This is a genomic window from Dongia deserti (assembly GCF_003574735.1).
GTDB lineage: Bacteria > Pseudomonadota > Alphaproteobacteria > Dongiales > Dongiaceae > Dongia_A > Dongia_A deserti.
The window spans coordinates 112,238-224,011 of the sequence record NZ_QORW01000011.1; the positions used below are offsets into that span (position 1 = coordinate 112,238).

Here is a 111,774-nt window from a genome sequence, read left to right on the forward strand (position 1 = left end):
TTCCAGCACTTCGAAGCGGTTGGCCGGCACCAGCAAGGCACGGCTCGGCTCATCCAGCCGGTGATTGGCGCGGCCGATGCGCTGCAGTAGGCGGCTCGCGCCCTTCGGCGCGCCGACCTGGATGACAAGATCGATGTCGCCCCAGTCGATGCCAAGATCGAGCGAGGAGGTTGCGACCACCGCGCGCAAGGCACCGCGCGCCATCGCCGCCTCGATCTTCCGCCGCTGCTCCACCGCAAGCGAGCCGTGGTGCAACCCGATCGCCAGGTTGTCGTCATTGAGCCGCCACAAGCCCTGGAACACCAGCTCCGCCTGGGCGCGTGTGTTGACGAACACGAGCGTCGTCTTGTGGCGCTTGATCTCCTCATAGATCGCCGGCACCGCATGCAACGCCATGCGCCCACTCCACGGCACGTGCGCATCCGGGATCATGATCCCGATCTCCGGCTGCGCACCGTCGCGCCCGCGGATGATATCAAGCGGCCGCGCGCCGTAGTTCAGATGCTGCGCCACGCGCTCCGGCGCCGCGACCGTTGCGCTCAGGCCGAGGAAACGGCATTGCGGCGCCAGCCGCGCGAGGCGAGCCAGCCCCAGTGTGAGAAGCTGCCCGCGCTTGGTGTCGGCGATCGCATACAGCTCGTCGATGATCACGGTTTTGAGCGACGCGAAATAGTCTGGCGCCTCGCTGTAGGAGAGCAGCAGCGCCAGGCTCTCCGGCGTCGTCAACAGGATGTGCGGCGGGTGCTTGCGCTGGCGCTGGCGTCGGTTCTGCGGCGTGTCCCCTGTTCGGGTCTCGCTTTCTATGGGCAGACCCATTTCCGCGATCGGCGTCTCCAGGTTGCGCGCCACGTCTACTGTCAAAGCCTTGAGCGGCGAGATGTAGAGTGTGTGGATGCCGGTGCGTTTCTCCTTGGGGTCGGCGTCAGCCAGCTCCACCAGGCTGGGCAGGAACCCCGCCAAGGTCTTGCCGCCGCCGGTGGGCGCGATCAGCAGGACCGAGCGTCCTGCCTCAACCGCGCGCAGAACCGCCAGTTGGTGGTCGTGCACCTGCCAGCCGCGGCCCTGGAACCAAGCGGCAAAGCGGGGTGGCAGCAGGCTGGTAGCGATGGGCTGGTCCATATCGGCTTGCGGAACAAAACCGGATCATCATAGGTTAAAGCCCTGGCAACACAACGATTTTGAATCCTGAGAACTCAATGGCTTTGCACCCCCAGCACTGGCTCAAGCCCATGCCCGGCGGACTCTATTGCGAGCCCGGCGGGTTCTTCATCGACCCGTCCCGCCCGGTCGACCGCGCCATCGTCACGCACGGCCACGGCGACCATGCCCGCGCCGGCCACGGCAAGGTGGCGGCAACGGCGGAAACCCTCGCCATCATGGGCGTGCGCTATGGCGAGGGCTTCGCGCGCGAAACGCAGTCGCTGTCCTATGGCGAGCGCCTTGGCATGGGCGACGTCACCATCATGCTCGAGCCCGCCGGACATATCCTCGGCAGCGCGCAAGTGGTGCTGGAGCATGGCGGCTGCAGGGCGGTGGTCTCCGGCGATTACAAGCGGCGCTTTGATCCCACTTGCCCGCCTTTCACGCCGGTCAAGTGCGACGTCTTCATCACGGAGGCGACGTTTGGCTTGCCTGTCTTCCATCATCCGCCGGACAAAGGCGAGATCGGCAAGGTGCTGCATGCGCGCGAGCTGTTCCCCGACCGCAGCATGCTGGTCGGTGTCTATGCGCTCGGCAAATGCCAGCGCGTGATCGCGCTGCTGCGCCGCGCCGGCTATGACAAGCCGATCTATCTGCATGGCGCGTTGCAGGCTTTGACGCAGCTCTACGAGACACAGGGCGTGAGGCTTGGGCCGCTGGCATCGGTCGCCGGCATGGTGCCGGCGCAGCTCAAGAGCGAGATCGTGCTCTGCCCGCCCTCGGCGATCGGCGAGGTGTGGAGCCGGCGCATGGGCGATCCCGTGCCGGCGGTCGCTTCCGGCTGGATGCGCATCCGCGCCCGCGCACGGCAGGCCCGCGCCGAGCTGCCCCTCATCATCTCCGACCATTGCGACTGGGACGAGCTGTTGCAGACCGTGCGCGATGTGGACGCGCCGGAAGTGTGGGTGACCCACGGCCGCGAAGAAGCGCTGATCCACGCCATCCAGCAAACCGGCCGCCGCGCCCGCGCGTTGTCGCTGGTCGGGTACGAGGATGAGGAATGAGTACACCACCTCTCCCTCCCACGTCAGAGCGTCCCCTCCCCCAGCATGAGAGAGGGTTAGGGAGGGAGAAGCCGCGCCTCAACGTTAGACTATCTTCGCTTGCTCCCCCCAATCCTTCCCTCCCCCGTACCGGGGGAGGGGGACTCTCGTTTGCGGTCGGCTAACCCATGCAACTCTTCGCCGATCTGCTCGATGCCCTTTCCTATCAGCCGGCGCGCAATGGGAAGCTGCGGCTGATCGAGGATTATCTGCGCCATGCGCCGGATCCCGATCGCGGCTATGCGCTGGCGGCGCTGTGCGGCGAGCTGGAGCTGCCGAGCCTCAAGCCGGCCGCTCTGCGCGACATGACGATCGCGCGCGTCGATCCGGAGTTGTTCGGCTGGTCCTACGACTATGTCGGCGATCTCGCGGAGACCATCGCGCTGATCTGGCCAGTCACCGATCGCGCAACGCATGTGCCGCCACGCCTCAGCGACGTGGTCGAGCGCTTGCGCCTGGCCGGCCGCGCAGAGGCGATGATTCTGATGTCGGATTGGCTCGACGGGCTCGATGCCACGGGCCGCTGGGCCCTTTTGAAGCTCGCGGCCGGCGCACTGCGCGTCGGCGTCTCCGCGCGGCTGGCGAAGACCGCGCTCAGCGCCTTCGGCACGGTAGGACTGGAGGACATCGAAGAACAGTGGCCGCAGCACGAGCCGCCTTATACCGAGCTGATCCGCTGGGTCGCGGGCGGTGAAAAGCCAGCGGCGCGCAACACCCTTGGCTTCCGACCGCTCATGCTTTCCCACCCCATCGAGGAATCGGATCTGGCCAATCTGACGCCGCACGATTTCTGCGCCGAATGGAAGTGGGACGGCATCCGCGTCCAGATCGCAGCCTCGGACGGGCAGGTGCGCCTCTACTCCCGCGCGGGGGAGGATATCAGCGGCGCGTTTCCGGACCTGATCGAGCACGTCGATTTCGAAGCAGTCCTGGATGGCGAACTGCTGGTGGCGCGGCGCACGGATAACGCGGTGGAGGTCGCATCCTTCAACGACCTGCAGCAGCGTCTCAACCGCAAGAAACCGAATCCGGCCTTGATGCTCTCGAACCCAGCGCATATGCGGCTCTACGATGCGCTCATCATCGGCAATGACGATCTGCGCCCCCTGCCCTTGCGTGAACGCCGGCAGCATCTCGAAGCCTGGTATGCGCAAAGACCGCGCCTGCGCTTCGATTTGTCGCCGCTGATCCAGTTCGCCAATTGGAGCGAGCTCGTCCGCTTGCGCGCCGATGCGCGCGCCAGCGGAATCGAAGGCTTGATGCTGAAGCGCTGGGAAAGCCCGTACATCGCCGGCCGCGTCAAAGGCCACTGGTTCAAGTGGAAGCGCGATGCACTCACCATCGACGCCGTGCTGATGTACGCCCAGCGCGGGCACGGCAAGCGCTCCTCCTTCTATTCCGATTTCACCTTCGGCTGCTGGCGTCCCATCGTGGACGAGCATGGCAATCCCGGGCGGGAGCTGGTGCCTGTCGGCAAAGCCTATTCCGGCTTCACCGACGAGGAGCTGCGCAGGCTCGACCGCTGGGTGCGCAACAACACGGTGGACCGCTTCGGCCCGGTGCGCGTGCTGTCGCCCGCGCTGGTCGCCGAGTTCGAGTTCGACAGCGTGCACGAATCGACGCGCCACAAGTCCGGCCTGGCGTTGCGCTTCCCCCGCTTTCACCGCATCCGCTGGGACAAGCCCGCCAACGAGGCCGATGAGGTCGAAACACTGAAGAAGCTGATAAGCTGACGCCCGACGCCAGAACAGAGGCAAGTCCCATGAGCAACGCGAGCTTTCAGCCTCATGAACCCGATTCTCTCGACCCGCACGATTTCGAGACCTTCCGGGCCGACGCGCACAAGCTGCTCGATTCGTGCCTGGATCACCTGAAAGCGGCGCGGGATAGGCCGTGGCGTCCGGTCGATCCGACCGTGCGCGAAGCGCTCGCGCCGGCCTTGCTCGAAACCGGAATCGGGGAAAGCCGGCTTGCCCGCGAACTGGCGGAACGCGTGCTGCCCTTCGGCACCGGCAACACTCATCCGCGCTTCTTCGGTTGGGTCCATGGAACCGCCTTGCCGCCGGTCTGCTGGCCGACATGACCGCCTCGGCGATGAACAGCAATTGCGGTGGGCGCGACCATGGCGCGATCCATGTCGAACGCGCCGTGATCGACTGGACCCGTCGGATCTTCGGATTTCCCGAGGGAACCAGCGGATTGCTGACGTCCGGCACATCCCAGTCGACCATCATCGCCCTCGCGGCGGCGCGCATTCACGCGCTGGGCCGCGATGTCCGGGCGAACGGATTGCGTGACGCGCCCGATCACGTCGCTTATGCCTCGAGCGGTGCGCATAGCGCGAACCAGAAGGCGCTAGAGCTGCTCGGGCACGGCGCCCAGGCCGTGCGGCGCATTCCCGCCACAGGTACGAATGGCGGCATGGATCTCGCAAAGTTGCGCGCGCAACTGGCCAGTGACCGAGCCGCGGGAAAACGGCCATTCTGTGTGATCGGTACGATTGGGTCCGTCGACACCGGCGCGTGCGATGATCTCGATGCGCTCGCCGATCTCTGCGCGCAGGAGGGCCTTTGGCTGCATGTCGACGGCGCGTTCGGATGCTGGGCACGAATCGCGGACCATCCCTGGCGCGACCTGGCGCGCGGGATCGAGCGGGCGGATTCCCTGGCGTTCGATTTCCACAAGTGGATGTACGTGCAATATGATTGCGGCGCCGTCCTCATCCGGCATGGCGATGCCCATCGCGCGGCGTTTGCCATGCGCCCCGATTACCTGGAGGGGCAAGAGGACGGGCTCGGTGGCGGCGATCCGTGGTATTGCGACTATGGGATCGAGCTGTCGCGCGGCTTCCGCGCGCTCAGGGTCTGGTCTTGTCTGCGTGCCTACGGCCTCGATCGCCTGGCACGGAAGATCTCCGACAATTGCCGGCAAGCAGCGCGCATGGCCGCACTGGTCGAAACGGCCGACGAGCTCGAGCTTGGGGCGCCGGTGGTGCTCAACGTCTGCTGCTTCCGATATGCGCCAAAGGACGTCGACGCCGGGAGGCAGGACATGCTGAATCGTCAGCTCGCCACGCGCCTCCAGCTGGGCGGCGAGGTCGTCTTCTCAACCACCAAGCTGGGCGGCAGGACATTCCTGCGCGCCGCGATCGTCAATCATCGCACGCGCGACCAGGATATAGACCGGGCGATTGCAGCGGTGCGCGAAGCCTGCGGCGCGCTCGGGAGGCAATAGGCCGCCGCGTGGCGGCGGTCAGGTCCGTCCGCGCCGACCACCCCTGCGCCCCTGCGGGCGGGCAGCGCCGGCAGTCGCAGTCTGCTCCAGCAACGTCAGCAGGCGCCGGACCGGATGCCTGTCCTCGAGGTCCGCGACCTGAGCGCGATGACGCTCCGCCAGCACTGCGGCGATGGCGGGCGCGTTCGCATCGGCGGGCAAGGACAGCATCCACGATAGCAGTAGATCCTCCGCGGGGCCGGGGAATTCCGCACCCATCGCGAAGGCCTGCTCGATCAGCCGCTTGGGATCATGCTGCGCGGGGTCGGTCATCGGGCCTGAAAGGTGATGTCGCCGTACCAGCCTTCTACCAGAGCGCCCGTCTGGTCGCCATCGCTCATCAGGCAGATGGCGTCGATCCGGTCTACCGCACGGCCGAAGGCCGCGCGGAAATCGGCAGCCAGATCGCGCTGCTCGGACCGCCACAGGCCGGGCTGGGCAGGGCCGCTGTGCGCGACCACCTGCTGCGCATTCGCAACAAAGGCGTTCGCCCAGTGTGCGCCCACAGGTTCGCTCTGCGAACACACATATTGGATGGCGAGAATGGAATCCTCACCGGCACCGCTCTGGTGCAGGAAGGACAGGCGCAGCCCCTGATCGTCGCCCCCCTTCATGCGCTCGTTCCTACGCGCGGGTGCATGGTCCAGCCGCCAGTGCCACCGCAGGATCGGCAGGGAATCGAGGTCGATCTGCACCGTCCGGCACAGGCCCGACGCGCTGCCGTCCGCCATGGCACGCAGTGCGGGACCTTGGCCGCCGTCTTCCACGCGATAGGCCGTCTCCCCCTTGAAGCTCTTCGCTTGCCAGGCTGGGAGATCGGCCGGAGATATCGTCACTGGCTGGGCTGCCGGGGCCTCCGAACGCGCGGCCGATGCGTAGAGGACTGCAGACAGGACGAAAATCGGCAGAAACCAGCCGCCATTAAGGGATATGTCGGATTGTTGACGGAACTGCATCACGTTTCCTAGATTAATTCCAAGGATGGAGAGCCGGGATCACATTCCGGTCAGACGGGGGCAGGAGATCGGGCATGTTCGATCGCTTGTTGGCGCGCAGCATCAAACGTGGGTGCGTTACGCTGATCGATCACAAGGGCCGGGGTCAGGCCTTTGGGCAAGGGGAACCCAAGGTAACGATCCGGCTGGCGGATCGTGCGACGGATTGGGCGTTGTCGTTCAATCCGTGGCTCAAGGTCGGCGAAGCCTACATGGACGGCAAGCTGACCATCGAGGAGGGTTCTCTCTACGACCTCATCGATATCGGCCTTGCCAACACGAGCGACATCCAGAGCGAACGTTGGCAGCGCGTCATCGCCGGCTTTCACACGCTTGCCCGCTGGTGGCATCAGCACAATCCGGTCGGCCTGGCGCGCCAGCACGTGGCGCACCACTACGATCTGTCGCAGCGTCTGTTCGAGCTCTTCCTCGACGAGAGCATGCAATATTCCTGCGCCTATTTCCTCAATCCGGCGATGAGCCTGGCCGAGGCACAGATCGCCAAGATGCGGCACATCGCTTCCAAGCTGGTGCTGGAGCCGGGGCAGCGCGTGTTCGACATCGGCTGCGGCTGGGGCGGGCTCGGCATTTATCTCGCCAAGCATTGCGGCGTCGAAGTCGTCGGCGTCACGCTGTCCAAGGAGCAGCATGAGCTGGCGACGCGGCGCGCGAAGGAGGCTGGCGTCGACAAGCAGGTCACGTTCAAGCTGCAGGATTATCGGCTGGAGAAGGATACCTACGACCGCATCGTCTCCGTCGGCATGTTCGAGCATGTCGGCGTCAAGCATTACGGCGAGTTCTTCGGTTCGGTCGAGCGGCTGCTGAAGCCGGCGGGCGTCGCGCTGCTGCACGCGATCGGACGGCGCGACGGGCCGGGCTTCACCAATCCCTGGCTGCGCAAATACATCTTCCCCGGCGGCTACAGCCCGGCCTTATCGGAGGTCGTGCCCCGGGTCGAGAAGACCAGCATGTGGATCACCGACATCGAGGTCCTGCGCCTCCACTACGCCGAGACGTTGCGCTGCTGGCGCGGGAACTTCAATCGCCACCGGGCCGAGATCGCCCGCATCTATGACGAGCGCTTCTGCCGGATGTGGGAGTTCTACCTGATCGGCAGCGAGCTCTCCTTCCGCCACGACTACAACATGGTCTGGCAGATGCAGATGGCGCGCGACATCGACGCCGTCCCGCTGACCCGCGACTACATGTTCGACTGGGAGCGCCAGGCCGGCATTCCAGCACGCCGCGGCCGCGCCGCCGAATGAACGACGCCCGGCCCTGCAGCGGCACGGTCGAACGATGCTGGGGCTGAGGGCAAGACTGCGCCGTGTCCGGGAACAGTTCCACGTCCGGGATCCTGTCATCCATCTGTATTGCCTGTGCTGGAACGAGGAGCGGATGCTGCCGTTCTTCTTCCGCCACTACGACGATCTAGTCGCGCGCTATTTTGTCTTCGACAATGGATCGACGGACCGGTCGATTGGCATGCTCAAGCAGCATCCAAAGGTGACGCTAGGCGAGTTCCGCGCGGTCGGGGGTCGGTGATCCGGGAGGCGCCCGCCTTCTATGAAACGGTCTGGCGCCAGAGCCGGCAGGACGCGGACTGGGTCTTCATCGTCAATATCGACGAGTTCCTCTATCATGCGGCTGGCAAGGACTATTTCCGGCACTGCATCCGCGAGGCCGTCACAGTAGTTCCGGCCACCGGTTATGAAATGCTCGCGCCGGCTTTCCCGCCGGCCGACCAGACCCTCCCTCTCTCGATCACGAATGGCCTTCGGGCCAAGTACATGGACAAGTTGTGCGCCTTCCGCCCGGACGACATCAGGCGCTTGAACTATTCGCCGGGCCGCCACTCCGCCAAGCCGCGCGGGCATATAGTCTACCCTGCAACATCCGAACTCAAGCTGCTGCACTACAAATATTTGGGGGAATCCTATCTGGTGGAACGCTATGCGGAACTGCGCGCGCGAACGCCGGAGGGCGACCAAAACCAGGGCCTAGGCGTCCATTACTTCCGTGAGCCGGAATCCCTCGTGCAACTGCATCGATCGTTGCTGGCCCGGGCTGCACCCGTTCCGGGCCTGCATGAACCCCCGAAAGCGTCCGCCACATGAACACCGCCGCGCAAAGCGCTCCGCCGGTGGCGCCCCCCTGGGTGGGCGCTGAGGGCCTGCTACCCCGGATTGCCGAGATAGCCGGACTGCCGAAGCGCCGAAACGGCGGCAGCGGGTTTCTGCCGGCTGCGCCTGCTGCCACGACGCGGGTGCGCTATGTCGAGAACAAGTGCATCGACTGGGAGCGGGTGCGCGAGATTGCAGCCTTGTCCGAGCGCGCCGGCCAATGGGCCAATTTCGGGCCGGTGTCGACGGCGCTCGAGCGCTCCCTCGAATTCATCCTGAATCTACCGAATGATCGCGCCGTCATCATGTGCGCGTCGGCCACGGTCGGCCTGCAGGCGCTGGCTGGACTGGAGGCAGCGAAGCGGGGTCGAAGCCTGCGTTGGGCGGTTTCGGCCTACACGTTTTTCAGCCAGCGTGTCGGGACGTACGCCGGCGCGATGGTAGTCGACAGCGATGATCATGGCCTCGTCGACCTGGATGCCATCGCGGCCTCGCCTGACGAAACCTGGGATGGGCTGGTGGTGACGAACCTGTTCGCGGGCCTGCCAAGCGCGCGGGCCTTCGCGGATTTCTGCTGTGCGCGGGATAAGGCCATCATCGTCGATTCCGCGGCAGCCTTGTTCGGTCCGGATCGCACCTGGGCAGGGCACCCGAACGAGACCATCAGCTTCCATCAAACCAAGCCATGGGGCGTCGGTGAAGGTGGCTGCATCATCGTGGACCGTCCCGATGCGACACTCGCCAGATCCATCATCAATTTCGGGGTCGGAGCGCCTCTTGCGGCCCAGCCTTTCGCGGGTAACGGCAAGATATCGGATGTTGCGGCCGCCGTGATACTGGAACGACTGGAGCGACTGCCGTCATGGGCGGCGCGGTATGATGCGCAACGCCGCCGCATCGAGTCTCTGTGCAGCGAAATCGGCGTGCCCCTGCTGTTGCAGGCGCCTCGGGAAGCTCTTCTTGCGAGCGTGCCGGCGCTGTCTGCGCAGCCGATCAAACAGGAGGACTTCCGGAGCATCGAGTTCGATCTCGGCAAATACTATCCTCCGCTAGACGACAGCTGCCGGACGGCGCGCGGCATTTTTGAGCGTATCATCAACATTCCCAGCCATTGCGGCATGTCCGCCGTCGAAACCCGGGCGCTCGTTCGCGTTCTCGAGCGACTGCTGCCTGATGCTTCCATGCAAGAAGTCGAGCGATCTTGATGGAGCGCGCAGTGGACTTTGCCGAACTCGAGAGGGACGGCTACCAGATCGTTCGGTCGGTCGTATCGCCGCCGGAGATAGCGGATATCCTGCGTGAGACCGATCGCCTCAAGTTCCTGGTGCTCGCGAGCGCGCTGGACGATCGACGCTTGCGGATGCTGTGGTCCAAGTCCGACGCCGGCGAGGCGACGCTCCGCGGACTACAGAACGCACACCATGTCAGCCCAGCGATCGAAGAACTTCGCCTGCATCGCGGCATCGGCAGGATCCTGTGCGGCGTGTTGGGTTCCGACATCAAGACCGTTCTCACGTCGATCTTCTGGAAATCCCCGGGCGAAGGCGAGACCGGGATCGCATATCACCAGGACGCCGCATTTCGGCAACCTGCCTTGAATTTTCGCAACCTCGCGCATTCTTTCTTGCAGCTCACAGTGGCCCTCGATCCCCAGGATAATGAGAATGGCGGCTTGCGCTTTGTGCCCGGCAGCCACCGTCAGGCACGGATCCTTCCGCGTCCGCCACAGAGCGTCCTCACCGGTCAGGCGACGGAGCGAGAGCTCAGCGCGATGGGCATCGCGTCGGGGAGCGTGCACACGGTCCGTCTCGAACCAGGGGATATCGTCATCTGGAACGCATTCACCGTGCATGGGTCGCCACCCAACCGGTCGAAAGATCGCGATCGACGTTCATTCACTATGGCGTCGATGCGCTCTCGTGATTGCGACACCGGAACCGACGCCTACATCGCTGGGGAGCCGGCGATTCAAGCCCACGACGGCACCTAAACCGGTGGACGTGACCAGTCTGCGGGGCCCTGCACCTTTGCGGGCGTGCCGAACGCCCGGATGTTGTCTGGCAAATCGCGCGTAACGACGCTGCCGGCCCCGACAACTGAATGCGCGCCGATGGAAACGCCGAGCACGGCCACATGAGTTCCCAGGAATGAACCAGCGCCGACCTGACTGCCGGCAACCAGCGAGCAATGGGCGGCAAGCATCGAGAAGGGACCGAGAGTGCTGTCTCCGCCGATCGTACAGTAAGGGTCAAGGATGCAGCCTGTGCCGATAGTGCATTGAGATGCGAGACGCACATAGGGCGCAATGAACAATCCGTCACCCAGCTTCGCATAAGGCGAGATGACTGCCGTCGGATGTATGGCGGAGCAAAGTGCGCCGCCGTGCGCCGTCACCGCCTCTGCCAAGGCTCGTCTGATGTTTGAGTTTCCGATCGCAACGTGGATGGCTGCGCGCCGTAACAACTCTGGATCGTGCGCCTCAGTGAAGCCGCCAAGAACCTCGACCCCCACCACCTTGCTTCCCCGCTCCTTGGTGTCGTCGAGGAAGCCCAGGATCGGGTAGTTCATCCAGCGGAAAATGTCCGCCGCATTCCGGCCGTGTCGGCCTGCTCCCATGATCACGACCAAGCGCTGATCTTCGCTATCCATGCGTCTGCCCCCAGCTTAGGACAGTACCTGTAGGCGTCCTGGCTCGGACATGCCAGCCTCAATCGGTGGCGGGCAAGATTGGGGCGCGCCGCCACGCACCACTTATGCCGGGACCTCCTGCCTCTAGAACGTCACATAGGTGATTGTGAAGAGCAGAATTGTGCCGGCTACCAGCCTGGTGAAATGCGGCCAGACCAGCAGCACGCTCTGCCCGAAGGGATCAGCACGGCCGAGCAGCGCGCCCTGCAGCTGGCTCATGAAGCTCGGCCCCAGGGAGCGGGTCGCGGAATTGAGCAGTGCCAGAGCCGCCTCGACAAACAGATAGTTGGGCGAGACGTGCGCAAACATCGGCCGATCCACCTTTTCATGCAATCGTGCCAGAGTCGCGGAGACACCGGACGCTCCGGCACGAGCATGAGATCGGAGATCGGCGCTCTCGAAAAAGGTGATGGGCGAAGTGCTGATTCTGCAGGGCTCCGCCGGCGATTGCCTCGTTGTCCTCCCACCCCATCCTCCGTTGTCCGAAGGACAGCGCCAGGCTTGGCACCCGGCGCGCTCTTGCGCCCTTATTTGCCGGTGATGGCGATGCGCCTCGTTCTGCTCTGCGCACGCTCGGTCTTGGGCATGGTGATGGTCAGCACCCCGTTCTTGAAGCGCGCTTCCACCTTGTCCTCCTCGATCTCGGTGCCGAGCGCGATCCGGCGTTCGAACTGCCCGTAGTAGCGCTCGCTGAACTGACGATCCTTGTCCTCCGTCTCGGAGCGTCTTTCACCGCGTAACGTCAGAACGTTATCATCCAACAGGACCTCCACGTCCTTTTCCTCGAGGCCAGGCAGTTCGGCCGTCACGCGGACATCCTTCTCGGTCTCCGAGACCTCCACATTCGGCCAGCCCCAGTTCGCTCGGCCGGAAGCCAGGTTCGGGAAGCGGCCCGTGCCCAAGCTCTCGAAATCATGGAACATGTTGTCGAATAGCCGATTGACTTCGCGATGCAGTGCCATGAAGGGGTCTGCGTCGCGATAGAGCGTCGGTGTGTTGCTCTCCGAGCGCCTCCAGGGAATGAGATCTCTCATGTTCATGCTATCCTCCTTTCTTGGCAGATCAGGCGGTCCGGCCGCGACATCGGGCGGCCGGGCGTTGGCAGGCGCGCGTGCCCGCTCTAAGCCGCCTGCTTATCGCCTTTGAGCTGTCTTGCCTCGACCGCGGTGTCGCCGCTTTTGATCGCGATCTTGCGCGGCTTCATCTCCTCGGGCACTTCACGCGTCAGCGTGATGGTCAAGAGACCGTTCTGCAGGTTGGCTTCGGCGACCTTCACGTGATCGGCCAACTCGAACCGTCGCTCGAACGACGTGCCGGGAATACCGCGGTGCAGGTAGTCGCCTTCCTCCTCGGGCTTGGTGCCAGCGACAATCAGCAGGTTCGGCAGTGTCGTGATGCTGAGCTCGGATTCCGAGAAGCCCGCCACCGCCATGCTGATGCGGTAGGCATCCTCCGAGCTCCGCACGATGTCATAGGGCGGCCAGCTCTCGAAACTCTGGGTCCGGCTGGCGTTTTCCAGAAGGTCGAAGACTCGGTCGAAACCGATGGTCGACCTGAACAGGGGCGAGAAATTGAGGTTCGTCCTCATAGCCACATCCTCCGATTGAGCAACATGGATACGGGGTTCCCGGAAAGCTGGGTTCCCGGGCTGCCGATCCCCGAATGGGCGACCGACGACTGGGGATTTAGGCGCTGGTTTCGGGCTGTCAAGGCCGCCTCGGCACCGCATCCGGGCCTCCAGCGAAAAATTTGCTGTCGTTGGGCTTGACGGGAAATCAGCCGCTTCCCATCTGGATGGCCGCCTCCGGCCGACTGATCAGAGGCTGGGGGATTCTCAGCGCTCAGTTCGAACCATGGAGGGTTGCATGCCATTCCGTCCATTGCACGACCGTGTTCTCGTCCGACGCATCGAGGCTGACGAGAAGACGGCCGGCGGCATCATCATTCCGGACACTGCCAAGGAAAAACCGCAGCGCGGCGAGGTCGTCGCCGTGGGCGCCGGCGCGCGCACCGACAAGGGCGAGCTGGTGCCCCTGGACATCAGGGTCGGGGATGAGGTTCTGTTCGGGAAGTGGTCCGGGACCGAGGTCAAGATCGACGGTGAGGACCTGCTGATCATGAAAGAATCGGACATCCTGGGCGTCGTCGAAGCCGGCAAGGCCGCGAAGAAGGCGGCCTGACGGACCCGCGCCCAAGTGCCAGACGAGCGTAAGGAGATCGTACCATGGCAGCCAAAGACGTCAAATTCTCCAGCGACGCGCGGGACAAGATGCTGCGCGGCGTCGACATCCTCGCCAACGCGGTCAAGGTGACTCTGGGTCCCAAGGGCCGCAATGTCGTGCTTGAGAAGAGTTTCGGCGCGCCGCGCATCACCAAGGACGGCGTGACGGTCGCGAAGGAAATCGAGTTACCCGACAAGTTCGAGAACATGGGCGCACAGATGGTGCGCGAGGTCGCGTCCAAGACCTCGGACAGCGCCGGTGACGGCACCACCACGGCGACCGTGCTCGCTCATGCGATCGTGAAGGAAGGCGCCAAGGCGGTCGCCGCCGGCATGAACCCGATGGACCTGAAGCGCGGTGTCGACCTTGCGGTCGATGCGGTGGTGGAGGATCTGGAGAAGCATGCCAAGAAGGTGAGCAACAACGACGAGATCGCGCAGATCGGCACCATCTCCGCCAATGGCGACAGAGAGATCGGCCGCTTCCTGGCGCAGGCCATGCAGAAGGTCGGCAACGAGGGCGTCATCACCGTCGAAGAGGCCAAGTCGCTGGAGACGGAGCTCGAAGTGGTCGAGGGCATGCAGTTCGACCGCGGCTATGTCTCGCCCTACTTCATCACCAATCCGGAGAAGATGCGGGTGGAGCTTGAGGATCCCTACATCCTCGTGCACGAAAAGAAGCTGACCGGGCTGCAAAGCATGCTGCCGCTCCTGGAATCGGTGGTACAGTCCACCAGGCCGCTGCTGATCATCGCGGAGGATGTGGAAGGTGAGGCGCTGGCAACACTGGTGGTGAACAAGCTGCGCGGCGGCTTGAAGGTAGCCGCCGTGAAGGCGCCGGGCTTCGGCGATCGCCGCAAGGCGATGCTGGAGGACATCGCGGTGCTGACGGCCGGCACGGTCATCAGCGAGGACCTCGGCATCAAGCTGGAGAACGTGACGCTCGACATGCTGGGCAAGGCCAAGAGGGTGGTGGTGGAGAAGGAGAACACCACCATCATCGACGGCGCCGGCAAGAAGCAGGACATCCAGGCTCGCGTCCAGCAGATCAAGGCTCAGATCGAGGAGACCACCTCCGACTACGACCGCGAGAAGCTCCAGGAGCGGCTGGCCAAGCTCGCGGGCGGCGTTGCCGTCATCCGCGTCGGCGGCGCAACCGAGGTCGAGGTGAAGGAGCGCAAGGATCGCGTCGACGATGCACGCCATGCGACGAAAGCCGCAGTGGAGGAAGGCATCCTGCCGGGCGGCGGCGTGGCCTTGCTGCGCGCGGTCAGGACCCTTGAGAAGCTGACGCCCGAGAACGACGACCAGAAGGCCGGCATCGACATCGTCCGCCGCGCCCTGCAGATTCCCGCACGCCAGATCGCGATCAATGCCGGTGAAGACGGCTCGATCGTGGTCGGCAAGCTGCTCGAGCGGAACGACTACAGCTGGGGCTACAATGCCCAGACCGGCGAGTACCAGGACCTCGTGAAAGTGGGCGTGATCGACCCAGCCAAGGTCGTGCGCACCGCCTTGCAGGATGCCGCGTCCGTTGCGGGCCTGCTCATCACCACCGAGGCTCTGGTTGCCGAGAAACCGAAGAAAGAGGCGGCACCCGCTCTCCCGCCGGGCGGCGGCATGGGAGACATGGACTTCTAAGCAGACGATATTGTGCGAAGACCCGGCTCCGGCCGGGTCCTTTTTCTTCAGGTTTTCTTCGCGTTGGCGGCCGCGCGCGCGTCTTCGGCGGTCAGCCACGCCAGGACGGTCGACGCTGGAAAAGTCCAGCCAACACAGCGACGGATGGTCAACGGAGAACACATCACCCAGGCCGGCGCCGAACATGCTGTCATGGGCACGGCCAGCTTGCCGTTGTCGATGGCGAGGCCGCCCTGTTGATTCCTTCCTTGCTGCGATCTCCATCCATGCGCGCGCCCGCCTTGATGGGGTCGAGCCCAACCGGCCAGGCCGTCCAACGATCAAAGACCGCGCCCTCAAGGCGGACCTCGTCGAGCTTGGTCGACGCAAACGAAACCTTGCGTAGATTGGCGTTCTGGAGATTGCCGCCGGTCAGGTCTGATTCGCAAAACGAGGCACCCTCCAGATTCGTACCGGGGAACAAGACACCACGCAGATCTGAGAACTGAAACCTGGCATTCCTGAGATCTGCATCCGAGAAATCCGCGTCCGCCATCATCAAGGTTATAAAGTTCGCGCGTTGAGCATTGACGCGGACAGCATTCACCTTCTCGAGCGATCCGACGCGCAATCTCTCCGAGCGGTAGTTCTTGAGCATGGCGCCGAGACCAGGCGAACGAAAGTCAGCGCTGTTCAGATCCGCGCCTTTGAGGCTCGCGATCCTTCCCTTGAAGCTGAACGCAGCCCGGTTCAGTCTTGCGTTTTCGAAGTTCACTCCATCGAGTGAGCCTGACACGAGCGCATAGGTGAGATCGGCGCCAGCCAGATCTGCGCCGTCCAGGACAGCGTTCCATAGTTGGGCTTCCGAAAAATCAGATTGCTTCAGGGACGTTCCCGCAAAGGAAACTGTCGTGAGAGTGGCCCCGCGGAATGTCGCGCCGTCCAGGGTGCGACCGGAAAGATCAAACTTCGCGCCAGACAGATTTGTGAAGTCTCGCCAGCTGGGCTCGATTTCATCGGTGCGGCCAAGACGGATGAGACTTGTGGCGCGCGCACGAAGCGCATATGCGTCGGTTGGATTTTGGGCGAGATAGGGGTCGAGTGCGCCGAGGGCGAGTTCGTCCTGCCTGTACTGCGATCGCAACTTTGCTGTGAAGAGCACTGCCTCGCGATTGCCTGGATCCGCCGCAAGAACCTCGCTCAACAGCGTCAAAGCCTCGGGCAGGTTCCTGGTCTCTGCGAGCAACCGCGCTTTGTCGATGACGGGAGCGGGGTCTCCAGGCGCGGAATCGATTGCGGCCTGATAAACATCTAGACGCTGTTGGAAGCGTGCGAGAGCTTCGAATACGATCGCGCGGTCGCGCCCAAACGTCCCGGACCCTTGAGTGCAAATGCTGGAGACATGATAGAGGCCATCCCCGCCAAGATAAGCGGCGATGATCGACGTCTCTTGCATCCGGAAGACAGGGCCACAATTTACGCCGTCCTGCGGCAGATATCGGAGAGCGACAGTCTTCCCGAGTTCGCCTTTGAAGGCCTGATCGACGCGAAAGATGCTTTCCATCTGATGTGTGCAAAATCCGTCATCGCAGTCGGAGGAGTTCAGGTGTCTCGTGTTCACCATCGCACCTTCGAACAGGATCGAGGAATTGACGACCAGCGAATCCGGATCCGCAACGTTGCAGGAACAGGCCCAGGCGGCCGACGTAGCGAGCAAGCCGGCGATCAGCGAAACGAGCCCGAGAGAGTGCATGCGGACAGTCATAGTGTTGTCCAACGTTAGCAGAGCTTGAGCTGCGCAGGTAGAGCAACCTGGGCTAAAAGGCAATTTTAAGGCGAAAGAAGGTTAATGGCCCGATTGATCAAGTCCGATCTTAAGGCCCGGGCTCCGGCCGAGTCTTTTTTCTTCAGGTTTTATTCGCGTTGGCGGCCGCGCGCGCGTCTTCGGTGATCAGCCGGGCCAGGACGTCGCGCCAGCGCAGCACCGGCGCGTTGTAGCGCACCTCGAGACCCTGCGCGTCATTGCGCACGACAACGCCATAGGTCGGCAAGGCGCGCTGCTTGCCCTCCAGCGACAGCACGAAGGTGAAGTTGAGCTTCTGCCGCGGTGCGATCCAATCCGGCGCGCCGGCGATCAGGACATCGACAATATTCATATTGACGATCTCGTGCCGGCGCCCGTCGATCATCACGGAGAGATTACGGAGTTTCACGCGCCCGGCGGGCGCCGTGGTCAAAGTGGCTGAGGACATGGCTCACCAGGCCCGCAAGAGCGGGCCGCCCAATCTCCGGCTGTTGGTCGTCCTATTCTCGCGGAGACGGCGTTACCAACTGGTTACTTGGTTAACGCACTGGATTGAAAGCCGTTTCGGCGACCGACGCCTGGCTCAGCGGTGCTTGAACTGGGCTGGCCGCTTCTCGGTAAAAGCCGTCATGCCTTCCTTCTGGTCCTCGGTGCCGAAGGTTGCGTGGAACACGCGGCGCTCGAACTTCAGTCCCTCGGCAAGGCCGGTCTCGAACGCCTGGTTGACCGCCTCCTTGGCCATCATGACCGCGGGCAGCGAGAAAGACGCGATCTTGGCCGCGACCGCTAGCGCTTCCTCCAGCAGCTTGTCGGCCGGCACGACGCGCGCGACAAGGCCGCTGCGCTCGGCCTCCTCGGCATCCATCATGCGGCCGGTCAGCACCAGGTCCATGGCCTTCGCCTTGCCGACCGCGCGGGTCAGGCGCTGGGTCCCCCCGGCCCCGGGAATGGTGCCGATGGTGATCTCCGGCTGGCCGAACTTCGCGGTCTCGGCCGCGATAATGAGGTCGCACATCATGGCGATCTCGCACCCGCCGCCAAGCGCAAAGCCCGCGACCGCGGCGATGGTCGGCTTGCGGCACTGCGCCAGGCGCTCCCAACCTTTGGTGATGAAGTCGCTGGTGAAGACGTCGATGAAGGTGCGGTCCTTCATCTCCTTGATATCGGCGCCGGCGGCGAAGGCACGCTCACTACCCGTCACCACGATGGCGCCGATATTCGCGTCGCTCTCCAGTTCGTTCAGCGCCTGCTCCAGCTCGGCGATCAGTTGTGTGCACAGCGCGTTCAATGCCTTCTGCCGGTTGAGCGTGATGAGCCCGACGCGGTCGCGCTTCTCGAGGAGGATGGTTTCGAACGTCATTGCTGCTGGCTTTCGGCGCTGAGGGTGAAAGAGACATTGACCGGCGATCCGCCCTGCCCGCCCAGGACATCGATCTTCAGGGTTTCGGCCTTGCGGTGGTAGGTGCCTTCGCCGGCCTTCTCCCAGCCGAGCGGCGGTAAGGCATCGTCATAGAAATCGAACACGTCGTCGGCGCCGACCTTGCCAGTGGCATAGGCCGTCACGATGCGCCCGAGCGGTGCATCGAACACGGTCGACTTGTCCTTCTGCTCGGTCAGCCCATCGGCCACCGGCAGATCGGCGATGGCGGAGAAATACTCGGTGGCCCAGGCGGAACCGCCGAGGCCAAGAGTAAGAATGACGGCAACCAGCCAACCGCGCATGACCGCTCCCTTTCGGATCGGAACGGCCTTTAGCATGCCTGACAGCGGGCTGGAAGGGTGCTGACCAGCACGCACCGATTTTGTCATCCCGGCAGCCCCGCCTTGCGCAGCCCGCCTCTAATTCGATCGGCAATCGCCGGCGGGCACTCGCGGAGCCGGAGAGTTCCGACTCTAAAATTGGGCCGAAGCCGAAGCGCATTGGCCGCTGTTTCTCTAGCTTCCTCCATCCGGCCGAGTTCCGCATAGCAGCCGGCAAGCCGACAAAGCACCCAATATCCCGGCTTGGTGATCCGGCTCAGGGCCGCGGCCGCGTCGGCATATCGTCCGGCTTCGTAAAGTACGGAGGCGAGATTGAGCCAATACCATTCCGGATGATACGGATTGAGGCGCATGCCTTGCATGACGCGATCGAGGCCCTGCTCCAGCTGTCCTCGAAACGCGAGCAGCCTGCCGTAGCCAACAATGACATCGGCATCGTTGGGGTTGAGCTCGAGCGCACGCTGATAGTGCCGCTCGGCGCTGTCCATATCGCCGCGATAGCGTTGGATGAGACCTACCAGAAATTGACAGCGACCGTCAGTCTCATCGAGCTCCAGCGCGGTTGTCGCCATCGCATGGGACCGGTCCAGAATTTCATCGGGCGCGTCGCTGTAGCCGTACAGCACCACATCGGCAAAGGCGCGGTAGGCGCGAGCACGCGCATAGTCTGGGTCGAGATCGACCGCCTGCTGGAATAATTCGACGGCGCGCTGATTGTCGCCCGGACCATAGCCACGCAGATGCTTGAGACCGCGCAACAGGCATTCGTAGGCCGCCATCTTCGGTTTGCGCCGAACCTGCGCCAGCAACGCGCTCTCGACGCGGCCGTGAAGCGTGGAGGTGAGCGCGCGCGTGATGGTATCCGGAATGGTGGTGAGATCTGCGAAGGGGTGATCGTAGGATTCACCCCAGACCTGCGCCCGGGTCGCGGCGTCGAGCAATCGCACGGTGATCCGCACGCGATCGCCCTGGCGTTGCAGGCTGCCTTGAACGAGGTGAGCGACGCCTAGCCGCCTGCCGATTTCCGCGATGTCGGTCTCCTGCTTCACGATCATCGAGGAGGAGTAGCGATCAATGACGAACAGCAGGCGGAAGCGGCCGAGGCCGGTGATGATGTCCTCCGCCAAACCCTCGCAGAGATGGTCGAGGTCCGGGTCACGGCTGAGATTGCTGAAGGGCAGCACGGCAATCGACGGACGCTCTGTTGCGCGCGCAGAGTCCACCATGGGCGCCTGTTGCGCCGGGCGGTCCGTCAAGATGTTCCGATAAAGCATCTCGGTCTGCAGGTCCGGCACTGTGTCCAGTTCTCTTTTCAGAGTGTCGCGACATACTGCATACAGCTTGAGTGCTGTCGCGCGATCGCCGGCAGCGACATGCAGGCGCATCAGCGTGCGATGCAGCGGTTCGCACACAGGATCCCGCGCCAACAACTGCCGCGAGAGGCACAAGGCTGTTTCGCTCGGCTGTGCCGTCGTCGCGATGTTCTCGACCAGACGAACTGCGAGCGCGGCAAGCCGCTCTCGTTCCGGAGCGAGCCAGGCTTCATATTCCGGCGTGATACCGTCGATGCCTTCGAGCAGCGCTCCACGATAGAGCGTCGCCGCATCCGGCCATGTTGCGGGTTCAGCAGCGAGCCGTTCGAAGGCCACGGCGTCGATCTCGATGCCATCACAGGAGAAGTTGACCGAGTCCCGCTCGGAGGCGATCGGATCGAGCGTGACCTGGCGACATGTGTGACGGATCGCGGCGATGGACTGGCGCAGGGAATCGCGCGCCTGGGTCTCGCCCCGGTCGCCCCACAGCAATCCGGCGAGCCGGTCCCGTGCCAGAGACCGGCCGGCATTGAGGGCAAGATAGGCCAGCAACAGGCGATCCTTTCGGGTTGACAGGGCCAGCTCGCGACCGTCCGCCGACCGCAGCCCGAACCCGCCCAGCAATGTCAGGCTGCACGCCGCCAAATTGCCCCTCCCCGAGGGACGCACGGATCTCCAGCACGTCGATTTTACGCACTTTTCACGCGGCGCGCACCGTTGCAGACCGCCTTTTCCGCCTGAGCTCACGCCGATCCGCGATCCTGCCCCAGTCGATCAGCCGAGGGGAAGCATCATGTGGAAGTTTGGACAAAAGATCAGGACCTTGATCTCGCGCCAGAGGCGCCATACCGAACAGCCCGCTTCCGACAGCCGTGCCACGGACTGGCTGCCGCCGGTGTTGGGTCCGGAGGATTGGTCGATCGGCCTGATGTGCGACCGCAGCGCGGGCTGGTACCTCGACCGGCGCTAAGCGCGCCAAACGCCTTCCCGCACTAGGTCACCCTGCACGTCGCGGACGGCGCCGCGCAGCGCCGTGACGGCTTCGTCGATCTCCGCCTTGCCGATGATGAGGGGCGGCGAGAGCACGATCCAGTTGCCGAGCGGGCGGATCATCAGGCCGCGCTCGCGGCAGCGTTCGAACACCCGCTTGGCGACGCTCCATGCGCTCGGACAGGGCTCCTTCGTCTTCTTGTCCGCGACGCACTCGACGCAGACCATGAAATGGCTGCCGCGCACGTCGCCCACCAGATCGAGGTCAGCAAGGGTGCCAAGCTGCTCCCGAAAATAGGGACCCCATTCGCGCACGTGGCCGCAAATGTCCTCGCGCTCCAGGATGTCGAGCGCGGCAAGGCCGGCGGCGCAGGCGACTGGGTGCGATGAATAGGTGAAGCCATTGGCAAACATCTGCCCCTCGCCGGCCGCGTCGAGGAGCTGGTTGTAGAGTGCGTCGGATACGATGAAGGCGCCAAGCGGCACATAGCCCGACGTCAGCCCTTTAGCCGAGGTGATGACGTCCGGCACGATATCGAATACCGGCTCCGATGCGAACACGTGGCCCAACCGCCCAAAGCCGGTCACGACTTCGTCCGACACATAGAGCACGCCGTATTTGCGGCAGACCTCCCAGGTGCGACGCTGATAGCCGGGCGGCGGGACGATCACCCCGCCGGACGCGAGCAGGGGCTCCGCCACGAAGCACGCGACGGTCTCCGGTCCGAGCTCCAGGATCTTGCGCTCGAGATCGCCAACACACTGGTCGCCGAACGCTTCCAGGCTCATCCCATCCGGCCGGCGATAGGGATTGGGCGCTGGCAAGTGATGCACGATGTCGGTCGCGAAGCGCATGTTGGGCTTGTCGCCCGGCTTGCCGGAAATGGTGGCAGTGAGATACGTGCTGCCGTGGTAGGCGTTCTCGCGCGAGATGATGTGGCGCTTCTCTTTCTGTCCCAGGAAACTGAAATAGAAATGGATGAAGCGAATCGCGGAATCGACTGCGGTCGATCCGCCGGTGGTGAAGAACACGCGGTTAAGATCACCTGGCGTATATCTCGCTATCCGGTGCGCGAACTCGATTGCCGGTTCAGTCGAGTTCTTGGTGAAGGGCGAGAAATAGCACATGCGCTTGGCCTGCGCCGCCATCGCCTCCGCGATCTCGTCACGGCCATAGCCGACATTGACGCACCACATGCCGCCCATGCCGTCGATCATGCGCTTGCCCTCGACGTCATAGACATGCACGCCCTCGGCGCGGTCGATGATCAACGGCTTCTGCGCGCGAACCGCGCCGAGATCCGTCCAGGGATGGATCAGGTGCCGCCGATCCAGATCCTCCAGCCGCTCGATGCGCATGTGTTCGTCGAGATTGGTGAGCATGAGGTTCCTTTCGCTAATCGTCACCCGCGGGTCCAAGTTCCCGTGGGTGAGCGATCACACTTGGATCACCGGGTCCGCCGCTTCGCGACGGCCCGGTGATGACGTTATAAGGCAAGCTATACGGTGCGAGTCATTGCCCCGTCTTCGCCCGCGTGAACTCGCGCACGATGAGGCGTGCTTCCTCGGGCGTGCGGAGTTCCGTCACATAGACGTTGGCGAGGCGTTCCGGATCGGGATACATCGCCGGGTCGTTGCGGATCGCCTCGTCCACGAGGGGCGTCGCCGCCTTGTTGGCATTGGCATAGCCGATCTCGTTGGTGATCTTCGCGATCACCTCCGGCCGCAACATGTAATCGATGAACATGTGCGCTTCCTCGATGTTCTTGGCGTCCTTCAGGATGGCCATCGTATCGTAATCCATGTTCACGCCTTCCTTGGGCGTCGCGTATTTGAGCGCCACGTCGACACCCGCTTCCTCGGCGCGGGCGGCCGCTTGCGCATAGTCGCCCGACCAGGTCATGGCCAGGCACCGGCTGCCGTCAGCCAGCGCGCCGATTGTGCCGACGGAATCGAAGGCCGCCAAATTCGGTCGCATCTTGCCGACCAGGTCGGCGGCCTTCTTCACCTCTTCCGGATCGCTCTTGCCCGGATGCAGGCCGAGATAATTTAGCGCGAGATCGATCACGTCTTCCGGCGAGTCCAGCACGCTGGTGCCGCATTTGGTGAACTTGGACAGGACTTCCGGCTTGAAGAACATGTCCCAAGAGTCGACCGGCGCATCGGGATCGATGGCCTTGATCTTCTTTTCGTCATAGACGAAGCCGTTGGTCCAGAACATGTACGGCACCGCATATTTGTTGCCGGGGTCCGAGACCTGCAGCACTTCCCAGAACTTTGGATCGATGTTGCCGAGATTCTTCAGCTTCGACTTGTCGAGCGGATAGTAGAGATCCTGCTTCACGTGATGCTGCACGAACTGCCGGCCAGGGAAAATGATATCGTAGCCCGAAGCCCCCGCCTGCACACGCGCATCCATCGTCTCGTAGCTGTCGAACAGGTCGTAAGTTATCTTGATGCCGGTCTCCTTCTCGAAATCCTCGATCGTGGTCGACCCGATATAGTCTGACCAGTTGTAGATGAAGAGCTGTCGCTCCTGCGCCTCTGCCGCATTGAGGGTCGCGATCAACGCGAATGCTGTGAACGTCGCGAGCAATCCTGCCTTGGAAATCATTCATGCCTCCCTTGTCGCCGGCGCGCCGGCGGTCGCTGCAGCCATCCCGGGCATTTACTGCCGTCTCGCTTTCTATGAATGATCGTTCATAGAATTTACTGTTGTCAAGGGCGCAAGGACAGGTGAGAAATCGGCATCCGGCAGGGAGAAGCGGACAAAACGATCGAATGGGGACGGCAGCAAAGGAGCGGAGCGCCAGGCCGCGCCGCCGCGATGAAGCCAAGGCCTACTTCCGCGCGAAACTGATCGACGCCGCGATCGAAGCGATTGCACGGCACGGCTTCTCAGGGCTGTCGGTTTCGCGCTTGGTCGAGTATTCCGGCCTGGCCCGCGGCATGGTGAACCTGCATTTTCACCGCAAGGACAAGCTGCTGCACGAGGTGCTGAAGCATCTGGCCGATGCCTATCGTACGAGCTGGCAGGCGGCGATCGCGCGCACAGAGGATGACCCAGCGGGCAGGCTGTGGGCTTTGGTCGAGCACGACGTAGGTCGCAAGACCCACGATGACCGCGCCCTCATCGCCTGGCTCGCTTTCCGGCAGGAAGCCATTACCAATCCCAGCTACCGCCCACTCTGCGATACCCGCGAGGCCGTGTTCTTCGGCACCGTCAAGTCGCTGTGCGCTGCGCTGATCAAGGACGGTGGCTACGACATCAAGGTCGATGTCGCAGCCCTCGGCATCACCTTCCTGCTGGAAGGCCTGTGGCTCGACTGGGCGCTCGACCCGCATCGCTATCGCCCCGCCGCAGGCCGCGCCGTGTGCCGAACGCATTTGGCCGCGATCTTCCCAAAACATTTCGCGAAGAGAGCGAAGTCCGCCGCACCGTAAACATGCCTACTTCTGCTTCCGCGGGCAGTAGTATGTCGAGCGCCCGACCTGCGTGATGCGCATCACGCCGCCGGTCTTCTCCACATCGCAGGTGCAGCGCCAGCATCCCTTGCCCTTGCGTTCATAGACGCGCCAGTGATGCTGGAAGTCGCCGAGATCGCCGTCGGCCCGGACATAATTGCGCAGGGATGAGCCGCCGGCGGCGATCGCATCAGCCAGCACGGCCTTGATCGCGGCCGCCAGCTTCTCCGCGCGTTCGCGCTGAACCGTGTAGGCCATGCGTTTGGGCGATAGGCCAGCGCGGAAGAGAGCTTCCGACACGTAGATGTTGCCGAGTCCGGCCACGACCTTCTGGTCCAGCAGGGCGGCTTTGATGCTGGTCTTCTTGCCCTTGAGCGAAGCGGCGAGCGAGGGGCCGTTGAACTCGTTGCCCAGCGGCTCCGGTCCCAGCCCCCTAAGCAGCTTGTGCGCATCGAGCTCGGCGAGCGGCGTCAGGTCCATCATGCCGAAACGTCGCGCATCGTTGAAACGCAGGCACCAGCCGTTCTCCGTCTGGAAGATCAGGTGGTCATGGGGTTCCAGCACATCCGGCCAGCCCTGGCCCAGCAGCATGCGCCCGGTCATGCCGAGATGGCCGATCACCGCCGTCTCGTCATCCAGCTCCCAGATCATGTATTTGGCGCGCCGGCCGATGCGGATGATGCGCCGGCCGGTCAGGCGCTTGGCGAAGTCCGGCGGCAGGGGAAAGCGCAGGTCCTTGCGCCGCTGCTCCACCCGGGTCAGGCGCTTGCCCTCCATCTTCATGGCCAGGCCCCGGCACACGGTCTCCACTTCCGGCAATTCAGGCAACGCAGCTTCTCCCCCAAGGACGGCCCTCAACTCAGCACGTCACTACATCCGATCCTGTCAGGACTGCCAAGTCTTTGTCCTGATGCGCCCTTTTGCCGTTGGAAAGCAATCCTGGCGCAAGCTATGGTGCCGGCCATGACAGGGGATCACGACACATCAGAGACTTGGTTCGGTGACCGCAGAGTGGGCCGCGCGCAAAAGACCATGCTGGTGCGCGATGTCTTCTCCTCAGTCGCGGACAAATACGACCTGATGAACGACCTGATGTCGGTCGGCATCCACCGCCTGTGGAAAAGCGCGATGATCGACTGGCTGAGCCCGCGCGCCGGGCAAAGCATCCTGGATGTGGGCGGCGGTACCGGCGACATCGCTTTCCGCCTCCTGGAGCGCGTACCCGACGCCCGCATCACGGTCTGCGACCTGACCCCCGCCATGCTGAACCAGGGGCGCGACCGGGCGGTCGACCGCGGCATCCTCACCGGCATCGAATGGGTGGCCGGCAACGCCGAGCATCTGCCGTTCGACGAGATGCGGTTCGATGCTTATACGATCGGATTTTGCCTGCGCAACGTCGCGGACTGGGACAGGGCGCTGCACGAAGCCTGGCGCGTGCTGAAGCCCGGCGGCCGCTTCCTGTGCCTGGAATTCTCCCAGGTCGCGGTTCCGGCCCTTGCCAAGGCGTATGACCTCTATTCCTTCAAGGTGCTGCCGTGGCTGGGGCAGCAGGTGGTGGGCGATCGCGAGTCCTACCAGTATCTTGTCGAATCGATCCGCCGCTTCCCGAACCAGGAAACATTGGCCGGCATGATGGCGAAGGCCGGCTTTGCGCAGGTCTCCTATCGCAACCTGTCCGCGGGCGTCGCGGCTCTGCACTCCGGTTGGCGCGTCTAGATGCTCAGTTCCATTCGTTCCATCCGACGCCTGATCATGATCGCGATCACCTTCGCGCGGCACGGTGCCCTGGCGCCGTTCGAGAAGGCGATGATGGGCGCCGGCCTGGCGCCGGTGGTCCTGGCCGTCATCCAGTTGCTGTTCGGACGGCAGGTCGGCGACAAGCGGCCCGGCGAGCGCCTGGCCTTGGCGCTGAGCGAGCTCGGCCCGGCTTTCATCAAGCTGGGACAGGTGCTGTCCACGCGCTCCGACCTGTTCGGCGAGCAGGTGGCGGAAGACCTGGCAAAGCTGCAGGACCAACTGCCGTCCTTCAGCGCGTTCCAGGCGCGCGCGACGATCGAAAAGGAGCTCGGCGCGCCCATCGAGGAGCTTTTTGCTCAGTTCGACGATGAGCCGATCTCCGCCGCTTCGATCAGCCAGGTGCATTACGCCATCACGCGACCCGACAAGGACTGGCCCGAGGGCCGCCCGGTCGCGGTGAAAGTGCTGCGCCCCGGCATCGAGGAGGCCCTCAAGGCCGACATCGAGTTGCTGTTGTGGATGGCCTACCTGATCGAGCGCACACAGCCGCGCCTTCGGCGGCTGAAGCCGGTGGAGGTGGTGCAGACCTTCTCCGCGACCGTCAGCGTCGAAATGGATCTGCGCCTGGAGGCAGCCTCCGCGGCGGAATTGCGGCAGAATTTCGGCGGCGATCCGACCTATCGTGTGCCGGACACCGACTGGCGCCGCACCGCCAAGCGCGTGATGACTCAGGAGCGCCTGACCGGCATTCCGATGGATGACCGCATGGGCATGCTGGCGGCCGGCCTCGATATCGACGATGTGCTGGCGAAGGCCGCTGCCGCGTTCTTCAATCAGGCGTTCCGCGACGGCTATTTCCACGGCGACCAGCATCCGGGGAACATGACCGTCGGCTATGACGGCGCGATCCAGGTCGTCGATTTCGGCATCATGGGCCGCCTTACCAAGCGCACGCGCTATTTCCTGGCCGACATGCTGCTCGCTTTCCTGCAGCGTGACTATGCCAAGGTGGCGCAGGTCTACGTCGACGCCGGCTACCTGCCGGGCGTGCGCACGGTCGAGGACTTCACCCTCGCCTTGCGCTCGGTCGGCGAGCCGATCCACGGTCGCCCGTTGCAGCACATCTCTTTCGCGCGCGTGCTCGGCCAGCTCTTCTCCATCGCCGAAAGCTTCGACATGGAGGTGCAGCCCGAGTTGCTGCTGCTGCAGAAGAACATGTTGATGGCGGAGGGCGTGAGCCGCCGCCTCAATCCCAACCTCAACATCTGGACCTTGGCGCAGCCGCTGATCGAGCAGTGGATGCGCGACAATCGCGGCCCCGAAGCGCGCGTGGCGCAGGCCACCGAAGAAGCGCTCTTCATCGTGCGCCGCTTCCCCTCCGTCATGCGCAACATGGACCGGCTGCTGCACCACTTGGCCGAAGGCGGCCTGAAGCTCGACCCCGAAGCCCTGCAGGTGATCAACCGCCAGGGCAGCAATTGGTGGCTCTGGCTCATTATTGCCGTGCTGGTTGCCGGCCTGCTGTTCAGCGGCAGCGAGCAGAACATCTACGTCCTGCCCGACGTGCCGGCCGACATCCCCCTGGATCGCGGCGAGACGGTGCCTTAGCGCTCTTCCGCACCTAAGTTTCCTCCCGTAATGGGCGCCGCACCTTGCACCGTGTGTGATTCCACATTAAATACGATGCGACACTGTGGAATTTGCTCTTATGGCCCCGTCCGCACGCATTCTGTTGATCGTCTCGGGTGGCATTGCCGCCTACAAGTCGCTGGAGCTGATCCGGCGTGGGCGGGACCGTGGCCTGTCGTTCCGGGTGATCCTAACCCCCGGTGGGGCGGAGTTCGTCACCCCACTCTCCTTCGCTTCGATCAGCGGGGAGAAGGTCTATCAGGAGCTGTTCTCTCTGACCGACGAGAGCGAGATGGGCCATATCCGGCTGTCGCGCGAGGCCGATCTGGTCGTGGTCGCGCCGGCGAGCGCGGACCTGCTCGCCAAGATGGCGCATGGGCTGGCTGACGACCTCGCCTCCACCGCCCTGCTCGCGACCGACAAGCCGGTGCTGGTCGCGCCGGCCATGAACGTCATGATGTGGGCGAATCCGGCTACCCAGGCCAATATCGCGACCTTGCGGGCGCGCGGCATCCACGTGGTGGGGCCGGGCAGCGGCGATCTCGCCTGCGGCGAGGAGGGATCGGGCCGCCTATCGGAACCCAACGACATCCTGGACGCGATCGAAACGCTGCTGGGGCGCGAGCGGGTGCTGAGCGGGCTCAAGGCGCTGGTGACCTCCGGTCCGACCCACGAGCCGATCGATCCCGTGCGCTATATCGCCAATCGCTCTTCCGGCAAGCAGGGCCACGCGATTGCCGCCGCGCTGGCCAAGCTCGGCGCGGACACCCTGCTGGTGTCCGGCCCGACAGGCGAAGCAGACCCGGCCGGCGTCGCCGTGCGCCATGTCGAGACCGCGGCGCAGATGCTCGCGGCCTGCGAGGCCGCGCTGCCGGTCGACGTCGCGGTATGCGCCGCCGCCGTCGCCGATTGGCGCCCGGCCCAGGCCGGCAACCAGAAGCTCAAGAAGAACGGTATGACCGCGCAGTCTCTCGAGCTCACCGCCAATCCGGACATCCTCGCGACACTCGCGCAATCGAAGAAGGCGCGGCCGCGTCTGGTGATCGGCTTCGCGGCGGAAACCGAGCAAGTAATCAAGCACGCGGAAGAGAAGTTGAAGAAGAAGGGCTGCGACTGGATTCTGGCCAACGATGTGTCGGCAGGCACCGGCACGTTCGGCGGCGATGCCAACACGATCCATCTGATCTCCGCGAACGGTGTCGAGGACTGGCCGACCTCGAGCAAACAGGATGTGGCGCTGCGCCTGGCGCGCCGGATCGCCGATCATCTGCGAGGCGCGCATGCATAGCCCAACCGTCCACGTGCAGCATCTGCCGCACGGCGCCGACCTGCCGCTGCCGTCTTATGCGACCACGCAATCCGCCGGCCTGGACCTCATGGCCGCGGTGCAAGGCGAGGTCACTCTGGCGCCGGGCGCGCGGCAGCTCATTCCGACCGGCCTTGCCATCGCCTTGCCGGCTGGGTTCGAGGCTCAGGTGCGCCCGCGCTCCGGCCTGGCGCTGAAGCATGGCATCACCGTGCTCAATTCGCCCGGCACCATCGACGCGGACTATCGCGGCGAGGTACAGGTGCTGCTGATCAATCACGGGACAGTGCCCTTCATCATCAAGCGCGGCGACCGCATCGCGCAAATGGTGGTGGCACCGGTCACGCAGATCGCCTGGCATACCGTGGAACGACTGGACGAAACCGAACGCGGCAGCGGCGGCTATGGCTCGACGGGCGTCGCCGCCGTCGCGCAATAGAACACAAACAAGAAAAGACTCGTCGACAGGGGTTTGGCTTTGCTTCATCCATCCAAGCGATTGCTGTTCGCGATCGAGTCCGTGCTCGACATCGCCTATTATGGCGGTTCACAGCCGGTGCAATCGGGCGACATATCAGGGCGCCAGGGCATTCCGCGCCGCTATCTGGAGCAGGTGCTGCAGCACCTAGTGCGCAGCGGCATCCTGGCCGGTCATCGCGGGCCGAAGGGCGGATACCAATTGGCGCGCGAGCGGCGGCGGATTACCGTAGGCGAGATCGTGCGCGCCGTGCGCCAGTTCGAGGGCGTGCCGGATCCGATCCAGACCGCGAGCGGTTCGCGCGTGGGATTGGAGATCGTGCGGCCGATGTGGCGCGACCTGCAGCGCAAGATGTTGGCGGAGCTGGATGCCGTGACCCTCGAGGATCTGTGCCAGAAGGCGCAAGCGGCCGGCATCCGCACCGACGCGCAGGAACGCTTGGATTTTTCGATTTGAGACACATCAGCGCAGGCTGAGACAGGACAAGAAAGGCGACAACGTTCATGTCAGACGCACTCACGCACTTCCGCGGCCGCATTTACGACAATCTGCTGCAGACCATCGGGGCCACGCCTTTGGTGCGGCTCTCCAAGCTGGCGAAAGCAGAGAACGTCAAGGCCGAGCTGGTCGGCAAGCTGGAATTCTTCAATCCGCTGAGCTCGGTCAAGGATCGGCTCGGCATCGCGATGATCGAGTATCTCGAGGACAAGGGCCTGCTCAAGGAGGGCTCCGTCATTATCGAGCCGACCAGCGGCAATACCGGCATCGCCCTCGCCTTCATCGCGGCGGCGAAAGGATACCGCTGCATCCTCACCATGCCCGAGTCCATGTCGATGGAGCGGCGCAAGATGCTGCGCCTGCTGGGCGCGGAGCTCGAGCTGACGCCGGCGGCGCGCGGCATGTCCGGCGCCATCGCGCGTGCCGAGGAGCTGTTGAAGGAGATTCCGAACTCCATCATCCCGCAGCAATTCAAGAATCCCGCGAATCCGGAGATCCATCGCCGCACCACCGCGGAAGAGATCTGGAAGGACTGCGAAGGCAAGGTCGACGCGATTATCAGCGGCGTCGGCACCGGCGGCACCATCACCGGCGTCGGCGAGGTGCTGAAGAAGCGCAATCCAAATCTCAAGATGATCGCGGTGGAGCCGGAAGATTCACCGGTGCTGTCCGGCGGTCAGCCGGGCCCGCACAAGATCCAGGGCATCGGCGCCGGCTTCGTCCCGGACATCCTCAGCCGCGAAGTGATCGACGAAGTGCTGGCGGTCTCCAACGCCAACGCCTTTTCGATGGCGCGCAAGGTCGCCAAGCTCGAGGGTCTGCCCGTCGGCATCTCCTCTGGCGCCGCCTTGTCCGCCGCCTGCGAACTCGGCCAGCGCCCGGACTATGCCGGCAAGCGCATCGTGATCATCATTCCATCGTTTGCCGAACGCTATCTGTCGACGGCGTTGTTCGAAGGGTTGGATTGAGCGCTCTCAACGCATTCTTAGTTCGTCACCCTAGACAGCCGTGTAGCGGCGTGATCCGGGGTGACAGTGGAGTAGGTGGAGACAGCAGCCATCATGATCACCGACCTCACCGACGCCCAGCTGGAACGCTATGCCCGTCACGTCGTGCTCGACGAAGTGGGCGAAGAGGGCCAGCTCAAGTTGCTCAACGCGAATGTGCTGGTGGTCGGCGCCGGCGGGCTCGGCTCGCCGCTCATCCAGTATCTTGCGGCAGCCGGCGTCGGACGCATCGGCATCGTCGATGACGATACGGTCGATATCTCCAATCTGCAGCGCCAGACCATCCACCGCCTGGAAGACGTCGGCCGTCCGAAAGCGCAAAGCGCCGCAGATTTCGTCAAGCGCCTCAATCCCGAGATCAAGGCCGACGTCCACGCGACGCGCTTCACGCAAGGCAATGCCGCGATGATCGCCGACTATGACTTGGTCGCCGACGGCACCGATAATTTCCGTACGCGCTATCTGCTGAACGATATGTGCGTGCAGATGAAGCGAACGTTGGTCTCGGCCGCGTTGCTGCGCTTTGACGGCCAACTCGGCGTGTTCAAGCCGCATGCCGGCCCGGCCTATCCGTGTTATCGCTGCATCTTCCCGGAAGAGCCGCCGCAGGATCTGATCCCCCGTTGCGAGACCGCCGGAATCTTCGGCGCCGTCGCCGGCATCCTCGGCTCACTGCAAGCCACCGAAGTGCTGAAGGAATTACTCGGCCTCGGCGACACCTTGGCCGGCCGCCTCATGCTCTATGACGGCCTCTCCGCCCAGATCCGGATCGTGAAGGTGAAACGCCGCCCGGATTGCCCGAGCTGCGGCTCTATTTGACGCCTGAGTTCTGATCTCCGGTTCCTGATTCCGGCTCCCAACCTTCGGGCGCCAGCTCGAAGCCCTCGTATTCGAATGCCGGCGCGACGGTGCAGCCCACCAGCGTCCAATCGCCGAGCGAGCGCGCCGACTGCCAGGCATTGGCCGGCACCACGACCTGCGGCCGCGCGCCAGCGAGAACGTTGGAGCCGAGCAGGTGCTCCTTCGGCGGCACGCCTTCGAGTTCGGCGATGGCGATTCTCAAAGGTGCGCCGGCATACCAGTGCCAGATCTCGATCGCATCGACACGATGCCAGCGCGAGACCTCGCCGGACTTGAGCAGGAAGTAGATCGCGGTGGCCGCACCGCGCTCTCCGGTGGAAGGCCGATCGCGAAACGTCTCGACGAAGTGGCCGCCTTCGGGATGCGGCTGCATGCCGAGTTCCGCGATCACCTCCTGCGCAGTCGCGGTGGCGAGGCTGACAACGGTCTTTTCCTCAACCGGCATGGCTGCTCTCCCCTTGAGGTCCGCTCCCCTTTATAACCCTATGCACCGCCAAGAGCGGCGATCAAGCGCGCGCCGGCAAAGTCAACCAGCGATACAGGCTGGTGTTCCCTCTCGCGCCTGTGTCATGGTCGTGGCGGACATCGATCCTTTCTGCGGAATGAATGCCATGTCGTCCGAGCTCTACTTCGCCTATCTGCTCGCCACCATCGTGATCGTCATCGTGCCGGGACCGACGGTCACGCTGATCGTCGCCAATTCCCTGACCCACGGTACGCGCGCGGGGCTGTTGAACGTCGCGGGCACGCAGGCAGGGCTGGCGGTCTGCATCGCCACCGTCGCGGTGGGGCTTGCCTCCTTCATCCAGACGATCGGCTGGTGGTTCGATTGGCTCCGGATCGCAGGCGCCGCCTATCTCGTCTGGCTCGGCTGGAAGCTGATCCGCTCTACGGGAGAGATTGATACGCGCGCTGCAGCGCGTCGCCCACGGGGTGGGTTTCTCCTGCAGGGCTTCCTGGTGATGCTGAGCAACCCGAAGACGCTATTCTTCTTCGGCGCCTTCATCCCGCAATTCGTCGATCCCGCACGCGATTACCTGACGCAGATTGCGATCCTCGGACCGACCGCGATGATCGTGGCGCTGGCGAGCGACGGCTTCTATGCCATTGCGGTCGGCCGCGCGCGCCGGCTGCTGACCCAGCGCCGCGTGCGCTTCATCAACCGCGCCAGCGGCGCGTGCCTGATCGGCGGCGGGGTATGGCTGGCGCTATCGCGCTCGCGCTGACCGCGACGCACCCCTAACTAAGCTTGTAAGGTCGCCGTTCCGTGCATGCGGAGCTTATCCGCCAGCAGTGCCGCCGGCGATCGTCCACTGGCCGCTCGCCAAGATCCTCAGGCCTTCATTCAGACAGGGTGGCGGAGAGCCGTTCGGACCGCTTCAACGTTTCCAAGCACGCACGTACAGTGTGATAGGGACATTTCCAGAACCCCACCTTTGGCATGTCTGGCTGCGGTGTACCAGCAGGAGCGATCCACGACCGCCATTCGCCACCCGTCCGATCGATCATAAATTGCTGAATGAACCCCCAGACGCCTTCGGCCGCGCCCAGGAAGCGCACGTCACGCTGGCGCTCGAAAGCGTCGAGGAAGCCGACCAGGGCCTCGGCTTGGACCCACCATATTTTGCCCGGGGCTCGCTGGCCATCGGCACCGAGACCGGTCGCCACGCCGCCATCGGCCTCGACAGCGCGATCCAGTATGGCACCCGCCAGGGTCGACACCGCCGCGCGCACCGGGTCGGCAATGTCCGAAGCGAGGGTATCGGCTACTGTCAAAATGAGCCAGCTCCCCCCGATATCGTGGCCATGCGACAATCCCTGATCCAAGCTTTGCCAATCGGCCTCGAAGCGCTGCCAAAAGGTCTGCCGAGGATGGTCGAGAAGCCGCTCGGCCATCAGCATTGCAAGCATCTCGACCCGCCGCAGGACTGCCGGATCAGGCCAAACCTCCAGGAGTGCGGCATAGGCTTCCAGCAGATGGAAGTGGGTGTTGAAGGTCTTCGGGACGGCACCTCGGCCGAACAGTGTATTTGGCGTGCTTCGCCAGTCGCGCGTGAACGATTCAACGTAACCGGGGGCGCCAGGGTCGGGCGCATGGCGCTCGATAGCGCGCCATATCTGCTGGGCGAGCTCCAGCGCCGCAGGATCGCCGCTGGCGCGGTGAAAGGCGCTCAGGCCGTAAATCGCGAAAGCCTGGGCATACAGATGCTTGCGCTTCTCGATAGGCTCGCCATCGGGAGACACCGCCCAGAACACGCCGCCCCATACCGGATCGATCAAGTGCCGTACGATGAAACGGTGAGCGCGTTTGGCCGCGGTCAGCAGCACCGGATCGGAGAAGCGCAAGTAGGCCGCCGAAAAGGCCCAGAGGATGCGCGCGTGGAGCACGGCGCCCTTTGGTGCAGACGGAACCGTGCGCCCGTCGCTCGTCGCCGCGCCGACGAAGCCGCCTTCGTCCATGTCCTGCATACCAACCCAGAACGGCAGGAGATTTTCGCGCAGTTCCGATTCCACCGCGCTGGCAAGCACGGCCAATCGGGCAACCGCCGAAGTATTCGCTGCGATCATCTCTTGCGGGCCGCACCACGGTAGGCAAGGTGCAGCGCCCAACAGGGCGACATCGATGAAGACCGGCCATGTGGCCGCGCGGCGGCAAAGGTCATGCTAAGGCTTCATGTTCCAACCGGACCACACAGCCAGGGCGCTGCCCTTACAACATCGACTCGATCACGCGGTCGGGCGGCTTGTGGCCGTCGACGAAGGTCTTGATGTTGATGATGACCTTCTCGCCCATGTCGACGCGGCCTTCGAGCGTGGCCGAGCCCATGTGCGGCAGCAGCACGACGTTGTCGAGCTTGAGCAGCTTCGGATTGATGGCCGGCTCGTGCTCGAAGACGTCGAGGCCCGCGCCGGCGATCTCCTTTTTCTCCAGCATGCGCATGAGCGCGTTCTCGTCGATCACTTCGCCGCGCGCGGTGTTGACGATATAGGCTTTGGGCTGCAGCAGCTTTAGCCGTCGCGCCGATAGCAGGTGATAGGTCGCCGGCGTGTGCGGGCAATTGATGGAGATGATGTCCATGCGCGAAAGCATCTGGTCCAGGCTCTCCCAATAGGTTGCCTCCAGCTGCTGCTCGAGCTGCGGGTTGACGCGCCGGCGGTTGTGGTAATGCACGGAAAGGCCGAAGCCGCGCGCGCGCCGCGCGACGGCCGAGCCGATGCGCCCCATGCCGACGATGCCCAGGCGCTTGCCATGGATGCGGTGACCCAGCATGCCCATCGGCGACCAGCCCTGCCACTTGCCGGAGCGGATCAGGCGCTCGCCTTGGTTCAGGCGCCGCGCAACAGCAAGGATCAGCGCCATGGTCATGTCCGCCGTGTCCTCCGTCAGGACGCCGGGCGTGTTGGTGACAGTGATGCCGCGCTGCCGCGCGCTGGCAAGGTCGATGTGGTCGACGCCGGTGCCGAAGGAGGCGATGAGGCGCAAGCGCTCGCCCGCCTGGCTCAGCACTGCGGCATCGATCCGGTCGGTCACGGTCGGCACCAGCACATCGGCGGTTTTCACCGCCTCCACGAGCTGGGGCTGGGTCAGCGGGACGTCCTCGTTGTTCAGCCGGACGTTGAACAATTCCATCATGCGGGTCTCGATCGCGTCCGGCAGCTTCCGGGTGACGATGACCAGCGGTTTTGAGGACATGGAAAGCCTACCCCAGTTGGGCCCGCTTCAGGGCGAAGCCGGCCGTTGTGCGGCCGTGCACATGGCCGATGCCATACCAGGAATAACGCAGATTTGTCTAGCAACGGGCCGGCGCAGACGCAAAAGCCGACTTGTGCACGCTGCTCTGCCTTGACCCAACGCGGATGGCTGGATTATCAGGCAATTCAATGTCTTGAAGAAGGAAGGGTAACCATGCGCCGGACGGCGTGGAAGTGGGCCTTGACGCGATCGGTCGCAGGCCTGGCCGCGGCGCTGCTGTGGCTCGTACCCGCTTTCGCCCAGGACCATCTGCCACTGCCGCGCTTCGCCTCGCTCGACAGCAGCGAAGTCAACCTGCGCGCCGGCCCGGGCAAGGACTATCCTATCCTCTGGGTCTATCAGCGCAAAGGCCTCCCGGTGGAGATCATCCAGGAGTTCGATACCTGGCGGCGCATCCGCGACCGTGACGGCACCGTCGGCTGGGTGCAGCAGAACCTGCTCTCCGGCAAGCGCGGCGCCCTCATCATCGACGAGGCGCGCACCCTGCGCACCGATCCGACCGGCGGGGCCAAGGCGGTTGCGATCCTGCAGCCTGGCGTCGTCGCCCAGATCGCCGAATGCGGCACCGACGATTGGTGCCGCATTCAGGTCAAAGGCTACAAAGGCTGGCTGCGTCGCGACGATTTCTGGGGGACGTATCCGGACGAGGTGTTCGAGGGGAATTGAGCGCTCCGCTCCCTTGACATCCCTCCTTCGTCATTGCCGGACAGCCGCAAAGCGGATGATCCGGCAATCCAAGTACGGCGCGGCGGAATGAAACTTGGGTCACCGGGTCTCGTCGCTGCGCTCCTCGCCCGGTCATGACGCATTAGGGGAGCGCGGAGCGCCTAATCAAAATCCGCCGCCAGTTCCTGGCGCACAGCTTCGGGCAGCACGGCCATGTGGGCGTAGTTCTCGTGATCCATGCCGACGATGACGGTGGCGCCGGCCTTGCGGAAGGCGGCGATCTGATCGTGCGTGAAGGGGAAGTGCACGAACTGCACGGATGAGGCTTTCCCCTCTGCCGTGGTGCGGTCCTGGTCAGGCTCGGCGGCGCCCATGATCTTCTCTTCGCCGACCTTGATGAACATCGTGTTCTCGATGCCGCCCAGCCGCGACAGGACGCGCGTGCGGCGCACCGGATCGTCGATCTCGAACATCACTGTCGCTATCAGCTCATTGCCTTGCGGGATCAGCGGATTGTAGGCGGAGAGCTCATCGGCGATCTGCGCTTCGCCGCCCTTCTCGATGTGCAGCATCTCCTGCACCTGCTGCAGCATCGTCTCGTAGCATTCGAAATAGAAGGTCGCGAAGGGACCAACTTCCAGGCGGCGGTTCTTCTTCTTGGCGACGACCTCCGCGCGCATCGCAGGGCGGCGCTTGGCATAATCTGCCGGCGACAGGATGTCGGAAGGCGTGATCTCTTTTTTGCGTGTCGGAACGTTCATGACCATCACATCAGTCCATAGGACTTGGCAAAGAGTTGAATCGGGTGCAGGGGTTCATGAGGGAATGCGCCGCCCTCCGCAAGCTTTCCCATGCCCTGGAGGATATGTTCCGCCGCCAGCGGGCATTCCGAGGCAACATGCGCCTTGCTGGATTGCAGGGCTTGGCGCGCGACCGGCCGGCCGACCTTGATCGCGGTTTCGAAATTCCCTTTCATCACGCCCCATGCGCCGCCATGGCCGGAACAGCGTTCGATCACCTGCAGATCGGGATCGGGGATGAGGCGCAGCATCTCCGCCGCCTTCTGCCCCACATTCTGTGCGCGCGCGTGACAAGCGATGTGGAGCGCCACGCCGCCTGCGAGCGGCTGCAAGCCTGGCATCAGTCCTTCGCGGCCGGCAATATCAACGACATACTCGGCAACGTCGTAGGTCGCCTCGGACAAGGCCTTGACCTGGGGATCCTCGGGCAGGATCAGCGGCCACTCGAATTTCAGCATCAGCGCGCAGGACGGCACCAGGGCGATCACGTCGTAGCCATCTTCGACATAGGAAGCGAGCTCTTCGCTCACCGTCCGTGCATGGTCGGCGACGCGGGCGACGTCGCCGCGCTCGAATTGCGGCATGCCGCAGCAGCGCGGGTAGACCACCTCGGTCGCGACGCCATTGTGCGCCAGCACCTTCCGCGTCGCCATGCCAATGTCGGGATTGTTGTAGTTGGAGAAGCAGGTGGCATAGAGCACCGCCCTGCGCCCGTAGGCCGGCGCCGCCTCGTTCACCTTCACCGGTTCTTCCGCCGCGCGCATCACCAGCGTGCGGCCGCAGAATTTCGGCAGCTTGGCTTCGGCATCGACATGCGCGGTCTTCTCCATCACGACGCGGAGCGGCTTGACCTCGTTCACCCAGTTGATGACCGGCGCAGCGAAGCTGGCCGCCTTGCCGTTGCGGTCGGTCTCAGTCAGTTGTTTATAAACCTTGCTGGCCTTGCCCTGTTTCACTTCCGCCGCGCGGTAGCGCAACATCAGATGCGGGAAGTCCAGGTCCCATTCGTGCGGCGGCACATAGGGGCACTTGGTCATGAAGCAGAGGTCGCACAGCGTGCAGGCGTCGACCACTTTCTTGTAGTCCGCCGGCTTCACGCCATCCATCTCGCCCGTCGGCGATTCGTCGATCAAGTCGAACAGCCGCGGAAAGGCATCGCACAGATTGAAGCAGCGCCGGCAGCCATGGCAGATGTCGAAGACGCGATGCATCTCCGCTTCGATCTTCGCCATGTCGTAGAAGTCGGGATTTCGCCAATCGAGCGCGTGCCGAGTGGGCGCTTCCAGGCTGCCTTCGCGCATCGGGCCTACCTAGCGTTCATGGTCAATAGAAGAAGGCAAGGACGGCGCAGCGCGCCGTCCTCTCAAACAGGCGATCGCGCGGTCCGCGATCTTAGCCCAGTGTGTCGAGCGCCTTCTGGAAGCGGCCGGCGTGGGACTTCTCGGCCTTTGCCAGAGTCTCGAACCAGTCGGCGATCTCGTCGAAGCCTTCCTCGCGCGCGGTGCGCGCCATGCCCGGATACATGTCGGTGTATTCGTGCGTCTCGCCCGCAATGGCCGCCTTCAGATTGGCGGCAGTGGCACCGATCGGCAGGCCCGTGGCCGGATCGCCGACGCCCTCGAGGAACTCGAGATGCCCATGCGCATGGCCGGTCTCGCCTTCCGCTGTCGAGCGGAACACGGCCGAGACGTCATTGAAGCCTTCAACGTCTGCCTTCTGAGCGAAATAGAGATAGCGACGATTAGCCTGGCTTTCGCCGGCAAATGCCGCCTTCAAATTGCCTTCCGTCTTCGAGCCTTTCAGAGCTGCCATGGTCATTCTCCCTGATGCTTATGGCTTAGGGTACCGGTTCGCGCGGAGCGCGGAGGCGGTAAGCGGAATCGCCGCCCTCAAAACCAACTATGAGACGCTTTAGGCGCCCCGTCAAGAACTCTGGAACAATTATAAACTAGCTGCTGAATAGCTGGCTGAGTTACACAAATGTGGTAGCCAGCAGCCTGCTACTTGCCGCGAGTGACCCGCACGACGACGTCCACCCGGCTCACCTTCGCGCCCTCCGGCGGGGTCGGAATGCTGGCGAGGGCCACATGCTCGCCCGGAATATCCACCAGCGCGCCATTCTCCTCGAAGAAGAAATGGTGGTGGTTGGTGACGTTGGTGTCGAAATAAGAGCGGCCGGATTCGATCACCAGCTCACGCAGCAGGCCCGCGGCCGTGAACTGATGCAGCGTGTTGTAGACGGTCGCCAGGGAGACGGGAATCCGCGCCGCCTGGGCCTCCGAATGGAGCTGCTCCGCCGTCACATGCCGGTCACCCTGCTCGAACAGAAGGCGCGCCAGATAAAGCCGCTGCGACGTCGGCCGAAGGCCGGCCGCCCGTAGGCGCTGAACGATCGGGGTAAAGGGTCGCTGCTCGGTCTGCTTCAGTTCAGTCATACGCGAAATATTACCAGACGTTCCTTGGATTTGAAGGCATTTCTTAGAGCGGTTAAAAAGTCATTCGAAAGTTCAAACATGCTGCCCTATCGGGTCAGAACCGCCGCCAAGTGGCAGAGCGACCAGCCGGGCCCCGCTGTCCGGGCCGTGCCAAGATCGCCGGCAGCGAGACTGACGACACAATCGGCCAATGCAACCTTCGCCGGCGTGGTCCTGGGCAGGCGCGGCAGCGATGCGTCGTCCATCTTTGCGCCGGCTAGCTTGGCAACCGCAGCCACCTGCGCGTCTTGCGGCGCAAATGCCGCCGCCAGCTCCGCCGCGTTGCGTGCGCCCTCCGCGTCACCCTGACGCTGCAGGGTGAGCGCCAGGACTGCCTGCGCCGTACCCTCGCCGGGCTTGAGATCGATGGCGCGGTGCACCAAACCATCTGCCGCGGATGCGCGATTGGTGAGCATCGCCACCATCGCGCCAAGCACCAGATCCGCCGCCTCAGCCCGCGGCGCATCGAATGAGGGTGACATCGTTTGCCATGCACCTTCCACATCGCCGGCGCCGAGCTGCGCGCGCGCCAAGGCGCGGCGCGCGTCGCCGTCCTGTCGCGCGAGATCGAGCGCACGCTCGAAGTCGGCGACCGCATCCGCGTAGAGCGCCAGCTGGAACTTGGCCTCGCCACGCGCTTGCCAAAGATGCGGCTTCGACGGATGGGTGGCCAGCACGTGATCGAATTCGGGCAGCGCCTCTGCCGGTCGATCCAGGCGCAGCAGCACCGAAGCCCGCTTGGCGCGCGGATCGTCGAGATCCGCGCGTAACGCCAGCGCCTTGTCGTACGAGGCGAGCGCCCGCTCAAGATCGCCGGACGCGGCCAGCACGTCGCCTTGCCCCACATAGATCCAGGCGTCGTCGGGCTTGCGCTGGATCGCCCGCTCATAATCCTTGAGCGCGGCGGCTCGCTGGCCCAGATCGCCCAGGGCCACCGCGCGATCGAAATAGGGCAGGTGCCAACTCGGCTTAAGTCGGATTGCAGTGTCATAATCCGCGATCGCGTCGGTGGGACGCCCGTCATGGATCTTGGCAACGCCCCGATTGAGATGCAGCACCGGATCGTCCGGCGCCAGCACGATGGCGGAATCGTAATCCGCGATCGCGCGCTTGTAGTCGCCAAGATCGTCCAATGCCCTGGCCCGCGCGCTCAATAGCTCCACCTGCTCTCGCGTGGTGAGGTCCGGCGCAGCCAAGGCCCGTGCACAAGCCTCGACCCTGAGCGGCGGCTCCAGCCGCAGATCGCGGCAGAGACGCGCTTCGGAGTCCGAAGCGGCGAGAGCCGGACTGGCCGCAAGCATCGCGAACAGAACAAGAAACCGGTAGATCATCGGTCGCACTCGATGCCGCAAATGCGGCATCCATGGGGCAATCATATTGACGCGGCCGATGAATTTCACGCCAGATGGTATCCATGATCAATCCCGAGCGGATTGCACAGGAGATCCTGGAGGCCTGGGCGGCGCGGCAGCCGATCGCGTCGCTGGCAGCGCGCATGCCGGAGTTCGGGCTGGATGAAGCCTATCAGGTGACGGCCGCCCTGCGGCGCATCCGGCAGGCGCGCGGCGAACGGCCCATCGGGCGCAAGATCGGGTTCACCAACCGCACTATCTGGGACGAATACCAGGTCTATGCCCCGATCTGGGGCGACATGTATGCGACGACGGTGCAGGAGACCGATGGCAACGCGGCGTTGGATCTGTCGCCCTATCTTGAGCCGCGCATCGAGCCGGAAATCGCCTTTGGCCTTGCGCGCGCGCCCGAGCCGGAGATGGACGAGGTGGCCTTGCTCGGCTGCATCGGCTGGATCGCGCATGGTTTTGAGATCGTGCATTCCCTGTTTCCCGCTTGGCGCTTTGCTGCCGCCGATACGGTCGCGGCCTTTGCCTTGCACGGCGCCTACTGCATGGGCCCGCGTGTATCGATCGGGACGATGCCCTTCGTTGATTGGCTGGCGGCACTGGCCAATTTCGAGATCAGCCTCTATCGCGATGATGTACCGATTGATCGCGGTGAAGCGAAGAACGTGCTGGACGGCCCGTTGTCTGCGCTGCGCCATCTCACCGATCTGCTGAGAACGGATCGGCACAACCCGCCGTTGGCCGCCGGCGAGATCATCACGACAGGGACCGTGACTCGCGCCTTTCCGGTGGCATCCGGCGAGACGTGGCGCACCGAACTGCACGGCATCGGCCTGCCGCCGATGAAGCTCCGCTTCGCATAAGTGGCTATGCTGCTTTGCGGTACCAGAGCATGACGGTGCCGTCCGGATACGTCTGACAGCCGGTGAGCGTCAACTGCTCCAGCAGGCCGCGGGCGTCGAGCAGCGGGATACCTGCACCGAGGATCGTCGGCACGATGCCGATGCCGTAGGTGGTGATGAGGCCGCGCTCGCGGAACGATGCCGCGAGCTTGCCTCCGCCCACCAGCCAGGCACGCTTCAGGCCCTGGCCTTCGAGCTCCTCCGCGATATGATCCGGCGACGCCGCGGTGAACTGGATATTGGCATCGTTGCTCTTGGCATAGCGCCGCTGCCTGGTGAACACCCAGCAGGGCTTGCCGGCATAAGGCCAGGCGGCGTGGCGCAGGATCTTCTCGTAGGTTGCACTGCCCATCAGCACGGCATCGACCGACGCGTAGAAATCGTGATAGCCGTAATCCTCGCCGTCGGCTTCGATGGGCGGCAGCCAGTCGATCCCGCCATCGGGCGTCGCGATGAAGCTATCCAGGCTCGCCGCCGCGTAATACACGATCTCCACAATGGCCTCCCCTGTCCACTGGCGGCGAAGATAGGCGCAAGCGGAGCGCGGGTCCATTGTGGGCTTGGATCGGGTGGCGGCAGGACGCTATGGTGCGACAGCGAAGGAGCGCGTCCATGTCCATCTTCGATGAGATCAGGGAGGGGTGCCGTGCAGTGGCGCAGCATGCGACGCGTGTGCGCATCCAAGAGGCGCGCCTCAAGGATTACGCGCGCGACTTCCCGATTGCGGAGATCGGCGCGGCGACACTCGACCCCGCGACCCACTACCTTGGCCATGGCAAGGATACGCTCGCTTTCATCCTGGCTCTGGATGCGATCAATTTCGGCTCCGGCTATTTCCCGCATGTCCGCAAACGGCCGGGCCATTCCGGCTATTTCACCATGGCGGCCGGCCTCAATGACTGGTTCCAGGGGGAAGGCGCGCCGAGCGCGGCGCGCCTCGCCAAGCTGACGCAAGGCGATTGTGCGCGCATCTTCGGCCAGGACCTGGGGAGCCCACCGGCGGCCGAGCTGATGGGCCTGTTCGCCAAGGCGCTCAACGACCTCGGCGCGCTGCTGCTGGCACGCTTCGACGGCGATCCGGCGCAACTGGTCGAGCGCGCGGAGCACAAGGCGGAGAAGCTGGTCGCGACCCTCCGCATCATGCCGTTCTTCGACGACGTGGCGATCTGGCAGGGCCGTAAGGTGCCTTTCATGAAGCGGGCGCAGCTGACCGCGGCCGATCTCGGCCTCGCCTTCGACAACGAAGGTTGGGGCAGGTTCGACGATCTCGACCAGCTCACCATCTTTGCCGACAACCTGGTGCCGCATGTGCTGCGGGTCGACGGCATCCTGGACTATGACCCGGACCTCGCCGCGCGCATCGACCGCGAAGATCCGCTCGAGGCCGGCTCCATCGAGGAGATTGAGATCCGCGCCGCCGCCTTGCACGGCGTCGAGCTACTGAAGGAACGCCTGCATCAGGCTGGCCATGCGCACATCACCTCCGTGGCGCTCGATTACCTGCTGTGGAACCGCGGCCAGGAAGGGCGCTACAAGGCGATCCCGCGCCACCGCGCGCGCAGCGTGTTCTACTAGGGGACGCCGAGATGCCAGAGACATGTCAGGAATGGTTGGAGCGCGGCGAAGATGCCCTATCGAAAGTGAAGAACGCGGAAGCCCTCGCCGCATTCGAGGAAGCGCTGAAGCTCGCCGCACGGCCTCACGAACGCGCGCTGGCCCTGGACGGCCTTGCGACGATTCGTTTCCGGCACGATGAGAAGCAGCAGGCGCTCGATCTCTTGGATGAGGCGGCTTCCCTGTGCTTGGCGACCGAACGATCCGATCCTGCCGGTGCTCAGATCGCCCGCGCGCTGGCCCAAATCTGGTACGACAAGTCAATCGTATTGACGACGATGGATCGGGACGAGGCGGCGATTGCGACGCTTGATCAATCACTCACGCGGTTTCTTGACCGCGTGGCCTCTGCCGTGCCGCTCGGCAACGAGTTGCTGGAGCTACGTCGCTTGGTGGCGCGATCGCTGAACAGGAAGGGCTCGGCGCTGCATTCGCTTGAGCGGTGGCAAGAGTCTCTCGACTGCTCGGAGGAGGCGATACGCCGCTTCCAGGATGTTGACGATGTGGTTGTTCAAAGGTGCGTTGCACGCGCCATGCGCTATCGGGCGAAGTTGTTCGGCTATCTCGGCCGGCAGGACAAGGAGATCGAGGGCTATGGCGAACTGTTTGCTCGGTTCGGCGCCAGCAGCGACCGCCAGATCAGCGAAGCGGTCCTGATCGGTCTCGAAGACAAGATGCAGATCTACCGCGACCAGGAGGACTTCGAAACCGTCGTCGAGATCTGCGATCAGATCATCGATCGCTATCGTACGGAATCCTACTGGCCGATCGCCGACAGCGTTGCGCGCACCATGATCCGCCAGGCCGTGGCGTTCGGCCGGCGCGGCGCCCGCAACAAGGAGCTGGCGGCCTATGACAATGTGCTCCGGCTTTATGGTGATTCGCCCGATCCCACGCTCCGTCTGCATGCTGGCAAGGCGCTGATGTTCAAGGCCGTCACCTTGAGCGATGCCGATGAGGTGAGCGCGGAGATGGACTGCTATGACGAGGTGCTGCGGCGCTATGCCGAAGATCCCGACGATCAGGTGCGTGCCGTCGCCGCCGATGCCCTGATCCACAAGGGCATGAGCCTCGGCGCGATCGCGGAGGATGCCGCCGCGGATACAGGCGAGCGCGAAATCGACTCGGAGATCGCCTGCTATGACGAGGCCGTCCGACGCTATAGTGATGCGGACTCGATCCACCTCAAGCATGCCGTCGCCGAAGCGCTGCTGCACAAGGCCGAGACTCTTGCAGAGGTGGGACGGACCGCGGAGGCCTCGCAGAGCGTGGATCGGCTCATCGCCAGCTACGCCGCGGAGAAGGACCGCGATTTGCAGGAGATCGTGGAGGAAGCCCGCGCCCTGCAGGCCGAGCTCTAGGCCGCAAGCTTCGGAAGAGCGGGTTGCCGCGATCGCCTAGATCAATTTGCGTGCGGCCGCGGCGGCAAGCCTGGCGTAGCGCACATCACCGTGGATCAGGATCAGCGCCATTGCGCCCTCCAGCAGCATCTGGAGTTGCGCCGCCACATCGTAGGGCCTCCTGACCCGGCACGCTGCGAGGCGCCGCGCCAGCTCCGCTTGCACCTCGCTCTTGTGCCGCCGCGTCGCGACGCGCGCCGGATGACCCGGCAGGTCGGCCAGCTCCATGGCCATGCGCGTGAAGCCGGAGCCGATCCAGCGGCCCTTGCCCGCTTGCGCCGCCCAGCGGGCGACGCTGTCGAACAGCTGGTCCACCAGCTTGTGTGCGTCCGCGGCATCGCCGATCCAGCGCGCCATCTCCTGGAGCACGAAGCCGTGCTGATGCGCCAGCATCGCGCCCGCAAGGTCATCCTTGCTGCGCACATGGTAGTAGAGCGTGCGCTTGGTAACGCCAGCCTTCGCAGCGACGTCGTCCAGGCTCGTGCGCTGGAACCCCTTGCGATAGAACAGCGTGTAGGCCGCTGCATAGATGCGCGTGCGCGTGGCGGTTGGATCGCGGGGCATTGTGCTTCCTTCCTGACGCTTCTCAATACTGTCATCCCAGGCAAGCGCAGCGCGACCCGGGACCCATGTGGATCGGTGTCGCGGCCATGACATATAGGCCCCGGCTCTCGCTTTTGCTCGACCGGGATGACAGAAGAGGATTGTATACTGAGTAGTGTATATACCTGCCTCGCCTCCCGTCCTAGCATCGATCGACTGGAGGCGTTCCATGCCTGAAAATTCCCTCACCATCCGCTCCCTCACCGCGCGCGCCGTGGTCGCGCCGCTGGCCCGCCCGCTGCGCACGGCGTCGGGCGAGATTCCCGCTTCACCTTTGCTCCTGATTGACGTCGCCACCGAGCAGGGGATTACCGGCCGCGCCTATCTCTTCGCCTACACCAAACTGATGCTGCGGGCGCTGAAGACGCTGATCGAAGACATCGATCCGCTTCTCAAGGGCAAGCCTTGCGCGCCGCAGGAGCGCGCGGCGGAGTTCGAGCGCACCTTCCGCCTGCTCGGACGGCAGGGACTGCTCGGCATGGCGCTGTCCGGCATCGATATGGCTCTGTGGGATGTGCTGGGACGCGCGCTCAATCAGCCGGTCGTTGCCCTGCTCGGCGGCACGGCGCGGCCGGTCACTGCCTACGATTCCTTCGGCCTGATCGACATCAGGGAGGATGCGAGGCGCCTGGAGCAGGCGCTGGCGCAAGGCTTCCGCGCCATCAAGATCAAAATCGGCGGCGGCAGCCTCGAGGCGGATGTGAAGGTTGTGCGCGAGGTGCGCGGTATCATCGGCGATCAGGCGCGCCTCATGGTGGATTACAACCAGTCCCTCACCGCGCCAGAGGCGATCCGCCGCCTGCAGGCCCTCGCGCAATATGACCTCACCTGGGTCGAGGAGCCGGTGCCGGCCGAGGATCTGATCGGCCACGCGGCGGTACGCGCGAGCCGGCTTGTCCCGGTACAGACCGGTGAGAACTGGTGGTTCGCTGCCGACTTGGCGAAGTCGATCCAAGCCGGCGCCTCGGATCACGCCATGCCGGACATCATGAAGATCGGCGGGGTCACCGGCTGGCTCAAGGCCGCCGCGCTCGCCGAGATCGCGAGCCTGCCGGTCTCCAGCCACATCTTCATCGAGGCGAGCACCCATGTGATGCCGGTGACGCCAACCGCGCTTTATCTCGAATACCTCGACAGCGCCGGCGCGATCCTGAAAGACCCGCTGCCGGTCATCGATGGTGCCGTCACGGCGCGCGGGCCGGGCTTGGGCATGGAATGGAACGAAAGTGCGGTGGCGAAATATGCCGCCTAGCGAGGGAGCGCGATGAGCGAGCGACAATCCCCACGCGAGCGCGCCCAGGCCTTCTGCCAGCGCTTCGGCCTGCGCCTGCCCATTCTGTTGGCACCAATGGCGGGCGCATGTCCGCCTTCACTCAGCATCGCGGTGGCGAACGCGGGCGGCCTCGGCGGCTGCGGCGCCACGTTGATGCAGCCGGCAGAGATCGAATGTTGGGTGTCCGCCGTGCGCGCGAAGACCAACGGCGGGTTCCAGATCAATCTCTGGGTTCCGGATCCGCCGCCGCAGCGCGATCCCGCCGCCGAACAGGCGATGCGCGACTTCCTCGCTGCCTGGGGGCCGCCCGTGCAGACCGACGCTGCGGAGTTCACGCTGCCGGACTTTGCGGCGCAATGCGATGCCATTCTCGCGGCGAGCCCTTCCGCCATTTCCTCCATCATGGGTCTTTACCCCGCCGCGTTCGTCGCGCGCATGAAAGCGCAGGACATCGCCTGGTTCGCGACCGTCACGACTGTCGCGGAAGCCAAGCGCGCGGTGGAGGCGGGCGCGGACGTCATCGTGGCGCAAGGCATGGAAGCGGGCGGCCATCGCGGTAGTTTCGATGCCTCGTATGCCGAGCCGACGATGGCCGGCCTGTTCGCGTTGCTGCCCGCGATCGTCGACGCCGTGCCTGTGCCGGTGGTGGCGACGGGCGGCATCGCCGATGAGCGCGGCGTCGCGGCCTGTCTGGTGCTGGGCGCGTCCGCCGTGCAGATCGGCACCGGATTCCTGCGCGCGCCCGAAGCCGGCATCCCGACGGCCTGGGCGGACGCGATCGCGGACGCGCTGCCGGAGCACACGCTGGTGACGCGCGCCTTCTCCGGGCGGGCGGGGCGCAGCTACGCGACCGCGTTCGCACGCGCCGCGAACGCACCCGGCGCGCCGCGCCCGACGCCCTATCCCATTCAGCGCGGCCTCACCCAAGGGATGCGCAGCGCAGCCGCGAAGACAAACACGCTCGACGGCATGCAAGCCTGGTCCGGCCAGGGTGGCTGGCTCGCGCAGGCGCGGCCCGCTTCCGAGATCGCGCAGGATCTATGGCGCGGCGCACAGGCGTTGTTGCCATAGAGCGCGGGCGAGTTCACAGGATGTGCGCGCTCACCATGCTCGTGCTCGCGCCGATGCTGCTCTAATGCTCCAGCGGTGAGCGGGTGTATTGCATGCTGGGGCGCTGCTTCATGCCGTCCCACCAGCGGGCGAGGCGCGGGCGGGCGTTCACCAGCGCAGCACCTTCGGGCGCTAGGGTGCCATAGGCCAGCATGGCGGCGAGGTGCAGATCGCCGAGGGTCAGCTGGTCGCCGATCAGCTGCGGACCGTCCTTGTCGGCCATCTCCTCGAGCGCATCCAGCGCATAGGCGACTTGCGGGACAGCGGCGGCAATCTTCGCTTCGTCCGCCTGGCGGCCGGCCACCGCGGCACGGCAGCGCTCGACGAAGATGATCCACACCATCGGCCCGTAGCCGTAATTCTCGATGACGCTGATGATCTGGTTGACGCGCGCGCGATCACGCGCCGCGTCCGGCATCAGCGCAGGACCTTCGAATGCCTCGTCGATATAGCGCGTGATGGCGCTGGCTTCGTAGAGCCGCTCGCCCTCATGCTCGAAGGCCGGGATGCGCATGAAGCTCGCGTGATGGAGGTAGTTCGCCGGCGCCCCTTCCTCCGCGCCGAGATCGACCTCGACCATCTGGTAGTCGGCCCCCTTCTCCGCCAAGGCGAGCCGCACCGCGCGGACGTAGACGTTGTAGGCTGCGCCGTAGAGGATAGGCGCAGTGGACACGGACTCACGAAGGTGGGCCAAAGGCTTGGTCAAATTCCGTCGGTCTCAGGGCAGCCAGCAAAGCCCCCGCGGCACGGCGGGCAACCAGATGCAAACGTTGCGCAAGCTCGATTGTTCCACCGCACCATCGCCCAATTCTGAGGATGACTCCACGGCCGTAGGGTTGTGAAAACGGCGGCATGTGCACAGTTTTCGCGGGCCTGGAGAAGCCCGTCCGACCTGCGTATAGTTATTCAGCTTTGCGGAATCGGCCTCGGCAGCAAAGCGGAGGACCTGCATGCCAATCTTCATGGATCGCCATGATGTGTGGGAAACGACGGCTGCCGACGTCGCGGAGGCGCACCGCAGAGACCTCGAGGTCCAGGATCGGTATGGGGTACGCTTCCTGACCTATTGGTTCGACCAACAGCGCGGCACGATCTTCTGCCTGGTCGATGCGCCTGATAAGGGATCGGCGCAACGCGTGCACCGCGAGGCGCATGGCCACGTCGCCGGCGAGATCGTCGAGGTTTCGCTCTCCGCAGTCGAGGCGTTCCTCGGTCGCATCACGGATCCTTCGCCCGCCTCCAGCGGGCATGCCGCAAGCGCCATGGATGCCGGCCACCGGGCGATCCTGTTCACCGACATCGTCGGCTCGACGGAGATGACCGCGCGCCTCGGCGACCGCCTCGCGACCGAGCTCATCCGCGCGCATGACTCGATCGTGCGCCGCTGCCTCGCCGCGTGCGACGGCCGCGAGGTGAAGCACACCGGCGACGGCATCATGGCCTCGTTTCCCGACAGCGCGCGGGGCGTCGATTGCGCGATCCGCATCCAGCGTGAATTCCAGCGCCACAACACGAGCAACCCCGAGCCGATCCACATTCGCATCGGCCTCGACAGCGGCGAGCCGGTCGAGGACAGCAACGACCTGTTCGGCAAGACGGTGCAGCTCGCCGCGCGCCTGTGTAGCGAAGCGGCGGCCGATCAGATCCTGGTGTCAGAGACCATCTGCCGCGAGCACGGCGACGCCGCGCTGTTCAAGGCAGCGGAGCAGCGGCAGCTGAAAGGCTTCGCGGCGCCAGTGGGCGTGGTGGAGTGTGTGTGGACCGAGACCAGCGCGATTACACCATCGACCTAGCCCGGACGGCGGCTCGGTGCGTCACTAGACCCGCATGGTCGAGCGTTTGGACGGCACACGCACCCCAAAATAACATTTCCAACGAACGCGATCCGAGGGCTTTCCCACCATAAAGCTGTTGTGCACGCATTGCTTGCTCTAAAATTTCGGGCGCGACTCGAATGATTCTGCGCGACAGCTGGAAGCAGCACGATTCATGGCCCTTCTGTCTTCGACACAAATTCCCAAAACTACTGATCCGGGAGCCTTCCAAGCGCAATGCAAAGTGCTCTTTGAAGAGATATTGGGCGACCCTAACGTAAAAGAGAATGGAACGTCCGGCCAATCTCAGGATGGGGTCGACTTGTACGGAAGAAGGAGGAACCGCTCCTTAGATCACTGGGTGGGCATCCAATGTAAATTAGCGATCAAGGCGACAAAACTGCCCCGGAATACCGTTGATAAGGAGGCAACGCAGGCTCTCAACTTTAATCCACCACTTAAAGAATTCATTATCGTCACGAGTGCGGAAGATGATGAGTTTCTTGATGAGCGCGCAAGGCTGTTTACGGCGGCCCAGGCTTCATTAGGTCGCGATTTCGAAGTCCAAGTTTGGGGCTGGAAAACCCTTTCTACCAAGATCATAGAGCACGAGCGTGCGCTCACAGCCTTCTATCCTGACGCAACCCCGCGTCTGAATCTTGTGCTCGAAGGCGTAGAGAGAATTGAACTTCACTCAAAGGAAAGCTCAACAGCAATTATCGCCGGCATCCAAAGACTTGAGGCGCTCACCCTCGCACATGCGACTTCTCAAGCCACCAACTCAGATTCTGCAAAGTTCGATACATTTATTGATAGGCAGATTGATCAATACCGAGACATGATCAATCGTGGGCAACCGCGATCTGCCCTCGCACTACTAGAAGCCCTTTGGAATGAGCTTCCAGCGGACTCTGAATCAAGACTTCGATTCCGTGTAAAGGCGAACATCGGCGCCTGCTTTCTTCGCTTGGGCGAGATCAACCGCGCAGGAACCCTTTTTCTGGAGTCGTACGAGTTTTTACCCCTTGATCCAAAAGCGATCGGCAAAAAGATTCTCGGCCTCGTACTACTAGGGAGAGCGCAAGAGGCTTATGAAATTGGCGTCGACGCTATCTCACATGCGATAGACCGGGCCTCGATTGCTCCGAGTCTGATCTTCGCGGTCCGCGATGTAGAGAGCGTCAGCAGTCTATCCGACGTCATTCCGAGTGATATCCCCGATGACGAAGACATTATTACTGCAAAGCTCGATTTCTTCCGATCGAGAGGTCACCGCGACGAATGGCATCGCTTGGCACTCGAAAGTCAGGCGCGATTTCCAAATAACCAGACCTTCAAACGATTTGCCGCCGAAGGTGAACTCGACGCGATCTTTAAGCGACAAGAATCGACTGGCTATCCAGCTCTTTCGCCATCACAAAGAGACGCGGCTATCACTGCCACAACTCAACTCCGCGAGATTTGGGATGAGACTATTCATCATGAGGACGCCTGGAGTGACTTTAACATCTCGTTGGCCGCAAATTTGGCGAACGGTTATCTCCTACTCCGTCAAGGTTCGCAGGCAGAGCTGGTTTTAACACAAGCTCTTGCGCACTCTCCCAATGACCCCAATCTGCTGCGTTGCAAGCTTCTAGTTGCGCTCGAGAGCGACGACACAGTTACAGCAAGGGCACTCATTCCGAAGCTAAGTGAGCGCAACAACGCCATCTTCGACCTATATGTCCGTGATGGTGTCCCCCTTGCTCTGGTGAGCACTCTGTTAGGAAGAAGCACCGTTGAGTTTGCGAGCATGTTGGTCGGCCACGGTCATGATATTCGGGCGTGCTCTGGCACTCACGCTGAGCGAGAGGAAGCCTTAAAGATCGCAAGAGAATATCGCTCTACAGGTGTAGTACTCGACGCTCACGCCGCCTGGACCGCCTATTCGCTCAAGGTACTACCAATACTCAAAGCACTCTTCCAGCGAGTCGCCATACCTCAATCGGCCCTGGACGAGTTTCGGAACTGGCGCAATGGCCTGCAATTTCACGGGAGCCAGCCGTTCTTCACAGTAGGCTTTGAGAACGGAAGATTTGTTCGAGAAGAGTTCAACATTGAGCGAGTTCAGCACGCAGTTAGCACCATAGAAGCGGGAATTCGTGAAATTGAGACCAACCTAGAAGTACTACCTGCCGAGGCACCACATCTCCCGCCTGACATTTCGTACCAACTGTTCGACATCGATACCAAGCATGCCTTCGATCCAATATATGTATCAGAAGCACGCAAGCTCCTTCTGGTTTCTGAGGACATCGGACTTCGCGCAATTGCGGCCCAGATATCATCTCAGAATGGAGTCTGGCTCCAAATAATCCTCATGGTCGCTCTAGAAGAGGGTCTTATTGATTTAGACACGTATTCGCTCAAGGTCAGCGATCTTGGCGCTTTGCGTCACGGCCACATCACCGTCAATGGGCCAACCATTGTGGCTCTCGCCGCCCAGTCTCAGAGTGATAAGATGGAAAAGGTTGGGTCAGCCCTAGCGTTTTTCGGCGGGCTTAATGCGGACATCGATTCTCATATGGACGTTGCGCTGTACGTGATGGAGCACATCTGGAGCGCAAAAATCGCTCATGTCCGCAAGTCCAAAACCCTAGGTATCACGCTCGAAAGACTTTCAGCCCTTCTTCAGCAGCATGGCACCTTAGAGCGGAGCTTTCGGTTCTTCTTGCAAAATGCTCGACCGGGTATGGAACTGCACTCCTACTTGACCAATTGGATTCGAGGTCATTTCTTGTCGCTCTAATACCCCGTCACCAACCGCTCCACCAGCTGCTTCACCGTCGGGATGAACCCGTTCGCGTAGTACGGGTCTTGCGCGAACCTGTACGCGTTGTGGCCGGCGAACATGAGCTGGTCGTTGATCTTGTCGGAGTGGCTGATCTCCTGCAGCGTCTTCTGGATGCAGAAGCTCCGCGGGTCGGCCTTCTTGCCGGTGGTGCCCTGCTCGTTCTGCGACCAGTTAGAGAACATGCAGGCGGAAAGGCACCCCATGCAGTTGATCTGGTCGGTGAGGATCTCGTTCTCCTTCTCCGGCGTCACGAAGATCAGAGTCGATTCCGGCGTGCGCATCGCCTCGACATAGCCTTCCGCCACCCATGCCTCCGCGCGCACCTTGTCGGCGGCCGTCAGATAGACGAGGCGGCCGCGCGCGCCGACGGGGAAGGGCTCGGTATGCTCGCCCACCTTGTGCTGGCTGTAGGCGACCTGGCGCTCGCCGCGCTCGCGCAGCTCGTGGATGAAGGCGTTGTTGACGGCGGACGAATAGAAGCCGGTGGGCGAGAAGCGGTTCAGGAACACATCGCCCTTCTTCAGGGTCAGCAGCTTCTTCTTCCAGGCGTTGGAGATCGGGCTTTCCTGGGTCATCAGCGGCCGGGTGCCGAACTGGAAGGCGACCGGGCCGAGCTCCGCGTTGTCGAGCCAATGCTCCCACTCGGAGAGCCACCACACGCCGCCCGCCATCACCACCGGCGTCTCAGCCAAGCCGCATTCATCCCGCATCACGTCGCGCAGCTCCTTGACGCGCGGATAGGGATCGCCCGGCTTGGTCGGATCCTCGACATTGGAGAGGCCGTTGTGACCGCCGGCGAGCCACGGGTCCTCGTAGACCACGGCGCCCAGCCAGTCCTGGAACTTGTGATAGGCGCGCTTCCACAAGGCGCGGAAGGCGCGGGCCGACGAGACGATCGGATAATAGTGCACGCCGTACTGCGCGCAGATCTCCGCGATGCGGTAGGGCATGCCGGCGCCGCAGGTGACGCCGTGGATCATGCCCTTGGCCCCTTCCAGCACGCCGTGCAGCACGCGCTCCGCGCCCGCCATCTCCCACAGCACGTTCATGTGGATGCGGCCCTGGCCGCAGGCGGCCTCGTAGGCGATCCGCGCCTGGGCGATGCCGCCCTTGATGGCATAGGCCAGCAGCTCCTCGTGCCGCTCGCGCCGCGTCTTGCCGTAATAGAGCTGTGGAATGCGGTTGCCGTGCTCGTCATAGGAGTCGGCATTGACGCCGGAGAAGGTGCCGACGCCGCCCGCCAGCGCCCACGCGCCGGAGGATTCGCCGTTGGAGACGGAGATGCCCTTGCCGCCTTCCACCAGCGGCAACACCTCGCGCCCCGAAATCAGGATTGCGTTCAACGCTTTCAACTTACTTCTCCCCGCGGCCGATACGGCCTAACAACCATCCGAGTATAGCACTTTCCCCATTTACGTTTACCCCTCCCAAGGACCCCTCCCCCCTGATAGGGGAGAGGATTGGGGTGGGAGAAGCCGCGCCTCGGTGTGAGACAATCTTCGCTTGCTTTCCCCGCCCTGAACTTCCCCAGCTTGAGGGAGGAGTTTCCGAGAGGGTGGAAGGCAGGAAGCGCTACATCCCGAGGGCTTCGATCAGCATCCCCGGCGTATCCGAGAACACGCCGTCCGCGCCCCAGTCGAACAGCTCACGCGCCCGGGCGGTTTCGTTGACCGTGTAGCAGAGGACCTTGTAGCCGGCAGATTTGATCGCTTTTGTCCCTTCCGCCGTCAGGGGCTTGTGCCAGGGATTGAGCGCCACCGCCTCGACCCCTTCGCACAAGGCCTGCCAGTTCGCCGGCACCTCCTCCACCAGGAGCGCGCGCGGGAATTCCGGCGCCAGCTGATGGGCCGCCTGCAGCGACTGATAGGCGAAGGAGGAGATGAGAGGCTTGTCCGCGTCCGATGGCCACAGACGCTGCAGCTCCCGCATTGCGAGCTCCGCCGTCACGCGCTCGCGCCCGCGGCAGGGCTTGATCTCGAAGTTGCAGTTGAGGCCGAGCGCGATCAGCTCCTTCACCGTCTCTTCCAGCGTCGGCACCTTCGCGCCCGCGAAAGCCGGCCCGAACCACGCGCCGGCGTCCAGCGCCCGGACCGCCGTCAGCGCCGCTTGCGCCGCCGGCCCGTTGCCGCTGGTGGTGCGGTCGAGCAGATCGTCATGCAGCAGGATGACGTGGTTGTCGCCCGTCAGCTTCACGTCGACCTCGACCCACGTCACGCCCTGGCGCTTAGCCTCGCGCAGGCCTTCCAAGGTGTTCTCCGGCGCCGCCATGGCGGCACCTCGGTGTCCAATTACAGGGGGGATGTGCATGTCAGGGATCAGGTATCAGGAATCAGGGATCAGGAGAATCATGCGCGACGACTTCTGACCTCTGATCCCTGATACCTGTCGTCTGAATTACATCGCCGGCTGTTCGCCGACATCGTGCGCGACCTGCTGAGGCTTCTGGCTGATGTCCTCGCCGGTCTGCTGGTCGACGGCCTTCATCGACAGCTTGACCTTGCCGCGATCATCCATGCCGATGACCTTCACCTTCACCAGATCGCCGACCTTCACCACGTCGCCGACGGTCTTCACGCGCTGCGGCGCGAGCTCGGAGATGTGGACCAGGCCGTCGCGGCTTCCGAGGAAGTTCACGAAGGCGCCGAAATCCATGATCTTCACGACCTTGCCGTCGTAGACCACGCCGACCTCCGGCTCCGCCACGATGCCGCGGATCCAGTCGATCGCCGCCTTGGCCGCCGACGCGTCGACCGCCGCGACCTTGATCGTGCCGTCATCCTCGATATCGATCTTGGCGCCGGTGACCTCGCAGATCTCGCGGATCACCTTGCCGCCGGAGCCGATCACTTCGCGGATCTTGTCCTTCGGGATGTTAATGACGGTGATGCGGGGCGCGTTCTGGCTCACCGCTTCGCGCGCGCCGGTCAGGGCCTTGGCCATCTCGCCCAGGATGTGCATGCGCCCATCCTTCGCCTGGTTGAGCGCGATCTTCATGATCTCGGCCGTGATGGAGGTGATCTTGATATCCATCTGCAGCGCGGTAATGCCCATTTCCGTGCCGGCCACCTTGAAGTCCATGTCGCCCAGGTGATCCTCGTCACCCAGGATGTCGCTCAACACCGCAAAGCCGGACTGCTCCTTGATCAGGCCCATGGCGATGCCCGCCACCGGGCGCGCCAGCGGCACGCCCGCATCCATCAGGCTCAATGAAGTGCCGCACACCGTCGCCATCGAGGACGAGCCGTTGGATTCGGTGATCTCCGACACCACGCGGATGGTGTAGGGGAACGCTTCCTTGTCCGGCAGCAGCGGATGGATCGCGCGCCAGGCGAGCTTGCCGTGGCCGATCTCGCGCCGGCCCGGCGATCCCATGCGGCCCGCCTCGCCCGTCGAATAGGGCGGGAAGTTGTAGTGCAGCATGAAGGCTTCGCGATACTCGCCTTCCAACGCGTCGATGATCTGCTCGTCCTGGCCGGTGCCCAGGGTGGCAACGACGAGGCCCTGGGTCTCGCCGCGCGTGAAGAGCGAGGAGCCATGGGCGCGTGGCAGGATGCCGACTTCGGCGGTGATCGGACGCACGGTCTTGGTGTCGCGGCCGTCGATGCGCTGGCCGGTATTGAGGATCGCACCGCGCACGATGTCGCGCTCCAGATCCTTGAACAGCTTGCCGACCAGCTCGGTCTTCACCGGATCATCGCCGCCGATCTGCTCCTTGGCCTTGGTCTTCACCGTGTCGATCTTCTCGGTGCGCGCCTGCTTCGACTGCTCGGCATAGGCCGTCGTCAGCTCGCCGCTGAACTGCGACTGCAGCGCCGCCCACACAGCCTTCTTCTCGGGCGATTCCTCGGCGAGGGGCCACGGCTCCTTCGCGCACTGCTCGGCCAGGTCGATGATCGCGTTGATCGCATGCTGGTACTCGACCGCGCCGAAATTGACTGCGCCCAGCATGATCTCTTCCGACAGCTCCTTGGCCTCGGATTCGACCATCAGCACGCCTTCGGCGGTGCCGGCGACCACCAGGTCGAGCTGCGATTGCGACAGCTGATCGGACTTCGGGTTCAGCACGTACTGGCCGTCGATATAGGCGACGCGCGCCGCGGCGACCGGCCCCATGAAGGGAATGCCGGATATGGTGAGCGCGGCGGACGCTCCCACCATCGCCACGATGTCCGGATCATTCTCCAGATCGTGGCTGAGGACGGTGCAGATGACCTGCGTCTCGTTGCGATAGGCGGGATGGAACAGCGGGCGGATCGGCCGGTCGATGAGGCGGGAGGTCAGCACCTCCTTCTCGCTCGGGCGACCTTCGCGCTTGAAGAAGCCGCCCGGGATCTTGCCTGCAGCGAAGCTCTTCTCCTGATAATTGACGGTCAGGGGGAAGAAATCCACCCCTGGCTTGGGCGCCTTGGCGCCCACCGCCGTGCAGAGCACCATGGTATCGCCATAGGTGGCGAGGACGGCGCCGTCCGCCTGCCGTGCAATGCGTCCGGTCTCGAGGACGAGCTTCCGCCCGCCCCACATCAGTTCCTTGCGGTAAACTTTGAACATTCCTTGGTCCTTTTCGGAATCCATAGTCGTGAGCGACCGGATTTCTGCCGGACCCGCGAAAACAACGTCATCTTGTGTTCTTGGGTAGAGAACGGGGACGTTGCTTGCGTCGGCCCGGCTGTCCTTGGATCGATCAATGCGCTCCGGTCGTTTCGGCGCCGTCGATCCCTAAAACACGAACCCGCCCCGATGGTTCATCGAAGGCGGGTTCGCGAATACTCGTTAGCGGCGCAGCCCCAGCTTGCTGATGATGTCCTGGTAGCGTGCCGTGTGCTTCTTCTTGAGGTAGTCGAGCAGGCGACGACGCTGCCCGACCATGACCAAGAGACCGCGACGCGAGTGGAAGTCCTTCTCATGCGTCTGCAGATGCTCGGTCAGATTCTTGATCCGCTCCGACAGCAGAGCCACCTGCACCTCGGGCGCACCGGTGTTCGTGCCGCCGCCATATTCCTTGATCAGTTCCTGCTTGCGCTCGGCCGTGATCGACATCGGGTTTCTCCTTGTTCTCTAGAGGTTCAGCACCCGCACCGGAACGAGCTCGCCGGCCTCGAATCTCGTCAAGGCCACGAGCCTGCCCTCCGCCATAGCGCGGACCATGCCGCCGGGAGCAAGCTCGTAAATACGGTCGCGGTCTTGTCGGTGGAGCAATCCAACCGGCTGTCCCGACCGAAGGCGGATCGCCTCGGTGGCCGTCAAAGCCAGGGCCGGGATGTCGTCCAGCGCGGTTTCGACGGGCAAAAGGTGCTCAAAAGCGGCGGGACTATGCCCCAGGGCCTTCAAAGATTCCAGCGAAATCGCCCGATTCTCGGTGAACGGCCCGACGGCACTGCGCCGCAAGTCCTTGATATGACCGCAAGTCCCTAATCCGATTGCCAAATCCCGCCCCAGGGCGCGCATGTAGGCGCCCTTGCCGGAGACCACTTCGAAAGTCGCCTCGTCGGGATTGGAACGCGCCAGCAGGCGGATGACATGGATCATGACCTGACGCGGCTCCAGCGCGACGGCCTCGCCGGCCCGGGCCAGGTCATAGGCCCGCTCGCCTTCAACCTTGATGGCGGAAAAAGCCGGCGGCACCTGGCTGATGGAGCCGGTGAACCTGGGCAGGATGGCGCGGATCTCGTCATCGCTCGGTCGCTGGTCCGACGTCTGGATCACCGCACCTTCCGCATCATCCGTCGCGCGCGCTTCGCCGAAGTGCAGCGTGAAGCGATAGGTCTTCGACGCATCCACCGCGTAGGGCACGGTCTTGGTCGCCTCCCCTAGCGCGATCGGCAGGATGCCGCTGGCCAGCGGGTCGAGCGTACCGGCGTGCCCTGCCTTCTGCGCATTGAAAATGCGCTTCACGATATTGACGGCCTGGGTGGAGGTGAGGTCGACCGGTTTGTCTAGGATCAGCCAGCCGTCGACCTTTTGCCCCTTCTTACGCCTCATCGTCCGTCTCATCCTCAGGAGGCTGCAGGTCGCGGGCGACGGCGGGATCGTGCAGCAGTCTCTCGATCCGGCTCGCCTCATCGAAGGTCTCGTCGGCGCGGAAGCGGATGGTCGGCGTGAACTGCATCTTCACCGCACGGCCCAGCTCCCTGCGGAAATAGCCGGATGCGCGGTTCAGCGCCTGCACCGTCTTCTCCGTGTCGGTGCCGCCCAGCGGCATCACGAACGCGGTGGCATTGCGCAGATCCGGGCTGATGCGCACCTCCGTCACGGTGATGATCTTGTCGTGCAGGTCGGGATCATCGAGGTGATGTTCGCGCAGGATCTCGGAGAGCGCATGACGCATCTCCTCTCCCACGCGCAACTGGCGCTGCCCCGCCGGCGCCGATGATTTCTTCTTGCGAGCCATGTTTGTCGTTTGGCGTCTCGTCGTTTCGCTCAAAACATCAGCGGCGGCCCACGCCGGGCCGCCGCTGCACTGACCTATGAGAAGCGGCGGCTTACGCCAGCGCGCGGGCGACTTCTTCGACTTCGAAGCACTCGATGATGTCGCCCTTCTCGATGTTGTCGTAGTTCTCGAACGCCATGCCGCATTCGAAGCCTTCCTTGACCTCGCGCACCTCGTCCTTGAAGCGCTTGAGGGTCTTGAGGGAGCCTTCGTGGATCACCACGCTGTCGCGCAGCAGGCGCACCTTGGCACCGCGCTTGACCACGCCTTCCACCACCATGCAGCCGGCAACCTTGCCGACCTTGGTGATGTTGAACACCTCGCGGATCTCCGCATTGCCCAGGAACTTCTCGCGCAGGGTCGGCGCCAGCATGCCGGACAAGGCCCCCTTCACGTCATCCACCACGTTGTAGATGATCGAGTAGTAGCGGATGTCGATATGGTCGCGCCTGGCCAGCTCGCGCGCCTGCGGATTGGCGCGCACGTTGAAACCGATGATCGTGCCGCCCGACGCACGCGCTAGCGTCACGTCGCTTTCGTTGATGCCGCCGACGGCCGCATGCAGCACACGCACCTTGACCTCGTCGGTCGAGAGCTGGTTGAGCGATGCGGTGATCGCCTCGACCGAGCCCTGCACGTCGCCCTTGATGACGACTGCCAGCTCCTTGGCCTCGCCGGCCTGGATCCTGGTGAACATCTGTTCGAGGGTACCGCGCTTGGCGGCAGCCAGAGCATGCTGGCGCTGGCGATGCAGGCGGAATTCCGCGATCTCGCGCGCGCGGGCTTCCGATTCCACCACCACAAAGGTGTCGCCGGCCTGCGGCGTGCCCTGCAGGCCCAGCACTTCGACCGGGCTCGCCGGCCCAGCGCTCTCAACGGTGCGGCCGCGATCGTCGAGCAGGGCGCGCACGCGGCCCCACTCGCTGCCCGCGATCAGGATGTCGCCGACCTTGAGCGTGCCCTTCTGCACCAACAGGGTCGCGACCGTGCCGCGGCCGCGCTCGAGCTTGGCTTCGATCACGGCGCCCTGCGCCGCGCGGTCCGGATTTGCCTTCAGCTCCAGCACTTCGGCCTGCAACAGCAGGGCCTGCTCGAGCTTGTCGAGGTTGGTCTTCTGCTTGGCCGACACTTCGACCGCCAGCACGTCACCGCCTAGCTCTTCCACCACCAGCTCGTGGCTGAGCAGTTCGTTGCGCACGCGGTTGGGGTCGGCGTCCGGCTTGTCGATCTTGTTGATGGCGACAATGATCGGGACTTTGGCCGCCTTTGCGTGGCGGATCGCCTCCACCGTCTGCGGCATGATGCCGTCATCGGCCGCGACCACGAGAACCACGATGTCCGTGACGTTGGCGCCACGGGCGCGCATCTCGGTGAAGGCGGCGTGGCCCGGCGTGTCGATGAAGGTGATCTTGCCGCCGTTGTGCAGCAGGACCTGGTAGGCGCCGATATGCTGGGTGATGCCGCCCGCTTCGTGCACCGCGACGTCGGTCTGGCGCAGCGCATCGAGCAGCGAGGTCTTGCCGTGGTCGACGTGGCCCATGACCGTGACGATCGGCGGGCGCGCCAGCAGGTGCTCGTCGGCATCCAGCTCGGCGCCAAGGCCGGTTTCCACGTCCGCCTCGGTGACGCGGCGCACCTTATGGCCGAACTCGCCGATGATCAGCTCCGCCGTGTCGGCGTCGATCGCCTGGTTGATGGTCGCCATCACGCCCATTTTCATGAGGCTCTTGATGACGTCGGCGCCGCGCTCGGCCATGCGGCTCGCAAGCTCCTGCACCGTGATAGTTTCTGGTAGAACGACGTCGCGCACGACCTTTGCCTGTGGTTGCTGCGCCATCATGTGGCGCTTTTCTTTTTCACGCGCGCGCTTGACTGCGGCGAGGGAGCGCATGCGCGCCCCTTCGTCATCGGACAAGGCCTGCGTCACCGAGAGCTTGCCTGTCCGGCGCTTCGGCTCGTCGCGCCGGGCGGTCGGTGCAGGCTTGACCGCGGCGCGGCCAGCCGCGCGGCGGCGGCTCGCCACCTCCTCATCCTCCGCAACCTCGCCCGCCACGGGCTTGTGCATGTGAGCACGCATGGACCCCGGCGCGGCCGCACCCTTGCCCGGCTTCGCCGGCTTGGCAGCGGCCTCTTCAGCGTCCGGCTCCGCGGTTTTGGGAGCAGTGGCCTTTGTTGCCTCTTCCTTGGCCCGCCGCGCAGCCTCGGCGCGCTGGCGCTCTTCTTCGGCCAGGCGCGCTGCTTCCTGGCGCTGCAGCTCCAGGCGATCCGCGGCGGCCTGCGCCTGCTTGATCTCCTCGATCTTGCGGACATCCTCGTCCTTGCGCGCCTGCTCCAGCGCCTTCTGGCGCTGTGCGCGCTCATGGGCGGTCAGGGCGTGATGGTCGGCGGTCTCCGCGGGAGTGGGCTCGGCCGACGCATGCAGCTTGGTGTCGAGCTCGCTGACGGCCTCCATCTTGCCACCCGCGCCCGGCGCGAAGGTGCGCTTCTTCTTGACCTCGACCGCGACGACCTTGGAGCGGCCATGCGGGAAGCTCTGCTTCACCTGCCCGCCATCGATCGTCTTCTTCAGCTCGAGCTTGCCCGAGGAAGAGAGCTTCAGCGGCTTGCGGGTCGGTGTTTCCGTCGTATCGGTCATGTTCTCTCAGTTCGTCCGCTTCAATTCGTTACTCTGCACGCGCGCCGTTTTCGGCCCATGGGCGCCACGAGGGCTCGAGGGCGGCTGACCGGCGAGAGGCGATGATCGTCTTCTCCGCGATGCCGCCCGCCTTGATGGCGGCATGGACGGCATGCTCGCGGCCCAGCGCCTGGGCCAGCTCCGCCGCCGTCAGGGGTGCGCATATCTCTACCCCAGAACCGGCAAGGCGCGCCAGTTTTCCGCGCCCGTCCTCCGCCCCGTCGCTGGCGGCCACCAGGACTCGAACCTTGCCGGCCCTCAAGGCCGCCTCGACCTTCTCGAAACCGGCGACCAATTGGCCGGATTTCCGGGCCAGGCCGAGCAGTTCCGCCACTTCCCGCCGGGCCAGGTCGGCCACCCGATCGGCCAGATCGGGGGCGGCCTTGACCGACTGCTTCGCCGCCTTGGAAAAGGCGTGCTTGGCGACGGCCTGGTCCAGGGCTTCCCTGGTCGCGGTCACCCACATGCCCCGGCCGGGTAGGCGCTCCTTAAGATCGGGGGTCACCCGTCCCTCGGGATCGATCACGAAGCGGATCATCGCCGGCTTCTCCAGCGCCTGGCGTGTGACGATACAGCGCCGCAACGTCGGCGAGGTCAAGTTCTCGCCCGTCGTCCCAGCGTCCAGTTCGTCCACCATCGCTGTCGTCACCAGCAGCAAGCCGCTTCGTCTCCTTACTTCTTGTCTTCGCCGTCGAACCAGTGGGCGCGTGCCGCCATGATGATCGCGTTGGCATCGTCCAGGCCGAGTTCGAAGCTCTTCAGGATGCCGTCCTTCTGGTCGGTCAATTCGTCGGCCGCCAGATCAGCCAGATCATCCAGGGTCTTGACGCCGGCTTCGCCCAGGGCGACCAGCATGGCCGGCGTCAGGCCTTGGATCTCCGCCACGGCATCCTCGACCCCCAGCTCCTTGCGCTTGGCGGTCAGGCGCTCACTCTCCGCCTCCAGCCAAGCCTGGGCACGGGCCTTTAGCTCGCTCGCCACGTCCTCATCGAAGCCTTCGATCGAGGTCAGTTCCTCGGTCGGGACCAGCGCCACTTCCTCGACGCTGGTGAAGCCTTCGGTGACGAGCAGGTGCGCGATCACGTCATCGACGTCCAGCGCATCCATGAACATCTGGGAGCGCGTGCGGAATTCCTCCTGCCGGCGCTCGGATTCCTGCGCCTCCGTCAGGATGTCGATCTCGAAGCCGGTGAGCTGGGAGGCGAGGCGCACGTTCTGGCCGCGGCGGCCGATCGCAAGCGATAGTTGGTCATCCGGCACCACGACTTCAATACGGCCGGAATCCTCATCGAGCACGACCTTGGAGACTTCCGCCGGGGCGAGCGCGTTCACCACGAAGGTCGCCGGGTCCTGCGACCAGGGGATGATGTCGATCTTCTCGCCCTGCAGCTCCTGCACCACCGCCTGGACGCGGCTGCCGCGCATGCCGACGCAGGCGCCGACAGGGTCGATGCCGCTATCGCGCGACACCACGCCGATCTTGGCGCGGCTGCCGGGATCGCGCGCCACCGCCTTGATCTCGATGATGCCGTCATAGATCTCCGGCACTTCCTGGGCGAACAGCTTGGCCATGAACTGCGGATGGGTGCGGGAGAGGAAGATCTGAGGGCCGCGCGGCTCCTCGCGCACATCCATGATGAGGGCGCGCACGCGGTCGCCGTTGCGGAAGGTCTCGCGCGGCAGCAACTCGTCGCGCCGCAGCAGGGCCTCGCCGCGGCCCAGATCGACCGTCACATTGCCGAATTCGACGCGCTTGACCAGGCCGTTGATGATCTCGCTCTTGCGGTCCTTGAACTCCTCGAACTGGCGCTTGCGCTCGGATTCGCGCACCTTCTGCACGATCACCTGCTTGGCGGTCTGCGCGGCGATGCGGCCGAAATCAATCGGCGGCAGCTCGTCGACGATGAGATCGCCGGCCTTCAGGTTGGGATCGCGCTTCTGCGCCCAGGTAACCGGGATCTGCGTCGCCTCGTTCTCGACAGTCTCAACCACCTCGCGCACGCGGGTCAGGCGAATTTCGCCGGTCTTGCGATCGATGTTGGCACGGATGTCGTGCTCGTGACCGTATTTGGAGCGGCCGGCCTTCTGGATGGCTTGCTCCATCGCGGTCAGCACTTCATCGCGGTCGATGCTCTTTTCGCGGGCCACCGCATCGGCGACCTGCAGCAGTTCCATGCGCGGAATGGCAATGGCTTGTTCCATGGCTTTTTGCCTCTAATCTTCCTTTTGTTCGTTGTGTTCAGCGGCCTGATGGAGCGCGATCAGCGCATCCGTCAGGACCAGTTTCGCTTTGTGGACGGCGGTGAAGGGGATGCGGACATCCGCTTCATCCACGGTCAGTTCCACTGCGTCTCCAGAGACCGACTTGATCGGCCCCTTGAAGCGCTTGCGCCCGTCGAGTGGTGCATTGGTCTCGATCTTCGCTTCGTGGCCGAGAAAGCGCTCGTAGTCCTTGGGCCGCGTCAGCGGCCGATCGATGCCGGGCGAACTCACTTCCAGCGAATAGGGGCCTGCGATCGGGTCTTCGACATCGAGCACGGCCGAGATCGCACGCGAAATCTCCGCGCAATCATCGACCGACATGGCGCGGCCGCTTGCCGGCTCCGCCATGATCTGCACGGTGGGGCGCTGGCTGCCCGAAACCTGCACGCGCACCAGCTCGAAGCCCATGGCCTCGATCGCGGGCGTGATCAGTTCGGCGATACGCTCTGCCAACATGCGGTGTTATGTGCCTCGATCGTCCTGTTCCGATCCCGCCGCCCTTGCGGCAATAAAAAAGGCGGGCCGTTGGCCCACCCTTTTTTATGGCTCGATCCTGTCGAACCTGGGATTTGGCGGGGAATATAGCCATCCACATCCGAAAGGCAAGGAGATTGGGCGGAACATTTCAGGAACTCGGTCCTGTTCCCTACCCCGGCGTCGCGCAGGGGTAGAGAGCGGCCATGAAACTACCAGGTGAACTTGACGCCGCCCGTGGCTCGGTAATTGTCCTCGCCTTCGCTGAGATCAGCACCGGTGTCGAAGGTGAAGCGGACACCCTCTCCGGGCAATGCGAGGTCGAAGCCGGCGCCGAGCTCGAAGGTCGTTTGCGGCAGTTCCTGCGTGAAGATCACGCCGGTGACGCGCGCCTCCGACTGGCCGAGGAATTCCTGCGCCACGCCGGCCTGCAGATAGACATTGCCGAGTGGTCCCGTTCCGTCCTCTCCCGGCAGGAGCTGCTGCACGAGCCGGGCGCCCAAACGGCCGCGCAGCGAGTCCATGTCCATGAGCTCGATCGTGGCGCCGGAATTGTCGCGGAAGGTGTCGCCGCCGACATGGGCGTAGTCCAGGGCCGCAATCGGCTGCAGCGACAGGCCGCCGGTCTCGCTCTCGGTCAGGTCGAACTGATAGCCGGTGGAGAGCGAGACGCCAAACACCGGCAGCTCGACATCGCCGCTGCCCGAGACGGCGTCGGAGCTGTAGGCGCCGTCCAGCCAGTCGAACTTTACCAGGGCGTCGAGATGATAGGGTCCCTGGAAATAGCTGGCATAGACGCCCATCGCCGCGATGTCGAAGTCGGCACTCGAATCAGCGTCCGCGAAGTCGGCCTGCGACCAGCCCTGACCGCCGAACACGCCGAGCACCAGCCAATCGTCGCGACCCGAGACATTGTCCAGGGCGAAGTCGAAGCCCATCTGCGCGCGCGCGGTCTCCTGGCTGAAGCCAGCCACACCTGATTGCGCCACAACGTCATCGCTCTCGGTCATGCTGAGCCAGCTGCCGGCGAAGCGCGCGGGATCGAGCGCGACCGATCCGCCATCGGCGATGCCCGGCATCACCGGCACCGTCACAGCGGCTGCCGTCATGTTGAGCCGCAGATCGCTCAGCCTTTGCTGGAAGGCGCCGAGATTCGCGCGCCAGGTCGTGAGTGCGCTGTTGCTGATCGCCGGATAGGCGGCCGCACCTTTGAAGAGAGATGAACGCAGATACCAGTTCTGATCGCTCGCGGCGAGATTCTGGAACTCCAGACTGTATTCGTAGGCGCCCGCCACCACCGGCGCACCGAGCGTGAAGGCATCGCTGCTCGAGCTGACGTCGACATTGATGATCTGGATGCCGTCGCCGGTTGTGAGCCCGCCGGACCCACCGGCATTCGTGACGAAGACCTTGGTTGCGCCCCCGCCGCTGGTCGTCGCCACGTCGAGGAACAGCATGTCCGTCTTGCCGCTCGACCCGTCGTCGAGGAAAACGTCCAACCTCAACGAACCGCCATTGCTGCGGAAAATGCCGCCGCCGCCCGCACCCACGAAATTCTGGTCCGTGATCGCGAGGATGTCGCCGACCGTGCCGTCCTGCAAACTGATCGTGCCGGTATTGATGAACTGCTCCAGCCCGAGCAGGTGACCCTGCTCGACACCGCTCAGTGCGATATCGCTGTCGGTCCCGAAGGGATCGGCAATCTGGCCGGTGGTGTCGACGCTGGCCGCGCTCGTGATGCTGGCCAGGCGCAGCGTGCCGCTGCTGCTGACGGTATCGATTCCCGATCCAAAATCAGCAATTGCGACGCTTTCGGCATCCCGAACGCCGTCGCCGTTGGTATCCGCGAGGGCACGCAAGTCCCAAGTGCCGGAGGAGCTGTTCACGAAGCTATCGCTACCACCGCCGAGATGGACGGAGCCGGTGATCGCGCCCCTGTTGATGATCGCCAGGCTTTCGCCGCCGTCGGACACAGCGAAATCGCTGAGCGCACTGATGGAGGCGCCGTTCGAGACGGTCACGGTCGATGTGTCCAGCGCATCGATCCGCACGCCTTGACCGTCGCCCCAGCCGCCGGAGATCTGGCCGTTGATTGTCATCTCGACCGTGCCGACGCCGGTTTCCAGATCGATGCCGTCGGCATTCAGGCCGGTCGCGCTCGCGTTCTTCACGGTGACAAAGATGTCGCCGCCTTCGGCATGGACTGCGTCCCCGGACAAGCCAGCGGTGGTGATGGCGCCTGTCGCCTTGATGGCGATGAAGCCGAGGCTCGTGCTGGCCCAGATGCCGTAGGACTCGCTACCAGCTGCCTTGATCGCGCCGCTCGAGGTGATGTTCACATTGCCGGCGGCGTCGGCGTGAATGCCGTCTGCTACGCTGCCCGCGGTTGTGATCGCGCTGCTAGAGCTGATCGTGACCTTGCCAGCGCTCGACTCGGCATAGATGCCGTCGGCTTCCGCGCCCTTGGTCGTGATCTTACCGGTCGAGTTGATGGTGACGTTGCCGGTGCCCTCGGCCTCGATGGCATCGGCCTCTCCGCCAGCCGTGCTGATGCCGCCGGTCGATGCGATCGAGATGGTGGCGCCTGTGCCGGCGGCCCGAGCACGAATGCCATCCGCCTCATGGTCGGCGGTCGTAATGGTGCCGGTCGATATAATCGAGGTCTTGCTGTTGGTCCCGGCCGTCAGGGAGAGGATGCCGTGGGCCTCGTTGCCGATGGTGACGAGATCGCCGGTCGAAGTGATCGTCACGTCACTGTTGGTGCCGGCCGCGACCGCGAAGATGGCATGTGAGTCGTCCCCGCCGGTAGCGATCTTGGCCGTCGATATCACCATGATATCGCTGTCGGCTTCCTTGCTCCCAACGAGGATGCCGGCAGCATACTCACCCGAGGTGGATATCTTCCCGGTGGAGACAACGAGGATGCCGCTGTCGGCGACAGTGGTAATCGCCCGCACGCCGTTGGCCTCGTCGCCCGCTGTGGCGATGGTGCCCAGGTTGGCGATCGTGATGTCGGAATTCACGCCGTCCGTTTCGGCGTAGAGCCCTGTCGCGCCCTTGCCGGTGGTGGTGATCTTGCCGCTGGAGCTGATGGTGATGGCTGAGTCGGGCCCGTTTGCAACGCCGCGGATTCCGTGCCCCTCGGCACCCGTAGTTATGATCGCACTGGAACTCGTGATGGTGACGTCCGAATCGATATGGAGGGAACTGCCGTAGATGCCCTCCGCCTCATCGCCTGACGTCGTGATCTTGCCACTCGACTTAATGAAGATGTCGACATTGGTGTTGTACTCGGAGTCGGCCCGAAGGCCTGATGCCATCTCGCCGCTGGTGGTAATCGTCGCGCTGGAATTGATAATCAGGACATGATCGCTGGTCAGGTTGCTGGAGATGAGGATGCCGTCGGCGTTCCAGCCCGACGTTGTGATGTTCCCGCCGGCAGTGACCTTGATATCGCCGCCGTACACGTGCGACCCGATACCGCTTGCCCAGTCGCCGGAGGTCTTGATCGTACCGAACGTGGTGATTGATGCGCTGCCCTCGCTACCCGGGGAGATGCCCGCTGCGACGCCGTCGGCGTACGTGTCGTCGGTTGTGATGGAGACGCCAGAGCTGACCGTGACCACGAGATCCCCGGAGGCGGCGGTTCCAATCAAGGGAAACCGGGTACCGGATACGATGCCGCCCAGTTCGCCCGCCGCGCCGGTCGTGTCCACGATGACACCTTTGTCGACCACGATCGTGAGGTCGCTGACATCGTACCAGATGCCGTTGGGATAGGGATTGCCCGCCGCAGTGCAGGTGACGCTGGGTGGCGTGCCGCCCGCGGGGCCGCATTCATCCATCGCCGCCGCGTCATTGTTGTTGCTGAGCGCAACGGCCAGCGCCAACCCTGATGCGCCGAGCAGCAACCCGCGTCGGAGCTTCGGCGGGGTGACTATGGTCCGGAACGTGATGCGGTTGAATTTGCGCGCAGCCGCGCGACGAGCCCTTCGATTCATGGCCACGACCCCCGATGGCCGGCGATGCATCGCCCAGGGACGGCGGCACCGCCGGTGATGAATCAAGTCCCCACGACCAGGAAGCGTGCCGAAAGCGCGCTGGTTCGTCTATGCACTTTTTGATGGAATGCCATCAGTTTTTCGGACTCCTCGCGGATCCGTCGTCGATCTGCCGGTTGACGCCGATCTACCAGCTGATGCGGATCCCGCCGGTTGCCGCGACGCCTTCGGCATCGTCGCCGAAGATGTAATCGGCATCGATGGTGAAGCTGACGCCGTCCTTCGGCAGCGCGATATCAAACCCGGCGCCCACCTCGAAGGTAGTGTCCGGCAACTCCTGCTCAATGATCCGGCCCGAAACCCTTGCATCGGTCTCGCCCAGGAACTCCTGGTTCACCGACGCTTCGAAGTAGAAGTTGCCTTTCACCGGCTCAGCACGTGCGCCGGCGGTGGTGCTGAGTTCCTGCCCGATGCGGAGCCCGAGGCGGCCACGCAGGGAGTCCGCATCCTCCAGCTTGATCTCAGCCCCGCTGTCGTCGGTGAAGCTGTCACCGCCGGCATGGGCATAGACGAGTTGTGCCTGCGGCTGGAGATAGAGCCCGCCTTCGGTCAAGTCGAAGCGATAACCGGTCTCCAATGACAGACCGATGACCGGAATCTCAACATCGCCATCTTCGCTCACATTCTCGGAATTGTAGTCACCATCCAGCCAGTCGAACTTCACGAGCGCGTCAAGATAATAGGGGCCACGGAAGTAGGTGGCATAGGCACCGATGGTGGCGATGTCGAAGTCGATGTCCGCGCTCGACTGCTCGAACCCGACCGACGCCCAGCCGTAGCCGGCGAAGGCGCCGAGAACCAGCCAGTCGTCGCTCAGCACATTGTCGAACCCGATGTCGAACCCCGCCTCCGCCCGCACGGTGTCGAGATCGAAGTCTGCCGGTCCGTGCTGCTCGACATCCATGTCGGCGCCGATCACGCGCAACCACCCGGCTTGGCCGCTGTCATTCATGCGCGCCGTACTGGTGTCGCCGGCCGCGGTGGTGACCAGCGGCAAGGTTGCTGCCTGTCCCGCTTCGGTCGCGCGCCGGACCCCACCCAGCCGTTCGTGCAGCACACCGAGATCCGAATACCAGGTGAGCAGCGCGCCGGTCGCAATTGCGGGATACTCCAGCGCCCCGTCGAAGAAACTCGACCGCAGGTACCAGTTCTGGTCGGTTTTCGCCTGGTTCTGGAAGAACAGGTCATATTGGTATGCACCGGCCACCGCCGGGCCGGCGGGCGCGAAGGCATCCGCGTCCGATGCAGTCCGTACATTCACAACCAGGATGCCGTCGCCGGTCGTCTGGCCGCCGCTGCCGCCGGCGTTGATGATCGAAATGGCAGTCGCACCAGTGCCTGTCACGGCGTTGTCCAGGATCAGCACGTCGGACTGGCCGCTCGATCCGTCATCCAGCACCACGTCCAAGGCCAGGCGCCCGCCATTGCTTGTAAAAACGTTGTTGCCCGCCGCCGCCCCGTCCGTCTGGTCGGTGATCACCAGCAGGTCGCCCGCCACGCCGTCCTGTAGCGTAATAAGCCCTGAATGCACGAAGAACTCGAGGTTGGTGAGGAACCCCTGCTCCACGCCTTCCTGCGTGATGTCCGCGTTGCCGCCGCCGGGGTGCATGATCTGGCCCGTCGTGTTCCACGACGTCGCACCGCTGACACTCGACAGGCGCAGGGTCCCGATATTCTCCACCGTGTCACTACCGGCTCCGAAATCCCCGATCGCCACCCCTTCGGTGTCACGCACGCCATCGCCGTCAGTGTCGGCGAAATGCCGCAGGTTGATGCTGGTCGGCGACATGTTGGCGAGGACATCCGCGCCGGCGCCCAGGTCGAAGAAACCAGTAATGGTGCCGACGTTGGTGATGGCGAGATCCTCGATGTCGCCCCGAATGGCGAAGTCGCTCAAGGCGCCGACGGAACCGCCGATACCCAGCGTAGAGGCATTGAGTGCACTGACGAAGATGCCCTGTCCGGTGCCCCCGCCGCCCATGATGTCGCCCTGGACGATGACGGTCGCTGCGCCGGCGGCCGCGACCACGAACACGCCGTCGGAACCGTCGCCGGGCGCAAGGATGTTGCCGGACTGGACCAGCAGCACGTCTCCGCCCGCGCCAGTCGCGAAGATGCCGGTCGCAGCGTCGCCGGTGACCGAGATGTTGCCTTGCGATACCGCCTGGGCAGTCGTGGCGCCATTCACGAGGATGCCGAAGGTGCCGTCGCCGGTGGTCGAGATGTTGCCGCTCGAAACCACAATGCTCTTGTCCCCGCCGGAGGTGCTGATGATGCCGCTGGCGCCGTCGCCTGCGACCGAGATGTCGCCGGTAGACTGGGCGCCGGTCAGCAGGTTGCCGCTGGCATGGATGCCGTGCGCAGAAGAACCGATGGTGGAGACGTTGCCCTCGGAGAGCACGATGCTGATACCCGGGCCGTTGGCAAGAAGGCCGACGGCGGCATTGCCGGAGGTCGAAACGGCACCTGTCGAGTAGATGACGGCGTAGGTGGAGCCGTAGCTATGGATGCCGATTGCGCCGTCGCCATCGGTCGTGACGTCGCCGACCGACACGATCTTGGAAAGCGCGGCGGTCGATTTGGCGAAGATGCCTTGCGCCAGATCTCCGCTGGTCGAGATGTCGCCTGCCGAGAGGATGAGAACCTCGCCCGGGGCCTGAGCATAGATGCCGAGCGCTCCGCTTCCCGAGGTGGTAACGGAGCCCTCGGAATAGACGCCGGCGGTACCAGCCGAAGCCGTCGCGAAGAGCGCAACCGTCCCGTTGCCCTTGGTCATGACGTCGCCCTTCGAAACGATGCCCCCGCTGAGGGCCCCACCGGCGTAGAGGCCGAACCCGCTGGCTCCGGTGATTGCGATATTGCCGGTGGAATATATGATCGCCGATCCGCTGGCGGATTTCGTATGGATGCCCGCCGGGCCACCGCCGGTAACTGCGATGTTCCCGATCGAGGTGACCTTGCTCGCCGCAGCAGCGCCGGCGGCATATGCATAAATCCCAGTCGCGCTACCGCCCTGCGCCGCGATGTTACCGTCAGACGTCACGGTGACGAACGAATTGTAGGACTCCGCGTGAATACCGGTCGCGCCGCCGCCTTTTGCAGTGATGTCGCCCGCTGACGCGACTGTGCTGTGTCCGGTAAACGCGTATGCATGGATGCCGGCGACGCCGCCGCCCTCGACAGAAATCTCGCCGTTCGACGCTACCGTTACGAAAGAGCCAATGGATGTCGCAGCGATGCCGTCGGCGCCGCCGCCGTTGGTTTTTATGTCGCCGCTTGAGTAGACGCTCGCGCTGCCTGTGCCGGCATCGGCATCAATGGCTCGGGCGCCGTTGCCGCCCGTCGTTATGTCGCCGGATGAAATAACCAGCACGAAGGTGTCCGCCTCGGCGGAGATGCCGTCCGCACCGCCGCCCTTGGTCACGATGCCACCGGTCGATGCGATCGTGACAGCACCGCCGGCCGATCGGCCCTCGATGCCCGCGGCATCCATGCCTTGCGTGGAAATTTCGCCGCTCGAGGTCACAGCGACATCGGCGTCCTTGGAATAGGCGTTGATGCCATCGGCACCGTCGCCCTTAGTCGAGATGTTACCGTTCGAGGTGATACCTGCCCCGTCGAGGCCACTGGCGCGAATGCCGGACGCATTGTCTCCATTCGTCGAGACGTCTCCGCTCGATGAGATGATGACTGTTCCGGCCAGTGCACTGCCGAGAATGCCCGTCGCGTTGTCGCCCAGAGTGGAGACTGCGCCGGTTGACGAGATGGTGACGATGCCGCCCAGAGCGCTCCCGGCGATGCCGCCGGAACTGTTGCCCTTGGCGGTGATGTCGCCGGTCGAGGTGATGGTCGCGCCGGAGATGCCAAAGGCTGCAATGCCCGGCGCCAGGGGACCGTCGGTCGAGATATCGCCCTCTGACACCAGGACGATCTGGCCCGCCAGCGCCGTGCCGGCGATGCCGCCGGCGAGAGCTCCCGTGGCCGTGACGTTACCAGTCGAGTAGATCGTCGTGGACGAATAGCCCCTGCCGAAAATGCCATCGGCATCGGTCCCGCCGGTTGTGATGTCGCCGGTCGAGGAAATCTTGACTCCACCCGTGTCTGACCGCGCGAAGATGCCGTCGGAATCGTTGCCTTGAGTGGTAATGTCGCCGTTCGAGGTTACTGTCGCGCTTGCTCCGGCGCCCTTGGCGTAAGCGTAGATACCGGTGGAATCCTCACCATCCGTGGAGATGTCGCCGGTGGAGGCGATGGCAACCGAGCCGTCGTTCGACCGCGCATAGATGCCCTCGGCGTTGTCGTCGTCGGTGCTGATGGTAATGCCCGCCCCGCCGCTGGTGCCGGCCTTGATCACGAGGTCGCCGTAATTTCCGTCGCCGCCGGAAATGACGCCGCCCGGCTCGCCCGCCGCGCCGGTTGTGTCGATGATCGCGCCGTCTACCACCACGACGGTGAGGTCGATCACCTGATATTGGATGCCGCCGGGATATGGGTTGGCGTCGGTTGCCGGCACGCCGTCATTGTTGCAAGTGACCGAGGGCGGCACGCCCGCCGGAGCGCCGCACTCGTCGAGAGCTCGGGCCGGATCGCCTGTTGCCAGGGCAATTGCCACGGCAAGACCCGACGCGCCAAGCAGCAATGCGGACCGCACCTTGGGCGGAACTGCGTGCGTTTCGAAACGATAAGCCGCCTTTCCGCTCGCGCGTGCTGCGCGGCGGGCCCTGCGATTCAAGACCATGGGTCCCTTTCGCTGATCCTGCTGTCTGTGGATTTGATCCCCTTGCGGTCGAGAGAATGCCGAAACGAGGATGGCAGGTCAGGCGCGGATCTGATGGAATTCCATCAAGCGTTCGAAAAAGCGCCGCGGGTCCCGATGGCGTCGAAAAATCTTCGGAAATGCGGCGCGCGGGCGGGCCATGGACGAAATTTTTTCGGCCACCTGTGTTGGTCTGCGAGGCTGTTCATCGCCTGACCAGCTACTTTCCGGAGGTTGACAGCATATATGAGCGGGAGGCCAGAGCCGGGATTTGATGTAGTCCCATCAAAGAAGTGACTTTCGCCCCACCGCGGGCGACCGCAAACTTCCGCGTCTGTCCAGCCGAGCGATTCGGACGACTACAGCAGTCCAGTCCGCCCGCGATGAACTCGGCGCGGTGGCGGCTGGAGTAGCCAACCAGTGGGGGAATGGCGCGTGCGCAATCAGCCGGACCTGGCGGCCTCGATTCAGCCGCTTGATGCAACAGACCTGATGATTCTGGATGCCCTGCAGCGGGACGGCCATCTCTCGCATGCAGAGATCGGCAGGCTGGTGGGGCTCGCTGTCTCTTCCGTGAATGAACGCATTCGCAAGCTGGTGCAGCGCCGCGTCATCCAGGGCTGGCAAGTACGCTTGGCGCCGGACAGGCTTGGGCTGGACCTGCTGGCCTTTGTCTATGTCCTGATCGACCGGCCGGAGAACTCACCCGCCTTCCTGGACCTGGTCAGCCAGATTCCCGAGGTCCAGGAGTGCCATCATGTCGCGTCGGACTGGAACTTCTTGCTCAAGGTGCGGGTGAAGAATACCGCCGCGTTCGAAGCGCTGCTCACCAACCGCCTGAAGGCCGTGCCGGGCGTGGTTCGCACCCATACAGTGATCACGCTCAGCTCCCACAAGGATACGCCGGCCTTGCCGCTGAAGTGCTGAGCGCTTCGACGCGCGGCCCGCCCCTACAGCGCCCCGAACTCCTCCACCCGCGTGACGGTGGTAGCAAACTCCTGCGCCTGTGGGGAAACCGCCATCGGACAGCGCACGCCGGGAATGACGGCGACATCGAACAGCTCGCGCACCAGTCCTTCGAGCCGCAGCCATTGCAAGACGTCGCCGGTCCGGAGGTCGATGATCTGGATGCCGCACCAGGGATCGGCATCCTTCTTCTTCAGGTTGTCGTCGAGCTCAAGCCCCGAGAAGCTCCGGTCGCGCGGCAGCGACAGGCCGACGATCGCCGCTGGCCCATGGAACGCGAGACCGCGCAGGAAGCCGGGCAGGAAAGCGTGATCCCGCGCCTTTCCGCTTTGCGCGTCAATTTCGCAGAGATAACCGCGGCCGGAATCGAGCACCCAGAGACGGTTGTTCCAGACCCGCGGCGAATGCGGCATGGAAAGCTTTTCCGTGACGATGCGGTCGTCCTTGAGGTCGATCAGGATGCCGCCCTCCGCGCGCCGGTCGCGCCAGCCGTTCACCACGTCGCTGCGGCACACCGCCGTCACGTAGCGCGCCTTGCCGTCCTGCATGGCGAGGCCGTTCAAGTGGCAGCGATCCTCCGGCGCCAGCTTGCTGATGAAAGGCGGTTTCCAGATCGGGCGGAACGAATGCGTCAGATCGAATTCTGCCAGGCAGGAGTACGACGTGTTGACGAAGACCACGCGGCCGTTGGGCTGCACCGCCAACTCGTGCACGTCGATGTCGCCGGTGGTCTGCGCGTTGCGCGGCACGAAGCAGCGATCGAAATGCTGGTTGGCACGCTCGCCCTGTCTCAGCATGTTCTCCAGCCGCCAGACCTGCGCCAGCGCCGCCAGATAGATGCGCTGCTCGCCGGCCCACAGGCCCATCGCGCGCGTGAAGCCGATCTGGTTGACGGAAAGCACGCCGCCGGCCTGCACGCCGACCAGGAACAGCTGGCCGGTCTGATAGGAGGTGAAAGCGAGGCTCACATCGTGCGCCACCAGCCAGCCGGCCAGGCCGCGCGAGCAGGTGATCTCGGTCTTGATCGAACCGTCCTCCCCACCCGCCGGACTGTCCGCGCCTTCGCTCATTTGACGCCGCTGCGCTTCTTCAAGGCATCCAGGGCTGCCGTGAAGCCACTGAGCGAGAATTCGAACACCGCGTTCCGCCCGCCGCCGACCCCAACGCCAACCTTGGCCTTGGCGCCGCCGCGCATCGCGGTTTGCTGTTCCGCCGAGAGCGGGGTCATCGCCTCGCAGCCGTGCTGGAGGCAGCGCAAGAACTTGAGCTGCATCGGCTGGCCCTCATCGATCTTCATGGCGGGCTCGGCCGTCAGGTCGACGCCCAGCGGCACGAGAGCGCTGGCGATCGCCGACCACTCCTTCGTTTCCGGTTTGGGGACCATGGCCACCGCAAGGGCGCCCAGCCGCCTGCCGTTCTTGTCGATGATGATGGTCCGGATTTCGCAGATCCGCGGCTCATTCGCGGCTTGTGGTTGCGGGCAGTAGAGATCCCAGTCCTTGAACTTCTCCGGTTTGGCCGCCGCCGGTGTGGTGGTTGCGGCGGGAGCTTGCTGTGTCTCCTGCGCGACGGCACTGCCGCCGATCATCATCGCGGCCGCGACCGCCAGTGCCATGACTTTCAAAAAATCCATTCTGGCCTCGATCCTGTGGGTTGCCCCGTGGGTTGCCCCCGTGGTTTATCCCCTGCGCAGCTATGCCGAAATCCATGCGGCCTGCCAAGGGCTTTACCGTCGGCCGGCCGGCCGACCCCTTGAAGAGCTGGCGGCAATGGCTCATATGAGCGCGCGGATTTTGCCATTTACCCAAGAACTTTCATCGGGATCAGGCCATGAAAATGGAAAAGCTCGGGTTCCAGGCCGAGGTTTCGCGGCTCCTGGATATCGTCGCCCATTCCCTCTACAGCGACCGCGCGGTCTTTCTGCGCGAGCTCATCTCCAACGCGTCCGACGCCTGCGACAAGTTGCGCTATCTCAGCCTCACGGAGCCGGGCGTCCTTGGCGATGACCCCGAATTCAAGGTCACCGTCACCCTCGACCAGGCCAAAAAGACGTTGACCGTTTCCGACAACGGCATCGGCATGAACCGCGAGGACCTGATCTCGCACCTCGGCACCATCGCGCGCTCGGGCTCTGCGCAGTTCGTGCAGGCGCTCGAGGAAGGTAAATCGAAAGACGTATCCCTGATCGGCCAGTTCGGCGTCGGGTTCTATGCTGCCTTCATGGTGGCGGACAAGGTGACGGTCGTCAGCCGCAAGGCCGGCGAGACCCTGTCCTGGCAGTGGATCAGCGACGGCAAGGGCGAATTCGAGATCGGCGAAGCGGAGCGTGCGGGTCGCGGCACCGACGTCATCCTTCACATCAAGAAGGATGCGGAGGAGTTCCTGGAAAAGGCCCGCGTCAACACCATCATCACCAAGTATTCAGATCACATCGCCCTGCCGATCAAGCTGATCGAAGGCGGCAAGGAAGAGAAGGTCAACCAGGCCGCGGCGCTATGGACCCGCTCCAAATCCGACATCACCGAAGAGCAGTATCGCGACTTCTATCGGCACGTCGCCCACGCCTTCGACGAACCGTGGGGCACGCTGCATTTCAAGGCTGAGGGCAAGATCGAATATACCGGGCTCCTCTTCATCCCGACGGTGAAGCCGTTCGATCTGTTCCATCCCGACCGCAAGCAGTCGCTGAAGCTCTATGTGAAGCGCGTCTTCATCACCGATCATTGCGAGGAGCTGCTGCCGCTCTGGTTGCGCTTCGTCAAGGGCCTGATGGATTCGGAAGACCTTCCGCTCAACATCAGCCGCGAGATGCTGCAGCACAATCCCGTGCTGACCAAGATCCGGCAAGGCGCCGTCAAGCGCGTGCTCGACTACTTGAAGAAGCGCGCGGAGAACGAGCCCGACGCCTATGCCGCCTTCTGGAATGATTTCGGCGCCGTGCTCAAGGAAGGCATCTATGAGGATGCCGAGCACAAGGATGCGCTCATCAAGCTCGCGCGCTTCCGCTCGACCAGCGGAGACTCGCTGGTCTCGCTCGCCGACTATATCGGCCGCATGAAGGAAGGGCAGACTGCGATCTACTACCTGACCGGCGATTCGCTCGAAGCCGCCGCCCGCTCGCCGCAGCTTGAAGGCTACCGCGCCAAGGGCGTCGAGGTACTGCTGCTTACCGATCCGGTGGACGAGTTCTGGGTGCCCGCTGTCGGCGAATACGAGGGCAAGACCTTCAGGTCCGTGACCCGCGGCGGCGCGGATCTGGATTCGATCAAGGGCGATGCGAAGGCGGAGGAGAAGAAGCCGGAACCTGCCGCCGCCGGCATCGACAATCTCGTTGCGCTCATGAAGCTGACTCTGAAGGACGCAGTGAAGGATGTGCGCGTCTCGCAGCGCCTGACCGACAGTGCGGTCTGCCTGGTCGCCGACGAGGGCGACATGGACATGCGCCTCGCCCGCCTCCTGCAGCAGCACAAGCGCATCGACACGCTGATGCCGCGCGTGCTGGAGATCAATGGATCACATCCGGTGGTCGCAGCCCTCGCCAAGGCTGTCTCCAGCGGCAAAGGCGAAGCGGTCGCCGACGCCTCCTGGCTGCTCCTGGATCAGGCCCGCATCCAGGAAGGCGAAGTGCTCAACGATCCGACGGCGTTTGCGAAAAGGTTGGGCGAAGTGCTCAGTAGGGCGTTCGCTTAACCTCACCCGCCATCCCTGAACAGCACCCACGCGTTGACGGCGTAGACCGCGATCAGGACGACGCTGGGCAGGCTGGGCAGGCGGTAGATCTTGCGGTGAGCGCGGGATTGCAGGGCGGCGATCACCACGGCGGACATGACGATGGCGGAGAGCGCCGAGCTCGCGTGGACCTGCCTGATGCTGCCGAGCAGCGACCCGTCCAGGAACGCCAGATCATCGATCGCTACGACGAGCATGTTGAAGAGATTGCTGCCCAGCAGATTGCCTGCGGCCATGTCGATGGCGCCGATGCGCATGGCTGCGGCAGTGACGACCAGCTCCGGTGCCGAGGTCACACCAGCGACGAACAGCGTGCCCACGAAGCTGGTGGACCAGCCCATGGCGCTCGACAGCTCCTTGCCGATGAAGGGCAGAGAGATGCCGGCAGCCACCACGAACAGTGCCGCGATGGCATAGCGCGTCACCGCAGTCCGCAGGGTGATCTCCGGATAGCGGTCGATCAGCTCCGCCATGGCATTGGCCTCGCGTTCGCGCAGGAACACCGCCCACATGATGTAGGCGTAGGCGACGACCAGCACCGGCGTGACGATGCCCACGTGGCCAAGGGCGAAGGGCGCGCCGAGCGGCGCGATGAGGATCCCGAGGCCAACGATGCCGATCAGCACGATGCCGAACGTCGCGCCCAGCGTATGTGAATCGCTGATCTCCGCATAGAGCGGCTTGTCGCGCAGCATCATGTCGAGGAGGGCGAACATGACGAGGTTGAACACACAGCTTCCCAGGGCATCGCCCGCCGCGATGTTCGGGGCCTGGCCGATCGTGACCGCGCTGATGCCGGTCGATAGCTCCGGCAGCGACGTGATGGTGGCCATGAGGACAAGCCCGATCCAGCTCCCGGACAATCCGGTCTTGCTGGAGATCACGTCGCCATAATGGGAGAGCACCGTGCCGGCGGCGCCTGTCACGGCGAGCGCCAGCGCCAGCGCCCCCCAGATCGTCACCAGGTCCTGCATGTCAGCTCGTCCATGGTGGCCCCCCATCCGGCGTGAATCGGGAGTCGGAAGCAAGCTCCTAACTACTTGGACCAGTGGCTTATCACAAGGCCACCGCGTACCATCGCGATTCCGGCGACGACGGTGGTATCCTCGCCTTCTCTGCAGCGGCTTCTGCTGGATTGGTCGAAGGAGTAAGCGGGGATGCGCGAAAACCGTGGCCTAGTCGGCGTGCTCGTGATCGCGATCTGCGGGGCCGTTCTTCTCGTTTCGGGCTTCTACGCGATCGTCTACTTCGAGCATACCCACGTCTCGGTGCCCCTGATCCTTGTCGCGGTCGTCTGTGCCGCCATCATGGCCGGCACCGCAAAGGCCATGAGGAAACGGCGCGGCTAGCCCGGCACGTCCTCCACGCTTCGAAACACTTGCTTCCCGGCCGCGACGAACCGCCTCATCTCCTGATCCGCGCCCGCCGACTCGCCGGCAATCCGCAGGAACGCATCGCATCGATCCGCCAGCGCCAAAGACAACGGCATCATGATCTCCGCCTCGGCGGCGGCATCGCCGCCGGCAGCCGCGATCAGCGGCAAGGCGAGATTGATCCCGATGATCGGCACGTGCCCTTTGCGCATGACGGCCAGGGCCACTTCATTCATCCGTTGGAGATTGGCGGCGCGATCCGCCGCGGATTTGGCGGCCGTGGAGTAGGGCCCGCCGACCATGATCCACATGGAGACACTCCAGCCGAGTTTATCGCCCGTCGTTTCCGAGGCGATAGGCTTGGAGCTTAACGATGGCGCCGCACCTTTGCCGGGATAGGCTTTGGTTCCATTTGCGTTCCGGACAGAAACGCCAGAAACGCGCTGAAGAAATCGAATTCGAAGAAATCGCGTAAACGCCGATGCTTACTGGCCATCACCAACTCCCGCCCGTTCAGGGCCTTGCCGACTTTCCAGGAAAGCGGCGCTCTGTCATCCATGCTCCTCCCTAGACTTTAACAACTGATTGAGGCCGCTGCGAGTTCCAATCATCCTTTGACCACTCATCCTTTGGTATGACTTGCGCCCCATGGGCCGGAGCCCTTGCGGGCTCCCGCTTTCTCCCTATACTCCGCCGCGCTTTTTGGGACCTGAGGGGCGTGATGGCCAAGAAAATCAACAAGGTCGTGCTGGCTTATTCCGGCGGGCTCGATACCAGCGTCATTCTGAAGTGGCTGCAGACCACCTATGGCTGCGAGGTGGTGACCTTCACCGCCGATCTCGGCCAGGGCGAGGAGCTGGAGCCCGCGCGCAAGAAAGCCGAGATGCTCGGCATCAAGCAGATCTATGTGGAAGACCTGCGCGAGACCTTCGTTCGCGACTACGTCTTCCCGATGTTCCGCGCCAACGCGCTCTATGAAGGGACGTATCTGCTCGGCACCTCGATCGCGCGGCCCCTCATCGCCAGGCGCCAGATCGAGATCGCGAAGGAGACCGGTGCCGACGCAGTCGCCCACGGCGCGACCGGCAAGGGCAACGACCAGGTTCGTTTCGAGCTCACCTACTATTCCCTCAACCCGGACATCAAAGTGATCGCGCCCTGGCGCGAGTGGGAGCTGACCAGCCGCACCAAGCTCATCGAGTTTGCCGAGAAGAACCAGATCCCGATCGCCAAGGACAAGCGCGGCGAGGCGCCGTTCTCGGTCGATGCCAACCTGCTGCACTCCTCCAGCGAGGGCAAGGCGCTCGAGGATCCGTGGCACGAGCCGGAGGAATTCGTCTATCAGCGCACCATCTCGCCCGAGGCGGCGCCGGACAAGCCCACTTACATCGAGATCGGGTTCGAGAAGGGCGATCCCGTCTCCATCGACGGCGAGAAGCTGTCGCCTGCGACGCTGCTTACCAAGCTCAACGCGCTGGGCAAGGCCAACGGCGTCGGTCGCCTCGACCTGGTGGAGAACCGCTTTGTCGGCATGAAATCGCGCGGCGTCTATGAAACGCCGGGCGGCACAATCCTGCATCACGCGCATCGCGCGATGGAAAGCATCACGCTGGACCGCGGCGCGGCGCACCTCAAGGACGAGATCATGCCGCGCTATGCGGAGCTGATCTATAACGGCTTCTGGTTCTCGCCCGAGCGCGAGATGCTGCAGGCCCTGATCGACAAGAGCCAGGAGCATGTCGAAGGCATCGTGCGCATGAAGCTCTATAAGGGCAACGCCATCGTGGTCGGCCGCCAGAGCTCGAAGAGCCTCTACAGCCTCGCCCACGTGACCTTCGAGGAAGACCAGGTCTACGACCAGCGCGACGCCGCAGGCTTCATCAAGCTCAACGCGCTGCGCCTGCGCCTGCTGAAATGCGGCCGGGGGTAGAGAGCGCAGGCATACGGTCCACGCCTTTCGTCATGGTCGTGCTTGGCGCGACCATCCGCGAATTTGCTTGCCGCCGCTGAGCGCTGCCCATCGAAACTCGTGGATGGTCGGAGCAAGTCCGACCATGACGGTGATGGGATTGTGATGCGAGAGAGCGGTCGCTACGCCGGCTCGCTCTGCGTGCCTGCGGCCTCCGCCTTCCGCAGTGACTTGATCTTGCGATATGCGTCGTTGATCTGCGCCGCCCGGCGAGTGGCCATCTCGAGGAAGTCGGCGGGCAGACCGAGCGAATGCACACGGTCGGGATGCACCGCCGCAACGGCGCGGTGATAGGCCTCCTGCACCTCGCTGTCCGTCGCCGTCATCGGCACGCCCAGGACATCATACGGATCACGGAGATTGACTTGGCGCGACAGGTCCATCGGCGACAGGCGGCGGATGATCTTCTTGGCGACGATGGTAAGCGAGCCGTCCGGCCGCTCGAACGGCAGGAAGGCGCGGTCGTCGTTCAGCGTGTCGATCACGCGCTCCGACGGATAGACGAACATGTAGACCAGCTCCTCGCCTTCGCCGGTATCGAGGCTGACGGCGATCTTGCGGCGCTGCTTCTTGTTGCGGTTGGTCTCGAGCACGGATCGGCCTATCCCGAACGGATATACCCGATCAAGGCTAGGCCCGACATGCTTTCCAAGTGGTAAAGGCGCAGTGCTGCCCGTATGGGCTACGCGGCCTGCCGTTGCCCCTGCCGCAGGGCTTTGACCTTGCCATAGGCGTCGTTGAGCCGCGCGGTGCGGCGGGTCGCCAGCTCCATGAACTCGGCCGGCAGCCCCAGGGACAAGAAGCGGTCGGGATGCACGCCGCTGACGGCGCGGCGATAGGCCTCCTGCACCTCGACGTCGCTGGCCGACGCTGTGATGCCAAGCACGTCATAGGGATCCATCGGATCGATCGCCCGGCCGCTGTCGATCGGCACGACTGAGCGGATGAACTTCTTCCCGATCATTGCGACCGTCCCATCCACGCGCTCGAACTGCAGGAATGCGCGCTCGTCATTCAGCACCTCTCCGACGTCCAGCCCCGGCGGCACGAACATGTAAGCGAACTGCTCGCCATCACCGGCATCGACCATGACGGCGACCTTGAGAAGAACCTTCTTTCGATTGGTCTGGATCACGGGATGCCCTCGCGCGTGGTGAATGGATGTCTCCACGCTAGGCCACCACGTTTTGCAAGTCCCCTGTGATTCGGTCTGCACAGCCGCGCCGGACGGATGGGCAGACTAACCGTAAGTATGATGCGCGGGCCCGCCGTCACGCCGGCTGGAACAGCTCCATCACGTTGCCGAACGGATCTTCCACGAGGATCTGCTGGCCGCCCGGCCCGGTGACGATGTCGTTGCGGAAGCGCATGCCCTCCGCCTTGAGCTTCGCGACGGTGGCGGACAGGTCGGCAACCTCCAGCACAAAGCGATTCCAGCCGCCCGGCTCCGGCGTGCGGCCATCCGGCATCGGCCGCGCGGCCGAGGCGTTCGGCCCAGCCAGCCACAGCGTCAAATCGCCCAGCCGGAGGATCGCCATGTTCGGCCCGAACTGCTGCTGCACCTTGAAATCGAAGCTCTTGGTGTAGAACGCGACCGCATGCTCGACGTCTGTCACGAAGTATCGCACGGTTGCCATTCGTCCCTCCCTTGTCGGCTCCAGCTCCGAGGGTGCGACAGTCCGATGCGGCGGGCAAGATAGGAGGGGGTCGGCCCGCTAGAGATCGAAGACAGCAAATGGACTTCTGCAGACGACCGCGCGGCCGTTGTAGGTGATCGTCTTCACGCCGGCCGGGCGATTCTGGAAGAAGTCTGAGCCAACGAGGAACTCCGTCAGCACCTGGCGTTCTTCATTGTGGATGCGCTCCGCCGTGCGCTGCGGCAGCAGTGACCTTGCTTCGAGGAGCGTTTCCGCAGCCCCGAAGAGCCGGAATTTCCGCGCCTCGTCATGGAGCGACTCGTACTCGTCGATGAAACGAGCGAGGCTCGCCGGCTCGAACGAGTGGCCGGGCAAGGAGTCCCGGAGGACGCTCATGACCCACCGCCGGTATCCATCCACGACCAACGCCGTTCCCAGTACTATTGCGCCGCCGGCAGCCGTGCCCAGCGCGAGGAATGTTCGACGGTTCATCATGACTGGGCTCCGAACATCAAGTCGGCTGCGCGCAGGGACAGGGCGGCAGCGGTCAGGCTCGGCTGGACCGGGGGACAGGTCGGCATCACGCTCGTCCCGACCACCACCAAGTTGCGCACGTGGTGGTGGATCTGTCCGTCATCCACCACGGAGTCGGCAGGGCGCGCGCCCATGCGCAGCGTGCCTTGGACATGAGACTGCGTTCTGCGCAGGCCCTTGTCCACAATCCTCTCGACGGGCAGCGGCGCCAGAACCTGGGGGAGATGCTCCAGATAGTGCTCCAGCGCCCGCTCGGTATAAGCCGAGTTGCCGACGTAGTGGACGACAGCCTCGCCCTGCTCATTCACCGACACGCGGTTCTCGTCGTTCAGCTCGTCCGCGATCGCCGACCTGATGGAGAGCGTCTGGCGCCAGCGGCCGAACTCCTTGCGCAACCCGTATGGAAAGTCGTTGTCGAACACCATGAAGATGGCGCCCCGTTCGGCCCGGAACGGGCCGTCGTAGAACGCGTAGTTCGCGCCCGTGGAGATGGTGCTGCCATCCATGCTGTCGAGGCCGTCGAGCAGCACCTCCACCGCGACCCCGAGCTGCTCATTGAGGCCGCGCCCAAGCAGCGGGTCATCGAATCCGGACCGCAGCAGGATGGCGGGGCTATGGATTGCGTTGGCGCCGAGCACACAGACGTCGCATCCGACGCGATGCTCGCGCCCGCGCCACCTGAATCGCACGCCCGATATGGCCGAAGGGCTCGATCGTTCGAGTTCGATGACCTCGGCCTCCACCAGCGTCAGGACGTTGGTTGCATCCATGATATGGGCAAAGCCGTTGTGCACAGTGAACTTGGCGCCGATCGGACAATGCTCGCAATCGAAGCTCGCGCAACATTGCGGCCGCTGCTTCGTGGCCACGCGCGAGCGTGCGCTCGGCAGCGCGAAATGCATGTCCGGCTGCGCCGTCTTCATGATCCGGTCGACGGCGGACAGTCGGTGGGGCGGTTGCGGATAAGGCAGGCTCCGGGGCGTGATTCGATGAAGATCGTCCGGTCCCGAGATGTCCATGATCTGCTCGGCGGCCGAGTAATAAGGCTCGAGATCATCGTAGGAGAGCGGCCAATCCTGGCCGCGGCCATAGAGCGTACCCTGTCGGAAGTCGTTGGGGTGCATGCGTGGCGTGTTGGCACCCCAGCAGTTGGTGCCGCCGCCATACGCGATGGTAAAGTTCCAGAACTTGGGAATGCCCGTCGCTTTGAACGTTTCGTCGGACCGAATGTGGGAGTTGTGGCCCTCTGCGACCTGCGTCTCCCAGGATCGGAATGGTCCGCGCTCCAGCATCAAGACCTTGGTCGCAGGCTGCAGCTGCAAGAGCTTATGGACGAAGAACAGAGCGCCGAATCCGGTTCCGACAACGACCACCGGGTACTGGCGGTCCGGCAACTCGTCGATGATCATGACAACGCCCTCGTTGCAAGGAACGAGCGTCCCCGTCGCCCGGTCGAAACCTCAAGCTCCTGCTGTCGGTGGCTGGGAACCGTGCGATGAGTTACATCATCCGCACACGATCAATGCTCGGTTATGCCCTGCCATCGATACGCAAGCACACATACGCCCCAAGTAAGCAGAGCAAAGTATGAGAGCGGAGTGCGTGTCCGTCCAGCAGGGCTGGTCCGCCGGCGGGCGAAGTGCGGTTCGCCGTGCGTCACTTGTTACAGGAATGACACCGGCGGGACGAGAGTCCCGTTCCGCGATAATCGCAGTCCCGGAATGTCGCTAGCTGCTTTGTCCTTAGTCCGGCAGCTTCACGCCGTGCTGACGGCAGGCCGCGATCAGGGTGTTGTTGAGCAGCAGCGCGATAGTCATCGGGCCAACGCCGCCTGGCACCGGCGTGATCGCGCCGGCTTTCGGGTACGCGCTCGCATAATCGACGTCACCGACCAGCTTGCCCTTGCCGTCGCGCTCGATGCGGTTGATGCCGACGTCGATCACCACGGCGCCGTCCTTGATCCAGTCGCCCTTGACCATTTCGGGTCGGCCGACCGCAGCCACGACAATGTCTGCGCGGCGCACTTCGCCGGGCAGGTCGCGCGTCTTGGAATGCGCGATGGTCACTGTGCAGCTCTCGTTCAGCAGCAATTGCGCCATCGGCTTGCCGACGATGTTCGAGCGGCCAATCACCACCGCGTGCTTGCCGGAGAGATCGCCCAGCCGGTCCTTCAGCAGCAGCAGGCAGCCGTACGGCGTGCAGGGCACGAGCCCCTGACCGCCGGTCGCGAGGCGGCCCGCATTCACCACGTGGAAACCATCGACATCCTTGTCCGGATCGATGGCGTTGATGATGGCCTGCGGGTCGATCTGCTGCGGCACCGGCAACTGGCAGAGGATGCCGTTGACCTTGGGATCCTTGTTGAGCTGATCGATGAGCGCGAGCAGCTCGGCCTGCGTGGTCGTCGCCGGCAGCTTGTGCTCGAAGCTCGCCATGCCGCATTCCTTGGTCTGCTCGCCCTTGTTGCGCACATAGACCTTGCTGGCCGGATCCTCGCCCACCAGCACGACCGCGAGGCCGGGCGTGAAGCCGCGCTCGGCCTGCAGCTGCTTCACCTGGCGCGCGATCTTCTCGCGCAGCTTTACGGCGAAGGCCTTGCCGTCGATCACCTTGGGATCGGTCCCAAGGGCGTCAATCTTGCGGTCGGACATGAAATCCTCGTCAGTCTTTACTCGGTCTTCCTGCCGGCGAGCCAGCGCTGCAATCTTGCCAGCAATTCCTGCGATGGGCCGCGAATCTCCACCAGCTTCCGCCGATCGGTTGCGCCGGAGACGACCGAAATGGCCGATTTTGCGACAGCCCATTCCTCGGCCAACAGCGCGACCAATGCGGCGTTCGACTTGCCGTCCTCCGGTGCGGCCGTCACCGCGACCTTCAGCGCTTTTGCGCTGTCCGGCTCGTCCAAAAGCCCGCCGATCCCAGCGCGTTTCGCTTTCGGCGTGACCTTGAGGCGCACGCGCACGCCATCAGGGCAGGCGCGGAAAGGCAACGCGACGCCTAGCGCATATAGCCCGGCACGGTCATCGGCAGCAGGAAATAGATATCCACCGCGTGCACCAGGATCAGCAGGATGACCGGCGAGAGATCGAATCCGCCCAAGTTGCGCAGGAACGGCAGCAGCCGGCGGATATAGGCCAGCACCGGCTCCACCAGGCTGGCGGTGAAACGCCAGACGATCGATACGAACTGATTGTGCGCATTGACGACGTTGAACGCCACCAGCAGGCTCAGGATCACGTGCACCAGCACGATGATGGCGTAGAACCGGGCCAGCGAATGCAGCACATAAAAGATGAAGCCGATGACGTCCATTGTGTGCGGATCCCCGGGTGAAGCCGGCCGCCGAACGAATCAGCAGCGCCGGCGGCATGGATGTGGTGCGAAAACCTAACCGCGCCAAGGCCTTGACGCAAGGGACGGGGCAGCCCGCCGCGCCCCACGCAGCCGGCCGGCTAAGAGTTTGAAACAGCGGGCCTTCTGCCATACCACGGCCGCCATAGTCGGGGGGTTATCCTTGACAGCGCACCGCCGCCTCCTCATATTCCCGCCCGTTCGACCGCCGGATGGGCCCGTAGCTCAGTTGGGAGAGCGTCTCGTTCGCAATGAGAAGGTCGTCAGTTCGATTCTGATCGGGTCCACCAAGCTTCGCTCGTGTGAGCCGAGCAAAGATCGCCGCGCTGAAGTCCGCCCAACAAACCAAATTTAGTATCTTACCCACTCTCCCGCGACTATCGTTCCGCTTATTGGCGGGCTGCTTTCGCGCGGCACGGTTGAGGGGGTGAAAGATTCAAAGGTGAGATCTTGGCTGCCGTCCGGACGCGTCGTCCTGCTAGTGGTAGGCGCGGCCATGCTTGCCTTCATCGACGGCCGGCATGTGGCGACGCATCCGTTTGCGTCCGGCATTTGGGACACTGTGATTCGGCCGGCTCTGTTCCTGGGCACCGTTCTGTGTCTTGCGGCGGTGTACGCCGAGGGCGCCTTCCCACAGGGACCGTGGGGCAGCATACGCCGACGCAGCGGCCTTCGCCTGACTGTTGTGATCGCGGTGTTACTCGGCGTCGGCTTGGAACTCCTCGATCTACTCGGATCTCTTCAGGCAGCTTCCGAAACCACGAGCTGGAGCAGCAGCGGTGAGGACGCAACCTACAGCTCTCTGGTCTATGCGGCATCCAAGGACGCGATCGAGGCCATCGTTTTTCTCTGCTCCGCCCTCTTGAGTCTCGCCCTTATCGCCGTGCTTGTGCTGGCGATCTTCGCGCCGGCCTGCGTCATGCGGTTCGGCCCGCGGGGATTGATCAGCCAGTCCTGGCAGGCGATCCGGCGGCACTGGCTGGCGATCGGCATCCGCGCATTGGCATTTGTGCCCATTTCGCTCATCGCCCTGCCCATCCTGTCTTATTGGCAAGTGGAGGACTGGTCGGTCGGACTTGACACAACGCCCGAACGGATCAGCCAGATTCAGTTCGCGATCGACATGTGCAATGCGGTCGGTGTCGATGGCATCGCCTACAGCGCGCTGGCGAGCACGGCCCTGTTCGGCTTGTTCCTGTGGTGGATCGGGCGATCGACCGGTGTTCTCCTCGACCGTCAGGAATGACATAGTAGTCGCCAAACGCATGCAATCCCGCGGGAGGCGACAATGAGCTTCAAAGGCCAGACCGTGATGATCACCGGGGCCGCTGGCAATCTGGGGCAGGCGGTGTCTGCTGCCTTCGCTGCGGCCGGCGCGAATCTGGTGCTGCTCGATCTCAACGAGGATGCGCTGCAAGAGGTCGCGACTGCCGGCGCGGGCGATGTGCTGCGGCAGCGTGTCGATCTCGGCGATCCCGCCTCGATCGCCGCCGCAGTCGATGCGGCCATTGCGCGCTTCGGCAGGATCGACGCGCTGTGCAACCTTGCCGGTGGCTTTCACATGGGCGAGAAGGTGCACAAGGTTCCGGCTGACAAATGGAACTTCATGATGGAGCTGAATGCCGGCTCCGTGTTGCGCATGAGCCACGCAGTGGTGCCGCACATGCTGAAGGCGAGCGGCGGCAAGATCGTCAATATCGGCGCCTTCTCCGCCTTGAGCGGCAAGGCGGAGATGGGCGCTTATGTCGCATCCAAGAGCGTCGTCATCCGCCTCACCGAGTCCATGGCGGCCGAGTTGCGGGCTGAGCACATCAACGTGAATTGCGTGCTGCCCAGTATCATCGACACGCCGCAGAATCGCGCGGCCATGCCCAAGGCCGACCCGTCCCGCTGGGTTGAGCCGAAAGCGCTGGCCGATGTGTTGTTGTTTCTCTGTTCCCCCGCCGCGCGCGCGATCCACGGTGCGGCCATTCCGGTGGTGGGCCTCAGCTAGCCCGACCGGGTTGCGATCGACGCAACCAAAACCCATACTGCCGCATTGAATGAGGGCATTTGCTGGCGGCCGCGCAACCTGACGCGCGGAATGCCGGCTACCATCACCAGGCGGCTCTCTCATGTCCAAAACACTTTCCTACGATCATTCCAACTCCGAACCTGTGCGCGATGAGTCGCGCGCGCCGAAGCCGCAGCCGGCCACTTCGGCCGAGCCGGATAAGTCTCCGCTCTGGCCCGCCATCATGGCGATCGTGAGCCTGTTGTTTCTCGCATTCGTTGGCGGCGCCGCCATCATGTATTTCAGCGTATTTCCGCAGGATCCGCTGCGGCGCGCATTCTCGGCCGGCGCCGCGCTCTACGAGGAAATGACCGGCTACAACGACCGTTACATGACGGATTTCTGGGCTGATGCGCGCACCGACAAGCGCGGCGTCACGATCTATGACCCGACGCGCGCGGAGAATGGCCTGACGCTCTACAGCTCGACGCACGAGCAGGCCGCCTATCTCATGGACATGGAGGGCAACGTCCTTCATCGCTGGCAGATGAACTTCAGCAAGCTGTGGGACGAAAGCGCGGCAGTGAAAAACCCGCGCCCCGACGAGCTCATCTACATCGAGAAGGCGCAGGTCCTGCCGAACGGCGATCTGATCGCGCTCTACACCGCGATCGGCGACACCCCATGGGGCTACGGCATCGCCAAGCTGAACGCCAAGTCCGAAGTGATCTGGAAATACCTCGCCCACGCGCACCACGATTTCGCGGTCGACGATGCAGGCAACATCCACGTCCTGACCCAGCAGGTGAACGACACGGAGCTGGAGGGCTTCGCGCATCTGTCCAGGCCGCGCGTCGACGACTATCTCGTGACCTTGTCGCCGGACGGGCGGGAGATCGCGTCCACGCCGCTGATGGAAATCTTCGCGAAGTCGCCTTACGGGCGCCGGCTCTATTTTGCCTCGCAGGAATCCTTCAACAACGGCGATTATCTCCACGCCAATTCGGTCGACGTGCTGAAAGGACCCGCGCCCGGCATTCCCGGCAGCCACGCCGGCCAAGTCCTGATTTCCTTCCGCGAGGTCAGCACGGTGGCGCTGGTGGACCGCCAGCGCGGGGAGATCGTGTGGGCGCAAAGCGGGCCCTGGGTGCGGCAGCACGATGCCCAGCTGCTGCCCAGCGGCAACATGCTGGTGTTCGACAACGAAGGCGACAGCAGCGGCAATGGCGTTTCGCGCGTTCTCGAATTCGAGCCGACGACGTCCGCCGTCGTCTGGAGCTATGGCGGCAGCAAGGACGCGCCGCTCGATAGCAAGTCGCGTTCAAGCCAGACTCGCCTGGCGAACGGTAACACCCTCATCGTCGAATCCATGGCCGGCCGTGTCATCGAAGTGGCGCCGGACGGCGCGATCGTGTGGGAGTTCATCAATCCCGTGCGCGGCGGCGAAGGCGACCGGCGCATCCCCATCATCTTCTGGGTTCAGCGCCTGGATCCCGACCGCGACTTCGACGAAGACTTCAAGGCGCAGATCTCCCGCTAGAACGCCCGGCAAGCGCAACTGGGCGGATACGGAGACGCGGACTGCAGGGGATGACGACTGCAGCCCGCGCCCCGAGGTACCACCTCTCGAGCCTCTCCCAGCCCTCAGGGAGTGGCATCAAAAGGCGGTGGGACAACGTTGGTCGGGCTCGGCCTCAGATTGGTCCGCGATGCCATGAAGATGTCCTTGGCGATGGCGAGGCCGAGCGGCACGCCGCCGACATTATCGGTCGCCGCCAGCATCGATGCGGGATCGGTGCCGGTCGTGCCGTCGAACCGCCAATGGACCCCGAGATACATGCGGCTCCTGGCATTCTCGTAGATCGCCTCGTGCAAGCCGTTGAAGTGCCGCTTGTGCCGCGTGCGGACGGTGTCATCCGGGTCGATGCTCTTGCCATCGAGTTCGTCGGACACGAAGTCGAACGAGAGATTGTCCGGCCCTTTGTCATCGCTGCCACCGATCGTCGCCTTGTCGATCGACTTGAGGTACAGCCGGGCGACATGGAATGCCGCTGCGCCGAAGGTCGCGTGCCCCGAGGGATAGGCCGGGAACGGCGGCGTAAAGCTCCGGATCCGCTCATCGGCCGCGTTGGTCTTCGGTGCGCCGAGCGGCCGGCGCGGGAGTCAACAACTGTTTCGTGTCAACAAAGCTGTGTCAGGGACAGGTTTCTACAACCGAAACGATGGATAGTTGCTCAGGCTGCTGCGACAGGCAGACGTGCGATCGCTCTCAGGCCGGGACGTTCGCGCCACCGGATCTCTGAATCGGCGACGGCAAGCTTCAGTGTCGGCCAACGTGTGAACAGGGCGCGCAGCGCGCACTTGGCCTCGATACGCGCCAGCTGATGGCCGAGGCAGAAGTGGATGCCCGTCCCGAATGAGAGATGCCGATTGGGCCGCCGCTCGAGATCGAGCCGCTCCGGCTGTTCATTCGCCATCGGGTCCATGTTGGCAGCGGCCACCATGGCCATGATCTTTTCGCCCTTCCGCAACCGGACGCCGGCCGCCTCAACGTCCTTCTGCACGAAGCGCGGCTTGGAAAATTGCACGGGCGAGACGAAACGCAGAAACTCCTCAACTGCAAGATCGGCGCGGTTCCAATCCTCCGCGAGCCAATCGCGTAGCGCGGAATCTCTCGCCAGCTCATAGACCGATCCGCTGATCAGGTGCGTGGTCGTCTCCGTGCCCGCCCCCAGCAACAGGAATACCATCGCCACCATCTCGCGCGGGCTGATGCGCCCGCCTTCCTTCTCCACGCGGACGAGCTCGGCGATCAGGCCCTCGCCGCCGTACCGGCGCGCGGCTTCCAGCCGCGCTTCCAGATAGCGCTTCATCGAAGCCATCGCGGGGATCAGGCCCAGAAAGCCGAAAGCGCCGGTCAAGCGCGTGAAGCTGTTCGTCCATGCCATGAACTTCGCCCGGTCGGCAACCGGCAGCCCCAGCAGTTCGCAGATGACAGACAGCGGGATTCTGCGCGCATAGCATTCGACGATGTCGGCGGGGCTGCCGTCCGCGAACAGCTCGCCGGCGAGTTGATCGGCGATGGCAAGTATGCGCGGCTCCATCTCCAGAACCGCCTGACGGCGAAAGGCTTCATCGACGATGCTCCGCAGCCGTGTATGGTCCGGCTCGTCCATGGTCAGCATGTTGTCGGCGATCGCGCGGATCAAACCGGGCATCCACCATCTGAGCCCGGCAATCTTGCCGTCTTTGCGTATCGTGAATGCCTCGCTGTCCTTGAGCATGCGGCCGGTCCATTCGTGCGTCGTCGTGACCCAGACCTCGCCGATCATCGGGAACCGCACTTTGACAATGGGTCCAGCCGTTCTCAGCCGCTCGATCTCGGCGATCGGGTTGCGGAAATAGGCCTGGCTGGTGAAATCCACACGCTCCATGGCGACCGGCCTTTGCTCTTGTCTGGCTATCGCAACCCCGCTTTGCGCAGGCCTTCGGCGATCAGGGCGCGGTCGGCCTCGCGCCTGAATTGCGAGACAAAGGTGTCCACGTGAAAGAACGGCCAAGCGCGCAAGGTGGCACTGGCAGCCCTGTCCGCGTCCTCCATGCGGCCGAGCTGCGCATAGGACGCAGCGAGGCACGCAGGGTTGAAGTAGTCCGCTGGATTCTGCCGGATGCCGGCCTCCGCCCATTGCGCCGCCTCGTCATAGCGCCGCACCAGGTAATAGGGCCAGCCGATCGAGTAGTGACGTATGATCGCGACGCTCGGATCAAGCCGCGTCGCGATTTCGAACGATCTGACTGCCTCCTCCGGCTCGCCTGAAAAGGTCAGGACAGCGCCGCGCGCCGCATAGCTTGCCGCATCGTTGGGATTGAGCGCGATCGCCTGCTCGTTCTCCGCTCGCGCCAGGTCGTATTGCTGGCGGCCGAGATAGATCTCCGCCAACACGGCATGTGCGCCGGCATTGTTGCTGTCGAGTTCAAGCGCCTTGTGCGCCAGGCGCTCGGCCTCGTCGAGGTATTCCACCATCAGTTCGGTCCAGCCAGACGTGGCCGTCAGCAGCCGCGTCCTGGCCAGCGCGACATAGGCCGAGGCATAGCTGGGATCGAGTGCGATCGCCTGCTCGAACAGCCGGCGCGCCTCGCGCGTATCAGCCCGCGTGTTGCGGCGCAGGAACTCGCGGCCGCGCTGCAGATAATCGTAGGCCGGCAGATTCTCCGGCGGCTTGGCGAGCGAACGCTGTCGCTCGATGGTGCTGAGCTTGATGGCGAGGGTGCCGACGACCTCGTGGGTGATGTCGTCCTGGACGGCAAAGACATCCTTCACCTCGCCGTCATAGCGGTCGGACCACAATTGCACGCCAGTCATGGCATCGCTGAGCGTGGCGGTGACGCGGACGCGGTCACCGTCCCGTCGCACGCTGCCTTGCAGCACATAGCGGATGCCGAGATCGCGCGCGAGTTCGCCCGGCTTGAACGCCTTGCCCTTGTAATGCCGGACTGCTTCCGGCGCCACCACCGATAGATCGGAGAAGCGCCCGAGCGCCAGCGTCATGTCTTCGGTGATGCCGTCGGCGAAATAGTCCTGAGCCGCATCCCCGCTCAGGTTCTCGAACGGAAGCACGGCAATCGAGGCCTGGCGCACAGTCGGGCTCGCGAGCTGCGGCCCTCCCTCTGTGCCGGGCAAGGTGAGGAGTCCCGAATAGAACGCCAAACCGAGTCCGCCGGCGAGCAGGGCCACGATTGCCGCGGCCCAGAGCGCCATGGCAGCCGCCCGCAGCGACCGGCGCGGCAGCTTGGCCGCAATCGCGCGATCGCCGGAAACCGGCCGCACGCGGTACACGCGAATGGGCTCGCTGATGTTCTTGACCGTGACGGGACCGAGATCCTCGCAGACGAACTCCGGCTTACTTCTGATGATCTCGTGAACGCTGGCCGAGATGCAGATGGCGCCGGGCTGGCAGAAGGTCTGGATACGGTTGGCCACGTTAACGCCGTCGCCGATCAGATCGTCGCCCTGGACCAGGACGTCACCCAGATTGATACCGATCCGGAACTTCATGCGGCTCGCGGCCGGTAGCGCCAGGTCGATCGCCTCAACGCGCTGCTGGATGGCGGTGGCGCACCGCAGGGCCTCCACGGGACTGGCGAACTCCGCGACCACGCTGTCGCCCGCACTGCCGAAGACCCGCCCCTGATGCTCCTGGACCAGACCGTCGATCGCGTCCCGGCACAAACGGAGGGCGCGGAACGTGCCCTCCTCGTCGGCCCGCATCATGCGCGAATATTCCGCCGCGTCCGCGGACAGGATTGTTGTCAGCTTGCGCGCCAGTTCAGTCCCGGCCACCCGACACCTCAAAATACGTTGAACCCTGCGGCCCTCACGGCTGGCGGCATGCAAATCCATTAGACAGGCTCGCTGGAATCTAACACAATTCGCTCGGGCATGCGCATTGGCTGAGCCGGCGCTGCATCGTTTGGTCCCGGCTCCAAGTCCGATGCGACGCAGAGCATCCCGGGAGGTGACCATGCAAAGGGCGATCGCACGGTGGCCGCTGGCTTTGCTCGCCGCGTTCATGCTGCAGGCAAGCGCCAGCGCCGAAAGCACGCAGTCCAGCGCGGCAGCAGACCACGTCGCCATCCAAGGCTACGACGTTGTCTCCTATTTCACCGACGGCAAGCCGGTCAAAGGCAACCCGGCCCACGCAATTTTATTCGACGATGCCAAATGGTGGTTCAAAGACGCGGCGCACAAGGAGATGTTCGCGGCCGATCCGGAGCGCTACCTGCCACAATATGGCGGCTTTTGCGCCGGCGGCATGGCGATGGGCGTTTCCGTCCCGGCCAATCCCGGTAACTGGGTGATCGTAGACGGCAAGCTCTACATCCTGTCCGGCGGGCCGGCCCAACTTGAGGAATGGAAGGCCCACGCCGCGGAGAACATCAAAGCCGCCGACAAGGTCTGGACCGATCAGTCGTTCCAGTAGCGGCTCACGCGCCTTCAGTTGGGCTGTTCGTCGAGCGCGATCAGGCTCTTGAAGATGACAGCGGACTGCGTGGGTCCGAGCGATGCGATCGCGTCGACGAATTCCAGCGCATATTGACAGGCTTCTTCCGCCGGAATGGTGTCGAGCCGTCCCAGATTTGCGATATTCTCGAAGCGATAGTCTTTGGCGAGGTATGCCATCGACAGCTGCTCGGCGAGAACCTCGTCTTCCAGCGGTGATGCCAGTGGCGTGGGATTGGCGACCGCACCTTCCAACGCCTCGGCCTTGAGGGTCGATTCGGTCTCGAGGAACTCCGTCGTGAGATCGCCCTGCTCGAAACGCGGCGTTCCCAGATAGTAATCGACGCAGTAGGCCGGCCTGCTCTGGAACTCCCGCATGACTTCGATCTGACGCAGCAGGATCTTGTGCACGATCGCGTCCGGTACTGACGGCAGATGCATCATGAAGTATTTGGCGACCACGTCAGCCGACGCCGCCTGCCCACGCAGGAATACCTCCGCCCGCGGCGCATCGGTCGGAATCTCCGCCATGCGCGCGCGAAGCTCGGCCCGCGCCTCGGGATGGATCCGGAACAACACCTTGAACAGCCGCTGCTCCGACAGCTCGTCCATGACCGCGTTCGCGGTGACCGACGCTTTCAGCGGCGACATGGCAACGAGAGCGGCCACGATGAATGAGACCGCAACGATCGCCCCAGCAATCGGCACCGTCTTCTGGCGATCAAATCTGCGGCCCAGCGCCAGACCCGCCAGGGCACCGACCGCGCCGCCGACCGCGCCGATGATCCCGTAGAGCGCCCAGCCCGGCAGCGACAGGATCCCGTACAGCAGCGCGCTCAAGGCCGGCTCCCCCGAAATCTGCGGCAAGCCTTGACTGTGTGCAGGCCGGCACCGCTTGTCAAACGCCGTCGGTTACTGCCGCCACACCACGGGGAACCAGTCTTCGCGCAGGCGTTGGCCGGGCTGCATGTCGTGGCCGGGGAACGGCGGCGAGGTGCGGCCGGGCCGCGTTGCGTAGACGGCGTCATCGCCGACGAAGCGCAAGGAGAAGGCGCGCCGACGCTCGGTCGTGAAATTGCCGCGCGCGCCGTGCAGCGTGCGATAGTGGAACGCCACCGCGTCACCCGGCTGCATCTTCCATTCCAGCACCCGGTGGCGGTCGGGCTCGGCATCGGGATCGGGCAGCGCCATATAGGCATCGCTCTCGGCGTAGAACTTCTCCTCCGATAGCCAGCGGACGGGCAGCACCAGCTTCGGCCAGCGGTGCGAACCAGCGACGCAGCGCAAGGTCGCATCCTGCACCGGATCGACCGGCACCCAGAAGCTGACGCTCTGATTGCCATCGACGAAGTAATAGGGCGCATCCTGGTGCCAGGGCGTCGGCTTGGCGGTGCCCGGCTCCTTCACCAGCACGTGGTCGTGGAAAAGCTGCGCAGTCCGGGATTGCATCAAGATGGCCGCCGCTTCCGCCGCCGGCGATCGATGCACGACGTCGGTGAATTCGGGGATGCGCCGCCAGTTGCAGTAATCGTCGAAGAAGCGCCCGCTCTCGCCGGGATTCAGGTTCTCCGCCGCATAGGGGCCGGGCTCGCGCATGTTGCGCTCGATGCCGGTGCGGAGCGTCTCGACCCAGTCGGCGAACAGACCGGGAAGGAGCACTGCGCCATCTTTCTGATAGGCGCGCACCTGTTCGGGTGAAACCGGTTCGAGCATGCCGGCTGCCACTATCGTCCTCGCGTCCGGAACAGCTAGCCTAGTGCCGCGCCGCAGGCAAATGCTGCGAGGTCGCGCCGGGTCCTTGCGATAGTTTCGGCGGGCCGATCAGGATGCCGAGCGCGAGCACCAGGTTCCCGACCGGGATCAAGGGCATCCCAAGCGCCAGGAACAGGCGGTCGCGCTTGCGCGCCCCGATCCAGCCATAGCGCATCTTGCGCAGGGTATTGCCGAGCACCCTGCAGGCCAGCTGCAGCCGTGTCGCGCCGTTGAGTTCGCGCGTGCCGCCGCGTCGGCGGCCGCGCCGGAACTGGTCGCCAAGGAATGCCGCGAGGGTGCCGGGATTGCGATGGATGGTGCGCACCTTCGGCGCCCAGGCCGGCCGGTGCGCGCGGCCGATCCGGCGGTGGAACAGGGTGTCTTCGCCAATCCTCAGCGTCGGGTCGAACGTGCCGAACTCATCGAACAGCGTGCGGTCATAGGATGCGCCGTAGCGCAGCGCAGCGCGCCGCGGGGTGCCCGGCAGCCGGCTGTCGAACACCGCCACATGCGCCGCCCAGGCAATGGGGTTGCGCGGCTGGTCGTTCACTAGGGCGCTGGCGACCGCGCGCCTGCCGGCGCGATGCGCCGCCAGCCGATTTGCCACCCAGCCCGGCGCGGCCAGGCAATCGGCGGCCAGGAAGGCAACATAAGGCGCGCGCGTCGCGGCGATGCCGGCATTGCGCGCGGCGCCAGGCAGCAGCAGCTCCGGCACGTCCAGGACCGATACGTGGAGACCGGCGCGCGCCAGCACGGCGGCCGCGTCGCCGCCGCCGGAATTCACGACCAGGATTTCTGCCGGCTCCGACTGGCTCGCCACTGAACGTACCGCTTCCGCTAGGTGCGGCGGAGCGCCCACCGATAGAACGATGACTGCCAGATCCGCCTTCGCGTCCGCACTCACGTGGTCACCGCGCGCAGATCTGGCATCCATAGGCCGCCGTCATCGACATGCACGGGGTGGTAGGCGCGCTCGGGCGTCACCGTCTCGAAGACGGCGCCTGTCTCGTCGGTCAGATAATCGTAGCCGATTGACTGATAGGCGAGCTGGGGGTCGAGCCTGTTGTAGAGGTCGCGTCTTGCGGCGCGGCGCCGCGGATCGATCATTTTCAGGTGATAGAGATTGAGATCGGTGTTGCGCTTCTTGTGCCCTGCGTCGGACGGCAGCCACGCGCCGTGCAGGGCGCGGGTGTCGGGGCCGAATGCCCCGTCGGGCAGGCGGAAGATCCGATATTGCCATTTTCTGCCCCAGACGCCGTCGACCCGGTAGCGGTCGGGCGCGAACATCTCGCGGATACGAACCGAATAGGCCGCGAGATCGTCGCCCGCGGTGAGCCGTGGCAGGAGCGAGGCCGCGCGCGCTTCGAGCCGCTCATCGGGATCGATCGCCAGCACCCAGCGCGCCGCAATATCCCGCGCTGCGCTCAGCAAAGCATGGCGCCGCGCCGGCTCGTCGCTGAAGAGGCCTGCGCCGGCGCGATCATCGAAGGAGATCCAGCCATCGACCATCGGCTTGACATTGGCCAGCAGGTCGGGAACCAGATGCGCATCGTAGCGGAACGAGAAGACCGCCACAATCCGCGGCCCTCTTCGTCGCAGCCGGTCCAGCAGGGAGCGCGGACGCTGGAGCGAGACCTCGATCACGCCGCCCCCTGTGCAGTCATATCAGCCCGCGCGCCGACAATTCGTATTTGACGTAGGCGTAGTAGATCGGCGCGGCGATGATGCCGGGAATGCCGAAGGCCGCCTCCATCACCAGCATCGCCAACAGCAGCTCCCACGCCCGCGCGCGGATCTGCCCGCCGATGATGCGGGCGTTGACGAAATATTCGAGCTTGTGGATCGCGATCAGGAAGGCAAGCGAGGCGATGGCGACGTAGAGCGAAACGCTCAGGCTGACGACGAAGATGACGGTGTTGGAGATGAGGTTGCCGAGCACCGGCAGCAGCCCGACCACGAAGGTGACGAGGATCATCGTCTTGACCAGCGGCAGGTGCACGCCGAACATCGGTAGGATGGCCGCGAGATAGATGCCGGTCAGCAGCGTGTTGAGCGCGGAGATCCGCACTTGGCCGAACACCACGCGGCGGAAGGCGCGGCCGAGCAAGGTGATGCGCGCCTCCAGTGCGTGTGCCAAGGGTCCCGGCATCCGCCCGTTGCCGTAGCCCTGCGTCGGGTCCGATAGCACGATCATGCCGCCGATGATCATGCCGATCAGGATATGCACCAGCACCTTGCCCAGTCTTTCGCCGAGATTCCCGAGCGCGCCGGCGTTAGCGCGCAGCCAGGTCACCGCCTCGGCGCGCAGTTCGTCGACATTGGCGGGGAGGTACTGCAGGTATTCCTGCGCCCAAGGCGGGAAGTGCATCCGCGCGCTGTCGATGGCATTGGCCATTTCCTGCATCAGCGGTGCCACGCCTTCGGACGTGCCGGTGAGCATGTTGGCCAGCCGGACCGTGCCGTAGGTCAGCAGAATGGTAAAGATGCCGCCGAGGATGGTGAGCGCGATCACCTTGCCACCGAAGCGCGAGATGCCGACCTGCCGGTGGCGCGCCGCCAGCATCTGCGCGCACTGGTGCGCGAGCAGCCCTGCTAGCAAGGCCGCGAGCAGCCCGAACTTCAATACGACGATCAGCCCGACCCCAGCGAGGATCAGCGAAGCGATCTCGATCCGGTTGGTGCGTTCGGTCAGGCTCTCGGGCAGGTTCATAGCGGTCTCAGGTTCATGCTGTGGCGGGGCACAGTAGCGCACCCCCCCGCGGCAACGCCACCCTTGCCGCGCCTCTTGGAACCTAGCCCGATATGCCTAACCGCGTGCTAACGCTATAAGGCGCCGAGAATCTTTCTGTATTCGTCCTCTGAGAACGCTTTCAGCGTCTGGGTCCGCACATTGCCGGCGCCCGCCAGGTTCAGGACGAATTTCGCCACCGCCGCATCGTCCGGAGCCTCCATATGCACGACCATGTCGTAGCCGCCCATGGTCATGTAGAAATCCCCCAGCTTGGCGCCGGCAGCTTCCGCTTGCTTGCGCGCCGCATCCAGACGCTTGGGAGAATCCTTGGCGTTCTTCACGCCCTGATCGGTCCAATTCACCAGAAGGATGTATTTGGCCATGGCCTTCCTCCCTTGTGCTCATGAGACCCGGAGGAAGCGTAGGCCTGCCGGTGAGGGATTACAATGCGGGCTTGCATGAAACGCTTGACTTTGACGCTACGTAAGGCCCGAGGCTGCAAGTGACAGGACGAAAGGCGGAGGCCCGGGGCGGTGTTCAGGATCGGCGAATTTTCTCAGATCGCGCGCGTATCGGGCCGCTTGTTGCGCTACTACGATAGCATCGGGTTGTTGCGGCCACAGCGCATCGATCCGGACACGGGCTATCGCTACTATAGCGCCAGCCAGCTGCAGCAGCTCAACCGCATCCTGGCGCTCAAGGAGCTGGGGCTTTCCCTGGACCAGATCGCGCGCATGCTGGATGAGCGCATATCGGTGGCCGAGATTCGCGGCATGCTGGCCCTGAAAAAGGCGGAGCTCGAACAATCCTTGGCGGCGGAGGCCGCACGGCTGCGCCAGATCGAATCCCGCCTTGTCCAGATCGAACAGCAGGGCACGCTCGGCGACTATGACGTGGTGCTGAAATCCGCCCCGGCTGTGCCGTTCCTATCCCTGCGCGCGGTCTATTCGAGCCTCGACCACGTCGTCGCCGCGATCGGCGAGATATTCCATGCGGTCCGTACCCAAGTGGCGGCTCAGGCGCGCGATCAAATCGTTGTCGTGGCCCATTCCGATTTCGAGGACCAGGATCTGGATCTTGAGATCGGTGTCACCCTGACGCGCCAAGTCAATCGACCCGTGCGCCTGGGCGATCGTGGCGAGTTCAGCATGACGGAGCTGGCGGCTGCCGATCGCCTCGCAACAATCGTGCGTAGCGGGCCGCTCTACCAAAGCCATCTGGCGTTTGGAAAACTCGGCGTGTGGATGGAGGCGAATGGCTACGAGATCGCGGGGCCTTGCCGCGAGGTCTTTCTCGATCTGCCCATCCAGGACAATCCCGCCGTGGAAATCCAGTTTCCGGTGACCAAGGCGGCGTAGCTCGAAGCGCCGCTGAAACCAGGAATGTCCCGCGAAGGCGATGGTCTTCGCGACGGGGGGTGTTTGTCTTATTGAAAGGAGCTATCGATGTTAACAATCTATGGCGTGCCGATCTCGGTCCACACACGCAAGGTCATCGTGGCCGCGATCGAGAAGAAACTGCCGTACCAGAACGAACCGGTCATTCCGTTCGATCCGCCGGCGGGGTGGGACAGGCTCAGCCCCACCGGCAAGATACCGGTGGTTTCCGATGACGGCTTTGAACTCGCGGATTCTTCCGTCATCTGCGCCTATCTCGAACAGACCCGCCCGGAGCCGGCCTTGTTTCCGCGCGAGGCGAAAACGTGCGCCCGCGCACTATGGCTGGAGGAATATTGCGACGGCACGCTGTTCCGCGAGGTGGTCCACGGTCTCTTTTTTCAGAACGTCATCAGGCCAAAGATCCTGAAGCTGGAGACCGACCCGAGCGCAGTGGATGAAATTCTGACCCAAGCGCTGCCAAGAGTATTCGGCTATCTGGAGAGCCAGGTCGGCGACGGCTTTCTGGTAGACGGCCATTTCGGGATTGCCGACATCGCCCTGACCTCGAACCTGGTGAACTATCATTACCTGGGGTACCGGATCGACGGCGCGCGCTATTCCCGGTTGGATCGATACTTCAACCGTGTTTGCCGGCATCCTTCGATCGCGACGGCCTTGCGCACCGAACAGCCGGTGGCGCAGAACATGGGCCTCGATTTGAGCGCAATCGCTGCGCACGCTTGATGTCTGCGGCCGGAATGCCATCACTCGTTCCGGCCGCTCCCTCCTCAGAGACCCATCGCCTCGGCATATTGGCGCTGGAAGGCGTGCACGTTGATCTCGCTGATGTTCGCGTGGTCGTCGCTCGCCACGAAGCGGCCGCGGCGATAGCCGAGCGACTTGAGGCCGCGATGCACGGATTCGCAGATCGCGGCGTCCTCCAGCCATAGCACCTTGCCCAGATAATCGAGGCGGTCCTGCGGCAGTTGCTCGCCGGGCATGGTCAGAGTCACCCATGAGATGCGTGTCTGCTCGGCATCGACCGGCGTGAAATAGAACGCCGACAGGGCGCGCGCACCTGGCATGACGCTGAACTCGATGTTCGGGAACAGGTGCCAGAAAACGTTGTGCTGGACCGGCTCCTCGGGACCGACGTGATAGGCGCTGTTGTCGTTGCGCCGAAGCGGCGCGCTGCTCTTCATCCAGGCATCGTGCCGCGTCAACTCGTAGTGGCCGACATCGATCATGTCGACATAGGCTTTGTGGGCGGGACCGCAGTGGTAGCATTCGAGGCAGTTCTCGGCCATCACCTTCCAGTTGGCTTGCAGCAGGGAGCCTGTCTCCTCCGTGAAAGAGTAGGCGGGATTGAAGGTGAGATCCCCGAGCCATGGCAGTTCGCGCGCCATGTCGGCGAACATGCCGCCGGCGAGCGCGCTCACCGATGGCGCCTCCGGATCGAGATTGACGAACAGGAAGCCCAGATGCCGCTCCAGCCGCACGGGCGCCAGTCCGTATTCCTTCGGGTCGAATGCGGGCAAATTCGGCGTCGCGCGCGCGGCACGCAGACTGCCGTCCAGCTCGTAGCTCCAGGCATGATAGGGGCAGACGATCACGGACTTGACGTTGCCGCGCCCCTTAAGCAGTTCATGCGCGCGGTGCTGGCACACGTTGAAGAAGGCGCGCACCTGCCGGTCTCGGCCGCGCAGCACGAACACGCTCTGGTCCACGATGGTGGCGCACACATAGTCGCCCGCCTGCGGCAGCTCGCTCTCATGCGCCACGATCTGCCAGCTCTTGTAGAACAGGCGCCGCTTCTCCTCCGCGAACACGGCGGGATCGCTGTAGAGATAGCCGGGCAGGGCCGTCGAGCGCGCGGGATCGGCCGTGAAGCTTGCAACCTGCGGCTCCGGAGAGCGGATCATGGGCGCCTCCAATCGAATGAATGATCATTCATTGAATACCGTAATCGCGTAGCAATATCAAAGCAATAGATGAAGAACTAAGAATCAGCGCGCTGATATTGGATGAAACCGCCGTAGCGCGCGACCTGGTCATAGAGCAGCCGGGCAGCGGCGTTGCTCTCGTGGGTCAGCCAATAGACCTTGGCTGCGCCTTCCTGGTCGGCGGCTTCATAGACCGCCTCTATCAGCTTGCGTGCGACGCCGGAGCGGCGGCCTCTGGGATCGACGAACAGATCGTTGAGATAGCAGGCGGGCCCCACCAGCCAGGTCGAGCGGTGGAACAGATAATGCGCCAAGCCGATCAGCTTGCCGTCCCGCTCCGCAACCACGCAATAGACCGGCTCCTGCTGGTCGAAAAAACGATTCCAGGTCGCGCGCGTCGCCTCGTCCGGAATGTGCGTGCGGTAGAATTCCTGGTAGCCGCGCCACAACGCCAGCCACGGCTCGAAATCCGTTTCGCGCACCGGGCGGATGGCGGGATCGTCGCTCTGCATGCACTCCGTCCCCATTCTCAGCAGTCAATGCAATCACGCTGCAGCAGCGAATTCAACGATCTCGATGGATAGACCGGAACCGAAAAGGCGGATCCCGTGTTTGCCTGCTGCCTTACGGGCAATGGTGGCGATGCCATGGGCTCCCGCTTTCCGCTTTCCAACCTTGCGCGGCGGTTCAGGACTGACGTTCAGATCCTGTTCTGTCGCCGCATCCGCGGCGGGCCCTCTGTGCGGGAGCGCGCAGTAGCCCTGGATCGGATCGCCGGATCGCTCTGCCTGGTGTTCATGACGGGAGCAACCCTGTGGCTCGCCAACCAGACGTTGCCGGCCACCACGCCGCGGATCCCGCTCATCGGCGAGAGCGCGCAGGCAGCTCCGGCGGATCCAGAGAGTGAGGTGCCCGCGACAGAGGGAAGCGCCGAGACCCCGACGTCCGCCGACATTCGCGCGCTGCAGAGCAAGCTGAAGATGCTGGGATTCGACCCGGGCCCCGTCGATGGTATCGCCGGCCCGCGCACGCTGAGCGCCCTCAACCTCTACCGCGCGTCGATCAAGCTCGATCGCGTAAGCCACATCGATCGGACGACAATCGCCAACCTGACGGATTGAAGGTCCCCGCGCTGGTTCTAGCGGCGCTTGGGCCCGGAGCGCGCCGTGAGCGCCGCCTTCAAGAGCGCCCACACGCCTTCGAACGCCTGGTCAATCGCCGGATCGGCCCACTCGCCGGCATGGGCCGGATTGTGGAAGCGGGCGGTCGCGTCGAACACCGAGCGCGCCGCCACCCCGGCGTCCTTCGCCATGATGGTGCCGCTCTTCACTCCGTCCGCGATGATGCGCGTTGCCTGGTCGATCAGGGCGTCCACATGGGCCTTGGTCACCTCGCGTGCATCGCCCGCCAGGCTGATATAGGTCGCGAACAATTCGGGTTCGTTCAGCGCCCGCCGCCGCTTGACAGCCATCAGCTGCTCCAGCCACAGCCTGAGCCGCTCCGGCGCCGGTTGCCGCCCGCGCACGATCTCTTCCAAAGGTTCGGTGATCCGGTGCAGCCAACGCTCTAGCACCGCGTCGCGCAAGGCCGCCTTGCTGGGGAAGTGGCGATAGACGCTGCCATGGCTGACGCCCAGCGCGCGCGCCACATCCACCACGGTCGCCTTGGACGGACCGAAGCGGCGGAGGACTTCCTCCGCCGCTTCCAGGATCTTCTCGCGCGTCAGGATGCCATCGCTGGCAACGTCATTCATGGTGGCTCAAGCCGCATTCTCCCTGCCCGTGCTGCGCTTCTCGCTGTCCAGCATGGACATGCCCCAGCTGTCATAGCGGTCTCCCGCCGCCGCGCCAAGAGGCACCGCCCGCTCGATCCGCTCCAATTCCTCGGCGCTGAAAGTCACATCGAGAGCGCCCAACGCCTCGACAAGCCGATCGCGCTTGCGTGCACCGACCAGCGGCACGATATCCTCACCGCGCGACAGCACCCAGCCGATCGCAGCCTGCGCGACACTGACGCCCTTAGTCTCGGCGATACCGCGCAACGCCTCGACCAGCGCCAGATTGCGATCGAGATTGTCGCCGCTGAAACGTGGGCTGCGGGCGCGGAAGCCCTTTTCGCCTGCGCTGCGCTCTTTGCTCCAATGACCGCTCAGGAGCCCGCGTGAGAGCACGCCATAGGCAGTGACCCCGATGCCGAGCTCGCGCAGGGTCGGCAGGATTTCCGCTTCAATCGACCGCGTGAACAGCGAATACTCGATCTGCAGATCGACGATCGGGTGAGTCTTGTGGGCGCGGCGGATCGTCTCCGCGCCCATTTCCGAGAGGCCAATATGGCGCACGTAGCCCGCCTTCACCATGTCCGCGATGGCGCCGATCGTGTCCTCGATCGGCACCGCCGGATCGACCCGCGAGGGCCGATAGATGTCGATATAGTCGGTGCCGAGGCGCTTCAGGCTGTAGGCCAGCGCGTTCTTCACAGCCGTTGGCCGCGCGTCATAGCCGCCAAAGCCGCCGCCCGGCTCGCGCAGCGCGCCGAACTTCACGCTGAGAATGACGTTGTCGCGCTTGCGCCCTTTGAGCGCCTCGCGGATCAGCATCTCGTTATGGCCGATGCCGTAGAAATCCCCGGTGTCGAGCAGCGTGATGCCGGTCTCGAGCGCGGCATGAATGGTGGCGATGCCCTCCGCTTCCTCCGCCGGGCCATAGAAATCCGGCGACATGCCCATGCAACCCAGGCCGAGCGCGGAGACGGCGGGTCCGGTTTTACCAAGCGAGCGCGTTTTCATGAGAACCTCCTTTGCAGGTCCTCCGAAGTTGCGACATGGACTGACAGGTTTCAATATCTGTCAGTCCATTTTCGTCGAATCAAGCGCGTCTGTGGCCGGCGAGACACAGCGGGCGGACGTGGCGTTCCAGCCAAGTGCTTGCTAAGACCAGCCATCCAGCCAAGGAGCAGCCCATGCAGGTCGCAACGCAATCCGCTCTGGTCGCCGGCGGCGGGTCGGGCATCGGCGCATCGGTGGCGCAGCATCTGGCCGGCCTCGGCGCCAAGGTGGCGGTGCTCGACGTCAATCTCGAGGGGGCCGAAGCGGTCGCACGGGAGTGCGGCGGCCGCGCCTTTGCCTGCGACATCGCGAGCGCCGAATCCGCCGCGCAGGCGATCGCCGCCGCGCGCGAAGCGCATGGGCCTGCGCGCATTCTCGTGAACTGCGCCGGCATCCTGTCGCCAGGGCGCATTCTGGGCAAGGACGGACCGCTGCCGCTCGATGCGTTCCAGCGCGTGATCGAGGTCAACCTGATCGGCGCCTTCAACCTTTTGCGCCTTGCCGCCGCCGACATGGCGCCGCTCGCACCGCTGGCCGACGGCGAGCGCGGTGTCATCATCAACACCTCGTCGATCGCTGCCTATGAAGGCCAGATCGGGCAGATCGCCTATGCGGCCTCGAAAGCCGGCATGGCAGGCATGACCTTGCCGGCCGCGCGTGATCTCGCGCGCCACGGCATCCGCGTGCTTTCCGTCGCGCCGGGCCTCGTCGCCACGCCGATGCTGACCAGCCTGCCGCAGGAGATGCAGGATGCGCTCGCCCAGTCCATCCCGTTCCCGCAGCGCCTCGCCGATTCGAAGGAGGTGGCGCACCTCGTCCAGCATATGGTCGAGAACGTGATGTTGAACGGCGAGGTCATCCGCCTCGACGGCGCGCTCAGGATGCCACCGCGGTAGGTCAGGTATCAGTAGTCAGGTATCAGTGCTCAGAACGGAATTCCTCTGATTACTGATTACTGATCCCTGATATCTGACGGGCCAGCTTCACATCCCGCTGGCTGAGGCCGTTGCACTCATGCGTGCTGAGCAGGACATCGACCCGGTTATAGACGTTGAACCATTCCGGATGATGGTCGGCCTTCTCCGCCATCAGCGCGACGCGGGTCATGAAGCCCCAGGCCTCATTGAAATTCTTGAACTTGAAGGAGCGCTGGATCGCATCGCGTCCTTCCACCAGGTTCCAGCCACTCAGCTCCTTCAGGGCCGTTGCCCGCTCCTCCGCCGTCAACTTCTCGATCATGGCCATGCCTCTTTGTCTCGATACGCCTTGCGGCCGGTGCATGCCGATGGACACCCGCTCAGCGTGATCCTATGATTCTGACAATATTTTAGGGCATAGCAATGTCGGACCTCCGCCCGCAGCGCCGCCTTGCCGCCATCCTCGCTGCCGACGTCGTCGGCTACAGCCGATTGATGGAGCTGGACGAGGTAGGGACCCTCGCCACGCTCAAGAGCCGGCGCAAGGATATTGTGCAGCCTCTGGTCGCGCAGCATCAGGGCCGCGTATTCAAGGTCACCGGCGACGGCATCATGGTGGAGTTCGCCAGCGCCGTGAACGCCGTGCAATGCGCGATCGACCTGCAGCAGGCCATGGCCCAAGCGGCCAGCGAGCAGCCCGATGACCGCCGCATTGTGCTGCGCATCGGCATCAATCTGGGCGACGTGGTGGTGGAGCGCGGCGACCTGTATGGCGACGGCGTCAATATTGCGGCGCGCTTGGAAAACGCTGCGGATCCCGGCGGCATCTATCTTTCCGGTACCGCCTATGACCAGGTCCGCAACAAGTTCGAGGCAGCGTTCGAGGAACTCGGCGAGCAGAGCCTGAAGAATATCGGGATGCCTGTCAGGGTCTATCGCGTGGCGGGCCTGACCCGGATTCCCATCGCCGTCGCTGCGGCGCCAAGCGATAAGCCATCCATCGCGGTCCTGCCCTTCACCAGCATGAGCGGCGATGTCGAGCAGCAATACTTCAGCGACGGCGTCACCGAGGACATCATCACCGAGCTTGCGCGGTTCAGGCAGCTGCAGGTGCTGGCGCGGAACAGCTCGTTCCGCTATCGCGGCCAGGACGTCGACGTACAGCGCGTCGGGCGCGACCTTGGCGTGCAGTATGTCGTCGAAGGCAGCGTGCGCCGCATCGGCAACCGCATCCGCATCACGGCGCAGCTCATCGACACCGCGACCGGTCATCACGTCTGGGCGGACCGCTTCGACCGCAACGAGGAGGAGCTGTTCGAGGTCCAGGACCAGGTGGTGAAGACTATCGCAGCCACCCTGGTCGGGCGCATGAACGCCGCCGCCACCGACCGCGCGAAGCGCAAGGCGCCCGCCAGCCTCGCCGCCTATGAGCTGGTGCTGCGAGGCGATGCCCTGCCGGTCTATCGTCCCGGCGCCACCGAGGAGGCGCGCGCGCTCTTCCAGCAGGCGATCGCCCTCGATCCCACCTATGCCCGCGCCTATTCGCTGCTGGCGAATCTCGAGATCACCTGTTGGTACCGCGATTTCGACGCGCCGCTCAGCATCCTCGATCGCGGCTTCGAGCTGGCGCAGAAGGCGGTGGAGCTCGATCCCAACGATCCGTCATCGCACGTAGCGGTCGCCCGCATCCACCAGGCGCGCGGCGCCTATCACCTCACCGAGCACCATTACCTGAAAGCGCTGGAACTCAACCGCAACAGCGCTCTCCTGATGGCGGGCTTCGGCGATCTTCATATTACCCTGGGCGATTCGCTGAAGGCGCTCGAGTACTTCAAGCAGGCGCGCGCCCTCGATCCCTTCTTCGATCCGACTTGGTTGTGGCCGATCAACGGCATCGCTTATTTCATGGCCCGTCAGTATGAGGAGGCGATCGCCGCCCTGGAGCGCGCGACCGACCCGCCCTACTGGGTGCATGTCTATCTCGCCGCCAGCCACGCGATGCTGGGGAACAGCGAACGCGCCCGCCATCACGCTGCCGAGACCATGCGCCTCAAACCCGATTTCTCGATTTCGCGCTCCATGAGTCGCCAACCGCTGCGCCTTGCCAGCGATCGCGAGCACTTGGTCGAAGCCCTGCGCAAAGCTGGACTACCTGAGTAAACTGCACTCTGCACGGATCGGCCTGCATGCTCCTCGACGCAACCGCTAGCCCCTAGCTACAACCTTAGCGAGAATCCCCTTGAGCGATGCGCCGCATCATGGTATAAGTGACTCATAGTTTCAGCCGCACTAGTGGCAACCTTTTGCAGATGCGTCACACCGCCGTGACGTGCCTTCGCGAGCAGTGACGCACGCGCCATCGAACGTGACAGCACGACCATGACCGATCGGACGAGGCCGTCTCGTCTTCGAGCGAGTCAGCGACAACCAGTCGCATGCGGCGGGTGGCGCCTTGCCGCGCGGGACGGCTCAACAGTCACGGTGCGGACGACCATAGGTTTATGCCTCCCCACTCCCAGGCGGCGAATCCCCGACGCCGCCTGGATCTTTTTCGCAATGCCGCGTGCTTCGAAGATTCTTTTTGCGAATGACTTGCAATTGCATCTGAGCCCTGCTACAAGGACCGGGCTCGCGGGGCGGCGACGGCTTCTCCCAGAAACGCCGAGACCAACACTGGCAAATGCCGACCCGCGAGCGCCCCACCCCCACATCGGCGGAGCCCGCATGACCGGCCGTACCACGCCTTCCCACGCTGCGCCTGCCAGCGACCACGAGACCGGCCTGCGCGTGGACGAGTTGGATTTCGCTGGACAGTTCCTGCTGTGGGGAATGCGCGCCTGGCTCACCGCCTTCCGACAGCGGCAAGACTCCGACGGACGAGATCGACCGAGCGCCTATCGCGGCATCGCGGGTGAAGGATTCCTGCGCGCGGGCGTGCCGCAGGGCATGGACCTGATCGACGATATCTTCTCGGCGCTCGCCGCCGCGGCCCTGCGCCAGATCGATGTGCGCTGCCCGCGCTGCGCCTATGTCAGCCCCGACGAAGCGCTGTTGCTGGGCGCCGTTGCCGCCAGCCAGCGCACCCAGCACGGCATCGCCTGGTCGGCATTGACGCAGCTGCTGCCGCCCACCGCGGCCCGCGCGGCGCTGCCCTCGCTCATTTCACTCGCCGTGCTGCTGCGCGATGCGGAGCTCACCTTGAAGCCGCTCGATGCGGAGAAGTGCGCGGCACCCGATCTGCGCATCGCGCTCGGGCAGGCGAACGCCGTCGCGCCAGTGCACTAGCTCTCGATTTCCTGCTGCGTCATTTCCGCCATCACCCAAGCGATGAAGGCGGCAACACGCGGATTGGCGCGCGCGGTGCGCGTCGTTACCGCGTAATACGCGTAGGAGGATGAGCGTGAGTCCGCGAACGGCCGCACCAGGCGGCCCGCCGCGAGCTCGTCGCCGATCAGCACGCTGCGCCCGAGCGCGACGCCCTGCCCCAGCAAGGCCGCCTGGTAGAGCTGCACCGAATCGGTGAAATGCAGGCCCGGCGGCTTGCCCGCCTCGCTGAGGCCGAAAGCATCGAGCCAGGGCTGCCAGCGGATCCACGGCTCATTGCCCAGCGCGCCCGCATCGTGCAGCAGCTCATGGCGCGCGAGATCGGCGGGCGCGCGCAAGGGCGGATCGGCATTGAGCAGCGCCGGCGCGCAGACGGGAAAGATCTCCTCCCGCATCAGGTGCGTCGCTTCGAGATTGGGAAAGTCGCCGAGCCCATAGCGGATCGCGAGGTCCGCCTCGTCGCGATGCAGGTCGACGGTCTGCCGTTCGGAGCGGATGACGAGGTCGATGTCGGGGTGCCGCGCGCGGAAGGCGGGCAGCCGCCGCACCAGCCAGCCCGCCGCGAAAGAAGGCAGCACCGTGACCGTGAGCCGCCCCGCCAGGCTGGACTCGTGCACCTGCAACGTGGCGCGCGCGAGACGATCGAATCCCTCGGCGATGCCGGGCAGATAGGCGCGCCCCGCCTCGGTCAGCTTCACGCCGCGCGCCTGGCGCCGGAACAACGTGATGCCGAGCCGCTCCTCCAGCCCTTTGATGTGCTGGCTGATAGCACCGGCGGTGACGCCGAGTTCCGCTGCCGCCTTCACGAAATTGCCGTGGCGGGCCGCCGCCTCGAAGGCGCGCAACGCGGTCAGCGGAGGCAAGGAGCGCATCGATTCACTAAGGCCAAGTCCAGCTAAGCCTTAGCATCATAACTTCTGGCTTGCGCACGCGGTAGGGTCCGTAGGACTAACCCTCAACCCATCCCGAGGAGCCGCAGCATGACCAGCCAGCCCGACCTTGTGCTCTATGATTCCGCCATTTCCGGCAACGCCTACAAGGTGCGGCTGCTGCTGAGCCATCTGGGCCTCAGGTTCGAGCGCATCGAGTTCAACGTCGACGACGGCTCCACCCGCACGCCTGAGTTCCTCAGCCGGAACCCGAACGGCAAGGTGCCGACCGTCCGCTTGCCGGATGGTTCCTACCTCTTCGAATCCAACGCTATCCTCTACTACTTCGCGGAGGGCACCAGATATTGGCCCGATGCCAAGCGCGATCGCGCGACGGCGATGCAATGGATGTTCTTCGAGCAGTATAGCCACGAGCCCTACATCGCGGTGGTCCGCCATTGGGTCGCGCATCTCGGCAAGACCAACGAGAACGAGCCCCAATTGCCGATGCGGATCGACCGCGGCTATCACGCGCTCTCCGTGATGGAGACCTGGCTCAAGGACCACGCCTGGTTCGCCGGCAGCGGCTACTCGATCGCGGACATCGCGCTCTACGCCTACACTCACGTCGCGCATGAAGGCGGCTTCGATCTGTCGCGCTTTCCCACGACGAGCGCCTGGCTCGCACGCGTCGCCGAGCAGCCGGGACACATCCGCATCACCGACTAGCGGTGGCGCGCAAGGGCGTCAGATAGGGCAGCGCGCTGGGCCGGGAGTCGCGCGCGACCACCTTGATGCGCGCGACCGCCCGATCCAGCGAGACATGCAGGTGCTCCTCAAGTGCCTTCGCTGCTTCGCTGACGTGGCCGGCTTCCAAGCGCTCCGCGACCTTGAGGTGCTCCGGCAGGAACGGCTCGGCCGGATAGAGCGGCGGTGTCCAGCGATACAGGAAGCTGTGCGCGATCAGCAGCGATTGGTAGAGGCCCAGTGCTTCCATCAGCGTGCGATTGCCGCAGTAGTCGAGCAGCTGCACATGCAGCTGGTTTTCCAGCGCGTCGAGATCGGCGCCCGTCAGCTGGTCGGACCGAGCCATGGCCGCCTCGAGATTCTTGCGCAGGGTCGTGACGAATCCAGCGGGCACGCGCGGCATGGCATTGAGCAGCGCAACTGGCTCCAGGACCGCGCGCAGTTCGTAGAGCTCCGCCACAT

Annotated in this window: 111 protein-coding genes and 1 tRNA gene (2 of these 112 only partly in view); 45 read left to right on the forward strand and 67 right to left on the reverse strand. The window is 64.1% G+C overall.

Annotated elements, in window-relative coordinates; all coding sequences use genetic code 11:
• Positions 1-1,119: the beginning of a ligase-associated DNA damage response DEXH box helicase gene (locus tag DTX69_RS18205; RefSeq protein ID WP_119302982.1), read on the reverse strand. It extends 1,344 nt beyond the left edge of the window; the window shows 1,119 of its 2,463 coding nt (coding positions 1-1,119); it begins with the start codon at positions 1,117-1,119; its stop codon lies off the left edge, out of view.
• A 77-nt stretch (positions 1,120-1,196) separates the two neighbouring features.
• Here DTX69_RS18205 and DTX69_RS18210 point away from each other — a divergent pair, with 77 nt between their 5' ends.
• The 4 genes from DTX69_RS18210 (at position 1,197) to DTX69_RS18220 (ending at position 5,477) form a co-directional block, all read left to right on the forward strand.
• Positions 1,197-2,204: a ligase-associated DNA damage response exonuclease gene (locus tag DTX69_RS18210; protein WP_119302983.1), complete on the forward strand. Its 1,008-nt coding sequence runs from the start codon at positions 1,197-1,199 to the stop codon at positions 2,202-2,204.
• A 167-nt stretch (positions 2,205-2,371) separates the two neighbouring features.
• Positions 2,372-3,976, forward strand: a complete 1,605-nt coding sequence (locus DTX69_RS18215) for a cisplatin damage response ATP-dependent DNA ligase (RefSeq protein WP_119302984.1) — start codon at positions 2,372-2,374, stop codon at positions 3,974-3,976.
• A 29-nt stretch (positions 3,977-4,005) separates the two neighbouring features.
• A complete protein-coding gene (locus DTX69_RS30745; protein ID WP_284735891.1) occupies positions 4,006-4,326 on the forward strand; it encodes a hypothetical protein in 321 nt (106 codons plus the stop codon).
• On the forward strand, positions 4,323-5,477 hold the full coding sequence (locus tag DTX69_RS18220) for a pyridoxal phosphate-dependent decarboxylase family protein (RefSeq protein WP_284735892.1): 1,155 nt from the start codon (positions 4,323-4,325) through the stop codon (positions 5,475-5,477). The genes DTX69_RS30745 and DTX69_RS18220 overlap by 4 nt, the downstream gene beginning before the upstream one ends.
• An 18-nt stretch (positions 5,478-5,495) precedes the next feature.
• Here the strand turns inward: DTX69_RS18220 and DTX69_RS18225 are convergent, their stop codons facing one another.
• Positions 5,496-5,789 carry a hypothetical protein gene (locus DTX69_RS18225; RefSeq protein ID WP_119302985.1) on the reverse strand — a complete coding sequence of 98 codons (294 nt, stop codon included), beginning with the start codon at positions 5,787-5,789 and terminating at the stop codon, positions 5,496-5,498.
• Positions 5,786-6,472 (reverse strand): DUF3047 domain-containing protein, encoded by a 687-nt coding sequence (locus DTX69_RS18230; RefSeq protein WP_119302986.1) that lies wholly within the window; start codon positions 6,470-6,472, stop codon positions 5,786-5,788. Before DTX69_RS18230 ends, DTX69_RS18225 begins: the two co-directional genes overlap by 4 nt.
• Positions 6,473-6,546: 74 nt before the next feature.
• On the opposite strand from DTX69_RS18230, the gene DTX69_RS18235 reads away from it, so the two are divergent.
• The 5 genes from DTX69_RS18235 to DTX69_RS18255 are packed head-to-tail and all read left to right on the forward strand — an operon-like array spanning position 6,547 to position 10,624.
• On the forward strand, positions 6,547-7,776 hold the full coding sequence (locus DTX69_RS18235; protein ID WP_119302987.1) for an SAM-dependent methyltransferase: 1,230 nt from the start codon (positions 6,547-6,549) through the stop codon (positions 7,774-7,776).
• Positions 7,777-7,810: 34 nt separating this feature from the next.
• Positions 7,811-8,056, forward strand: coding sequence for a glycosyltransferase family 2 protein (locus DTX69_RS18240; protein ID WP_119302988.1), 246 nt, complete (start codon positions 7,811-7,813; stop codon positions 8,054-8,056).
• Positions 8,053-8,628, forward strand: a complete 576-nt coding sequence (locus DTX69_RS18245) for a hypothetical protein (protein ID WP_119302989.1) — start codon at positions 8,053-8,055, stop codon at positions 8,626-8,628. Before DTX69_RS18240 ends, DTX69_RS18245 begins: the two co-directional genes overlap by 4 nt.
• A complete protein-coding gene (locus DTX69_RS18250) occupies positions 8,625-9,839 on the forward strand; it encodes a DegT/DnrJ/EryC1/StrS family aminotransferase (protein WP_119302990.1) in 1,215 nt (404 codons plus the stop codon). Before DTX69_RS18245 ends, DTX69_RS18250 begins: the two co-directional genes overlap by 4 nt.
• A gap of 11 nt (positions 9,840-9,850) precedes the next feature.
• Positions 9,851-10,624 (forward strand): phytanoyl-CoA dioxygenase family protein, encoded by a 774-nt coding sequence (locus DTX69_RS18255; protein WP_162917331.1) that lies wholly within the window; start codon positions 9,851-9,853, stop codon positions 10,622-10,624.
• Here the strand turns inward: DTX69_RS18255 and DTX69_RS18260 are convergent.
• The 4 genes from DTX69_RS18260 to DTX69_RS18275 form a co-directional block, all read right to left on the reverse strand.
• Entirely contained in the window at positions 10,621-11,283 is a 663-nt protein-coding gene (locus DTX69_RS18260; protein WP_119302992.1) for a NeuD/PglB/VioB family sugar acetyltransferase, read from the reverse strand. The genes DTX69_RS18255 and DTX69_RS18260 overlap by 4 nt on opposite strands.
• Before the next feature lie 123 nt (positions 11,284-11,406).
• Entirely contained in the window at positions 11,407-11,631 is a 225-nt protein-coding gene (locus DTX69_RS18265) for a hypothetical protein (protein WP_119302993.1), read from the reverse strand.
• A 218-nt stretch (positions 11,632-11,849) separates the two neighbouring features.
• Complete coding sequence (locus DTX69_RS18270; protein ID WP_119302994.1) at positions 11,850-12,362, reverse strand: Hsp20/alpha crystallin family protein; 513 nt, start codon at positions 12,360-12,362, stop codon at positions 11,850-11,852.
• Positions 12,363-12,442: 80 nt separating this feature from the next.
• Positions 12,443-12,910: an Hsp20 family protein gene (locus DTX69_RS18275; RefSeq protein ID WP_119302995.1), complete on the reverse strand. Its 468-nt coding sequence runs from the start codon at positions 12,908-12,910 to the stop codon at positions 12,443-12,445.
• Between the two features lie 277 nt (positions 12,911-13,187).
• Here DTX69_RS18275 and groES point away from each other — a divergent pair, with 277 nt between their 5' ends.
• Positions 13,188-13,502 carry a co-chaperone GroES gene (groES, locus tag DTX69_RS18280; protein WP_119303104.1) on the forward strand — a complete coding sequence of 105 codons (315 nt, stop codon included), beginning with the start codon at positions 13,188-13,190 and terminating at the stop codon, positions 13,500-13,502.
• Positions 13,503-13,546: 44 nt separating this feature from the next.
• Positions 13,547-15,184, forward strand: a complete 1,638-nt coding sequence (gene groL, locus DTX69_RS18285) for a chaperonin GroEL (protein ID WP_119302996.1) — start codon at positions 13,547-13,549, stop codon at positions 15,182-15,184.
• Positions 15,185-15,374: 190 nt separating this feature from the next.
• Here groL and DTX69_RS18290 read toward each other — a convergent pair whose 3' ends face one another.
• From DTX69_RS18290 to DTX69_RS18310, 5 genes are all read right to left on the reverse strand, one after another.
• Positions 15,375-16,727, reverse strand: a complete 1,353-nt coding sequence (locus DTX69_RS18290) for a pentapeptide repeat-containing protein (RefSeq protein ID WP_162917332.1) — start codon at positions 16,725-16,727, stop codon at positions 15,375-15,377.
• A 343-nt stretch (positions 16,728-17,070) separates the two neighbouring features.
• Positions 17,071-17,415 carry a hypothetical protein gene (locus tag DTX69_RS18295; RefSeq protein ID WP_119302998.1) on the reverse strand — a complete coding sequence of 115 codons (345 nt, stop codon included), beginning with the start codon at positions 17,413-17,415 and terminating at the stop codon, positions 17,071-17,073.
• Between the two features lie 135 nt (positions 17,416-17,550).
• On the reverse strand, positions 17,551-18,327 hold the full coding sequence (locus tag DTX69_RS18300) for an enoyl-CoA hydratase (protein WP_119302999.1): 777 nt from the start codon (positions 18,325-18,327) through the stop codon (positions 17,551-17,553).
• Positions 18,324-18,689: a hypothetical protein gene (locus tag DTX69_RS18305; protein WP_119303000.1), complete on the reverse strand. Its 366-nt coding sequence runs from the start codon at positions 18,687-18,689 to the stop codon at positions 18,324-18,326. The genes DTX69_RS18300 and DTX69_RS18305 overlap by 4 nt, the downstream gene beginning before the upstream one ends.
• 83 nt (positions 18,690-18,772) lie before the next feature.
• On the reverse strand, positions 18,773-20,686 hold the full coding sequence (locus tag DTX69_RS18310) for a tetratricopeptide repeat protein (RefSeq protein ID WP_162917333.1): 1,914 nt from the start codon (positions 20,684-20,686) through the stop codon (positions 18,773-18,775).
• Positions 20,687-20,834: 148 nt separating this feature from the next.
• Here DTX69_RS18310 and DTX69_RS30235 point away from each other — a divergent pair, with 148 nt between their 5' ends.
• The gene (locus tag DTX69_RS30235; RefSeq protein ID WP_162917334.1) at positions 20,835-21,011 is read left to right on the forward strand and encodes a hypothetical protein; all 177 of its coding nucleotides are present in this window, start codon (positions 20,835-20,837) and stop codon (positions 21,009-21,011) included.
• Here DTX69_RS30235 and DTX69_RS18315 read toward each other — a convergent pair.
• A complete protein-coding gene (locus tag DTX69_RS18315; protein WP_119303002.1) occupies positions 21,008-22,414 on the reverse strand; it encodes an aminotransferase in 1,407 nt (468 codons plus the stop codon). The genes DTX69_RS30235 and DTX69_RS18315 overlap by 4 nt on opposite strands.
• Before the next feature lie 130 nt (positions 22,415-22,544).
• Positions 22,545-23,645 (reverse strand): extracellular solute-binding protein, encoded by a 1,101-nt coding sequence (locus DTX69_RS18320; protein WP_119303003.1) that lies wholly within the window; start codon positions 23,643-23,645, stop codon positions 22,545-22,547.
• A gap of 167 nt (positions 23,646-23,812) precedes the next feature.
• Here DTX69_RS18320 and DTX69_RS18325 point away from each other — a divergent pair, with 167 nt between their 5' ends.
• A complete protein-coding gene (locus DTX69_RS18325; protein WP_119303004.1) occupies positions 23,813-24,475 on the forward strand; it encodes a TetR/AcrR family transcriptional regulator in 663 nt (220 codons plus the stop codon).
• Positions 24,476-24,481: 6 nt separating this feature from the next.
• Here DTX69_RS18325 and mutM read toward each other — a convergent pair whose 3' ends face one another.
• Positions 24,482-25,324 (reverse strand): bifunctional DNA-formamidopyrimidine glycosylase/DNA-(apurinic or apyrimidinic site) lyase, encoded by an 843-nt coding sequence (mutM, locus tag DTX69_RS18330; protein WP_119303005.1) that lies wholly within the window; start codon positions 25,322-25,324, stop codon positions 24,482-24,484.
• A gap of 135 nt (positions 25,325-25,459) precedes the next feature.
• Here mutM and ubiE point away from each other — a divergent pair, with 135 nt between their 5' ends.
• The 7 genes from ubiE (at position 25,460) to DTX69_RS18365 (ending at position 31,973) form a co-directional block, all read left to right on the forward strand.
• Positions 25,460-26,215 (forward strand): bifunctional demethylmenaquinone methyltransferase/2-methoxy-6-polyprenyl-1,4-benzoquinol methylase UbiE, encoded by a 756-nt coding sequence (gene ubiE, locus DTX69_RS18335; RefSeq protein ID WP_119303105.1) that lies wholly within the window; start codon positions 25,460-25,462, stop codon positions 26,213-26,215.
• Entirely contained in the window at positions 26,216-27,844 is a 1,629-nt protein-coding gene (gene ubiB / locus DTX69_RS18340; protein ID WP_119303006.1) for a 2-polyprenylphenol 6-hydroxylase, read from the forward strand.
• 100 nt (positions 27,845-27,944) lie between these two features.
• Positions 27,945-29,153 carry a bifunctional phosphopantothenoylcysteine decarboxylase/phosphopantothenate--cysteine ligase CoaBC gene (coaBC, locus tag DTX69_RS18345; protein ID WP_119303007.1) on the forward strand — a complete coding sequence of 403 codons (1,209 nt, stop codon included), beginning with the start codon at positions 27,945-27,947 and terminating at the stop codon, positions 29,151-29,153.
• Positions 29,146-29,610: a dUTP diphosphatase gene (gene dut, locus DTX69_RS18350; RefSeq protein WP_119303106.1), complete on the forward strand. Its 465-nt coding sequence runs from the start codon at positions 29,146-29,148 to the stop codon at positions 29,608-29,610. The genes coaBC and dut overlap by 8 nt, the downstream gene beginning before the upstream one ends.
• Positions 29,611-29,649: 39 nt before the next feature.
• Complete coding sequence (locus tag DTX69_RS18355) at positions 29,650-30,105, forward strand: RrF2 family transcriptional regulator (protein ID WP_119303008.1); 456 nt, start codon at positions 29,650-29,652, stop codon at positions 30,103-30,105.
• A gap of 47 nt (positions 30,106-30,152) precedes the next feature.
• The gene (cysK, locus tag DTX69_RS18360; RefSeq protein ID WP_119303009.1) at positions 30,153-31,115 is read left to right on the forward strand and encodes a cysteine synthase A; all 963 of its coding nucleotides are present in this window, start codon (positions 30,153-30,155) and stop codon (positions 31,113-31,115) included.
• 93 nt (positions 31,116-31,208) lie between these two features.
• Positions 31,209-31,973 carry a HesA/MoeB/ThiF family protein gene (locus tag DTX69_RS18365; protein WP_119303010.1) on the forward strand — a complete coding sequence of 255 codons (765 nt, stop codon included), beginning with the start codon at positions 31,209-31,211 and terminating at the stop codon, positions 31,971-31,973.
• On the opposite strand, the gene DTX69_RS18370 is transcribed toward DTX69_RS18365, so the two are convergent.
• Positions 31,966-32,460: a cupin domain-containing protein gene (locus tag DTX69_RS18370; protein ID WP_119303011.1), complete on the reverse strand. Its 495-nt coding sequence runs from the start codon at positions 32,458-32,460 to the stop codon at positions 31,966-31,968. The genes DTX69_RS18365 and DTX69_RS18370 overlap by 8 nt on opposite strands.
• A gap of 166 nt (positions 32,461-32,626) precedes the next feature.
• Between DTX69_RS18370 and DTX69_RS18375 the strand changes: the two genes are divergently transcribed.
• Positions 32,627-33,241, forward strand: a complete 615-nt coding sequence (locus DTX69_RS18375) for a LysE family translocator (protein WP_119303107.1) — start codon at positions 32,627-32,629, stop codon at positions 33,239-33,241.
• Positions 33,242-33,356: 115 nt separating this feature from the next.
• Here the strand turns inward: DTX69_RS18375 and DTX69_RS18380 are convergent, their stop codons facing one another.
• Together DTX69_RS18380 and DTX69_RS18385 are read right to left on the reverse strand one after the other, a co-directional pair.
• Positions 33,357-34,544, reverse strand: coding sequence for an AGE family epimerase/isomerase (locus tag DTX69_RS18380; RefSeq protein ID WP_284735905.1), 1,188 nt, complete (start codon positions 34,542-34,544; stop codon positions 33,357-33,359).
• Positions 34,545-34,725: 181 nt separating this feature from the next.
• The gene (locus DTX69_RS18385) at positions 34,726-35,709 is read right to left on the reverse strand and encodes a 2-hydroxyacid dehydrogenase (protein ID WP_119303013.1); all 984 of its coding nucleotides are present in this window, start codon (positions 35,707-35,709) and stop codon (positions 34,726-34,728) included.
• Between the two features lie 213 nt (positions 35,710-35,922).
• On the opposite strand from DTX69_RS18385, the gene DTX69_RS18390 reads away from it, so the two are divergent.
• Entirely contained in the window at positions 35,923-36,435 is a 513-nt protein-coding gene (locus tag DTX69_RS18390) for an SH3 domain-containing protein (RefSeq protein ID WP_119303014.1), read from the forward strand.
• A 161-nt stretch (positions 36,436-36,596) separates the two neighbouring features.
• Here DTX69_RS18390 and DTX69_RS18395 read toward each other — a convergent pair whose 3' ends face one another.
• The 5 genes from DTX69_RS18395 to DTX69_RS18415 form a co-directional block, all read right to left on the reverse strand.
• Positions 36,597-37,196: a DUF3501 family protein gene (locus tag DTX69_RS18395; protein ID WP_119303108.1), complete on the reverse strand. Its 600-nt coding sequence runs from the start codon at positions 37,194-37,196 to the stop codon at positions 36,597-36,599.
• A 5-nt stretch (positions 37,197-37,201) separates the two neighbouring features.
• The gene (locus tag DTX69_RS18400) at positions 37,202-38,536 is read right to left on the reverse strand and encodes a heterodisulfide reductase-related iron-sulfur binding cluster (RefSeq protein WP_119303015.1); all 1,335 of its coding nucleotides are present in this window, start codon (positions 38,534-38,536) and stop codon (positions 37,202-37,204) included.
• A gap of 91 nt (positions 38,537-38,627) precedes the next feature.
• Positions 38,628-39,047, reverse strand: a complete 420-nt coding sequence (locus tag DTX69_RS18405; RefSeq protein ID WP_119303109.1) for a rubrerythrin family protein — start codon at positions 39,045-39,047, stop codon at positions 38,628-38,630.
• Positions 39,048-39,235: 188 nt separating this feature from the next.
• Positions 39,236-39,670 (reverse strand): iron response transcriptional regulator IrrA, encoded by a 435-nt coding sequence (irrA, locus tag DTX69_RS18410; protein WP_119303016.1) that lies wholly within the window; start codon positions 39,668-39,670, stop codon positions 39,236-39,238.
• 86 nt (positions 39,671-39,756) lie between these two features.
• Positions 39,757-41,040, reverse strand: coding sequence for a tetratricopeptide repeat protein (locus tag DTX69_RS18415; RefSeq protein WP_162917336.1), 1,284 nt, complete (start codon positions 41,038-41,040; stop codon positions 39,757-39,759).
• Positions 41,041-41,123: 83 nt separating this feature from the next.
• Between DTX69_RS18415 and DTX69_RS18420 the strand changes: the two genes are divergently transcribed.
• The gene (locus DTX69_RS18420) at positions 41,124-41,933 is read left to right on the forward strand and encodes a 2-keto-4-pentenoate hydratase (protein ID WP_284735895.1); all 810 of its coding nucleotides are present in this window, start codon (positions 41,124-41,126) and stop codon (positions 41,931-41,933) included.
• A 4-nt stretch (positions 41,934-41,937) separates the two neighbouring features.
• Here DTX69_RS18420 and DTX69_RS18425 read toward each other — a convergent pair whose 3' ends face one another.
• Positions 41,938-42,468 carry a dihydrofolate reductase family protein gene (locus DTX69_RS18425; RefSeq protein ID WP_119303110.1) on the reverse strand — a complete coding sequence of 177 codons (531 nt, stop codon included), beginning with the start codon at positions 42,466-42,468 and terminating at the stop codon, positions 41,938-41,940.
• A gap of 116 nt (positions 42,469-42,584) precedes the next feature.
• Here DTX69_RS18425 and DTX69_RS18430 point away from each other — a divergent pair, with 116 nt between their 5' ends.
• Together DTX69_RS18430 and DTX69_RS18435 are read left to right on the forward strand one after the other, a co-directional pair.
• The gene (locus DTX69_RS18430; RefSeq protein WP_284735896.1) at positions 42,585-43,547 is read left to right on the forward strand and encodes a queuosine salvage family protein; all 963 of its coding nucleotides are present in this window, start codon (positions 42,585-42,587) and stop codon (positions 43,545-43,547) included.
• Between the two features lie 11 nt (positions 43,548-43,558).
• On the forward strand, positions 43,559-44,947 hold the full coding sequence (locus DTX69_RS18435) for a hypothetical protein (RefSeq protein WP_162917337.1): 1,389 nt from the start codon (positions 43,559-43,561) through the stop codon (positions 44,945-44,947).
• A gap of 36 nt (positions 44,948-44,983) precedes the next feature.
• Here the strand turns inward: DTX69_RS18435 and DTX69_RS18440 are convergent, their stop codons facing one another.
• Complete coding sequence (locus DTX69_RS18440; protein WP_162917338.1) at positions 44,984-45,550, reverse strand: TetR/AcrR family transcriptional regulator; 567 nt, start codon at positions 45,548-45,550, stop codon at positions 44,984-44,986.
• A gap of 208 nt (positions 45,551-45,758) precedes the next feature.
• Here DTX69_RS18440 and DTX69_RS18445 point away from each other — a divergent pair, with 208 nt between their 5' ends.
• Both DTX69_RS18445 and DTX69_RS18450 read left to right on the forward strand, forming a co-directional pair.
• Positions 45,759-46,841 carry an enolase C-terminal domain-like protein gene (locus DTX69_RS18445; protein WP_119303020.1) on the forward strand — a complete coding sequence of 361 codons (1,083 nt, stop codon included), beginning with the start codon at positions 45,759-45,761 and terminating at the stop codon, positions 46,839-46,841.
• Between the two features lie 12 nt (positions 46,842-46,853).
• Positions 46,854-47,933, forward strand: a complete 1,080-nt coding sequence (locus tag DTX69_RS18450; RefSeq protein WP_119303021.1) for an NAD(P)H-dependent flavin oxidoreductase — start codon at positions 46,854-46,856, stop codon at positions 47,931-47,933.
• Positions 47,934-47,994: 61 nt separating this feature from the next.
• On the opposite strand, the gene DTX69_RS18455 is transcribed toward DTX69_RS18450, so the two are convergent.
• The gene (locus tag DTX69_RS18455; protein ID WP_162917339.1) at positions 47,995-48,645 is read right to left on the reverse strand and encodes a glutathione S-transferase family protein; all 651 of its coding nucleotides are present in this window, start codon (positions 48,643-48,645) and stop codon (positions 47,995-47,997) included.
• 277 nt (positions 48,646-48,922) lie between these two features.
• On the opposite strand from DTX69_RS18455, the gene DTX69_RS18460 reads away from it, so the two are divergent.
• Positions 48,923-49,765, forward strand: coding sequence for a nickel-binding protein (locus tag DTX69_RS18460; RefSeq protein ID WP_119303023.1), 843 nt, complete (start codon positions 48,923-48,925; stop codon positions 49,763-49,765).
• Between the two features lie 196 nt (positions 49,766-49,961).
• A complete protein-coding gene (locus DTX69_RS18465) occupies positions 49,962-52,574 on the forward strand; it encodes a PIN domain-containing protein (RefSeq protein ID WP_119303024.1) in 2,613 nt (870 codons plus the stop codon).
• On the opposite strand, the gene DTX69_RS18470 is transcribed toward DTX69_RS18465, so the two are convergent.
• From DTX69_RS18470 to DTX69_RS18525, 12 genes are all read right to left on the reverse strand, one after another.
• Complete coding sequence (locus DTX69_RS18470; RefSeq protein ID WP_119303025.1) at positions 52,571-53,971, reverse strand: NAD(P)H-dependent flavin oxidoreductase; 1,401 nt, start codon at positions 53,969-53,971, stop codon at positions 52,571-52,573. The genes DTX69_RS18465 and DTX69_RS18470 overlap by 4 nt on opposite strands.
• Positions 53,972-54,191: 220 nt before the next feature.
• Entirely contained in the window at positions 54,192-54,926 is a 735-nt protein-coding gene (gene ugpQ / locus DTX69_RS18475; protein WP_119303026.1) for a glycerophosphodiester phosphodiesterase, read from the reverse strand.
• Between the two features lie 87 nt (positions 54,927-55,013).
• Complete coding sequence (pnp, locus tag DTX69_RS18480) at positions 55,014-57,167, reverse strand: polyribonucleotide nucleotidyltransferase (protein WP_119303113.1); 2,154 nt, start codon at positions 57,165-57,167, stop codon at positions 55,014-55,016.
• A gap of 222 nt (positions 57,168-57,389) precedes the next feature.
• Positions 57,390-57,656 (reverse strand): 30S ribosomal protein S15, encoded by a 267-nt coding sequence (gene rpsO, locus DTX69_RS18485; RefSeq protein ID WP_119303027.1) that lies wholly within the window; start codon positions 57,654-57,656, stop codon positions 57,390-57,392.
• Between the two features lie 18 nt (positions 57,657-57,674).
• Positions 57,675-58,598, reverse strand: a complete 924-nt coding sequence (gene truB, locus DTX69_RS18490) for a tRNA pseudouridine(55) synthase TruB (protein ID WP_119303028.1) — start codon at positions 58,596-58,598, stop codon at positions 57,675-57,677.
• Positions 58,588-59,007 (reverse strand): 30S ribosome-binding factor RbfA, encoded by a 420-nt coding sequence (gene rbfA, locus DTX69_RS18495; RefSeq protein ID WP_119303029.1) that lies wholly within the window; start codon positions 59,005-59,007, stop codon positions 58,588-58,590. The genes truB and rbfA overlap by 11 nt, the downstream gene beginning before the upstream one ends.
• A gap of 91 nt (positions 59,008-59,098) precedes the next feature.
• Complete coding sequence (gene infB, locus DTX69_RS18500; protein ID WP_119303030.1) at positions 59,099-61,681, reverse strand: translation initiation factor IF-2; 2,583 nt, start codon at positions 61,679-61,681, stop codon at positions 59,099-59,101.
• A gap of 28 nt (positions 61,682-61,709) precedes the next feature.
• Complete coding sequence (locus DTX69_RS18505; RefSeq protein ID WP_284735906.1) at positions 61,710-62,369, reverse strand: RNA-binding protein; 660 nt, start codon at positions 62,367-62,369, stop codon at positions 61,710-61,712.
• Between the two features lie 23 nt (positions 62,370-62,392).
• Complete coding sequence (gene nusA / locus DTX69_RS18510) at positions 62,393-63,922, reverse strand: transcription termination factor NusA (protein ID WP_119303032.1); 1,530 nt, start codon at positions 63,920-63,922, stop codon at positions 62,393-62,395.
• Between the two features lie 12 nt (positions 63,923-63,934).
• The gene (gene rimP / locus DTX69_RS18515; protein ID WP_119303033.1) at positions 63,935-64,438 is read right to left on the reverse strand and encodes a ribosome maturation factor RimP; all 504 of its coding nucleotides are present in this window, start codon (positions 64,436-64,438) and stop codon (positions 63,935-63,937) included.
• Between the two features lie 230 nt (positions 64,439-64,668).
• Positions 64,669-68,457, reverse strand: a complete 3,789-nt coding sequence (locus DTX69_RS18520; RefSeq protein WP_162917341.1) for an autotransporter outer membrane beta-barrel domain-containing protein — start codon at positions 68,455-68,457, stop codon at positions 64,669-64,671.
• A 187-nt stretch (positions 68,458-68,644) separates the two neighbouring features.
• The gene (locus DTX69_RS18525; RefSeq protein WP_162917342.1) at positions 68,645-73,249 is read right to left on the reverse strand and encodes an autotransporter outer membrane beta-barrel domain-containing protein; all 4,605 of its coding nucleotides are present in this window, start codon (positions 73,247-73,249) and stop codon (positions 68,645-68,647) included.
• Between the two features lie 459 nt (positions 73,250-73,708).
• Here DTX69_RS18525 and DTX69_RS18530 point away from each other — a divergent pair, with 459 nt between their 5' ends.
• Entirely contained in the window at positions 73,709-74,200 is a 492-nt protein-coding gene (locus DTX69_RS18530; RefSeq protein WP_284735897.1) for an Lrp/AsnC family transcriptional regulator, read from the forward strand.
• 23 nt (positions 74,201-74,223) lie between these two features.
• On the opposite strand, the gene DTX69_RS18535 is transcribed toward DTX69_RS18530, so the two are convergent.
• On the reverse strand, positions 74,224-75,309 hold the full coding sequence (locus DTX69_RS18535) for a TIGR03032 family protein (RefSeq protein WP_119303036.1): 1,086 nt from the start codon (positions 75,307-75,309) through the stop codon (positions 74,224-74,226).
• Positions 75,306-75,830: an invasion associated locus B family protein gene (locus DTX69_RS18540; protein ID WP_162917343.1), complete on the reverse strand. Its 525-nt coding sequence runs from the start codon at positions 75,828-75,830 to the stop codon at positions 75,306-75,308. The genes DTX69_RS18535 and DTX69_RS18540 overlap by 4 nt, the downstream gene beginning before the upstream one ends.
• A 239-nt stretch (positions 75,831-76,069) precedes the next feature.
• Between DTX69_RS18540 and htpG the strand changes: the two genes are divergently transcribed.
• Entirely contained in the window at positions 76,070-77,929 is a 1,860-nt protein-coding gene (gene htpG / locus DTX69_RS18545) for a molecular chaperone HtpG (RefSeq protein ID WP_119303038.1), read from the forward strand.
• A gap of 2 nt (positions 77,930-77,931) precedes the next feature.
• Here htpG and DTX69_RS18550 read toward each other — a convergent pair whose 3' ends face one another.
• Complete coding sequence (locus DTX69_RS18550) at positions 77,932-78,942, reverse strand: sodium:calcium antiporter (protein WP_119303039.1); 1,011 nt, start codon at positions 78,940-78,942, stop codon at positions 77,932-77,934.
• A gap of 183 nt (positions 78,943-79,125) precedes the next feature.
• Here DTX69_RS18550 and DTX69_RS18555 point away from each other — a divergent pair, with 183 nt between their 5' ends.
• Positions 79,126-79,317, forward strand: coding sequence for a hypothetical protein (locus DTX69_RS18555; protein ID WP_119303040.1), 192 nt, complete (start codon positions 79,126-79,128; stop codon positions 79,315-79,317).
• On the opposite strand, the gene DTX69_RS18560 is transcribed toward DTX69_RS18555, so the two are convergent.
• Together DTX69_RS18560 and DTX69_RS18565 are read right to left on the reverse strand one after the other, a co-directional pair.
• On the reverse strand, positions 79,314-79,652 hold the full coding sequence (locus DTX69_RS18560) for a DUF1937 family protein (protein WP_119303041.1): 339 nt from the start codon (positions 79,650-79,652) through the stop codon (positions 79,314-79,316). The genes DTX69_RS18555 and DTX69_RS18560 overlap by 4 nt on opposite strands.
• Positions 79,653-79,708: 56 nt before the next feature.
• Positions 79,709-79,900, reverse strand: a complete 192-nt coding sequence (locus DTX69_RS18565; RefSeq protein WP_119303042.1) for a hypothetical protein — start codon at positions 79,898-79,900, stop codon at positions 79,709-79,711.
• 162 nt (positions 79,901-80,062) lie between these two features.
• Between DTX69_RS18565 and DTX69_RS18570 the strand changes: the two genes are divergently transcribed.
• Positions 80,063-81,271, forward strand: coding sequence for an argininosuccinate synthase (locus DTX69_RS18570; protein ID WP_119303043.1), 1,209 nt, complete (start codon positions 80,063-80,065; stop codon positions 81,269-81,271).
• A 161-nt stretch (positions 81,272-81,432) separates the two neighbouring features.
• Here DTX69_RS18570 and DTX69_RS18575 read toward each other — a convergent pair whose 3' ends face one another.
• The 8 genes from DTX69_RS18575 to DTX69_RS18610 all read right to left on the reverse strand — a co-directional run bounded on the left by DTX69_RS18575 (position 81,433) and on the right by DTX69_RS18610 (position 86,793).
• On the reverse strand, positions 81,433-81,903 hold the full coding sequence (locus DTX69_RS18575; protein WP_119303044.1) for a J domain-containing protein: 471 nt from the start codon (positions 81,901-81,903) through the stop codon (positions 81,433-81,435).
• Positions 81,904-81,992: 89 nt separating this feature from the next.
• Complete coding sequence (locus DTX69_RS18580) at positions 81,993-82,445, reverse strand: J domain-containing protein (protein ID WP_119303045.1); 453 nt, start codon at positions 82,443-82,445, stop codon at positions 81,993-81,995.
• A 136-nt stretch (positions 82,446-82,581) separates the two neighbouring features.
• Entirely contained in the window at positions 82,582-82,947 is a 366-nt protein-coding gene (locus DTX69_RS18585; RefSeq protein ID WP_119303046.1) for a VOC family protein, read from the reverse strand.
• Between the two features lie 78 nt (positions 82,948-83,025).
• Positions 83,026-83,442, reverse strand: a complete 417-nt coding sequence (locus tag DTX69_RS18590; protein WP_162917344.1) for a hypothetical protein — start codon at positions 83,440-83,442, stop codon at positions 83,026-83,028.
• A complete protein-coding gene (locus tag DTX69_RS18595) occupies positions 83,439-84,890 on the reverse strand; it encodes a GMC oxidoreductase (protein ID WP_119303048.1) in 1,452 nt (483 codons plus the stop codon). Before DTX69_RS18595 ends, DTX69_RS18590 begins: the two co-directional genes overlap by 4 nt.
• A gap of 333 nt (positions 84,891-85,223) precedes the next feature.
• Entirely contained in the window at positions 85,224-86,132 is a 909-nt protein-coding gene (gene folD / locus DTX69_RS18600) for a bifunctional methylenetetrahydrofolate dehydrogenase/methenyltetrahydrofolate cyclohydrolase FolD (protein ID WP_119303049.1), read from the reverse strand.
• Between the two features lie 17 nt (positions 86,133-86,149).
• Positions 86,150-86,470, reverse strand: a complete 321-nt coding sequence (locus tag DTX69_RS18605) for a DUF167 domain-containing protein (protein ID WP_119303050.1) — start codon at positions 86,468-86,470, stop codon at positions 86,150-86,152.
• 8 nt (positions 86,471-86,478) lie between these two features.
• Entirely contained in the window at positions 86,479-86,793 is a 315-nt protein-coding gene (locus tag DTX69_RS18610) for a YggT family protein (protein ID WP_119303051.1), read from the reverse strand.
• Positions 86,794-87,046: 253 nt separating this feature from the next.
• Here DTX69_RS18610 and DTX69_RS18615 point away from each other — a divergent pair.
• The 4 genes from DTX69_RS18615 to DTX69_RS18630 all read left to right on the forward strand — a co-directional run bounded on the left by DTX69_RS18615 (position 87,047) and on the right by DTX69_RS18630 (position 90,365).
• Positions 87,047-87,122 (forward strand) — tRNA-Ala (locus tag DTX69_RS18615).
• A gap of 152 nt (positions 87,123-87,274) precedes the next feature.
• Positions 87,275-88,078, forward strand: a complete 804-nt coding sequence (locus tag DTX69_RS18620; protein WP_162917345.1) for a hypothetical protein — start codon at positions 87,275-87,277, stop codon at positions 88,076-88,078.
• 42 nt (positions 88,079-88,120) lie between these two features.
• The gene (locus tag DTX69_RS18625; RefSeq protein ID WP_119303053.1) at positions 88,121-88,825 is read left to right on the forward strand and encodes an SDR family NAD(P)-dependent oxidoreductase; all 705 of its coding nucleotides are present in this window, start codon (positions 88,121-88,123) and stop codon (positions 88,823-88,825) included.
• A gap of 121 nt (positions 88,826-88,946) precedes the next feature.
• A complete protein-coding gene (locus DTX69_RS18630) occupies positions 88,947-90,365 on the forward strand; it encodes an arylsulfotransferase family protein (RefSeq protein WP_119303054.1) in 1,419 nt (472 codons plus the stop codon).
• Positions 90,366-90,469: 104 nt separating this feature from the next.
• On the opposite strand, the gene DTX69_RS18635 is transcribed toward DTX69_RS18630, so the two are convergent.
• The 3 genes from DTX69_RS18635 to DTX69_RS18645 form a co-directional block, all read right to left on the reverse strand.
• Positions 90,470-90,937, reverse strand: coding sequence for a phosphatase PAP2 family protein (locus tag DTX69_RS18635; protein ID WP_119303055.1), 468 nt, complete (start codon positions 90,935-90,937; stop codon positions 90,470-90,472).
• A 122-nt stretch (positions 90,938-91,059) separates the two neighbouring features.
• Positions 91,060-92,259: a cytochrome P450 gene (locus DTX69_RS18640; RefSeq protein WP_119303056.1), complete on the reverse strand. Its 1,200-nt coding sequence runs from the start codon at positions 92,257-92,259 to the stop codon at positions 91,060-91,062.
• Between the two features lie 26 nt (positions 92,260-92,285).
• Complete coding sequence (locus DTX69_RS18645; RefSeq protein WP_162917346.1) at positions 92,286-94,166, reverse strand: adenylate/guanylate cyclase domain-containing protein; 1,881 nt, start codon at positions 94,164-94,166, stop codon at positions 92,286-92,288.
• A 181-nt stretch (positions 94,167-94,347) separates the two neighbouring features.
• On the opposite strand from DTX69_RS18645, the gene DTX69_RS30240 reads away from it, so the two are divergent.
• Positions 94,348-94,806, forward strand: a complete 459-nt coding sequence (locus tag DTX69_RS30240) for a YHS domain-containing (seleno)protein (protein ID WP_162917347.1) — start codon at positions 94,348-94,350, stop codon at positions 94,804-94,806.
• A 14-nt stretch (positions 94,807-94,820) separates the two neighbouring features.
• Here DTX69_RS30240 and DTX69_RS18655 read toward each other — a convergent pair whose 3' ends face one another.
• From DTX69_RS18655 to DTX69_RS18680, 6 genes are all read right to left on the reverse strand, one after another.
• Entirely contained in the window at positions 94,821-95,666 is an 846-nt protein-coding gene (locus DTX69_RS18655; protein ID WP_162917348.1) for a hypothetical protein, read from the reverse strand.
• A gap of 72 nt (positions 95,667-95,738) precedes the next feature.
• Positions 95,739-96,539: a phytanoyl-CoA dioxygenase family protein gene (locus DTX69_RS18660; protein ID WP_119303060.1), complete on the reverse strand. Its 801-nt coding sequence runs from the start codon at positions 96,537-96,539 to the stop codon at positions 95,739-95,741.
• Between the two features lie 40 nt (positions 96,540-96,579).
• Positions 96,580-97,482, reverse strand: coding sequence for a glycosyltransferase family 2 protein (locus DTX69_RS18665; RefSeq protein ID WP_162917349.1), 903 nt, complete (start codon positions 97,480-97,482; stop codon positions 96,580-96,582).
• A complete protein-coding gene (locus DTX69_RS18670; protein ID WP_119303062.1) occupies positions 97,479-98,222 on the reverse strand; it encodes a glycosyltransferase family protein in 744 nt (247 codons plus the stop codon). Before DTX69_RS18670 ends, DTX69_RS18665 begins: the two co-directional genes overlap by 4 nt.
• A gap of 16 nt (positions 98,223-98,238) precedes the next feature.
• Positions 98,239-99,288 carry an AI-2E family transporter gene (locus DTX69_RS18675; protein ID WP_119303063.1) on the reverse strand — a complete coding sequence of 350 codons (1,050 nt, stop codon included), beginning with the start codon at positions 99,286-99,288 and terminating at the stop codon, positions 98,239-98,241.
• Between the two features lie 113 nt (positions 99,289-99,401).
• The gene (locus DTX69_RS18680; protein ID WP_119303064.1) at positions 99,402-99,692 is read right to left on the reverse strand and encodes a GYD domain-containing protein; all 291 of its coding nucleotides are present in this window, start codon (positions 99,690-99,692) and stop codon (positions 99,402-99,404) included.
• 150 nt (positions 99,693-99,842) lie between these two features.
• Between DTX69_RS18680 and DTX69_RS18685 the strand changes: the two genes are divergently transcribed.
• On the forward strand, positions 99,843-100,667 hold the full coding sequence (locus tag DTX69_RS18685; RefSeq protein WP_119303065.1) for a MerR family transcriptional regulator: 825 nt from the start codon (positions 99,843-99,845) through the stop codon (positions 100,665-100,667).
• Positions 100,668-100,754: 87 nt separating this feature from the next.
• Positions 100,755-101,432 carry a glutathione S-transferase family protein gene (locus DTX69_RS18690; RefSeq protein ID WP_119303066.1) on the forward strand — a complete coding sequence of 226 codons (678 nt, stop codon included), beginning with the start codon at positions 100,755-100,757 and terminating at the stop codon, positions 101,430-101,432.
• A gap of 44 nt (positions 101,433-101,476) precedes the next feature.
• On the opposite strand, the gene DTX69_RS18695 is transcribed toward DTX69_RS18690, so the two are convergent.
• Together DTX69_RS18695 and DTX69_RS18700 are read right to left on the reverse strand one after the other, a co-directional pair.
• On the reverse strand, positions 101,477-102,610 hold the full coding sequence (locus DTX69_RS18695; RefSeq protein WP_162917350.1) for an aromatic ring-hydroxylating oxygenase subunit alpha: 1,134 nt from the start codon (positions 102,608-102,610) through the stop codon (positions 101,477-101,479).
• Between the two features lie 77 nt (positions 102,611-102,687).
• The gene (locus DTX69_RS18700) at positions 102,688-103,143 is read right to left on the reverse strand and encodes a GNAT family N-acetyltransferase (RefSeq protein ID WP_119303115.1); all 456 of its coding nucleotides are present in this window, start codon (positions 103,141-103,143) and stop codon (positions 102,688-102,690) included.
• A gap of 135 nt (positions 103,144-103,278) precedes the next feature.
• On the opposite strand from DTX69_RS18700, the gene DTX69_RS18705 reads away from it, so the two are divergent.
• On the forward strand, positions 103,279-103,752 hold the full coding sequence (locus DTX69_RS18705; RefSeq protein WP_119303068.1) for a peptidoglycan-binding domain-containing protein: 474 nt from the start codon (positions 103,279-103,281) through the stop codon (positions 103,750-103,752).
• A 17-nt stretch (positions 103,753-103,769) separates the two neighbouring features.
• Here DTX69_RS18705 and DTX69_RS18710 read toward each other — a convergent pair whose 3' ends face one another.
• Positions 103,770-104,384 carry a TetR family transcriptional regulator gene (locus tag DTX69_RS18710; RefSeq protein ID WP_119303069.1) on the reverse strand — a complete coding sequence of 205 codons (615 nt, stop codon included), beginning with the start codon at positions 104,382-104,384 and terminating at the stop codon, positions 103,770-103,772.
• Positions 104,385-104,390: 6 nt separating this feature from the next.
• Positions 104,391-105,416, reverse strand: a complete 1,026-nt coding sequence (locus tag DTX69_RS18715; protein ID WP_119303070.1) for an aldo/keto reductase — start codon at positions 105,414-105,416, stop codon at positions 104,391-104,393.
• A gap of 173 nt (positions 105,417-105,589) precedes the next feature.
• Between DTX69_RS18715 and DTX69_RS18720 the strand changes: the two genes are divergently transcribed.
• Positions 105,590-106,351 carry an SDR family NAD(P)-dependent oxidoreductase gene (locus DTX69_RS18720; RefSeq protein WP_119303071.1) on the forward strand — a complete coding sequence of 254 codons (762 nt, stop codon included), beginning with the start codon at positions 105,590-105,592 and terminating at the stop codon, positions 106,349-106,351.
• 49 nt (positions 106,352-106,400) lie between these two features.
• Here the strand turns inward: DTX69_RS18720 and DTX69_RS18725 are convergent, their stop codons facing one another.
• On the reverse strand, positions 106,401-106,736 hold the full coding sequence (locus tag DTX69_RS18725) for a 4a-hydroxytetrahydrobiopterin dehydratase (RefSeq protein WP_284735907.1): 336 nt from the start codon (positions 106,734-106,736) through the stop codon (positions 106,401-106,403).
• 59 nt (positions 106,737-106,795) lie between these two features.
• Between DTX69_RS18725 and DTX69_RS18730 the strand changes: the two genes are divergently transcribed.
• Both DTX69_RS18730 and DTX69_RS18735 read left to right on the forward strand, forming a co-directional pair.
• Positions 106,796-108,532 carry an adenylate/guanylate cyclase domain-containing protein gene (locus tag DTX69_RS18730; RefSeq protein ID WP_119303073.1) on the forward strand — a complete coding sequence of 579 codons (1,737 nt, stop codon included), beginning with the start codon at positions 106,796-106,798 and terminating at the stop codon, positions 108,530-108,532.
• Between the two features lie 564 nt (positions 108,533-109,096).
• Positions 109,097-109,657, forward strand: a complete 561-nt coding sequence (locus DTX69_RS18735; RefSeq protein ID WP_119303074.1) for a hypothetical protein — start codon at positions 109,097-109,099, stop codon at positions 109,655-109,657.
• Here DTX69_RS18735 and gcvA read toward each other — a convergent pair.
• A complete protein-coding gene (gene gcvA / locus DTX69_RS18740; RefSeq protein ID WP_119303075.1) occupies positions 109,654-110,568 on the reverse strand; it encodes a transcriptional regulator GcvA in 915 nt (304 codons plus the stop codon). The two genes, DTX69_RS18735 and gcvA, sit on opposite strands and share 4 nt — an antisense overlap.
• Positions 110,569-110,676: 108 nt before the next feature.
• On the opposite strand from gcvA, the gene DTX69_RS18745 reads away from it, so the two are divergent.
• Positions 110,677-111,294 carry a glutathione S-transferase family protein gene (locus DTX69_RS18745; RefSeq protein WP_119303076.1) on the forward strand — a complete coding sequence of 206 codons (618 nt, stop codon included), beginning with the start codon at positions 110,677-110,679 and terminating at the stop codon, positions 111,292-111,294.
• Here the strand turns inward: DTX69_RS18745 and DTX69_RS18750 are convergent.
• Positions 111,284-111,774 carry the end of a GntR family transcriptional regulator gene (locus DTX69_RS18750; protein ID WP_119303077.1) on the reverse strand. 556 nt of this gene lie beyond the right edge of the window, so the window shows 491 of its 1,047 coding nt (coding positions 557-1,047); the start codon falls outside the window, past its right edge — the gene reads right to left on this strand; it ends in the stop codon at positions 111,284-111,286. The two genes, DTX69_RS18745 and DTX69_RS18750, sit on opposite strands and share 11 nt — an antisense overlap.

Excerpts from the sequence above, each read along its gene's own strand:
- DTX69_RS18445 (WP_119303020.1), top strand. The coding sequence starts at position 45,759 with ATGCCTGAAAATTCCCTCACCATCCGCTCCCTCACCGCGCGCGCCGTG.
- ubiB (WP_119303006.1), top strand. The coding sequence starts at position 26,216 with ATGCTCAGTTCCATTCGTTCCATCCGACGCCTGATCATGATCGCGATC.
- DTX69_RS18275 (WP_119302995.1), bottom strand. The coding sequence starts at position 12,910 with ATGAGGACGAACCTCAATTTCTCGCCCCTGTTCAGGTCGACCATCGGT.
- DTX69_RS18745 (WP_119303076.1), top strand. The coding sequence starts at position 110,677 with ATGACCAGCCAGCCCGACCTTGTGCTCTATGATTCCGCCATTTCCGGC.
- dut (WP_119303106.1), top strand. The coding sequence starts at position 29,146 with ATGCATAGCCCAACCGTCCACGTGCAGCATCTGCCGCACGGCGCCGAC.
- rpsO (WP_119303027.1), bottom strand. The coding sequence starts at position 57,656 with ATGTCGATCACGGCCGAGCGCAAGCAGGAACTGATCAAGGAATATGGC.
- pnp (WP_119303113.1), bottom strand. The coding sequence starts at position 57,167 with ATGTTCAAAGTTTACCGCAAGGAACTGATGTGGGGCGGGCGGAAGCTC.
- DTX69_RS18435 (WP_162917337.1), top strand. The coding sequence starts at position 43,559 with ATGCCAGAGACATGTCAGGAATGGTTGGAGCGCGGCGAAGATGCCCTA.
- DTX69_RS18440 (WP_162917338.1), bottom strand. The coding sequence starts at position 45,550 with ATGCCCCGCGATCCAACCGCCACGCGCACGCGCATCTATGCAGCGGCC.
- DTX69_RS30745 (WP_284735891.1), top strand. The coding sequence starts at position 4,006 with ATGAGCAACGCGAGCTTTCAGCCTCATGAACCCGATTCTCTCGACCCG.
- DTX69_RS18230 (WP_119302986.1), bottom strand. The coding sequence starts at position 6,472 with ATGCAGTTCCGTCAACAATCCGACATATCCCTTAATGGCGGCTGGTTT.
- DTX69_RS18610 (WP_119303051.1), bottom strand. The coding sequence starts at position 86,793 with ATGGACGTCATCGGCTTCATCTTTTATGTGCTGCATTCGCTGGCCCGG.
- DTX69_RS18585 (WP_119303046.1), bottom strand. The coding sequence starts at position 82,947 with ATGGCAACCGTGCGATACTTCGTGACAGACGTCGAGCATGCGGTCGCG.
- DTX69_RS18555 (WP_119303040.1), top strand. The coding sequence starts at position 79,126 with ATGCGCGAAAACCGTGGCCTAGTCGGCGTGCTCGTGATCGCGATCTGC.
- DTX69_RS18305 (WP_119303000.1), bottom strand. The coding sequence starts at position 18,689 with ATGCGCGGTTGGCTGGTTGCCGTCATTCTTACTCTTGGCCTCGGCGGT.
- folD (WP_119303049.1), bottom strand. The coding sequence starts at position 86,132 with ATGTCCGACCGCAAGATTGACGCCCTTGGGACCGATCCCAAGGTGATC.
- gcvA (WP_119303075.1), bottom strand. The coding sequence starts at position 110,568 with ATGCGCTCCTTGCCTCCGCTGACCGCGTTGCGCGCCTTCGAGGCGGCG.
- rimP (WP_119303033.1), bottom strand. The coding sequence starts at position 64,438 with ATGTTGGCAGAGCGTATCGCCGAACTGATCACGCCCGCGATCGAGGCC.
- DTX69_RS18210 (WP_119302983.1), top strand. The coding sequence starts at position 1,197 with ATGGCTTTGCACCCCCAGCACTGGCTCAAGCCCATGCCCGGCGGACTC.
- DTX69_RS18240 (WP_119302988.1), top strand. The coding sequence starts at position 7,811 with ATGCTGGGGCTGAGGGCAAGACTGCGCCGTGTCCGGGAACAGTTCCAC.
- rbfA (WP_119303029.1), bottom strand. The coding sequence starts at position 59,007 with ATGGCTCGCAAGAAGAAATCATCGGCGCCGGCGGGGCAGCGCCAGTTG.
- DTX69_RS18225 (WP_119302985.1), bottom strand. The coding sequence starts at position 5,789 with ATGACCGACCCCGCGCAGCATGATCCCAAGCGGCTGATCGAGCAGGCC.
- DTX69_RS18315 (WP_119303002.1), bottom strand. The coding sequence starts at position 22,414 with ATGCTCACCAATCTCGACGAACACATGCGCATCGAGCGGCTGGAGGAT.
- DTX69_RS18735 (WP_119303074.1), top strand. The coding sequence starts at position 109,097 with ATGACCGGCCGTACCACGCCTTCCCACGCTGCGCCTGCCAGCGACCAC.
- ugpQ (WP_119303026.1), bottom strand. The coding sequence starts at position 54,926 with ATGCACATCCCCCCTGTAATTGGACACCGAGGTGCCGCCATGGCGGCG.
- DTX69_RS30240 (WP_162917347.1), top strand. The coding sequence starts at position 94,348 with ATGCAAAGGGCGATCGCACGGTGGCCGCTGGCTTTGCTCGCCGCGTTC.
- groL (WP_119302996.1), top strand. The coding sequence starts at position 13,547 with ATGGCAGCCAAAGACGTCAAATTCTCCAGCGACGCGCGGGACAAGATG.
- DTX69_RS18215 (WP_119302984.1), top strand. The coding sequence starts at position 2,372 with ATGCAACTCTTCGCCGATCTGCTCGATGCCCTTTCCTATCAGCCGGCG.
- DTX69_RS18415 (WP_162917336.1), bottom strand. The coding sequence starts at position 41,040 with ATGATCTACCGGTTTCTTGTTCTGTTCGCGATGCTTGCGGCCAGTCCG.
- DTX69_RS18560 (WP_119303041.1), bottom strand. The coding sequence starts at position 79,652 with ATGTGGATCATGGTCGGCGGGCCCTACTCCACGGCCGCCAAATCCGCG.
- DTX69_RS18565 (WP_119303042.1), bottom strand. The coding sequence starts at position 79,900 with ATGGATGACAGAGCGCCGCTTTCCTGGAAAGTCGGCAAGGCCCTGAAC.
- DTX69_RS18325 (WP_119303004.1), top strand. The coding sequence starts at position 23,813 with ATGGGGACGGCAGCAAAGGAGCGGAGCGCCAGGCCGCGCCGCCGCGAT.
- DTX69_RS18295 (WP_119302998.1), bottom strand. The coding sequence starts at position 17,415 with ATGTCCTCAGCCACTTTGACCACGGCGCCCGCCGGGCGCGTGAAACTC.
- truB (WP_119303028.1), bottom strand. The coding sequence starts at position 58,598 with ATGAGGCGTAAGAAGGGGCAAAAGGTCGACGGCTGGCTGATCCTAGAC.
- DTX69_RS18705 (WP_119303068.1), top strand. The coding sequence starts at position 103,279 with ATGGGCTCCCGCTTTCCGCTTTCCAACCTTGCGCGGCGGTTCAGGACT.
- infB (WP_119303030.1), bottom strand. The coding sequence starts at position 61,681 with ATGACCGATACGACGGAAACACCGACCCGCAAGCCGCTGAAGCTCTCT.
- DTX69_RS18375 (WP_119303107.1), top strand. The coding sequence starts at position 32,627 with ATGTCGTCCGAGCTCTACTTCGCCTATCTGCTCGCCACCATCGTGATC.
- DTX69_RS18680 (WP_119303064.1), bottom strand. The coding sequence starts at position 99,692 with ATGGCCAAATACATCCTTCTGGTGAATTGGACCGATCAGGGCGTGAAG.
- coaBC (WP_119303007.1), top strand. The coding sequence starts at position 27,945 with ATGGCCCCGTCCGCACGCATTCTGTTGATCGTCTCGGGTGGCATTGCC.
- DTX69_RS18365 (WP_119303010.1), top strand. The coding sequence starts at position 31,209 with ATGATCACCGACCTCACCGACGCCCAGCTGGAACGCTATGCCCGTCAC.
- DTX69_RS18625 (WP_119303053.1), top strand. The coding sequence starts at position 88,121 with ATGAGCTTCAAAGGCCAGACCGTGATGATCACCGGGGCCGCTGGCAAT.
- DTX69_RS18720 (WP_119303071.1), top strand. The coding sequence starts at position 105,590 with ATGCAGGTCGCAACGCAATCCGCTCTGGTCGCCGGCGGCGGGTCGGGC.
- DTX69_RS18460 (WP_119303023.1), top strand. The coding sequence starts at position 48,923 with ATGCCAATCTTCATGGATCGCCATGATGTGTGGGAAACGACGGCTGCC.
- groES (WP_119303104.1), top strand. The coding sequence starts at position 13,188 with ATGCCATTCCGTCCATTGCACGACCGTGTTCTCGTCCGACGCATCGAG.
- DTX69_RS18690 (WP_119303066.1), top strand. The coding sequence starts at position 100,755 with ATGTTAACAATCTATGGCGTGCCGATCTCGGTCCACACACGCAAGGTC.
- DTX69_RS18730 (WP_119303073.1), top strand. The coding sequence starts at position 106,796 with ATGTCGGACCTCCGCCCGCAGCGCCGCCTTGCCGCCATCCTCGCTGCC.
- DTX69_RS18250 (WP_119302990.1), top strand. The coding sequence starts at position 8,625 with ATGAACACCGCCGCGCAAAGCGCTCCGCCGGTGGCGCCCCCCTGGGTG.
- htpG (WP_119303038.1), top strand. The coding sequence starts at position 76,070 with ATGAAAATGGAAAAGCTCGGGTTCCAGGCCGAGGTTTCGCGGCTCCTG.
- DTX69_RS18430 (WP_284735896.1), top strand. The coding sequence starts at position 42,585 with ATGTCCATCTTCGATGAGATCAGGGAGGGGTGCCGTGCAGTGGCGCAG.
- DTX69_RS18400 (WP_119303015.1), bottom strand. The coding sequence starts at position 38,536 with ATGCGCGAAGGCAGCCTGGAAGCGCCCACTCGGCACGCGCTCGATTGG.
- DTX69_RS18695 (WP_162917350.1), bottom strand. The coding sequence starts at position 102,610 with ATGATCCGCTCTCCGGAGCCGCAGGTTGCAAGCTTCACGGCCGATCCC.
- DTX69_RS18520 (WP_162917341.1), bottom strand. The coding sequence starts at position 68,457 with ATGAATCGAAGGGCTCGTCGCGCGGCTGCGCGCAAATTCAACCGCATC.
- ubiE (WP_119303105.1), top strand. The coding sequence starts at position 25,460 with ATGACAGGGGATCACGACACATCAGAGACTTGGTTCGGTGACCGCAGA.
- cysK (WP_119303009.1), top strand. The coding sequence starts at position 30,153 with ATGTCAGACGCACTCACGCACTTCCGCGGCCGCATTTACGACAATCTG.
- DTX69_RS18220 (WP_284735892.1), top strand. The coding sequence starts at position 4,323 with ATGACCGCCTCGGCGATGAACAGCAATTGCGGTGGGCGCGACCATGGC.
- irrA (WP_119303016.1), bottom strand. The coding sequence starts at position 39,670 with ATGACTGAACTGAAGCAGACCGAGCAGCGACCCTTTACCCCGATCGTT.
- DTX69_RS18405 (WP_119303109.1), bottom strand. The coding sequence starts at position 39,047 with ATGGCAGCTCTGAAAGGCTCGAAGACGGAAGGCAATTTGAAGGCGGCA.
- DTX69_RS18590 (WP_162917344.1), bottom strand. The coding sequence starts at position 83,442 with ATGATGAACCGTCGAACATTCCTCGCGCTGGGCACGGCTGCCGGCGGC.
- DTX69_RS18385 (WP_119303013.1), bottom strand. The coding sequence starts at position 35,709 with ATGTCCTCAAAACCGCTGGTCATCGTCACCCGGAAGCTGCCGGACGCG.
- DTX69_RS18420 (WP_284735895.1), top strand. The coding sequence starts at position 41,124 with ATGATCAATCCCGAGCGGATTGCACAGGAGATCCTGGAGGCCTGGGCG.
- DTX69_RS18270 (WP_119302994.1), bottom strand. The coding sequence starts at position 12,362 with ATGAACATGAGAGATCTCATTCCCTGGAGGCGCTCGGAGAGCAACACA.
- DTX69_RS18235 (WP_119302987.1), top strand. The coding sequence starts at position 6,547 with ATGTTCGATCGCTTGTTGGCGCGCAGCATCAAACGTGGGTGCGTTACG.
- DTX69_RS18710 (WP_119303069.1), bottom strand. The coding sequence starts at position 104,384 with ATGAATGACGTTGCCAGCGATGGCATCCTGACGCGCGAGAAGATCCTG.
- DTX69_RS18630 (WP_119303054.1), top strand. The coding sequence starts at position 88,947 with ATGTCCAAAACACTTTCCTACGATCATTCCAACTCCGAACCTGTGCGC.
- nusA (WP_119303032.1), bottom strand. The coding sequence starts at position 63,922 with ATGGAACAAGCCATTGCCATTCCGCGCATGGAACTGCTGCAGGTCGCC.
- DTX69_RS18725 (WP_284735907.1), bottom strand. The coding sequence starts at position 106,736 with ATGCACCGGCCGCAAGGCGTATCGAGACAAAGAGGCATGGCCATGATC.
- DTX69_RS18675 (WP_119303063.1), bottom strand. The coding sequence starts at position 99,288 with ATGAACCTGCCCGAGAGCCTGACCGAACGCACCAACCGGATCGAGATC.
- DTX69_RS18370 (WP_119303011.1), bottom strand. The coding sequence starts at position 32,460 with ATGCCGGTTGAGGAAAAGACCGTTGTCAGCCTCGCCACCGCGACTGCG.
- DTX69_RS18570 (WP_119303043.1), top strand. The coding sequence starts at position 80,063 with ATGGCCAAGAAAATCAACAAGGTCGTGCTGGCTTATTCCGGCGGGCTC.
- DTX69_RS18535 (WP_119303036.1), bottom strand. The coding sequence starts at position 75,309 with ATGAGCGAAGGCGCGGACAGTCCGGCGGGTGGGGAGGACGGTTCGATC.
- DTX69_RS18450 (WP_119303021.1), top strand. The coding sequence starts at position 46,854 with ATGAGCGAGCGACAATCCCCACGCGAGCGCGCCCAGGCCTTCTGCCAG.
- DTX69_RS18265 (WP_119302993.1), bottom strand. The coding sequence starts at position 11,631 with ATGTTTGCGCACGTCTCGCCCAACTATCTGTTTGTCGAGGCGGCTCTG.
- DTX69_RS18595 (WP_119303048.1), bottom strand. The coding sequence starts at position 84,890 with ATGATCATCGACGAGTTGCCGGACCGCCAGTACCCGGTGGTCGTTGTC.
- DTX69_RS18700 (WP_119303115.1), bottom strand. The coding sequence starts at position 103,143 with ATGCAGAGCGACGATCCCGCCATCCGCCCGGTGCGCGAAACGGATTTC.
- DTX69_RS18320 (WP_119303003.1), bottom strand. The coding sequence starts at position 23,645 with ATGATTTCCAAGGCAGGATTGCTCGCGACGTTCACAGCATTCGCGTTG.
- DTX69_RS18290 (WP_162917332.1), bottom strand. The coding sequence starts at position 16,727 with ATGGAAAGCATCTTTCGCGTCGATCAGGCCTTCAAAGGCGAACTCGGG.
- DTX69_RS18660 (WP_119303060.1), bottom strand. The coding sequence starts at position 96,539 with ATGCTCGAACCGGTTTCACCCGAACAGGTGCGCGCCTATCAGAAAGAT.
- DTX69_RS18300 (WP_119302999.1), bottom strand. The coding sequence starts at position 18,327 with ATGACGTTCGAAACCATCCTCCTCGAGAAGCGCGACCGCGTCGGGCTC.
- DTX69_RS18715 (WP_119303070.1), bottom strand. The coding sequence starts at position 105,416 with ATGAAAACGCGCTCGCTTGGTAAAACCGGACCCGCCGTCTCCGCGCTC.
- DTX69_RS30235 (WP_162917334.1), top strand. The coding sequence starts at position 20,835 with ATGTGGAAGTTTGGACAAAAGATCAGGACCTTGATCTCGCGCCAGAGG.
- DTX69_RS18465 (WP_119303024.1), top strand. The coding sequence starts at position 49,962 with ATGGCCCTTCTGTCTTCGACACAAATTCCCAAAACTACTGATCCGGGA.
- DTX69_RS18390 (WP_119303014.1), top strand. The coding sequence starts at position 35,923 with ATGCGCCGGACGGCGTGGAAGTGGGCCTTGACGCGATCGGTCGCAGGC.
- DTX69_RS18540 (WP_162917343.1), bottom strand. The coding sequence starts at position 75,830 with ATGATGATCGGCGGCAGTGCCGTCGCGCAGGAGACACAGCAAGCTCCC.
- DTX69_RS18395 (WP_119303108.1), bottom strand. The coding sequence starts at position 37,196 with ATGAACGTTCCGACACGCAAAAAAGAGATCACGCCTTCCGACATCCTG.
- DTX69_RS18550 (WP_119303039.1), bottom strand. The coding sequence starts at position 78,942 with ATGCAGGACCTGGTGACGATCTGGGGGGCGCTGGCGCTGGCGCTCGCC.
- DTX69_RS18640 (WP_119303056.1), bottom strand. The coding sequence starts at position 92,259 with ATGGAGCGTGTGGATTTCACCAGCCAGGCCTATTTCCGCAACCCGATC.
- DTX69_RS18260 (WP_119302992.1), bottom strand. The coding sequence starts at position 11,283 with ATGGATAGCGAAGATCAGCGCTTGGTCGTGATCATGGGAGCAGGCCGA.